Origin of the sequence: Pontibacter anaerobius (assembly GCF_026241195.1) — a bacterium.
GTDB lineage: Bacteria > Bacteroidota > Bacteroidia > Cytophagales > Hymenobacteraceae > Pontibacter > Pontibacter anaerobius.
Genome location: NZ_JAPFQO010000004.1, coordinates 1 through 115,343, shown reverse-complemented (window position 1 = coordinate 115,343; position 115,343 = coordinate 1). Strand labels below are relative to the sequence as shown.

The 115,343-nt window shown below is 51.7% G+C and carries 95 protein-coding genes and 4 tRNA genes (1 of these 99 running past the window's edge); 46 read left to right on the top strand and 53 right to left on the bottom strand.

The genetic code is table 11. The features are described 5' to 3' along the window. From tamL to pfkA, 3 genes are all read right to left on the bottom strand, one after another. Nucleotides 1-788: the 5' end (the start) of a translocation and assembly module lipoprotein TamL gene (tamL, locus tag OO017_RS07970; RefSeq protein ID WP_266051942.1), read on the bottom strand. The gene continues 1,591 nt to the left of window position 1, outside the view; the window shows 788 of its 2,379 coding nt (coding positions 1-788); it begins with the start codon at nucleotides 786-788; its stop codon lies beyond the left edge, outside the window. Between the two features lie 4 nt (nucleotides 789-792). Further along, a complete protein-coding gene (locus OO017_RS07965; protein ID WP_500797066.1) occupies nucleotides 793-5,784 on the bottom strand; it encodes a translocation/assembly module TamB domain-containing protein in 4,992 nt (1,663 codons plus the stop codon). A 398-nt stretch (nucleotides 5,785-6,182) separates the two neighbouring features. Further along, on the bottom strand, nucleotides 6,183-7,154 hold the full coding sequence (pfkA, locus tag OO017_RS07960) for a 6-phosphofructokinase (RefSeq protein WP_266051940.1): 972 nt from the start codon (nucleotides 7,152-7,154) through the stop codon (nucleotides 6,183-6,185). 307 nt (nucleotides 7,155-7,461) lie between these two features. Between pfkA and OO017_RS07955 the strand changes: the two genes are divergently transcribed. Both OO017_RS07955 and OO017_RS07950 read left to right on the top strand, forming a co-directional pair. Then, nucleotides 7,462-7,890, top strand: a complete 429-nt coding sequence (locus OO017_RS07955; protein ID WP_266051939.1) for a TerB family tellurite resistance protein — start codon at nucleotides 7,462-7,464, stop codon at nucleotides 7,888-7,890. A 94-nt stretch (nucleotides 7,891-7,984) separates the two neighbouring features. Then, a complete protein-coding gene (locus OO017_RS07950; RefSeq protein ID WP_266051938.1) occupies nucleotides 7,985-8,296 on the top strand; it encodes a hypothetical protein in 312 nt (103 codons plus the stop codon). A gap of 70 nt (nucleotides 8,297-8,366) precedes the next feature. Here OO017_RS07950 and OO017_RS07945 read toward each other — a convergent pair whose 3' ends face one another. From OO017_RS07945 to OO017_RS07930, 4 genes are all read right to left on the bottom strand, one after another. Further along, nucleotides 8,367-8,996 carry a hypothetical protein gene (locus OO017_RS07945; protein WP_266051937.1) on the bottom strand — a complete coding sequence of 210 codons (630 nt, stop codon included), beginning with the start codon at nucleotides 8,994-8,996 and terminating at the stop codon, nucleotides 8,367-8,369. Nucleotides 8,997-9,044: 48 nt separating this feature from the next. Then, a complete protein-coding gene (locus OO017_RS07940; protein WP_266051936.1) occupies nucleotides 9,045-10,802 on the bottom strand; it encodes an SLC13 family permease in 1,758 nt (585 codons plus the stop codon). Between the two features lie 888 nt (nucleotides 10,803-11,690). Continuing rightward, nucleotides 11,691-12,890: an aspartate aminotransferase family protein gene (locus tag OO017_RS07935; protein WP_266051935.1), complete on the bottom strand. Its 1,200-nt coding sequence runs from the start codon at nucleotides 12,888-12,890 to the stop codon at nucleotides 11,691-11,693. Nucleotides 12,891-12,937: 47 nt separating this feature from the next. After that, nucleotides 12,938-13,747 (bottom strand): SDR family NAD(P)-dependent oxidoreductase, encoded by an 810-nt coding sequence (locus OO017_RS07930; RefSeq protein WP_266051934.1) that lies wholly within the window; start codon nucleotides 13,745-13,747, stop codon nucleotides 12,938-12,940. A 495-nt stretch (nucleotides 13,748-14,242) separates the two neighbouring features. On the opposite strand from OO017_RS07930, the gene OO017_RS07925 reads away from it, so the two are divergent. Next, the gene (locus tag OO017_RS07925; protein WP_266051933.1) at nucleotides 14,243-14,428 is read left to right on the top strand and encodes a hypothetical protein; all 186 of its coding nucleotides are present in this window, start codon (nucleotides 14,243-14,245) and stop codon (nucleotides 14,426-14,428) included. Between the two features lie 56 nt (nucleotides 14,429-14,484). Here the strand turns inward: OO017_RS07925 and OO017_RS07920 are convergent, their stop codons facing one another. Further along, nucleotides 14,485-15,579, bottom strand: a complete 1,095-nt coding sequence (locus OO017_RS07920; RefSeq protein WP_266051932.1) for an MBL fold metallo-hydrolase — start codon at nucleotides 15,577-15,579, stop codon at nucleotides 14,485-14,487. 232 nt (nucleotides 15,580-15,811) lie between these two features. Between OO017_RS07920 and OO017_RS07915 the strand changes: the two genes are divergently transcribed. The 3 genes from OO017_RS07915 (at nucleotide 15,812) to pepE (ending at nucleotide 17,371) form a co-directional block, all read left to right on the top strand. After that, entirely contained in the window at nucleotides 15,812-16,072 is a 261-nt protein-coding gene (locus tag OO017_RS07915) for a hypothetical protein (RefSeq protein WP_266051931.1), read from the top strand. Between the two features lie 99 nt (nucleotides 16,073-16,171). After that, entirely contained in the window at nucleotides 16,172-16,432 is a 261-nt protein-coding gene (locus OO017_RS07910) for a hypothetical protein (RefSeq protein ID WP_266051930.1), read from the top strand. A gap of 213 nt (nucleotides 16,433-16,645) precedes the next feature. Further along, the gene (gene pepE / locus OO017_RS07905; protein ID WP_266051929.1) at nucleotides 16,646-17,371 is read left to right on the top strand and encodes a dipeptidase PepE; all 726 of its coding nucleotides are present in this window, start codon (nucleotides 16,646-16,648) and stop codon (nucleotides 17,369-17,371) included. Between the two features lie 94 nt (nucleotides 17,372-17,465). On the opposite strand, the gene OO017_RS07900 is transcribed toward pepE, so the two are convergent. The 9 genes from OO017_RS07900 to OO017_RS07860 all read right to left on the bottom strand — a co-directional run bounded on the left by OO017_RS07900 (nucleotide 17,466) and on the right by OO017_RS07860 (nucleotide 26,350). Further along, nucleotides 17,466-17,915: a Spy/CpxP family protein refolding chaperone gene (locus OO017_RS07900; RefSeq protein WP_266051928.1), complete on the bottom strand. Its 450-nt coding sequence runs from the start codon at nucleotides 17,913-17,915 to the stop codon at nucleotides 17,466-17,468. Nucleotides 17,916-17,922: 7 nt separating this feature from the next. Then, nucleotides 17,923-18,354, bottom strand: a complete 432-nt coding sequence (locus OO017_RS07895) for a hypothetical protein (protein ID WP_266051927.1) — start codon at nucleotides 18,352-18,354, stop codon at nucleotides 17,923-17,925. Between the two features lie 44 nt (nucleotides 18,355-18,398). Further along, nucleotides 18,399-18,938, bottom strand: a complete 540-nt coding sequence (locus OO017_RS07890; protein ID WP_266051926.1) for an RNA polymerase sigma factor — start codon at nucleotides 18,936-18,938, stop codon at nucleotides 18,399-18,401. An 873-nt stretch (nucleotides 18,939-19,811) separates the two neighbouring features. Then, nucleotides 19,812-20,768 carry a transketolase family protein gene (locus OO017_RS07885; RefSeq protein ID WP_266051925.1) on the bottom strand — a complete coding sequence of 319 codons (957 nt, stop codon included), beginning with the start codon at nucleotides 20,766-20,768 and terminating at the stop codon, nucleotides 19,812-19,814. A gap of 64 nt (nucleotides 20,769-20,832) precedes the next feature. Beyond that, nucleotides 20,833-22,224: a vWA domain-containing protein gene (locus tag OO017_RS07880; protein WP_266051924.1), complete on the bottom strand. Its 1,392-nt coding sequence runs from the start codon at nucleotides 22,222-22,224 to the stop codon at nucleotides 20,833-20,835. Between the two features lie 48 nt (nucleotides 22,225-22,272). Continuing rightward, nucleotides 22,273-23,130 (bottom strand): transketolase, encoded by an 858-nt coding sequence (locus tag OO017_RS07875; protein ID WP_266051923.1) that lies wholly within the window; start codon nucleotides 23,128-23,130, stop codon nucleotides 22,273-22,275. Between the two features lie 186 nt (nucleotides 23,131-23,316). Next, nucleotides 23,317-23,766, bottom strand: a complete 450-nt coding sequence (gene bcp, locus OO017_RS07870) for a thioredoxin-dependent thiol peroxidase (protein WP_266051922.1) — start codon at nucleotides 23,764-23,766, stop codon at nucleotides 23,317-23,319. A 72-nt stretch (nucleotides 23,767-23,838) separates the two neighbouring features. Further along, nucleotides 23,839-25,752, bottom strand: a complete 1,914-nt coding sequence (locus OO017_RS07865; RefSeq protein ID WP_266051921.1) for a M23 family metallopeptidase — start codon at nucleotides 25,750-25,752, stop codon at nucleotides 23,839-23,841. Further along, nucleotides 25,739-26,350: a fumarylacetoacetate hydrolase family protein gene (locus OO017_RS07860; protein WP_266051920.1), complete on the bottom strand. Its 612-nt coding sequence runs from the start codon at nucleotides 26,348-26,350 to the stop codon at nucleotides 25,739-25,741. Before OO017_RS07860 ends, OO017_RS07865 begins: the two co-directional genes overlap by 14 nt. A gap of 355 nt (nucleotides 26,351-26,705) precedes the next feature. Between OO017_RS07860 and OO017_RS07855 the strand changes: the two genes are divergently transcribed. Together OO017_RS07855 and OO017_RS07850 are read left to right on the top strand one after the other, a co-directional pair. Further along, nucleotides 26,706-27,500 carry a M48 family metallopeptidase gene (locus tag OO017_RS07855; RefSeq protein WP_266051919.1) on the top strand — a complete coding sequence of 265 codons (795 nt, stop codon included), beginning with the start codon at nucleotides 26,706-26,708 and terminating at the stop codon, nucleotides 27,498-27,500. A gap of 12 nt (nucleotides 27,501-27,512) precedes the next feature. After that, the gene (locus OO017_RS07850; RefSeq protein WP_266051918.1) at nucleotides 27,513-28,142 is read left to right on the top strand and encodes a hypothetical protein; all 630 of its coding nucleotides are present in this window, start codon (nucleotides 27,513-27,515) and stop codon (nucleotides 28,140-28,142) included. 79 nt (nucleotides 28,143-28,221) lie between these two features. Here the strand turns inward: OO017_RS07850 and OO017_RS07845 are convergent, their stop codons facing one another. Together OO017_RS07845 and OO017_RS07840 are read right to left on the bottom strand one after the other, a co-directional pair. Beyond that, nucleotides 28,222-29,028 carry a 3'-5' exonuclease gene (locus OO017_RS07845; protein WP_266051917.1) on the bottom strand — a complete coding sequence of 269 codons (807 nt, stop codon included), beginning with the start codon at nucleotides 29,026-29,028 and terminating at the stop codon, nucleotides 28,222-28,224. A 6-nt stretch (nucleotides 29,029-29,034) separates the two neighbouring features. Next, the gene (locus OO017_RS07840; RefSeq protein WP_266051916.1) at nucleotides 29,035-30,420 is read right to left on the bottom strand and encodes a UDP-N-acetylmuramate--L-alanine ligase; all 1,386 of its coding nucleotides are present in this window, start codon (nucleotides 30,418-30,420) and stop codon (nucleotides 29,035-29,037) included. Between the two features lie 212 nt (nucleotides 30,421-30,632). Between OO017_RS07840 and dnaB the strand changes: the two genes are divergently transcribed. The 5 genes from dnaB to OO017_RS07815 all read left to right on the top strand — a co-directional run bounded on the left by dnaB (nucleotide 30,633) and on the right by OO017_RS07815 (nucleotide 39,264). Then, nucleotides 30,633-32,210 (top strand): replicative DNA helicase, encoded by a 1,578-nt coding sequence (dnaB, locus tag OO017_RS07835; RefSeq protein WP_266051915.1) that lies wholly within the window; start codon nucleotides 30,633-30,635, stop codon nucleotides 32,208-32,210. A gap of 1,240 nt (nucleotides 32,211-33,450) precedes the next feature. Further along, entirely contained in the window at nucleotides 33,451-36,153 is a 2,703-nt protein-coding gene (locus OO017_RS07830; RefSeq protein WP_266051914.1) for a D-alanine--D-alanine ligase family protein, read from the top strand. A 108-nt stretch (nucleotides 36,154-36,261) separates the two neighbouring features. Continuing rightward, a complete protein-coding gene (locus OO017_RS07825; RefSeq protein ID WP_266051913.1) occupies nucleotides 36,262-37,011 on the top strand; it encodes a PASTA domain-containing protein in 750 nt (249 codons plus the stop codon). A 127-nt stretch (nucleotides 37,012-37,138) separates the two neighbouring features. After that, nucleotides 37,139-38,962: a T9SS type A sorting domain-containing protein gene (locus OO017_RS07820; RefSeq protein ID WP_266051912.1), complete on the top strand. Its 1,824-nt coding sequence runs from the start codon at nucleotides 37,139-37,141 to the stop codon at nucleotides 38,960-38,962. Continuing rightward, complete coding sequence (locus tag OO017_RS07815) at nucleotides 38,959-39,264, top strand: rhodanese-like domain-containing protein (protein WP_266051911.1); 306 nt, start codon at nucleotides 38,959-38,961, stop codon at nucleotides 39,262-39,264. The genes OO017_RS07820 and OO017_RS07815 overlap by 4 nt, the downstream gene beginning before the upstream one ends. 87 nt (nucleotides 39,265-39,351) lie before the next feature. On the opposite strand, the gene OO017_RS07810 is transcribed toward OO017_RS07815, so the two are convergent. Both OO017_RS07810 and OO017_RS07805 read right to left on the bottom strand, forming a co-directional pair. Continuing rightward, complete coding sequence (locus tag OO017_RS07810; RefSeq protein WP_266051910.1) at nucleotides 39,352-40,638, bottom strand: site-2 protease family protein; 1,287 nt, start codon at nucleotides 40,636-40,638, stop codon at nucleotides 39,352-39,354. Continuing rightward, on the bottom strand, nucleotides 40,625-41,257 hold the full coding sequence (locus OO017_RS07805) for an HAD family hydrolase (protein WP_266051909.1): 633 nt from the start codon (nucleotides 41,255-41,257) through the stop codon (nucleotides 40,625-40,627). Before OO017_RS07805 ends, OO017_RS07810 begins: the two co-directional genes overlap by 14 nt. 95 nt (nucleotides 41,258-41,352) lie before the next feature. On the opposite strand from OO017_RS07805, the gene OO017_RS07800 reads away from it, so the two are divergent. Beyond that, a tRNA-Ile gene (locus OO017_RS07800) sits at nucleotides 41,353-41,426 on the top strand. Nucleotides 41,427-41,697: 271 nt separating this feature from the next. Here the strand turns inward: OO017_RS07800 and OO017_RS07795 are convergent. The 4 genes from OO017_RS07795 to OO017_RS07780 form a co-directional block, all read right to left on the bottom strand. After that, nucleotides 41,698-42,210, bottom strand: coding sequence for a CHRD domain-containing protein (locus OO017_RS07795; RefSeq protein ID WP_266051908.1), 513 nt, complete (start codon nucleotides 42,208-42,210; stop codon nucleotides 41,698-41,700). Between the two features lie 120 nt (nucleotides 42,211-42,330). Beyond that, nucleotides 42,331-43,545, bottom strand: coding sequence for a hypothetical protein (locus OO017_RS07790; RefSeq protein ID WP_266051907.1), 1,215 nt, complete (start codon nucleotides 43,543-43,545; stop codon nucleotides 42,331-42,333). Beyond that, nucleotides 43,523-44,089 carry an RNA polymerase sigma factor gene (locus OO017_RS07785; RefSeq protein WP_266051906.1) on the bottom strand — a complete coding sequence of 189 codons (567 nt, stop codon included), beginning with the start codon at nucleotides 44,087-44,089 and terminating at the stop codon, nucleotides 43,523-43,525. The genes OO017_RS07790 and OO017_RS07785 overlap by 23 nt, the downstream gene beginning before the upstream one ends. 240 nt (nucleotides 44,090-44,329) lie before the next feature. After that, the gene (locus tag OO017_RS07780; protein WP_266051905.1) at nucleotides 44,330-44,977 is read right to left on the bottom strand and encodes an SIMPL domain-containing protein; all 648 of its coding nucleotides are present in this window, start codon (nucleotides 44,975-44,977) and stop codon (nucleotides 44,330-44,332) included. 258 nt (nucleotides 44,978-45,235) lie between these two features. Between OO017_RS07780 and OO017_RS07775 the strand changes: the two genes are divergently transcribed. Further along, entirely contained in the window at nucleotides 45,236-45,652 is a 417-nt protein-coding gene (locus OO017_RS07775; protein WP_266051904.1) for a hypothetical protein, read from the top strand. A 251-nt stretch (nucleotides 45,653-45,903) separates the two neighbouring features. Here OO017_RS07775 and OO017_RS07770 read toward each other — a convergent pair whose 3' ends face one another. After that, a complete protein-coding gene (locus OO017_RS07770) occupies nucleotides 45,904-46,299 on the bottom strand; it encodes a DUF7793 family protein (protein WP_266051903.1) in 396 nt (131 codons plus the stop codon). 66 nt (nucleotides 46,300-46,365) lie between these two features. On the opposite strand from OO017_RS07770, the gene OO017_RS19985 reads away from it, so the two are divergent. From OO017_RS19985 to OO017_RS07755, 3 genes are all read left to right on the top strand, one after another. After that, nucleotides 46,366-48,804, top strand: coding sequence for a GNAT family N-acetyltransferase (locus tag OO017_RS19985; protein WP_266051902.1), 2,439 nt, complete (start codon nucleotides 46,366-46,368; stop codon nucleotides 48,802-48,804). A gap of 30 nt (nucleotides 48,805-48,834) precedes the next feature. Continuing rightward, complete coding sequence (locus OO017_RS07760; RefSeq protein ID WP_266051901.1) at nucleotides 48,835-50,532, top strand: response regulator; 1,698 nt, start codon at nucleotides 48,835-48,837, stop codon at nucleotides 50,530-50,532. Between the two features lie 201 nt (nucleotides 50,533-50,733). Beyond that, a complete protein-coding gene (locus OO017_RS07755; protein WP_266051900.1) occupies nucleotides 50,734-51,240 on the top strand; it encodes a cupin domain-containing protein in 507 nt (168 codons plus the stop codon). An 84-nt stretch (nucleotides 51,241-51,324) separates the two neighbouring features. On the opposite strand, the gene OO017_RS07750 is transcribed toward OO017_RS07755, so the two are convergent. The 3 genes from OO017_RS07750 to OO017_RS07740 all read right to left on the bottom strand — a co-directional run bounded on the left by OO017_RS07750 (nucleotide 51,325) and on the right by OO017_RS07740 (nucleotide 55,307). Continuing rightward, on the bottom strand, nucleotides 51,325-52,359 hold the full coding sequence (locus OO017_RS07750) for an SDR family oxidoreductase (protein WP_266051899.1): 1,035 nt from the start codon (nucleotides 52,357-52,359) through the stop codon (nucleotides 51,325-51,327). A 169-nt stretch (nucleotides 52,360-52,528) separates the two neighbouring features. Further along, complete coding sequence (locus OO017_RS07745) at nucleotides 52,529-53,848, bottom strand: toxin-antitoxin system YwqK family antitoxin (RefSeq protein WP_266051898.1); 1,320 nt, start codon at nucleotides 53,846-53,848, stop codon at nucleotides 52,529-52,531. A 274-nt stretch (nucleotides 53,849-54,122) separates the two neighbouring features. Further along, a complete protein-coding gene (locus OO017_RS07740) occupies nucleotides 54,123-55,307 on the bottom strand; it encodes an acetyl-CoA C-acyltransferase (RefSeq protein ID WP_266051897.1) in 1,185 nt (394 codons plus the stop codon). Nucleotides 55,308-55,899: 592 nt separating this feature from the next. On the opposite strand from OO017_RS07740, the gene OO017_RS07735 reads away from it, so the two are divergent. Beyond that, a complete protein-coding gene (locus OO017_RS07735) occupies nucleotides 55,900-58,773 on the top strand; it encodes an alpha/beta hydrolase family protein (RefSeq protein ID WP_266051896.1) in 2,874 nt (957 codons plus the stop codon). Between the two features lie 83 nt (nucleotides 58,774-58,856). On the opposite strand, the gene OO017_RS07730 is transcribed toward OO017_RS07735, so the two are convergent. Next, nucleotides 58,857-59,468 (bottom strand): hypothetical protein, encoded by a 612-nt coding sequence (locus OO017_RS07730; protein WP_266051895.1) that lies wholly within the window; start codon nucleotides 59,466-59,468, stop codon nucleotides 58,857-58,859. Between the two features lie 293 nt (nucleotides 59,469-59,761). Beyond that, nucleotides 59,762-60,199, bottom strand: coding sequence for a PaaI family thioesterase (locus OO017_RS07725; protein WP_266051894.1), 438 nt, complete (start codon nucleotides 60,197-60,199; stop codon nucleotides 59,762-59,764). Nucleotides 60,200-60,324: 125 nt separating this feature from the next. Between OO017_RS07725 and OO017_RS07720 the strand changes: the two genes are divergently transcribed. After that, the gene (locus OO017_RS07720) at nucleotides 60,325-60,714 is read left to right on the top strand and encodes a VOC family protein (protein ID WP_266051893.1); all 390 of its coding nucleotides are present in this window, start codon (nucleotides 60,325-60,327) and stop codon (nucleotides 60,712-60,714) included. A 60-nt stretch (nucleotides 60,715-60,774) separates the two neighbouring features. Here OO017_RS07720 and OO017_RS07715 read toward each other — a convergent pair whose 3' ends face one another. The 4 genes from OO017_RS07715 to OO017_RS07700 form a co-directional block, all read right to left on the bottom strand. Continuing rightward, nucleotides 60,775-61,167 carry a DUF983 domain-containing protein gene (locus OO017_RS07715; RefSeq protein ID WP_266051892.1) on the bottom strand — a complete coding sequence of 131 codons (393 nt, stop codon included), beginning with the start codon at nucleotides 61,165-61,167 and terminating at the stop codon, nucleotides 60,775-60,777. 99 nt (nucleotides 61,168-61,266) lie between these two features. Next, nucleotides 61,267-61,905, bottom strand: coding sequence for an HD domain-containing protein (locus OO017_RS07710; protein ID WP_266051891.1), 639 nt, complete (start codon nucleotides 61,903-61,905; stop codon nucleotides 61,267-61,269). 201 nt (nucleotides 61,906-62,106) lie between these two features. Then, nucleotides 62,107-63,057 carry a midas domain-containing protein gene (locus tag OO017_RS07705; protein ID WP_266051890.1) on the bottom strand — a complete coding sequence of 317 codons (951 nt, stop codon included), beginning with the start codon at nucleotides 63,055-63,057 and terminating at the stop codon, nucleotides 62,107-62,109. After that, nucleotides 63,054-64,025: a VWA domain-containing protein gene (locus OO017_RS07700; RefSeq protein WP_266051889.1), complete on the bottom strand. Its 972-nt coding sequence runs from the start codon at nucleotides 64,023-64,025 to the stop codon at nucleotides 63,054-63,056. Before OO017_RS07700 ends, OO017_RS07705 begins: the two co-directional genes overlap by 4 nt. Nucleotides 64,026-64,368: 343 nt before the next feature. On the opposite strand from OO017_RS07700, the gene OO017_RS07695 reads away from it, so the two are divergent. The 3 genes from OO017_RS07695 (at nucleotide 64,369) to OO017_RS07685 (ending at nucleotide 64,799) form a co-directional block, all read left to right on the top strand. After that, nucleotides 64,369-64,455 (top strand) — tRNA-Ser (locus OO017_RS07695). A 124-nt stretch (nucleotides 64,456-64,579) separates the two neighbouring features. Next, a tRNA-Pro gene (locus tag OO017_RS07690) sits at nucleotides 64,580-64,653 on the top strand. A 72-nt stretch (nucleotides 64,654-64,725) separates the two neighbouring features. Continuing rightward, nucleotides 64,726-64,799: transfer RNA gene (locus OO017_RS07685), tRNA-Arg, on the top strand. 203 nt (nucleotides 64,800-65,002) lie between these two features. On the opposite strand, the gene OO017_RS07680 is transcribed toward OO017_RS07685, so the two are convergent. Both OO017_RS07680 and OO017_RS07675 read right to left on the bottom strand, forming a co-directional pair. Further along, nucleotides 65,003-65,722 (bottom strand): hypothetical protein, encoded by a 720-nt coding sequence (locus OO017_RS07680; RefSeq protein WP_266051888.1) that lies wholly within the window; start codon nucleotides 65,720-65,722, stop codon nucleotides 65,003-65,005. Nucleotides 65,723-65,974: 252 nt separating this feature from the next. After that, nucleotides 65,975-66,100, bottom strand: a complete 126-nt coding sequence (locus tag OO017_RS07675) for a hypothetical protein (RefSeq protein WP_266051887.1) — start codon at nucleotides 66,098-66,100, stop codon at nucleotides 65,975-65,977. Between the two features lie 109 nt (nucleotides 66,101-66,209). Here OO017_RS07675 and OO017_RS07670 point away from each other — a divergent pair, with 109 nt between their 5' ends. Then, entirely contained in the window at nucleotides 66,210-67,586 is a 1,377-nt protein-coding gene (locus OO017_RS07670; RefSeq protein WP_266051886.1) for a YopA family protein, read from the top strand. Between the two features lie 170 nt (nucleotides 67,587-67,756). On the opposite strand, the gene OO017_RS07665 is transcribed toward OO017_RS07670, so the two are convergent. The 6 genes from OO017_RS07665 to OO017_RS07640 form a co-directional block, all read right to left on the bottom strand. Continuing rightward, nucleotides 67,757-68,950 carry an MFS transporter gene (locus OO017_RS07665; protein WP_266051885.1) on the bottom strand — a complete coding sequence of 398 codons (1,194 nt, stop codon included), beginning with the start codon at nucleotides 68,948-68,950 and terminating at the stop codon, nucleotides 67,757-67,759. A gap of 319 nt (nucleotides 68,951-69,269) precedes the next feature. Beyond that, on the bottom strand, nucleotides 69,270-70,490 hold the full coding sequence (locus tag OO017_RS07660; RefSeq protein ID WP_266051884.1) for a hypothetical protein: 1,221 nt from the start codon (nucleotides 70,488-70,490) through the stop codon (nucleotides 69,270-69,272). A gap of 1 nt (nucleotide 70,491) precedes the next feature. Then, the gene (locus OO017_RS07655; RefSeq protein ID WP_266051883.1) at nucleotides 70,492-71,184 is read right to left on the bottom strand and encodes an ABC transporter ATP-binding protein; all 693 of its coding nucleotides are present in this window, start codon (nucleotides 71,182-71,184) and stop codon (nucleotides 70,492-70,494) included. Between the two features lie 147 nt (nucleotides 71,185-71,331). Beyond that, the gene (locus OO017_RS07650; RefSeq protein ID WP_266051882.1) at nucleotides 71,332-72,543 is read right to left on the bottom strand and encodes an ABC transporter permease; all 1,212 of its coding nucleotides are present in this window, start codon (nucleotides 72,541-72,543) and stop codon (nucleotides 71,332-71,334) included. Nucleotides 72,544-72,553: 10 nt separating this feature from the next. Continuing rightward, the gene (locus tag OO017_RS07645; protein ID WP_266051881.1) at nucleotides 72,554-73,771 is read right to left on the bottom strand and encodes an ABC transporter permease; all 1,218 of its coding nucleotides are present in this window, start codon (nucleotides 73,769-73,771) and stop codon (nucleotides 72,554-72,556) included. A gap of 3 nt (nucleotides 73,772-73,774) precedes the next feature. Further along, nucleotides 73,775-74,521 carry an outer membrane lipoprotein-sorting protein gene (locus OO017_RS07640; protein WP_266051880.1) on the bottom strand — a complete coding sequence of 249 codons (747 nt, stop codon included), beginning with the start codon at nucleotides 74,519-74,521 and terminating at the stop codon, nucleotides 73,775-73,777. Between the two features lie 692 nt (nucleotides 74,522-75,213). Between OO017_RS07640 and OO017_RS07635 the strand changes: the two genes are divergently transcribed. The 8 genes from OO017_RS07635 (at nucleotide 75,214) to OO017_RS07600 (ending at nucleotide 86,068) form a co-directional block, all read left to right on the top strand. Further along, nucleotides 75,214-76,554 carry a hypothetical protein gene (locus OO017_RS07635; RefSeq protein ID WP_266051879.1) on the top strand — a complete coding sequence of 447 codons (1,341 nt, stop codon included), beginning with the start codon at nucleotides 75,214-75,216 and terminating at the stop codon, nucleotides 76,552-76,554. A gap of 5 nt (nucleotides 76,555-76,559) precedes the next feature. Then, nucleotides 76,560-76,973 carry a hypothetical protein gene (locus OO017_RS07630; protein WP_266051878.1) on the top strand — a complete coding sequence of 138 codons (414 nt, stop codon included), beginning with the start codon at nucleotides 76,560-76,562 and terminating at the stop codon, nucleotides 76,971-76,973. A gap of 2 nt (nucleotides 76,974-76,975) precedes the next feature. After that, complete coding sequence (locus tag OO017_RS07625; protein WP_266051877.1) at nucleotides 76,976-78,427, top strand: hypothetical protein; 1,452 nt, start codon at nucleotides 76,976-76,978, stop codon at nucleotides 78,425-78,427. Between the two features lie 242 nt (nucleotides 78,428-78,669). Then, complete coding sequence (locus tag OO017_RS07620) at nucleotides 78,670-78,966, top strand: GIY-YIG nuclease family protein (protein ID WP_266051876.1); 297 nt, start codon at nucleotides 78,670-78,672, stop codon at nucleotides 78,964-78,966. Between the two features lie 154 nt (nucleotides 78,967-79,120). Next, nucleotides 79,121-82,585, top strand: a complete 3,465-nt coding sequence (locus OO017_RS07615) for an acetate and sugar kinases/Hsc70/actin family protein (protein WP_266051875.1) — start codon at nucleotides 79,121-79,123, stop codon at nucleotides 82,583-82,585. Nucleotides 82,586-82,809: 224 nt separating this feature from the next. Further along, nucleotides 82,810-83,643, top strand: a complete 834-nt coding sequence (locus OO017_RS07610; RefSeq protein WP_266051874.1) for a hypothetical protein — start codon at nucleotides 82,810-82,812, stop codon at nucleotides 83,641-83,643. A gap of 8 nt (nucleotides 83,644-83,651) precedes the next feature. Beyond that, nucleotides 83,652-85,409, top strand: coding sequence for a hypothetical protein (locus OO017_RS07605; protein ID WP_266051873.1), 1,758 nt, complete (start codon nucleotides 83,652-83,654; stop codon nucleotides 85,407-85,409). A 2-nt stretch (nucleotides 85,410-85,411) separates the two neighbouring features. Further along, nucleotides 85,412-86,068, top strand: a complete 657-nt coding sequence (locus OO017_RS07600; protein WP_266051872.1) for an OmpA family protein — start codon at nucleotides 85,412-85,414, stop codon at nucleotides 86,066-86,068. Nucleotides 86,069-86,136: 68 nt separating this feature from the next. On the opposite strand, the gene OO017_RS07595 is transcribed toward OO017_RS07600, so the two are convergent. Together OO017_RS07595 and OO017_RS07590 are read right to left on the bottom strand one after the other, a co-directional pair. Further along, nucleotides 86,137-87,021: a ribose-phosphate pyrophosphokinase gene (locus OO017_RS07595; RefSeq protein ID WP_266051871.1), complete on the bottom strand. Its 885-nt coding sequence runs from the start codon at nucleotides 87,019-87,021 to the stop codon at nucleotides 86,137-86,139. Next, nucleotides 87,018-88,532 (bottom strand): thymidine phosphorylase family protein, encoded by a 1,515-nt coding sequence (locus OO017_RS07590; protein ID WP_266051870.1) that lies wholly within the window; start codon nucleotides 88,530-88,532, stop codon nucleotides 87,018-87,020. Before OO017_RS07590 ends, OO017_RS07595 begins: the two co-directional genes overlap by 4 nt. A 358-nt stretch (nucleotides 88,533-88,890) precedes the next feature. Here OO017_RS07590 and OO017_RS07585 point away from each other — a divergent pair, with 358 nt between their 5' ends. Further along, nucleotides 88,891-90,099: a HEPN domain-containing protein gene (locus OO017_RS07585; protein WP_266051869.1), complete on the top strand. Its 1,209-nt coding sequence runs from the start codon at nucleotides 88,891-88,893 to the stop codon at nucleotides 90,097-90,099. Nucleotides 90,100-90,166: 67 nt separating this feature from the next. Here OO017_RS07585 and OO017_RS07580 read toward each other — a convergent pair whose 3' ends face one another. Both OO017_RS07580 and OO017_RS07575 read right to left on the bottom strand, forming a co-directional pair. Beyond that, complete coding sequence (locus OO017_RS07580; RefSeq protein ID WP_266051868.1) at nucleotides 90,167-91,441, bottom strand: Y-family DNA polymerase; 1,275 nt, start codon at nucleotides 91,439-91,441, stop codon at nucleotides 90,167-90,169. After that, the gene (locus tag OO017_RS07575) at nucleotides 91,438-91,902 is read right to left on the bottom strand and encodes a LexA family protein (protein ID WP_266051867.1); all 465 of its coding nucleotides are present in this window, start codon (nucleotides 91,900-91,902) and stop codon (nucleotides 91,438-91,440) included. Before OO017_RS07575 ends, OO017_RS07580 begins: the two co-directional genes overlap by 4 nt. Nucleotides 91,903-92,466: 564 nt before the next feature. Here OO017_RS07575 and OO017_RS07570 point away from each other — a divergent pair. The 10 genes from OO017_RS07570 to OO017_RS07525 all read left to right on the top strand — a co-directional run bounded on the left by OO017_RS07570 (nucleotide 92,467) and on the right by OO017_RS07525 (nucleotide 107,157). Beyond that, on the top strand, nucleotides 92,467-94,095 hold the full coding sequence (locus tag OO017_RS07570) for a glycerol-3-phosphate dehydrogenase/oxidase (RefSeq protein WP_266051866.1): 1,629 nt from the start codon (nucleotides 92,467-92,469) through the stop codon (nucleotides 94,093-94,095). Between the two features lie 13 nt (nucleotides 94,096-94,108). Beyond that, nucleotides 94,109-95,593 carry a glycerol kinase GlpK gene (gene glpK, locus OO017_RS07565; RefSeq protein ID WP_266051865.1) on the top strand — a complete coding sequence of 495 codons (1,485 nt, stop codon included), beginning with the start codon at nucleotides 94,109-94,111 and terminating at the stop codon, nucleotides 95,591-95,593. A 36-nt stretch (nucleotides 95,594-95,629) separates the two neighbouring features. Continuing rightward, entirely contained in the window at nucleotides 95,630-96,361 is a 732-nt protein-coding gene (locus OO017_RS07560; protein ID WP_266051864.1) for an MIP/aquaporin family protein, read from the top strand. Nucleotides 96,362-96,564: 203 nt separating this feature from the next. After that, nucleotides 96,565-97,911, top strand: coding sequence for a glycerol-3-phosphate transporter (gene glpT, locus OO017_RS07555; protein ID WP_266051863.1), 1,347 nt, complete (start codon nucleotides 96,565-96,567; stop codon nucleotides 97,909-97,911). A 142-nt stretch (nucleotides 97,912-98,053) separates the two neighbouring features. Then, nucleotides 98,054-101,182 carry a SusC/RagA family TonB-linked outer membrane protein gene (locus tag OO017_RS07550; RefSeq protein ID WP_266051862.1) on the top strand — a complete coding sequence of 1,043 codons (3,129 nt, stop codon included), beginning with the start codon at nucleotides 98,054-98,056 and terminating at the stop codon, nucleotides 101,180-101,182. Between the two features lie 86 nt (nucleotides 101,183-101,268). Beyond that, nucleotides 101,269-102,714, top strand: coding sequence for a SusD/RagB family nutrient-binding outer membrane lipoprotein (locus OO017_RS07545; protein WP_266051861.1), 1,446 nt, complete (start codon nucleotides 101,269-101,271; stop codon nucleotides 102,712-102,714). A 103-nt stretch (nucleotides 102,715-102,817) separates the two neighbouring features. Further along, nucleotides 102,818-104,017, top strand: coding sequence for a phospholipase D-like domain-containing protein (locus tag OO017_RS07540; protein WP_266051860.1), 1,200 nt, complete (start codon nucleotides 102,818-102,820; stop codon nucleotides 104,015-104,017). A 17-nt stretch (nucleotides 104,018-104,034) separates the two neighbouring features. After that, nucleotides 104,035-105,456, top strand: coding sequence for a calcineurin-like phosphoesterase C-terminal domain-containing protein (locus OO017_RS07535; protein ID WP_266051859.1), 1,422 nt, complete (start codon nucleotides 104,035-104,037; stop codon nucleotides 105,454-105,456). A 36-nt stretch (nucleotides 105,457-105,492) separates the two neighbouring features. Further along, nucleotides 105,493-106,404 (top strand): glycerophosphodiester phosphodiesterase, encoded by a 912-nt coding sequence (locus OO017_RS07530; protein ID WP_266051858.1) that lies wholly within the window; start codon nucleotides 105,493-105,495, stop codon nucleotides 106,402-106,404. 51 nt (nucleotides 106,405-106,455) lie between these two features. Next, nucleotides 106,456-107,157 (top strand): GDSL-type esterase/lipase family protein, encoded by a 702-nt coding sequence (locus OO017_RS07525; protein WP_266051857.1) that lies wholly within the window; start codon nucleotides 106,456-106,458, stop codon nucleotides 107,155-107,157. 66 nt (nucleotides 107,158-107,223) lie between these two features. Here the strand turns inward: OO017_RS07525 and agaR are convergent, their stop codons facing one another. After that, nucleotides 107,224-107,988 carry a transcriptional repressor AgaR gene (gene agaR / locus OO017_RS07520; protein WP_304608452.1) on the bottom strand — a complete coding sequence of 255 codons (765 nt, stop codon included), beginning with the start codon at nucleotides 107,986-107,988 and terminating at the stop codon, nucleotides 107,224-107,226. A 395-nt stretch (nucleotides 107,989-108,383) separates the two neighbouring features. Between agaR and OO017_RS07515 the strand changes: the two genes are divergently transcribed. Together OO017_RS07515 and OO017_RS07510 are read left to right on the top strand one after the other, a co-directional pair. Next, nucleotides 108,384-108,800: a hypothetical protein gene (locus OO017_RS07515; RefSeq protein WP_266051856.1), complete on the top strand. Its 417-nt coding sequence runs from the start codon at nucleotides 108,384-108,386 to the stop codon at nucleotides 108,798-108,800. Between the two features lie 47 nt (nucleotides 108,801-108,847). After that, on the top strand, nucleotides 108,848-109,441 hold the full coding sequence (locus tag OO017_RS07510) for a heme NO-binding domain-containing protein (protein ID WP_266051855.1): 594 nt from the start codon (nucleotides 108,848-108,850) through the stop codon (nucleotides 109,439-109,441). Nucleotides 109,442-109,584: 143 nt separating this feature from the next. On the opposite strand, the gene OO017_RS07505 is transcribed toward OO017_RS07510, so the two are convergent. The 5 genes from OO017_RS07505 to OO017_RS07485 form a co-directional block, all read right to left on the bottom strand. Continuing rightward, the gene (locus OO017_RS07505; RefSeq protein WP_266051854.1) at nucleotides 109,585-109,998 is read right to left on the bottom strand and encodes a c-type cytochrome; all 414 of its coding nucleotides are present in this window, start codon (nucleotides 109,996-109,998) and stop codon (nucleotides 109,585-109,587) included. After that, nucleotides 109,985-110,668, bottom strand: coding sequence for an SCO family protein (locus OO017_RS07500; RefSeq protein ID WP_266051853.1), 684 nt, complete (start codon nucleotides 110,666-110,668; stop codon nucleotides 109,985-109,987). The genes OO017_RS07505 and OO017_RS07500 overlap by 14 nt, the downstream gene beginning before the upstream one ends. Further along, the gene (locus OO017_RS07495; protein WP_266051852.1) at nucleotides 110,652-111,086 is read right to left on the bottom strand and encodes a hypothetical protein; all 435 of its coding nucleotides are present in this window, start codon (nucleotides 111,084-111,086) and stop codon (nucleotides 110,652-110,654) included. Before OO017_RS07495 ends, OO017_RS07500 begins: the two co-directional genes overlap by 17 nt. Before the next feature lie 143 nt (nucleotides 111,087-111,229). Further along, nucleotides 111,230-111,616: a hypothetical protein gene (locus OO017_RS07490; RefSeq protein WP_266051851.1), complete on the bottom strand. Its 387-nt coding sequence runs from the start codon at nucleotides 111,614-111,616 to the stop codon at nucleotides 111,230-111,232. A gap of 105 nt (nucleotides 111,617-111,721) precedes the next feature. Next, nucleotides 111,722-112,147, bottom strand: a complete 426-nt coding sequence (locus OO017_RS07485; protein ID WP_266051850.1) for a DUF2267 domain-containing protein — start codon at nucleotides 112,145-112,147, stop codon at nucleotides 111,722-111,724. Between the two features lie 515 nt (nucleotides 112,148-112,662). Between OO017_RS07485 and gyrB the strand changes: the two genes are divergently transcribed. After that, on the top strand, nucleotides 112,663-114,621 hold the full coding sequence (gene gyrB, locus OO017_RS07480) for a DNA topoisomerase (ATP-hydrolyzing) subunit B (protein WP_266051849.1): 1,959 nt from the start codon (nucleotides 112,663-112,665) through the stop codon (nucleotides 114,619-114,621). Nucleotides 114,622-115,343 lie beyond the last annotated feature (722 nt).

The following is a 115,343-nucleotide window of genomic DNA, read 5'->3' as shown; positions in this document are numbered from 1 at the left end:
ATGAAGATATCATCCAGTTCATAAGGTTGCAGCGCCCTGGACGCCGCCATTTGCTTAACGCGCATCAGCACATCGGCCTGGCGGTTGCCTACGGTGGTATCCACGCTAAAAATTAGCAGATCAGGGCTGAAGTAGTAGTAGCCTTTGTTCTTTAGGGTGCCGTCAATCCGAATGCGCTCGTCCGTCATTATACTCAGGTCATAGGGTTCGCCTGGCTTCAACAGCGACTCTGCCTTTGCCTGCTCTATGGCCTGGTGTACCGCCAGCGAGTCATTTAAAGTATACTTTATGTTGCGCAGGCGATACGGTTCCCCCACACGGGCTGTCCAGTTAATGGTGGCTTTCTTTTTCTTTACCTCGGTGGTGCTGCTTACGAAGTTGTTAAAATAGCCCCGGTTATGTAGCCGGTTGCTCATCACCTGACTTAAGCTGCCGGTATCAACCTGCGAGATGAGCACAGGGGGCTCCCCAAGCTTTGTCATGATCCAGTGGCTCAGCCCTTTCTCTTTCTCTGTGTAGAATGCGTTGTAAATAGCCAGCTTAGGACGCAGCCCAAGTATGGATGCGTTGGGTTCCGGACGTACGGTCGCGCTTAGTTCTGTCTCCAGGTCGGCACTGCGGTTGCTGCTATCGTTCTCACCTTCCACCTTTACCTCATAGCCTGTAAACAGGGCATCATCCTCGGGTACGGTTTTAGTTACGCTGCAGCCGGTAAGCAGCAGCAGCGCCAGCAGCAAGGGTAATGCGCAGGCGTGTTTCAGCCTGATCCGGGAGTGATTTTTCAACATAGTTTTATTTTGTACCTTCTTCTTCAAGTTCTGCTTCTACTTCTTTTTCCTCTTCCCTGATTTTCTGGGCGGCCTCCAGCCTGCGCTGTGCATCGCGGGCGCGGCGGCTTTCCAGGTCACGGAACAGGTCAGAGAAGTTGTTGTATTCGCGCACATAGATCAGCGATACGCCGGTGGCCCTTACGTCGCCGCCCTCAATAATGCCTTCATACTGGTTGCGCTGGAATCCACGCACCCGCAGGCGCCCATCTTCAGTAAGCGAATATTCCACGGAGATATCGCCGCCAAAGCCGCTCATGGTCTGGTTAGACTGGCTGCCACCCTCCAACCCGATATCGGTGCCGACACGCACGGTAAGCCTGTCGTTGAGGAACTGCTGGCGCATGGCCACGTTAAGATCGGTGCGACCTTCTGCCGAACCGGAGGAATAGTCCTGGTAAGAGTCCACACCCAACTCCAGGCCCAGGCCGCCGGCATAGCGGTTCGTCAGCTGGTTCAGTTGGTCCGTCATCACCTGTCCTAAACTGTTTCGTGCCGTTGACTCGAAGCCGCCGCCGGAGCTGGTAAGCGGGTCGGGGGCCATAAAGCGGTTGAGCACCAGCAACGAGAACACCTGCTTGTTCAGCTCCGCATCGTCCTGGCGCAGGTTGCCCAGGCTACTGGTCACAATTGGCGGCACGTTGCCACGCTCCTCCTCCGGCATCTGTATGTCAAAGCTTATTTCCGGTGTCAGAATATCGCCCCGCACAAACACATATACCTGGAAAGGGACCTGGTTTTTGAGAGCTGGGTCTTCGTAGGTAGCGGCCTGCGAGGCTACGAGTTCCTGTGGCGCCGTCTCTACAGTATAAATGGCTGTGATGTCCATGTTGGCCAGCAGCGGGTCCCCGGTCCAGTTAATATAGCTGCCTTCGGCAATGTCCAGCTCACGGGAGGCCAGGTCGTAGAAATCCATGCTATACTTGCCATCTGTTACTGTAAAGCGCCCGCTCATGTTAATCTCACCACTAGGGCGCATACCTATGAACAGCGGGTCAGCGGAGCCACGCACGGTAAGCTGATCGCCAGTGGTCGGGTCTATCACAATCGTGATCGGGGTGGCATCGGTCACGGTGATCTGGGCTTCTATATCGGCTCCCTCAAAACCTTTTATCTCGGCAGAGTCCGCCTGCTGTTCCCTTACAATCCGGGTCATTTCAGGATTCAGGTTAACAAACTCCACTATACCGTCCCGCTCGGCGGCACCCACCTCATCAGCAGGTATAATGGTGGTGAAGTCAGAGCCATCCAGCACACGGGCATCTACTTTGATTACCGGCAGCAGCATGTTGCCGGTAATGGAGGCATCTGCGGCCACGTACACAGTGCCGTAGAAAAGGCTGTTGTCCTGGGCAGTGGAGTTGAGCGCCAGGAAGCGCTTCGTTGCCACATCCATCCCAAACTCAAAATCAGTGTACGTCTCCGTAAGTATGTTTCCGGTAATGACCAGGTCGTTGCCTAAAGAATCTGTAATGGTGAAGTTAGGGAAGCTGATGCCCTGCTCGGTAAACTCCAGCCTTTCGTTCTCCAGCGTAAACACCGAGCCCAGCATGGTGAGGTTAAACTGCGCCTGGTTAAAATTAAGCTGACCCAGAATTTCTGGCTGCTCCAGTGTGCCGCTGATGCGCAGGTCGCCGGTTGCGTTGCCGTCCAGCTGATCTACCATGCCGGCCATAAAGCCCTCCAGCGAGGCTATGTTGAGGCGCGCGATGTTGGCGTTCATGTTGAGGAGGGTGGCATCCGGTTGCATTTCCATGAAACCGTTTACCGTTACCTGGTTGCTGTTGCCGGTCAGGCGGGCGTCTATGTTGTAGCGGTTTCCGGCTTCGCTGCTGGCATTCAGGGCCAGATCACCTACCGGTACGCCCTCGTACGCAAAGTCTGTCACGGTCAGGTCGGAGGTGAAGGCCATGTTATCTAAAAGGATGTTACGGACGGTGGCTGTGCCATTTATGGTACCAGCTATCAGGCTATCCTCGGGTGCCTGAAAAGTACGCATGATATAGGCTATGTCCACGTTTTCGAACTCAGCCTGCAGCGGCGCATTGGGCGCCACGGGGCCGGAGCTGTTCAGAAGTATAGACTGGTTGTTGTGCTGCAGCCGGATGTTGTTGGCATATAGTAAGTTGGTGTCGAACTGCAGGTAGTTGTCCTGCGGTACGTCCCAGTCATCCCCGTTAATTACCAGCTGGTCGGGGTTAAAGGAGAAGCGGTAGCCGGTGCCCAGGCTATTAAGTATGCCCCCAATTACCAGTCGCTCGCTCTGCTGGGCACTGTCGCCGGCAACAGCCAAACGCACGGCCAACTCATTGTCTCTTGCTGCCCCGTCCAGGCTGATGTTGTCCATGGTAAGCGAAGGCGAGATGAGTTTCTGCAGGTTCAGTTTATACGCCAGCTCGTTTCTATTGCCGTCTACTGCCAGGTCCAGGTTCTGCAAAGTATAATCGGTGTATACTATTTTGCTGATGCTGCCATCCAGCTCCAGTTGATGGTTGTCGCCGTTGTAAGTGGCTGTGATAGGAGTGGCTGGCTGCAGCTGGTACAGGCCAGGCACAAAGGAGGTGATCAGCCCGGTCTTCTTCAGGTCGATGGTGGCGGTAAAATCGTTGAGATTCAGGTTGGCAGGGTAGGGCGGGTCCGGCTGCAGGTCTAAATAGTTGGAGAAGTGTTTCTGCAGGGCGGTGGGCAGGGTTGCCAGGGAGTTGTTAAACTGCATGTCGGCGTCCACCACATCAGACTGCACCATGACCTCAGCCGTCTCGCCTCTTTGTTGTAGAGTCATCACCAGCGAGTCGATCGGGGTGGATTGCCCCTCCTGGATCACCAAAAGTTCCTGGCCCTCCAGCCGGCCGCTCAGGGTTGCTGCGTCAGCCCCTGTAAAGTTACCCTGCAACTGGCCTTTTATACTTAATGGCTCAGGGTATAGGTTCAGGGCCTGCAGGTCGGCTTTCTCTAGGTCCAGGTCAAAAGTATAGGCGGGCTGCGTGGTATCGCGGAGGTTAAACTTGCCTGACAGGTCAAAGGCCAGGTTCTTATCGTCGGCAGTGGCCTCTATGCTGTACAGGTTCCGGTTTATGTTCGCATCCAGGTTGATGTTGTTGTACCTGTAGTTATTGTAGTCGAAAAGCTTTACGTTGGCCTGCACATCGGCCCGCATGGTTTCGGGGGTTAGGCCGGTGCCTTTGGCCTTTGCCTCCAGCGCCACCCTGCCCAGCCCCAGGCTGTCTGCCATCAGCTGGCTCAGGTCAAAGCCGCCGCTGCGCACCGTAGCCGTGAAGCTCTCATTCGCACCCATGTCCACATCGGCTACCACATTGCCGAAAGAGGTACGGAGATCGGCGTTGGCATCGAAGGCGGTGAGGCTCCCTTTATAGTTACCCGTCAGGCTCATCTGTGGCGGTAACCTGAAGTCAGGGGGAATAGTACCTGCCGGCACCAGCGCCTGCACATCGGTGCGGGTGGTGGCGAAGCGATTTATGTCCAGGTCCAGGTATAAATTGTCGGGATCCATGGCGTTGCGCACCGTACCCTTTACATCAACCCTTGTATCTTTTAAGCCGGCCAGCTGCAGGGTTTGGATGCGCAGGTTCTCTATCTTGCCCTCGGCCTTGGCCGTTACCCTGATGTTGGAGTTTGCTATACTTCTAAAGGAAGGGTTCTGGGCCATGTCCGGCATAAAGTATAGCACATCCTGCATCCCGATGTAACTGTTGTTGATGTCTACGTTCAGGCCCACCTGCTCCGGGTTTTCTGCGATGGCCTCCAGTGAGGGGTAGGTCATGGCCAGGTCGTTTTGCAGGTGGCTGTTACCTGTCTTCAGGTCGAGGTTGGTGAGGCTGGCGTGGGTGGAGTCAATAAGGATTCCGGCCTCAAAGTTTTCCAGCACAAAGCCACTCTGCTCTTTCAGGGCGAGCTGGTTCAGGTCTACCTGGGTGCGGTTGAGGCTGTAGCTGATGTCCTGTGCGTCCATGACCACATCGGTGAACTTCAGGTGGTCGTAGTCCATGCCGCGGGGCTGCTTGGGCGCGTTAAAGTTATCGAATACCACATCCAGGTCAGTCACGTCCAGCTCGCCCAGCGTAAGTACCCAGTTTACGGGCTGCCCCTGTGCCTGCTCCACTGATCTGTTCAACTCCTCTGCAGTGCGCTCCGGGTTCACGGCCAGCGAGTCGGAGGGTTTATACTTTTCCTGCACGTAAGTCAGGTCTGTATTGTGCAGGGCAAAGCTTTTGAGAGCCACCTTCGCATTTTTCAGGTCAATGTTATCCGATACCACCTCCGATTCACCGAGTGCCAGTTCGATGCGCTGGTCGGCCGGGCGACTCAGGAAGCTCAGACGTATGTTCTCCAGCGCCAGCCGGTTCAGCCCGAAATCCATCTCCAGCGGCTCGTAGGCGGAGGTGTCGGGAGGGGGGAGCTTTGTTTGTTCGTAATCTACCCAGGTATCCGCCAGCCGTACTTCGTCCACCAGGTAACGCTGCTCCTCCAGGTTCAGCTCGTCCATGGTGGTGGTCAGTTCACCCACGCGGGTCCGGATGTAATTACCGCCGGCCTCATCCCGAAACACGACATACACATTGTCCAGGTTTATGGTGCCCAGGGTAATCTGCATGGCCGAAGCGGTGTCGGCAGGTTGGGCGGTGGCAGTGTCGGTGGCAAAAGCCTCTGCAATAAAATCGAAGTTGGTGGTGCTGTCTTCGCGGATGTGTAGCTTGAGGGTGGCGTTGTCGAGGTCCACTTTGCTGATGTTCACCTCACCTTTGATAAGCGAAAGTATGGCCATGTCCACGCCCAGCCGTTCGGAGTACCAAAGGGTATCCTGCTGCTGGTCTTCCACATACACATCCGTCAGTACCAATGCGTTGCGCCAGTCGGTGGTGAAGCCGCCGATATTCACCTCTGTTGCCAGGGTTTTCTGCAGGTAGTTCTCGCCTTGCCTGGCTAAATAGTTTTGCACCCCCTGAAACTGCAGGGCAATAATAATAAGTAGAAGCAGGCCCACTATTACGGCAAGTGGCCAAAGTATGACCTTTAGGATGATCTTAGTTATATGTTTGGCAGATGCGATATGTCTTGGGTTTAAGTTTGTGCTTTTGCTTTTACGGAAAATGATGTTTGGGGATAGGGTTTTTGGAATGTTTGGCACCTTTTTTATCAGACGGATGCCAATTTAGGGTTAGCCCCACAGGCTGTACGGCTACAATGGCGATAGTGATTTTTGAAGAAGGCAGCTTGTTGGGGGGCTATGGCGGGTACAAAAAAGCGCCCCGGCCAAAGATCTATACTTTAGCCGGGGCGCGCCCTGTACTTTATACTTGCTGCAGCTGGGAACAGGTGCAGCAGCTGAGTTTATACTTACACAGAGAGGATGTTTACCATCTGCAGGTAATGCGGGTTGATCAATTTGTCTTTTGTGATGGTCTCGATAAACGGCGTGTACACCAGGTCCCCGTTAATGATGCCGGCCATCTCGCACTTACGGCCTTGCAGCAGGCCCTCCACGCAGGCAATACCCAACTGGCTGGCCAGCATACGGTCTGCGGCGGTTGGCGCTCCACCGCGCTGCACGTGGCCAAGTATGGTTACGCGGGCGTCCATGTGTGGCAACTCCTGCTGTACTTTGTGCGCTACATCGTTGGCGTTTCCGGCCTCGTCGCCCTCGGCCACAATCACGATGAAAGATGTTTTGGAGCGGTTCCAGCCGGTGCGCAGCGTATCCACCACGTGCTCTATACTTGTCTCGGCCTCCGGTATCATCACGATCTCGGCACCGCCGCCAATGGCGCACGGTATGGCAATGTAGCCAGAGTCGCGGCCCATCACCTCTATAAAGAACACGCGGTCGTGGCTGTCTGCCGTATCGCGAATTTTATCGATGGCATCGAGGGCAGTGTTCACGGCCGTGTCGTAGCCGATAGTATAGTCCGTGCCGTACAGGTCGTTGTCTATAGTGCCGGGCGCGCCCACTGTCGGTATGCCGAACTCTTCAAAGAAGATGTTGGCACCGGTAAAAGTACCGTCCCCGCCGATGCAGACAAGCCCCTCGATGCCATGCTTCATCAGCTGCTCATAGGCCTGCTTGCGCCCCTCGGGGGTCATAAACTCCTTGCTGCGGGCAGAGCGGAGGATGGTGCCGCCCTTCTGTATGATGTTGCTTACCGAGTGAGAGTCCATTTTGTAGATCTCACCCTTGATCATGCCTTTATAGCCACGGTGGATACCGTATATCTCTACCCCATGATAAACGGCCGCTCGTACAATAGCTCTGATGCATGCGTTCATGCCTGGCGAGTCGCCGCCTGAAGTAAATACTCCTATCCTCTTCATGGTGTTGTTGTGTCTGTTAGTTGTGGTAATGTTACTCAAAATCCGAAAAACGAATGTTATCTAAACTTTAATTTATGCGAGACTGCAGCTCAAAACGTTATAGTTTTGCAGCACTTGTAAAAACTGACGATATTATGCGACTTTAAATAGAGAAAACCGTATGTTAAATCGGCACGCTGTACCCTGGCCTTAAAGGCAAGGGTGGCAGGCTTAAAGACTACTGGTTTATCCCTAAAGTTTTGGTGCAGGAATTGAGTCAGCACAAATTGGAACCCAAGTAAACTAATTTAACCTACAGAGGCAACGTATGTTCGGTTTTTTTGAGAGTGAAGAGACAAAAAGATTAAAAAGCCATATCTCTAATCTTGGGGCACTGGCAAAGGTGGACGGCCACTTGGATCCTACCGAGATGAAATTTATCATCGCGATCGGGGAAAAGCACGGCATGAAACCGGATGAGGTGCGCGAGTTGCTGTCGGATGTTAAGGTAAAGGCGCCACAATTGCCCACCAACGACTCCGAGCGCTTCGACCAGATCTATGACCTGGTGGAGATGATGCTGGCCGACGGCATTGTGGACGAGAGCGAAATGGATTTCTGCATTAACATGGCCTCAAAGCTTGGCTTTAAGAAAACTATTGTGGGGGTGCTGGTGCGCAAGATCACGATGGGGGTGAAGGACGGACTGACGCGCGACAGTATAAAACGTGAGGCGCAGGCTTTCTTAAATTACTGATAAAATCATATTTATACTTTATTCTATAGGCAGTAAAGACCTGCCCCGGGCACGTATATACCAGAAGGTACACGCTAAAATTGCTCTTAGCCCAATGAGGCAAAACGAAAACTCTTTCCTGTTCCTGATATTATCGCTTTACGGTGGCCTGCTGATGGCGGTGGCTGCCTATTTCCTGTCTGCTGAGTACCAGCCGCTGGTGTTCCTGCTCCGCTTCAGCACTTTCTGGTTCTGTAGCTTTTTGCTGGCCGTACTTTTGGTGCTCTATTACACCCGCAGGCGTATTTATACTTTGTCGCGGGTGGATAGAAGCCGGGTGCTGCGCTTAAGTACCTACGCCGTAAGTGCCGGGGTTGTCATAGCGCTGGCCGTGGCCTCCATACTTTTCCTTAACAGGTTTATGTAGTTGGTAACACAGGGTTTAGCCCTCTGGGTGCCTCTTCCGGCAAATTCCTTTTGTTTAGTAAAGTATAATTTTATTCTTCCTCCTCTATTGCATAGCTACGGAAACTGCCGTCCTGGTAAACGTACACGCTCCTTTCGTTTCCTACGGCAACGGCAACAGCATCGTGTGGCAGCTCTACCTCAGCCATGGTGCTTGTATCCTGCACCTGCTCTCCCTGGGCTATCCGGTACAGGTAGTATAGGCTGGTGAGTTTGCCCCGCTCGTTAAACAGAATATCCCGCTTCAGCTCCACCAACGTGTATTTCTCTTCCTGCTGCTGCAGGGCGGCCACTATCACCAGTTCTTTGCCTTGCTGCAATTGCAGAGCCACATCCTGGCGGTTGTCGCCATCAAAATCACCCCGGGCTATGGCAGGGCTGCCGGGGTGCTCCTCTGCCAGCTGCTCAGCGTTTCCCGCAAGCGTAGGGCGCTCCCAGCCCGGATACTTCTCTGCGAGTAATTGCATAACCGGAGGAGGTAGGGGCAGCGTCGGGGAGATTTCGTTCTCATCGGTTTTCACCGCGTCTTTCTCCACGTTGGCAATCGAGTCCAGCGCTTTGGCCGGAGGGGCTACCTGCACATGCTCGTCCTGTACTTCTTCGTTTTCAGGGGAACAGGCCAATAGGCAGAGCGGCAGTAAGTATATTGGTAAGTGCTTCATTTTATGGTTGTTTTGTATTTCTACTGTACTGCCTTTACAGGCATGCTGTTACAGCGGCCAGATGATCGGGGTCATGATAAGTATGGCGATGATGAGCAGCAGTGTAAGCGGTGAGCCTACCTTGATGAAATCCCAGAAGCGGTATTTGCCAGGGCTGTAGACTAGTATACAGGCTGGCTCAAACGGTGTTACCAGCGATACAGAGGCCGACAGCATAATGGCAATGGCAAAGGCCCGCGGGTCAGACCCCAGCGACTCGGCCGTACGCAGAGCCACCGGCACAATGACCAAAGCCGCCGCCGCGTTAGACATGGGCTGGGTAAGTATAACCGTGAGCACTACAAAGCCAGCCAGTACGGCCAGCTTGCCCATGGGCCCCAACACGTCAACGATCCCCTCTGCTAGAAAATCAGCGGCCCCGGAATTTTCCATGGCTGTACCAAAGGCCGTCATGCCTCCAATAAGTATAAGCAGCTTAAAATCGATAGAGGCGTAGGCCCTTTCGGAGCTGATGCACCGGAAAAGGATAGTGCACAGGGCAGCCAGCAAAAAGGCGATGGAGAGTGGCAGTACATCAAGTGTCCCTAAAAGTATGGCGATCACGAAGCAGGAGATAGCAATAATGCCCTTCCGCTTTTTAAAGAGCAGCGGCTCAAACTCTCCCAGCAGCGCCAGGTTGTTGGAGTTCCGTAGCTGCACGAGCCGCTCCGGGGAGCCCTGCACCAACAGCAGGTCCCCGAGCTGCAGCTGTATACTGCCGATTTTGGTGCGTAGCGTTTCGCCGTAGCGGGAAATGGCTATCACCACCAGCCCGTATCGCTGCAGAAAGTTAATCTCCTTAACCGTCCGGCCGATCAGGTCGGACTGGCGCACCACCAGCAGCTCCGCCAGCCGTATGTTGTCCGTTTCCAGGTCTTTCTCCAGGATCACATCGGCCATAATGTCAATGCCCTTTGTCTCCTTTACCTTTATCAGGTTGTCCAGGTCTCCTTCTACCAGCAGCACATCGTTTTCCCGGATTCGGGTACGGAAGTCAGGCAGGAAGTTGTCTTTCCCCCGGATTATGTTGAGTATTCGAAAGCTGAGCGTGGTGAGGTCAGAAGCAAAGACAAGCTGCCCCACCAACGGCGAATCTGGGCGCACCACGATCTCTGTGAGATATTTCTGCAATTTGTACTCCTCGGCCAGCTGCTGGTCTTCGTGGCTGGGCAACATGCGCTGGCCAGCGGTGAGCATGTAAATTAATCCGATCACAAAAATGACGAAGCCAATGCCTGAAATCTCAAAGATGCCGATGGGAGGGAGGCCCGTTTTTGCGATGTAGCCGCTCACGGCCACGTTGGTAGAGGTGCCGATGAGCGTGCAGGTGCCACCAAGTATGGCTGCAAAAGCGAGCGGCATCAGGAGTTTGGAGGGGCTGGTGTTAATGCGTTTGGAGAGGCCCACCAAAGGTGTTACGAACATGGCCGTAACCGTAGTGTTATTCATAAAAGCTGATACAAAACCGGTTACCACCATAACAGTGAGGAGCATCAGGCTGGTGCTTTGGTGGGCCAGGCGCACCATCCGAACCACGGCAAAATCAAGTATACCTGTCTCCTGCAGGGCGGCGCTAAGTATAAATATGGCGGCAATGATGATGATGAAGTCGCTGCTGAAGCCCTTAAAAGCCTCCTCGGCTGTGATAATGCGGCTGCTTGCTAGTATGATAAGCATAAGCAGCGTCACGATCTCGATCGAGAGCTTCTCTGTGGCAAACAGCACCACAGCAATCACCAGCAGTGTCAGCACAAGGGCTATTTCCATAAGGTTCCGGTTGATGTGCTTATACCTCAGGAGTAAAGTATAGCCCCGGTTTTTACGTGCAATCACCGCTGCGGTTGCTGCTGTAGTGTTGGGTTTGTAAAGGGGGATGGGCTGTACTTAAGCTCCCGCTATACTTCCTGATTGCTGTTCGGGTTTATACTTTGGCTATACTTTGGCTATACTTTGGCTATACTTTTATACTTGTTCATTTACACTTTCATAGCTGCTGCTTCCCGCAACCGGACCAAGTTATCCTTACTAGCTGCTGTTGATCCTCACTCTTACGAGCAGCTTGTTTTATCCCTTCCTGGCGCAAGTATTTATACTTGTGTCCTTTTATGGTGTTGAGTTTGTAACTCAACTGGCTTGCAAAGCCATACTTAGCACTTTAGCTATACTTTATCCCGCTGTTCCGGACATCCCTGTCCGGAACCTTTCTGCCGCGGATTTCCTAATCCGCATACTTATACTTCCCTAGCTGCTGCTTCCTGTAGCTTGACTCAAGCTATCCTATTTTGCTACTGTTCATCCTCAGTCTTACAAGCGACTCGTTGCACTTCCGGCCTTGGCTCCCTCCAGCCCGGGAGGGCTCGTCTTCCCGCATCGCGCTGGGAGCTTTTCCTGCCCTCGTGCCTCGGGCTGCCTTCGCTCCCGCTCGGCACCGGAAAAACTCCAAAGGCGCTCAACGGAAAGACTGGGATCAGTTCGATAGCCTAAGCTGATGCAACATGAATCGGACTCCCTCTCCTGTTTTGGGGGTAGGGGCCCTCGAGAAAAGGAGAGGGCTGTGGAGAGGTATGATTCCCCTCCTCGGAGGGGCAGGTTTATACTTGAAGAGACGCAATGTATTGCGTCTCTTCAAGTATAAACCCACTTAAATCTCTCACATCAGGACTTATCTCCGGTTGCTTCGTCTATAGAGCGCAGTATAACGGCACAGGCCTCTCTGATCTCATTCTCTGTGATAACCAGGGGCGGTGCGATGCGCATGGAGTTGTCGCAGAACAGGAACCAGTCTGTGAGTACGCCGTTGAGGATGGCGCGGTCAATCACGGCTTTCAGTACCTCAAAACTTTCGAATTCGGCTGCCATCATCAGGCCGCAATTCCGAACTTCCTTGATGCGCGGGTGCACGAGCAGCTCCCTGAAAAGCGCGGCTTTACGGGCGACTGCCTCCAGCAAATTCTCGTCCTGTATCGTCTGCAGGGTGGCCAGCGAGGCGGCGCAGCTTACCGGGTGACCGCCAAACGTGGTGCAGTGCCCAAGGATTGGGTCTGTTTTAAAAGCCGCCATGATCTCCTGCGGAGCAATAAAAGCCCCGATCGGCATACCGCCGCCCATGCCCTTGGCGCAAAGCAGGATATCAGGCTCAATGCCAAATTGCTCAAAAGCCCAGAAGGTGCCGGTGCGGCCAAACCCGCATTGTATCTCATCCAGTATCAGCAGGGCACCGACTTCGGTACAGCGGTCTCGCAGGTGCTTCAGATAATCGTTCTCCGGCACACGAACGCCGGCCTCGCCCTGCACCGTCTCTATAATTACCGCTGCGGTGCGGTTGGTGATGTCCTGCAGGTCGGGGAGGTGGTTGTATTGGATGTGGCGTACATCGGGGAGCAGCGGGCGGAAGGCGTTTTTAAAGCCCTCGCTGCCGTTAACAGACAATGCGCCCTGCGTGGAGCCGTGGTAAGCGTTGCGGCAGGAGACGAACTCGGTGCGGCCTGTGTAGCGTTTAGCCAGCTTCATGGCGCCCTCCACAGCCTCGGTTCCGGAATTCAGCAAGTATACGTTGTTCAGGCGATCGGGCAGAGTGCTGGTAATGGCCTGTGCCAGTTGCGCCTGCGGGGCCTGCACAAACTCGCCGTACACCATCAGGTGCATGTACTTGTCCAACTGCTCGTGTATGGCCTTGAGCACGCGCGGGTGCCGGTGGCCTACATTGCTCACACCTATGCCCGAGATCAGGTCCAGGTAGCGGTCGCCGTTGGCACCATACATGTATACTCCCTCTGCCTTCTCCACCTCAATCATCAGCGGGAAGTCTGATGTCTGCGCCACATGCTGCAGAAACAATTGCCTCATCGAAATCATGGTGCAAAGGTACGGAAATAAGTATGAAAGAGGGAATAGGGCAGGGGCTAGCGTACCATGGAACTCATGCCACCATCCACGATCATGGTGTGCCCGGTTACAAAGCCGGCGGCATCGGAGCAGAGCCACAGGATGGCGGACGCAGCCTCGGCAGGCTCCCCCAGCCGCTTTTGGGGGATGAAGGAGAGGTAAGCCTCTTTTATCTGCTGCTGCTTTTCAAAGTCTTTGCCGGCCTGCACCTCAAAGGCGTGCCGGAGCATGGGCGTATCGTGCGCGCCGGGCGCTACCACGTTGATGCGAATACCGGCGGTGGCCAGTTCCTGGGCTGCAGATTTGGAGAGGGCTATCACGCCGGCCTTGGCGGCGGCATACAGCGAACCCATCGGTGCCCCGCCCAGCCCGTTCACGCTCGAAACATTCACGATGGCACCGGCCGGAGTAGTTTTGTCCAGCATCATCCTGATCTCCTGCTGCATACAGAGCCAGACGCCCTTCAAGTTGGCGGCCATGGCCATGTCAAACTCGCTGATCTCGAACCCATGCAGCGGCGCACCGATGCCCTGCGTGTCGGCGGCGTTGTTCACGGCATAATCCAGGGTGCCGTATACTTTGCGGATCTCGCTGAACAGGTCCAGTACACTTTCGGGCTGGCTGTTGTCTGTTTGGATATAATGGGCGGCATGGGCGGTAGGTGAGATGGCTCTGAGGGCGTGCTCTGCCTTCGCGGCGTCTCTGCCCGTAAGTATAACCTTCGCTCCGGCCTGGGCAAACTGTTGGGCCGTGGCCAGGCCAATACCCGAGGTGCCGCCAGTTACCAGCACCACCTTATCCTGAAAATCATACTTTACCTGCTCCATAACTGCTGTTCTTTAGTTATCACTGTCATTCTGTTAACAACCTTAGGCTAAAAAGCTAGTCCTTACCCCGGAAGGTTAAACTTTCGCTGCAGGCCCACAGGATCCTTTCAGGATGACAAAAAGGAGAGAATGAAACGATACTACCCTTCTGTTAGGTAAGTATACTTTTGTTGCCCTGGCTCACACAGTAATTCATGGGTTGCATCCTGCCATACTAGCCCGTGCTGTTGAAAAGTTTACGTAAAAGCCTTACCGGAAGACACTCTTTTCTTTCCTCGCCATAAAGTATAACACTTGCTTCTTAGCAAAACCGAATAGTAATACTTGGGGTGGTGGAAGAAAATTAAAAGTATAAGGAGTCAGTCAGGTTATACTTTGGCTCATGAAGGAAAAGCTTTACGAGTACATTTTAATCATTCTGCCAAAAATACCCGTACAATAAAATCAGCATGGAGAATACAGATCGATGTATCACTTAATAGAAAGGAGAAAAACATGCCACAAGGAGATAAGTCGGCTTACACAGATAAGCAGAAACGTAAAGCAGAACATATTGAGGAAGGATACGAGAAACGCGGCGTTAGCCACAAAGAAGCCGAGAAACGTGCCTGGGCCACTGTTAACAAGCAGGACGGCGGCGGCAAGAAAAGCGGATCCGGCAGAAAGAGTCATTCCGATTAATAATTTAGCGTAAACAGAAAAAGGGGCCAGGTATAAATCCTGGCCCCTTTTTCTGTTTACGGGTAATTGTTTGTGTGCTCGGTCGGGTCATCGTAGTCAGGGTCTATGGCAGGAGGGGTATCGCGAAGCACCCTGTTGTGGGAGTATGGCCGCTGTGCCAGACGATGGCGCGATTGTTTGCTGTACCCATACTTCTTGTTTTGGCTGCGCTTGCTCCACGCCGACCAGGCTAGCCCTGCAAGCGCTACTGCGCCAGCCACGGCCAATATCTTCGGCACCGGGTTACCTACAGGCGGGGGTACCGATACTACACCATACTCATCCACAACGGCCGGCTCATGCACATAGCGGCCGTGTTTGGGTACAGCCACAAGCCAGAAGTTATGCACTAGGTGGTCTAACTGCTCGCGCAGCTCTGCGCCTCGCATCGGCATACCGTGGCCGGCTGCGGCTATCTCCGGTTTCAGGTTATTCAGCTCTTCTACGGAGTGGTGGGCAGAGCCCCAGTCTGGAGTATAGTAGGCCGGCGGGCCATGCACCTCTTTTTTCTCCGTCATCACGGCCAGGGCTGATTCTCCGTTGCGGGTCACAAAGGCATCCCCTACAATCAACACCCGGTCCTCTTCCCTGAAGAGGGAAATGTGTCCTGGGCTATGCCCCGGCGTGTGTATCCAGCGCCACCCTTCCAAAACCGGCACGCTGCCATCTGTGGGTAGCAGTTCTATGCGGTTCCTGATGTTGATCGGCTTCTTAGGGTAAGAAAAAGACATGTAAGCCATGGCGCCGCCCCCCACACTCGGGTCTGGTGGCGGGTAGTTCGATTGGCCTGTCAGGTACGGCAACTCCATTGGGTGGGCATATACGGGCACATCCCATTCCTCTGCCAGCTCTTTTACAGCGCCGATGTGGTCAAAGTGGCCGTGGGTAAGAATTATGGCACCCGGCCTGGCATCCTGGCCAAAAATTTCGGCGGCGGCCTGTTTTATCTTGCCTGCCGAACCGGGCACTCCCGTGTCTATCAGCACCCAGGAGCCATCGGGGTTTGCTACAAAGTATAGGTTTACAAAAACTGTTTTGAGGCCCCACACCCGTGGGGCAGCGGTAAAGGTGTGTTGATTGCCGGTTATGTTCCGCGCTGATGTTGCCTCCATAAGCTTGTTATTATGTAAAAATGAACCTGAACTTGTACTTACGGAACATCTGCCTCTTAAGCTGCCAAAAGTGGCAAGACCAGTTGTTTTTATACTTAAATTGTAAGCCTGGCAGGGTTTATACTTGAGGAGGCATACTTTTTGTACTCGATGTGGTAGGCTGCCGGTAAAAGCAGTTGCAGAGTTTCCTGTTTTGCAGGAATTATTTATATTGGAGCAAAGTTTACTTAATATGGTTAATTTATTCGTACCCCCAAGCTATATGGCCGTTTACGCGAAGTGCGTAGATGCGACCATGCCAGCCTTCGAGCCTGAAGAGTGGATTGAGGAAGGAAAGGTGTACCCGGTAAAGCACTTCACGGAGCCCCTGAACCAGGGCGAGGGATTTGCTGTAACGATCATGGATGAGGATGGGATCGAGATCCATCCGTCGCCGTCGCACTGGAGTTTCGCTTCCACCCGCTTCGAACTGTATACCCTTCACCTGAACTAGACCAAAATCTGGAAATTTACGTTAAACTATAAAGGCTGCCTCGGGCAGCCTTTTTTATAACCTAATTGTTGGATAGTGTAGCGTAGATTTTTACCCATCATGAGTGCCGAAGAATTTAATGAGTTGCCGCCACACTTGCAGGCAACACTGGCCATAGACCAGGGCCATTACCTGCATCACCGCATTAAAGGGTGGTGTAAAATTGACCTTTACTGGCTTCACGATTTTTATGTGGAACTCTGGTTTCTGTATGACCTGAAGAGCATTGGCCTCGTGCGCGCTCTCACCAGCAACCGCCAACTGGAGCCTTACCTCGAAACCATCAAACTTAAACTGAAGACCCAGAAGAAAGATAACTAAGCTGTAAAGGCTGGCTTTAACGTGTACTTTTCATAGCGGCTGCCACAGGCCGGGCAGCGTGCGCCTGCCTCAGCAAGTATAAATGCCGTCGGCGCAAGTTGAGGCTCATTCCTTATTTCCCCTGCAAGTATTATCCTGGGCTTTCTGCACTTCCTCAAATCCTTACACACAAATATCACTGCCACCACATCTCCAAAATGCCTATCTTTGGGTATGAGCAGAAACTTACTTTTGATAAGCACCTCTACCACGCACGGCACCGGTTACCTGGAGCATGCGGAGCAGCAGGTAAAGACCCTGCTGGAGGGTAAAAAAAGCATTTTGTTTATACCCTATGCCCGTCCGGGCGGTACGTCGCACAAGGATTACACGGCCAAGGCGCGTGAGGCTTTTGAGAAGTGGGGCATCAGTGTGAGCGGTGTGCACGAGTATGACGACCCGGTAAAGGCCGTGAAAGAGGCGGAGGCTGTCTTTATTGGCGGCGGAAACACGTTTGTGCTGCTGCGCCAGCTGTACCAGAACAAGCTGGTAGAGCCGCTGCGGGAACGTGTGCAGAAGGGCATGCCCTACATGGGCACGAGCGCCGGCACCAATGTGGCGGGCAGAACCATTGGCACCACCAACGATATGCCGATCGTGCATGTCAAGACCTTCGATGCGCTGCAACTGGTGCCGTTCAACATCAACCCGCACTTCCAGGACCCGGACCCGAACTCCACGCATATGGGCGAAACGCGCGACACCCGCATCGCGGAGTTCCACAACCATAACCGGCAGCCGGTGATCGGGTTGCGGGAGGGCAGCATGCTGCGTGTGCAGGGCGATAGGATGACGTTGATGGGGCCTCATTCGGCACGTGTTTTCCTTCAGTCTGAAAAGCCAATGGAATTCAAACCGTCTGATGACCTGAACTTCCTGCTTGAAGTATATGAGGCTTAGTCCCCATTTTAGAAATTATAAATTAGCAGAAATTGAAAAAGGCACTCCTTCATGGTAGTGCCCTTTTCACTCTCAACTTTAGCCAAATTTACTCTTAGTTGCTAGCCCTCTTGTCGAGGCGCTTTAACAGCATTTTTGTGAAGTCCCGCTCACCGCGGTATAGTTTAATGAGCTGCTTGTAAGATATGATCTTCAGGTACTTATCCGCATACTCTTTCTCCAGTTCCAGCTCTTTCTCCTTGGTTACGAACATGTTGTCGATCCGGGTTTTGGCCTCCTGGTCGCTGAGCTCCTCCACATCCTGGCGGTAGCCGCTGCGGTAGCCTTTGATCAGGGTGCGGCGCTTGGCCTCATACTCGTTGTAGAGCGGCCAGAACTTCTGCGATTGCTCGGCGCTAAGGCCCATCTTGTCGGTTAGGAACGCTGTTTTGGCAGCCTCCACGTTCTCTCTGCGCTCATGGGTGCGGCTGTCCTGGGCCATGGCGGCGGTGCTGCCAAAAACCAGGGCACAGCATAAAAATAAAAACAAGGTATAATGCTTCATGGGTGAATTAGTAATCAATGTCGTGTAGGTTATAGTATTCCAACTCCTCTTCGGCAGCGGTGGCACTAACATTTAGCACTTCGGCCGGCAGCTCCTGCTCGCGCAGCGTGTTCAGCTCGGCGAAGTCGGTTGTCTCCAGTGTGGCGTAGGTGCTCAGGTAGTCCACTATGGCTGTGTCAGACACTGCGGCCAGGTTCACGATCTGCTCTTCGGGCTGCGTTGGCATGCTATAAAAGTACACGCCCACAAACAGCAGCATTAGTAGCAGCGGGGCCACGGCCAGGCGCAGTGGGCGCCATAGGTTAGGCAGCCAGGCCTGTTCCTGCCCGCGGGAGGCAGTTCGCTCCATCACGCGCATGGGCAGGCGGTCAAAGTAGCCGTCCGGCACCTGGTAAGGGTTGCGTTTTGGTATGTCGCTGAGCTTAAATTCTTTCTTCATTCTTGAATGACTCTATCTATTAGAGTAAGCTTATACTTTATAGTTTAATCCTCCTTCAGAAATTCTTCGATTTTTTTTACGGCGATGTGGTAAGATGCCTTCAAAGCCCCTACGGATGTACCCAGTATGTCGGACATCTCCTCATACTTCATCTCGTCAAAATACTTCATGTTAAACACCAGCCGCTGCTTGTCGGGCAGGCGTAGGATAGCCTTCTGCAGCTTCTGCTGCACCTCATCGCCAGCCAGTTCCGGGCTCGACTCCACCTTTTCCATCAACTCTGCGGTAACATCGTTCAGGGGCAGGAAAAATTTTCTTTTTTTGCTTGAAAGGAAGGAGAGGCACTCGTTGGTGGCAATACGGTAAACCCAGGTATAGAGCTGGGAATCCTGGCGGAAATTGTCCAGGTTTTTCCATACTTTCAGAAACACGTCCTGGGTCAGGTCGTCGGCATCGTCATGGTCTATCACCATCTTGCGGATGTGCCAGTAGATCTTCTCCTGGTACTTGCGCACAAGTTGGTTAAAAGCCATGTTGCGGCTCTCGGGCTGGGCGAATTTCTCAAGTAGCTCTTTGTCTTCCAAGGTATGACGGCTGCAGGGGAGATGTTGGGAGTAGCAGTACTTGCTATTTTTCTCCTTCATTGCAAATATAATGGCTTTGCCTAAAGGTTTGGCAGTTAGTTCTAATCTTTAGCCCAGAGTTGAGAGTTCTGATTTCTCTTGCACCTCCGAGGCGGGGGCTTTCTGCTGATGATTGTCATCAACTAAAGCAGGGGAGGGAGTTTTCGGGAGATGATTAACCCACCCCCGCCCCCGCCGGGGAGGGGAATTTCACCTCTCCCCAGCCCTCTCCTTTTCTCGAGGGCCCCTACCCCCAAAACAGGAGAGGGAGTCCGGTTCAAGTAGTATAGTGATGGCTATCGAATCTGATCCCAGTCTTTCCGTTGAGCGCCTTGTGAGATCCGGTGCCGCGCGAGCGGCAGCGCCCTGGCGCAGGAGGGAACACCGCGCGATGCGGGAAGACGAGCCCTCCCGGGCTGGAGGGAGCCAAGGCCAGAGGTGAAACGGTAGGTTTGTAAGACTGAGGATGAGCAGTAACTAGTAAGTATAGTTTGTGTAAAGCAGCAGCTAGGGAAGTATAAGTATGCGGATTGGGAAATCCGCGGCAGAAAGGTTCCGGACAAGGATGTCCGGAACAGCGGGTAGCTTAGCTCAAGTTAAAGGAAGCAGCGGTCAAAGTATAAATCGACAGGTATAAATCATCGTCAAAGTATAAAATAGGGCTACAGTTGCATTGCAAACTCAACACCATAAAAGACACAAGTATAAATACTTGCGCAAGAAAAGGTTTATACTTTAGCTTGAAATAGCAGATCTCCCTTGGGTAAACAGCAAGTAAATAAAAAAAGAGGGAGATGCCGCGGCACCTCCCTCCAATTATCTACGGTATAAAACCTATTTCTTTCTGCTGATGACGCGCTCCACGGCGGCCACAATGTCATTCTCGGTCAGGCCATACTTTTCCATCAGCTCTTCTGGCGTGCCAGACTCCCCGAAGGTGTCGTTTACGGCCACATACTCCTGCGGGGCAGGTTGGGTGGTGGCCAGTGCCTGTGCAATGCTGTCGCCGAGGCCACCGAGGCGGTTGTGCTCCTCTGCCGATACCACGCAGCCCGTCTTGGCTACAGACTTCAGTACAGCCTCCGTATCCAGTGGCTTGATCGTATGGATGTTGATGATCTCAGCCGAAATGCCTTTGTCTGCCAGTAGCTTACCGGCAAGTATGGCTTTCCAAACCAGATGGCCGGTGGCGAATATACTTACATCCGTTCCCTCGTTCAGCATCACCGCTTTACCGATCTCAAACTTCTGGTCGGCAGGGGTGAAGATAGGCACTACGGGACGGCCGAAGCGCAGGTAAACCGGACCCTCGTGCTCGGCGATGGCCAGTGTGGCGGCTTTGGTCTGGTTATAATCACACGGGTTGATCACGGTCATGCCGGGCAGCATTTTCATCATGCCGATGTCTTCCAGGATCTGGTGCGTGGCACCGTCCTCGCCCAGGGTAAGGCCTGCGTGCGAGGCACAGATCTTCACGTTTTTGCCGGAGTAGGCCACCGACTGGCGGATCTGGTCGTACACGCGGCCGGTAGAGAAATTGGCGAAGGTACCGGTAAACGGAATCTTGCCTCCTATGGTCATACCTGCGGCCAGGCCGATCATGTTGGCCTCGGCTATACCTACCTGGAAGAAACGCTCCGGAAACTCTTTCTGGAAGGCACCCATTTTAAGGGATCCGATAAGGTCGGCGCAAAGGCCTACCACGTTCGGGTTTTTGCGGCCCAGCTCCAGCAGACCGTCGCCAAAGCCGGAGCGCGTGTCTTTTTTCTCTGTATAAGTATACTCTTTCATCTGTGTGTTTTTTCTAAAGCTTATGGAGGGCCGCTCTCTCAGTTTATACTTCAGGAAGGCCTCTTTATCTGTTAAAAATCTTTACGGTTGTTGTTGCGCCCGACCGGATGGTAAAGTCCTGCACAAAAGTGAACTTACTTGATTGCGAGGACTTCATTCTGTACACCAGTTTATACTTGCCAGGCTGCAGCGCCATGGTTAGTTTGCTGTTATCTTCCGGCAGGTTGCATAACCAGCGCTGGGCACCGCTCTCGTGCAGCTCATACACGCTGCCGTAGCCCTGAACCTGCGATGGTATGGCCAATTGCCCGGGTGGCGGGATGGTGATGGTATTGGTCTCTCCTTGCTTTACTTCCACGTTGCGCATGATGATGCGCGGCATTGTCAGGATTTCCAAATCATACTTGCCAGCCAGATACTTGTGTTTGTAACCGAAGGTTTGCACGTTAAGCGTTTTGTCAGAGCCTGCGGGGCGCACAATGGTGTTCAGGATGCGGTACGGCGATGGGCCATCTTGGCGCAGGTAGAGCTCCCCCTGCGGTGCTTTAACCTTTATCACGTTGTGCTTGCCGGGCTTAATCTTGAGGTTGCGTTCCAGCACCGGTGGTGTGGTGTTCACCAGCAGGTGGTAAGGCAGGAGTGCATCCACATCCAGCACGTCGGTTTTGCCCTTGTCGTCCAGGAAGTGCACGTAATCATACTCCGCCTCACCGGTCAGTGTGTTCACAAAGGTCATGTTCACGCCTGTTTCGCGAGGGCGGCCCTCCTCATCCAGCAGCTCCACGCTCACGGTTGTTTTGCTCAGCGTTTGCGTCACGATCTCGGTCAGCACCGTTTCGAAGGTTTTGATATCGGCGGCGTTGAAGTACTGGCCGATGCAGTTGAGCTGCTGCTCCTGCTCCGGCTCAATGCCGATACCGATCACGAAGGGGCGCAGGAAAATACGCTTCTTCTGCAGTGCCTCCGAGGTGGCGCACGGGTCACCGCCGCAAGACTCCAATCCATCCGTAATAAGTATGACCACGTTGCGGGAGCGGTCTTCCGGAAAATCGCCTGCGGCCTGCTGCAGCGAGTAGGTGATCGGGGTATTGCCCCGGGGCACGATCGCCTTCAGCTCTTTTTTAATGGCCTCGGCATTGTTCTCGCCAAAAGGTACCTCCAGTTTGGTGTCTTTGCAGTCGTTTCGCTCGCGCCCGTACTGGTGGCCATACGCCCGTAGCGCCACCTCCACGTTTTCGTAGCGGTCCAGCGAGTCCACCAGGTGGCTCAGCAGGTTTTTGGCTACGGCCATGCGGTCGCTGTTCTCCCACTTGGCCATCATACTTCCGGAGGCATCCAGCAGAAAAAGGATGCGTGTTTTAGGCTGTGGTTTTTTCTCCTGGGCAAAAGCAGCCCCTGTTGCCGAGAACATCAGCAATAAAAGGAGGGCGGCTATACTTTTGCTCCAGCTTACCATGCGCTAAAACCAGAAGGGGTGTATGGGGTCAGGCTATGCAAGTAAAAATTAATAGTCGGATGCTGATTCCACGGCAAGCTGCTGCAGGGCTATCTCCAGCTGCTCATCGTTTGGTGCCACGCCGTGCCACTTGTGCGAGCCCATCATAAAGTCTACCCCGTAGCCCATCTCTGTGTCCATTAGGATTATGACCGGCTTGCCGTTTCCTGTGGCCGCCTTAGCATGTTCCAGGGCGGGTAGCAGCAGCTCGAAGTTGTTGCCGTCGGCCTCCAGCACATGCCAGCCAAAAGCTCTGAACTTGGCAGCAAGGTCACCCAGGCTCATTACCTCCTCGGTAGAACCGTCTATCTGCTGGCCGTTTCTGTCCACTGTGGCGATGATGTTGTCTACCTTATGATGTGCGGCATACATGGCGGCTTCCCAGATCTGGCCTTCCTCCAACTCGCCGTCGCCCATCAGCACATACACCAGGCTTTTGTCTTTATTCAGTTTCTTAGTCTGCGCCGCCCCGAGAGCTGCTGACAAACCCTGGCCCAGTGAGCCGGAGGAAATGCGAACGCCCGGAAGCCCCTCATGGGTAGTAGGGTGGCCCTGTAACCGTGAGTTAAGCTTACGGAAGGTGGCAAGCTCTTTTATGTCGAAGAAGCCGGCGCGCGCCAGTGTGCTGTACCAAACCGGGGAAATGTGCCCGTTTGAGAGGAAGAAAAGGTCTTCGCCCTGTCCGTCCATCGTAAAGTCGGTGCTGTAGTTCATCATCCGGAAATACAGCGACACGAAGTAGTCTGTGCAGCCAAGGGAACCACCTGGGTGGCCTGAGTTTACGGCGTGCACCATGCGCACTATGTCGCGGCGAACCTGCGCGGCGGTCTGCTTCAGCTCTTCGATGCTTAGGTTATGTGGATTCACGTTAGTTTATTGTTTTGGTTAAACGGTATAATTGCTTTGTTGCCGGGTTTCTAATTGTCTGGTTTATACTTCAAAGTATAAATCCAGCGGCGCTTTAAACTCATACCCTGCAACAGGTATACTTGTACTGATTTCCAAATATAACAAAAAAACGCAGCTGCGGAAGGTGGCAGCTGCGTTTATGTTTTACTTCAAAATCTGGGAGGCATGGTCCTTGGTTTTCACTTTCGTGATGATGTTCTGGATGGTGCCGTTCTCATCAATGACGAAAGTATAGCGCATGGTGCCCATGTATTTGCGGCCATACATCGATTTCTCCTGCCAAACGCCATATTGCTCCACGATCTGCTTATCGGTGTCGGCGATCAGGGTGAAGGGCAGCTCATACTTGCCGATAAAGTTCTGGTGCGATTTCTCCCCGTCTATACTTACCCCGATCACTTCGTAGCCTTCCTGCTGCAGGTTGCTGTAGTTGTCGCGCAGGTTGCAGCTCTGGGCGGTGCAGCCGGGGGTGTTGTCTTTGGGGTAGAAGTATAAAACCACTTTCTTGCCGCGGTAGTCGCTCAGCTTCACGGTGTTTCCATTCTGATCTTTGCCTTCAAACTCAGGCGCTTTGTCTCCGATGTTGAGTGTCATAGTTCTTTTTTAGGTATCTCGTAGCCCGAGATGTCAAGCTTTTGATGTCGTGCTACGTATTTCGGTGTCAAATCAAATTCTGGTAGTATAGGTGGCTTCGTTGCCGGCGTTATCCTTCACCTTCAAAACTACCTCACCGGACAAAGGTATACTTTTGTCCAACTTCTCGGACCAGATGGTGGCGTTTTTGTGCTCATACTTCATCAGTATCCATTTTCCGTCTACCCACGCGTTAAACGAGTTCAAGCCTGACAGGTCATCTGAGATTTTAAAGCTGATGCCGTTACGGCTCTTGCTGATTAACCTGATGTAAGGCTCCTTGGTATCTTCGAGCACTTTAAACTTACCCATGTTTTTGGTGTAGAAGGTGATGGTGTTGCCCTCCCATTTGCCGCCGGTAAAGCCACGGCCCCGCCCGGTGCCCAGGAAGTATACCGCCGCCTTACGCTTGTCTATACCGGTAGTGTCTGCCTTAATGGTCACTTTCACGGCCTTGTGCAGGGGGGTAAAGTAATCGCCGATCGTGTACACGCCCTTGTCCAGGTTGGTATGCAGGTACAGCGTATCGTACAGCGACTGCTTGTCGAAGGACACCTTCAGGTAATCGTTTCTAAACTGGAAATCCTGCGCCGGCGGAACCATCTGCTCCAGGCCAATACTGGTGTTCAGGCCGCAGAAGCGCATGGAGTCCGGTATTCCGGCACGCAGGTCATACAGGCTTACCGATACGGAGTTGTTGATATAACTCGGTACCAACATCATCGTCTTTCCGCCCTTAAACAACTCGATGTTCTGTGGTGTGCTGCTGGTGTCAGTAGCGCTTATCTTCAGCACATTCCCGATCACTTCATAAGCAATGTCCGGTTTCTTTACACTGGCAGACTTGGTTTGTGTAAACGAGGGTTTCTGCCCCTTTACCGTAAAGCTGAGGGTAGAGGTGTTGTTATAAGAATCGCGGGCCACCAGTTTTACCTGGTACACTGAATCCGGCTGCACTTTTAGTCGGCCATCATACCCATTGGCTTTGTAGAGTGGCAGGTCGTTGCCGTGGTCCACAAAGGCTTTCTGGAACGTTCGGCCACGGCGTTTGTACTGGTCGTAGTTTATGTGCTGCGACACTTGACGCGAAAGCTCAAAAGGCACCCTGTCGATGTAGTGGGTGTACAGCTGCTCGCCGTTTACAAACAGCGTTACCTCCTGGGTGCCGTTTTTGTTTGTGGCGCCGTCCAGGCGGTCAATGGTCTGCAGCTCTAACCCGACCAGGCCATGGGCAAACACGGTATCGGCCAGGCTATAGTTGGTGCCCACCTGCTTTGTGCGCAGCTCGGCCCGCTCAAATGCATTGCCTACACGGGCATGTATGTTAAGCGGCGAAATGCCTATACTATAAATATCTGGTGGGGTGGTGTCGAGTACCTCTTTAAAAGTATAGCGGAGCGGGTTGTAAAGGCGGTCCTCCTTATCCCGGATCTCAAAATGCAGGTGCGGGCCACCTGAGCCGCCGGTGTTGCCCGACAGGCCGATCACGTCGCCACGTTTCACAGGGAACTGCCCCGGCTCCGGGAAAAGCTCCAGGTCAAATACCTGCTTCTCGTACTGCTTCTGCAGCATGTAGTCGGCCAGCGGCTTGTAGTACTCCAGTAGGTGGGCGTAGGTGGTTACCAGCCCGTTCGGGTGCGTTACGTAAATGATGTTGCCATACCCGTAGCTGGATTGCTTTACCCGCGAGATATAGCCGTCGGCGGCGGCGTGTACGTTTAAGCCCACACGCTGGTCGGTTTTAATGTCAAGCCCACCGTGGAAATGGTTAGAGCGTATCTCGCCCATCGTACCTGACAGGTAATTGCGCTCCCCCGGCTTTATCGGGAACAGGAAATAATCTGCCGGGGCGGGCATAGCCGGTTCGGCGGGCATCTGCGCCATGGCGCCAAAGCCGGTAAACACAGTAAGTATGGCTGTGGCAAGCCGCTTCTTATTTAACTTCAAAATCGAGGAGTTTCTTGTCTTCAACATATCCTTCCAGCCTGTCTCCAATTTTTACGGGGCCTACGCCCTCAGGTGTACCTGTATATATAATATCTCCCTTTTTCAGGGTAATAAATTTAGAAATGTAAGCAATGATGTCGTCAAAATCGTTCATCATCATCTTTGAGTTGCCCTGCTGTTTTGTCTCGCCGTTCACCTCCAGCCTGAAGTTTATGTTCCGCAGATCCGGAAAATCTGACAGTGGCAGGAACTCTGAAACAGGAGCGGAGCCGTTAAAGCCTTTGGCCAGTGTCCAGGGCAGGCCTTTGCTTTTGGCTTTTGCCTGTATGTCGCGGGCCGTAAAGTCTATGCCCAGGCCTATGGCATCGTAGTACTTATGTGCGAATTTCTTCTCGATGTTCTTGCCCTCGCGGCTGATGCGCAGAATCAGTTCTACCTCGTGGTGGATGTCGTTGCTGTATTCCGGGTAGTAAAAGGGCTCATTGTTGCGCAGCACGGCTGTGTCGGGTTTAAAAAATATCACAGGCTCGTCGGGTACCTCGTTTTTAAGCTCGGCAATATGATCGGCATAGTTCCTGCCGATGGCTAATATTTTCATGTAAAGGAATTTTACGGTTCTATTTTCAAAAATAGGATTTATAACGCAGAGGCCCAGTAAATCGATGAAAAAAATATCTGCGGAACAGTGTGTTATGGTTGCCCGCACCTAAACTTTCCTGCTGACATCAGGTGCAATAATACCGGCTCTACGAATTATAACTCTGACAAGGCAAGGTATCGTATACTTGTGCAGGAACCTTGCTTTAAAGCCGCTGAGACTGAGTATGTCAGCTCAGAAAATGGTTTTTGAAGTATAGATTTATGCTAATTTGTTCATATAATTGCGATAGGTTTTCTTAAAATTGGTTCAAAATTTGAAGCCCGTTTTAGAAAGCCACTAAAATTTTACGAAGATGTATAAGAAAATTATTGCGTTTACAATAGCTGTGGTCACGTTTGTGGCCTGTACAACGGTACCGATTACGGGCCGCCGACAGCTAAACCTGGTGTCTGATGCGCAGATGCAGTCGCTGAGCTATGATGCCTACGATCAGTTTCTGAAGGAACACAAACTATCGCGCGACGCCCAGGCTACGGCTATGGTGAAGCGTGCCGGCCAGCGCATACAGCGGGCCGTGGAGGAATACATGGCTGCCAACGGCCTGTCGCAGGAGCTGCAGGGCTTCCAGTGGGAGTTTAACCTGATCGAGGATGAGCAGGTGAACGCATGGGCTATGGCAGGCGGTAAAACCGTGGTTTATACCGGCATACTTCCGGTAGCCCAAAACGAGACGGGCCTTGCCGTGGTGATGGGCCACGAGATTGCCCACGCCATTGCCAAGCACGGTAACGAGCGCATGAGCCAGCAGCTGGCGCAGCAGTTCGGAGGCCAGACCTTATCGGCACTAGCTGGTGCTCAGCCGGGTACGGCACAGAACCTGGTGATGGCTGTATATGGAGTAGGTTCGCAGATAGGCCTACTCAAGTATGGACGTACCCAGGAGTCAGAGGCCGACAGGCTTGGCTTAATTTTTATGGCGATGGCTGGATATAATCCAGAAGAAGCTGTACCTTTCTGGCAGAGGATGGAGGCGAAGAGCGGAGGCCAGGCCCCGCCGGAGTTCCTGTCCACACACCCAAGCGCCGGTACCAGGCAGGCAGACCTGAAAAAGCACATGCCTGAGGCGCTGCAGTATTACAAGCGCTAAAAACCTTACCACATGACCACAGACAAGAGAAGCCACTCGTTTGGCGTTACCCTGAACAGGGGCAGGTTGCTGTACCTGCTGTTCTTTCTTCTTCTGGCCTCTTCGGCCTGCTCCACCCGTGAGTTTATACAGGAAGAAAGTACTGTGAACCCGGAAGACGCTGAAGAGGTGGCGGAGATACCCTATGACGGGAAGCTCTTGGCACAGGTCGTGTTTGATACAGTAGATTACATTGTGCCGACAGAGCAGCTGATGCAGCCCTTTATCCGTGAGTTCGGAGATGGTACGGTGGTGGATAAAGTGATGATCCGGAAAGTGCAGGAGACAAAGGAGGATGAGCCTGCTTACTACCTGGTGGGTTTGGGCATGCAGAACGGCGCTTACAGAAGTATGGCGCTGGAGCTGGACCTGGCCGCAGACAATAGCCTGTACTTAAGCAGCAAAGGAGCCCGTCATATTTGTAAGTCCTCCGCTGGCTGTGGCTTCTGTTACTTCACGTTTTCGGGTAACCGTATAACAGGCTGCCAGTGCTCCTCGCGTGCTCCCGGAAATAACTGTGAGCACCGTTACTCTGAAGGGAATACCCTGCTGAAGGATCAGGCAGTACGCTCCAGCCGTGAGCGGAATGGCAAAAATCGATAAGAATGATTTATACTCTAAATGAGAAGGGGCAGCTAAACTTTAGCTGCCCCTTCTCATTTTATTGCTCTTTAATCTTTAGTTACGATACCTGCATGCCACGCAGCCTGATGCGCGTCAGGATCTTTTTGGTGAAAAGCGGGAATTCGCTTTTCATCATCCAGTCGTAATAGCTTGGCTCCTTCTGCAGCACTTCCTCCACCGGCACATTCTTATACTTCCCGAAGTTAAAAACCTCTTGGCCGGCGTTGTTGTACACAATGCGACCCGACAGGTCAGCGGTTTTTTGGAAGGTGAACTTGTGCAATGCACCCATGTCATTCTGCACCGGGTACTCTGTTGTACCTTCCGATGTCTCAAAAGGCGTTTCCTGGTAGCGGTCCAGCTGGGCTTTCAGTATCTCATAGGTAGCCACGGTGTCGGCCTCGGCGCTGTGGGCGTTGTCCAGGGTTTTGTTACAGTAGAACTTGTAGGCCGCCGACAGCGTGCGCTGCTCCATCTGGTGGAAAATACGGCAGGCATCCACAATGTTGCGGTTCTCAATGTCGAAGTCAATGTCGCAGCGCAGAAACTCCTCTGCCAGCAACGGAATATCGAAGCGCAGCACGTTGTAGCCACCCAGATCACAGCCCTCCAGAAACTTGTTCAGGTCGTGGGCCACCTGCTTAAAGGTAGGGCAGTCGGCCACATCCTCGTCATAGATCTTATGGATCAGGCTCGACTCCAGCGGAATCGGAATAGTGGGGTTGATGCGGCGCGTTTTCAGGATTTCCTCACCGTTCGGCATTACTTTAAGAGCGCTCAGTTCCACGATGCGGTCCTTCCCAATATCGGTGCCGGTGGTTTCGAGGTCGAAGAATACGATGGGGCGCTTGAGGTGTAGTTTCATACGTTGTTATGCTTTCAGAACCGCCTGCGTTAGCGCCTCCAGGTTAATGTTGTTATAGGTGCCTGAGCTCATCAGCAGCAGGTTGGCGTTCTGCCAGTTGTGCTCCAGCAGGTGCTGCTGCAGTGCCTCCGAGTCGGTGTATACTTTCAAGTTAGGGTTTCTGAAAGCGTCTTTCAGTTCCTGCTCTGTCAGCATTTCCATGCGCTTGTGCTCCAGGGTTTTCGGGCTGAAGAACACGATCGGCTCATCAGCCAGGTCCAGGGCTCCGGCATACTGCGGTATGAACTTCTTGTTGAGGCTGCTGAAGGTATGGAGCTCCAGCACCGCCACCAGCTCACGCTGCGGAAACTGTTTCTTCACGGCCTCCGTGCTAGCTTTTACCTTGGATGGGGCATGGGCAAAATCGCGGTAAATGTTGGCCGTAGCCGACTCACCCAATTTCTGCATGCGTTTGGCCGCTCCTTTAAAGGTTTTCATGGCCTCGTAAAAATCGTGGGCTTTCACGCCGATCTTTTTGCACACTTCCTTGGCCGCGTTCAGGTTGCGCAGGTTGTGCTCCCCGAACAGCTGCACCTCCACATCACCTTCTTTCTTGGTGTGCAGGATGGTTTTGCCGTTGCGGATGCTATGCTCGTGCACGCCGTAACCGATGTAGGAGATGTCGGCCGGGTTGCGTGGCACGCTCACCAGTTGCACCTGCTCGTCGTCCTGGTTGTAGATCAGCGTTCCGGCCTTTGGCGTCATCTCAGCAAAAATGCGGAACTGGTCGCGGTATATGTCCGGGTCCGGGAACACATTGATGTGATCCCAGCTGATGCCGCTGATCACGGCAATGTGGTGGTAGTACAGGTGGAATTTCGGGATTCGCTTGATCGGGTCAGAAAGGTACTCATCGCCCTCAATAATAATCACCGGCGCATCGTCCGACAACTTCACCATACGGTCAAACCCTTCCAATTGCGCGCCCACGGCATAGTCGAATTTGCGGCCCAGGTGCTGGAGCACGTGCATGATCATACTTGTGATGGTGGTTTTGCCGTGGCTGCCGCCAATCACCACGCGCTGCTTGTCGCGGCTCTGCTCGTAAATAAACTCCGGGAAAGAGTAGATCGAGATGTTCAGCTCCTGCGCACGCTTCAGCTCCGGGTTGTCGGGGCGGGCGTGCATGCCAAGTATAACCGCGTCCGGTTTGGTGTCCAGTTTCTCCGGAAACCAGCCTTCCTGCTCCGGCAGAATGCCAGCGGCGGCCAGGCGGCTTCTGGCTGGCTCGTAAATCTCATCATCCGAACCCGTCACTATCAGGCCCTTATCGTGCAGAGCCAGCGCCAGGTTGTGCATGATGCTACCGCCCATGGCAATAAGATGTATGTACTGAAAATCCTTCTTCTCCATATGCAACTCTTTGGTATACTCAATCAGACAAAGTTATAAGTACTTAGCTAATTTAAAATAGCTATACGTTAATATGTGGATACTTTGTGGATATGTGTATATTGGTGTGGATATCCTGTGCAAAGCTGGCCGTGTTTGTGTTGAAAGGCCGGTTGGCAATTTTTACGAACATTTTTCGGGCGCGGGATATATAAGGATATATCTTTGTGCTTATGGAGGAGATGAAAATGAATGTGCGGCCAGCAGGCAACCGCAACGGATGGCAGAAAAAAGCCCCCGTTATTTCGGAGCTAGGCAAGAAGCCGCCACAGGCACTTGATTTGGAAGAGGCCGTGTTAGGCGCTCTGATGCTGGAGAAAGACGCGCTTACGAACGTAATTGATATTCTGCGTCCGCAGAGTTTTTACAAAGAGGCGCATCAGCGTATTTTTAAGGCAATTCTGGCCCTGTTCGATAAATCGGAGCCAATCGATATCCTGACAGTGACGCAGGAACTGCGGGAGCACGGGGAGCTGGAGCTGGCCGGGGGCGCTTACTATGTAACGCAGCTGACCACACGCGTAAACTCCGCCGCCAACATCGAGTACCACGCCCGTATCATCACGGAGAACTCCATCAAGCGCGATCTCATTTCTATTTCATCCGAGGTGCTTTCCAGCGCCTTCGAGGATACCACCGACGTTTTCGAGCTGCTCGACAAGACCGAGGCAAAGCTGTACGAGGTATCGGAATCCAACATCCGCAAGAACTTCGACGACATGCGATCGCTCATGCACCAAGCCATCAAGGAACTGGAGGAGAAGCGCAAGCAGTCTGACGGTCTGACCGGTGTGCCTACTGGCCTGACGGCGCTGGACCGCGTTACGTCCGGCTGGCAGAAATCTGACCTGGTTATACTTGCCGCCCGTCCTGCGATGGGTAAAACGGCCTTCGTGCTTTCGGTGATGCGCAACGCCGCTGTGGACTTTGGCAAAGGTGTGGCGATATTCTCGCTGGAGATGTCCTCGCTGCAGCTGGTGAATCGTCTCATCTCATCCGAGGCAGAACTGGAATCTGAGAAAATAAAGAAAGGCAGCCTGGAAGAGTATGAGTGGGCACAGCTCAACCATAAAATCGCAAAGCTTACCGAGGCGCCGATCTTTATTGATGATACCCCAGGACTTTCCATCCGTGAGTTGCGTACTAAGTGCCGCCGTCTCAAGGCGCAGTACGACATCCAGATGATCATTATTGACTATCTGCAGCTGATGAGCGGTAATGCGGACGGCAAGGGTGGCGGTAACCGTGAACAGGAGATTGCCTCCATTTCACGAGCCCTGAAGATGCTGGCGAAGGAACTGAACGTGCCGGTTATTGCGCTGTCGCAGTTGAGCCGTGCCGTGGAGACCCGTGGCGGCGACAAACGCCCGCAGCTATCTGACCTTCGTGAATCCGGTTCGATAGAGCAGGATGCCGACATGGTGTGCTTCCTGTACCGTCCGGAGTATTACGGCATCACCGAAGACGAGATGGGCAACCCGACGGCAGGCGTGGGAGAGGTGATCATTGCCAAGCACCGTAACGGCTCGCTGGAGAACGTGCAGTTGAAATTTATCGGAAAGTACACTAAGTTTACCAACCTGGATGATGATTTCGGCGGAGGTGATGGTATGGGTGGCTTTAATGCGCTGCCAAACAGTACCTTTGATACAGAAACACCGGGCGCCATACGCTTAGGTAGCCGCATGAACGATGGCGGCAGCGGGGGAGGTTTCCCTACTTCTAGCTTCGATGAGGAACCGCCATTTTAATGTATAAATAACATAAGACAATAGATCTTGAGTAAGGTGCGTTATAGAACCACATTGCCAAAGTATATCAACTTATAAACGAATAGCCAAAGGAAGATTAGCCGCTGCGCCACTAGCCAGTGGCTTTTCTGGTTTTAGTGGGTTTTGAGTGAGGTAGTTATACTTGGTACTTAGACTATACTGGCCCTCCCGCTGTTCCGGATATCCTAGTCCGGAACCTCTCTGCCGCGGATTTCCTAGTCCGCGTAAGGTAAGCTTTATACTTGCATAAAAGCTACTTCCTTCATACTTGAAGCAAGCTGTTTTTGCCGTTTCTTCCCTGCATCACAAAGCCCCTCTAGCGCAAGTCTCCAGACTTGTGTCTTATAATGAAGTTGAGTTTGTAACTCAACTGGCTTCTAAAGCCATACTTTTACTTTGGCTATACTTTATACTTGTCTATACTTTAGCCGCTGCTTCCTTTAGCTTGAAACAAGTTATTCTTGCTAGCTGCTGCTGATCCTCAGTCTTACATACCTACAGTTGCATCTCCGACCTTGGCTCCCTCCAGCCCGGGAGGGCTCGTCTTCGGGCATCGCGCGGTGTTCCCTCCTGCGCCAGGGCGCTGCCGCTCGCGCGGCACCGGATCTCACAAGGCGCTCAACCCAAAGACTGGGATCATATTCAATAGCCGCCGCTGAAAGAGCTTGAGCTGGGCACCCTCTCCTGTTCTGGGGGTAGGGGCCCTCGAGAAAAGGAGAGGGTTGGGGAGAGGTGAAACTCCCCTCCTTGGACTACCGAGAACGTGAGTTCGAAGGTAGCGAGCGTAGCTCTGAGGGGCAGGGGTGGTTGGATAATCGTTTACTGTAATTCCCCACCTCGGAGGGGTTAGGGGTGGGTTCATCATTCCCAGCTCTAAACTCTTAACTTCCTGTAAGTGCAAGGTTAATCACCTGCAGAACCCAACCTGATGCCTCCGGCCTCAGTGAAGTCGGAGACTTCACATCATTGGTAGGACAGGAGCCGGGAGACGCGCGCCAGAAATAAACAGCGTGTTGCTGAACAACCCTTTCCAACAACTTACCCTGCAAATCAAGATTCTGACAAATAGACTAAAGCTCTAGCTAAAGTATAATTCCATCCTCATTATGCAACTCTTTTGGCTTTGCAATTGTGTTGCAAGTGAAAGTATAGCCGGGCTGCGTTTTTAAGCTCCTAAATTCTAATTAACTTAAGCCCCTCATTTATTACCTTTGCTTCAATGAAAGTAGGAATCATTTTCGGTGGCCCATCGCGCGAGCGTGAGATCTCGTTTGCTGGTGGCCGTACGGTATACGATAATTTAGACAAGTCTCTTTTCGAGGCCGTTCCTGTGTTTGTGGACAGCCTGGGCAATTTCATTCTGCTCGACTGGCAGTTTATTTACAAAGGCACTATCCGCGATTTTTATCCGCCGGTGGAGGCGCTGCCGGAGAGTGAGCACGGCCTGCAAATTTACCTGGAGTCGCTGGGCGAACTGAGCATCGAGGAGCAGGATAAGATCATCGCCAAAGCAGGCAAGCGCCTGCAACCAACCGAGTTCAAGCAGCACTTTGACTTTGCTTTCCTGGCACTGCACGGCCCCTACGGCGAGGATGGCAGCATACAGGGCTTGCTGGAGTGGTACCATATCCCGTATTCAGGCTCGGGCATACTTCCATCAGCCATCGGTATCGACAAGGCGGCGCAGAAAGAGATGCTCAAGCAGCATGGCTTCCCGACTCCGGATTACAGAACCATACAGTACGCTCACTGGAGCGACAAGCAAAACCGTCGTCAGATATTCGAGCAACTGAAGGCCGACCTGAACCTGCCGCTAGTACTCAAAGCGCCGCACCAAGGGTCTTCTATCGGTGTTTCCATTATCAAGGAAGATGATTTTAATGCGTTTGAGGCCGGCGTGGAGCGCAGCTTCTTCACCAAAACCATTTACAAGAGCCACTGGCTGGTGATGGGCGAGGAGAAGCAGCTGATGAGCATGAAGCAGTTGGTGGATATCCGCGAGGGCATTGGCATGCCGGTGGTTTTAGAGGATGGCCAGATCATCTACCACCCGGAGGAGCTTTTTAACCACATCAACCATACTTTCAGCACAACGGCTACCGATAGCATCACGCTCTCCAACGTGGAGCACGAGCAGCAGGTGCTGGTGGAGGCATTTATCCAGGGCAAGGAGTTCTCCTGCATTGTGGTGCAGGATGAGCAGGGACAGCCGATCGCGTTGCCTCCAACCGAGATTGTGAAAGGCAGCGAGGTGTTCGATTACCGCTCCAAGTACCTGCCGGGCCTGAGCCGCAAGATCACGCCGATCAACCTGCCAACAGAGCAGATCCAAAGTATAAGGCAAGCTACCAGCAGACTCTTTAAGGCCTTTGGCTTTAACGTGTATGCCCGTCTGGATGGCTTTATCACTGATAACGGCGATATTTTCCTGAACGACCCGAACACGACCTCGGGCATGCTGCCGTCGTCGTTCTTCTTCCACCAAGCCGCTGAGATCGGGCTGAACCCGTCGCAGTTCCTGACTTACATTATCCGCACCTCGGTGGCAGAGCGCCTGAAGACCGGTAAGGATACCGTGAAGCTGACGCGACTGCTGCAGCAGCTGGATAAAAGTATAAAAGACGAGCAGGCGCACCGCCAGGAGAAAATCCGGGTGGGGGTGATCATGGGTGGGTATTCTTCCGAGCGCCACATTTCGGTGGAGTCCGGACGCAATATTTACGAGAAGCTGTCGTCTTCTATAAAGTATGAGCCGCTGCCCATCTTCCTGACCGGAAGCAACGAGGCTCACCGTTTGTACTCGATTCCGATCAACATCATGCTGAAGGATAACGCCGACGACATCAAGGAGAAGGTGCTATACTTTGAGCAGGGCGGGAAGCCGCACCCGGTGCTGGCCCAGATTACAGAAGAGGCATCAAGTATAACGAAAAAGTATACGGGCCGCAGCCTGCAGGACCCGCAGCGCATCACCTACGATCAGCTGAAAAACCTGGTGGACGTGGTTTTCATTGCCCTGCACGGCCGTCCGGGAGAGGATGGGGCGCTGCAGCAGGAACTGGAGAAGCTGCACATCCCGTACAACGGTTCCGGCATCCGCTCGTCGCAGATCACCATCAACAAGTATGAAACTAACGAAATTCTGGCCAAACACGGCGTGCTGGTAGCACACCACAAAATGGCAATGAAGGAAGATTGGTTGCGTGATAAGGAGGCTTTTTATCAGAGCCTGGAGGCCGAGTTCCATTACCCGTTCATCGCCAAGCCTGCCGACGACGGCTGTAGCTCTGCGGTGAAGAAGATTAAGAACCGCCAGGAGCTGGATGCCTTCTCTACGCTCATCTTCCGGGAGATGGAGGAGCTGGACACGGACTGTGCCCGTACCTTGTCGCTGGGCTTTAAGGAGGAGTTCCCGAACAAGGCCGGCTTCCTGGTGGAGACGCTCATCAGCAGAAATGGCGCGAAGCACTTCCTGGAGATTACCGGCGGTTTGCTGACAAAGTATAGCCCGGACGGAACCGTGAATTACGAGGTGTTTGAGGCCTCGGAGGCTTTGGCCGAGGGAGAGGTGCTGAGTCTGGAGGAGAAGTTCCTGGCCGGTGAGGGGCAGAACATCACGCCTGCCCGCTATGCTGCAGACTCGGAGCGCCGCCAGAAGATCTCGGACAAGGTGAAGGAAGACCTGAAGCACGTGGCTCAGATTTTGAACATAGAGGGCTATGCCCGTATCGACGCCTTTGTGCGCGTGCTGGAGAACGACGAGGTGGAGACCATCATTATTGAGGTGAACTCGCTACCAGGCATGACGCCGGCTACCTGCATCTTCCATCAGACCGCCATCAACGGCTATAAACCATACGACTTCATTGACCGCATTCTGAGCTACGGCATAGAGCGCACCCGCATGAAGGCAGAAATTTAAGATTTAGAAAGTTAGCAAGTTTGGGAGTTAAAGATTTTAAAAATCATCCTGATACCTAACAACCAGCAACCAAGCATACAAATGTTTAAATCGAATTCATTTTTAGGTGTGATAGGACACCTCCTGGTAATGGGCGTAATTGTGGCGGCTCTGATATTAGGCTTTTTCTACTATTACCTGCCTTCCACCACCAACCATGGCGAAAGCATCTCGGTGCCGAAAATAGCCGGTATGCAGTTGCAGGATGCCGAGACCCTGCTGGAAGAGCAGAACCTACGTTACTTCATAAACGACTCCACGTACAAGCCGGACCTTGAGCCCTTTCAGATCCTGACGCAGGACCCGGCGCCGGGCTCCAAAGTGAAGGAGAACCGTAAGATCTACATCTCGGTGAACATGAAAAACCCGCCGATGATCAAGATGCCAAGATTGATTGACGGGTCGGTAAAGAACGCGGAGCTGATTCTGAAAAGCTATGACCTGCGCAAAGGCAAAATCACCTATGTGCCGGACCTGCAGCAAAACGCCGTTCTGAAGCAGTTTGTGGATGGCAAGGAGGTAAAGCCAGGCGACATGGTGCCGAAAGGTGCATTGGTGGACCTGCACGTGGGCGATGGCTTGGGTGATACAGAGTTTGAAATGCCGAAGGTGGTAGGAATGCCGGTAGATGAGGCGTCTGTGCTGCTGGTAGGGCAGGGGCTGCAGATCGGCAACATTATTTACGTGCAGGGCAGCAATGAGCCGGACGGAACAGTGGTAAAGCAACGCCCCTATGCAGAGGTGGGTGCTACGATTCGCGTTGGCGAGCTGGTTGACCTGTGGGTGGCTGGCCAGGAGCCGGTGCAAGGGATTGAGTAAGCTTTTTAAAGTATAAACAGGAGCGCCTGCCAGCAATGGCGGGCGCTTTCGTTATAAAGACTGGCAACCTTATGGTTTGCATCAGAGTAGCGGAAATGCTACCTTTTGCTTCAATTTTATACTTCGGATGAAAAAACAGCTGGCGCTTATACTTTTTATACTTGGCTGTGCTGCCGCAGAGGGCACTGCACAGGCCGTGTTGCAGCCCCTGCAGCAGGAGTTGCGCCAGCCACAAAAGTATAAACCGGCGGCAAAGCAGCTGCGGCAGGCGGCGGAGCAGAGCCTGCCTTTTTTTGATGATTTTGCCCAGGCTGATACGCTTGTCACTACCCGCTGGAATGGCCGGGGCGTTTTCATCAACAACCGTTATGCCCGCGCACCCATCACCATAAACGTGGCTACATTTGATGGGCTGGACGCCAACGGCAGAGCCTATGCCACCAATTCCTTAGCCGCCGGTCCTTCCGATACATTAACTTCTGAAACGATACTTTTGGGCGGCCTCACGCCTGCCGATTCGGTATACCTGAGCTTTTACTGGCAGTCAGGTGGTTTGGGCGATGTGCCGGACCAGACGGAGAGCAACCTGCGTTACCTGGCGCTGGAGTTTCAGGATAACACCGGTGCCTGGCAGGAAGTATGGCGCCAAGCGGCTGTAGGCGAGGTAACAGACTTTGCTCAGGTTTTTGTGGGGCTGAAGGAGGCAAGATTTTTCCATAGCGGCTTCCGGTTCAGGTTCCGAAATGTGGGCTTGCGCAATGGTATGGCCGATGTATGGAATGTGGATTACGTGGAGCTGGACAAAAACCGCCGCAAGGGGCAGAATACCACCCGCGACATCGGCATCAGCCAAAGTATAAGCAGGCTCCTGAAAAACTATACCGCTATGCCTGCGCGGCAATTCCGTGAGAATCCGGAGGCTGAGTTGGCCGAAGAGGTACGGGCCACGCTCAATAACCTGGGCGATTTCCCGGGTGCCATTAGCTGGAGAGGCTATATGCGTAATGCAGGGGCTACCGCCGCTGATACCTTTCTGCGCGAGCAGGCCCTGATACCGGGCCTGGCGCGACAGTACGAGATCAGTGGTACGCCTTCGCTGGAAAACATCAACCTGCCAGCCAGCGACAGCTTTGCCCTCGTGCACGGCATCCGGCTCGATACGAAGGAGCAAAACGCACAGCAGCGCGCCAACGATGTAACCGAGCGCAGCACAGCGTTTGCCGATTATTACGCCCTGGATGATGGGACGGCTGAGGCAGGCTTTAGCTTTCTGGGCACGGGCAACACGCAGGTGGCCCAGCGCTTCGACCTCAACCTGACAGATCAGGTGAGGGCATTCCGGGTATACTTTCCGAGGGTCGGGAATGATATCTCGGGTACGTCCCTCACTTTCAGGATTTGGGAGAATGACAACGGCGTGCCTGGCAAAACGCTGCACCAGCAAAGCTTCCAGGTACAGTACTCAGACTCGTTGAATGGCTTTTACGAGGTGGAACTGACGCAGCCTGTGCGGGTGCAGGGTAGCTTCTACATCGGCTGGACGCAGCCAGGCAGCAGGTATGTCAACATCGGGTTCGATAAAAACGAAAATGCCACCGGCCGGCGGTTTACCTACACGGCATCAGGTGGCTGGGCTGAGGAGACATCGCTGGAGGGAGCCATTATGATGCGCCCCGTAATGGTGGGGGAGGAGCCTTTGGGTGTGGAGGATGACTTGTACAGTGCTGCTATGCTTGTATTCCCGAACCCGAGTCGGGGCGAAGTATACCTAAGCGAGCCGTTTGAGCTGGTGCAGGTGTATGATGCGCTGGGGAGGCAAGTATTCAGCCAGAAGTATAAAAAAAACCTACAACCGCTAGAATTAGGGCATTTGTCACCGGGAGTTTATACTTTGCGTATTCAAAATAGAAAAGCAGTAATCACGAAAAAAATAATTCTAACTAAACTATGATCGCATCAGCAGACATTACCGCAGAAGAACTGAAGGAGCGCTTGAACAAGGGAGAAACTCCTGTTATTATAGATGTACGCGAAGACTGGGAGTACCAGGAGGCAAGCATACCAGGAGCGCAGAACATACCGCTCGGCGCATTGCCGCAGCGCCTCGATGAGCTGGAGAACCTGAAAGATAAGGAAGTGATTGTGCAGTGCCGCTCAGGTGCCCGCTCCGCCTCTGCCAGGGCTTTCCTGATGCAGCAGGGCTTTGGCAACGTTCGTAACCTGGTAGGTGGCATTATGGCGTACCAGGGATAAGTATAACATATAATCCATATAAAAAGAGGGAGCAACTGTAATGGTTGCTCCCTCTTTTTATATCCGTATTGCAATCTCTCTGCAACCCTACTCTATGATAAACGGCGTAGGCGTAAAACAGAGCAGGAAGATAATAAAAGCGAGTATACCCAGTGCTTTGCGGAGTGGCGTAAGCGGCCGCTCGTCGGGGCAGGAGGGGTGGAAAAGGCCCATCACGCGGGAGAGCAGCAAGCCAAACACCAGCCAGCCGCTGTAACCGTCCGACTCCGGAAAAACCAGCGAGATAAGCACCTGCGCCACCAGTACTATCCCGGCCAGGTATAAACTATATGTCAGCTTTGGCGCGGCAGGCTGCAGCACAAACACCAGGTACAGCACATAAAAAGGCCACAGCCAGAAGTATGCCTCCAACTCCGGAAAAAAGCCCGACAAACCATACTGCAGCAGCACCATGGCCATCGTGGCGGCCAGGGCATAGTTGCGGTTGCCCAGCAGCTTCAGGTAAGCCCAGTAAGCGAAGGGCGCGAACACCACCAGCAGCTCTTCAGACCACATCGGCTCTGTATAAGGCGAGATTACCCCAAGGCCGGCATAAAGTATAAACAGCGCAAAAAAGATAGGCGAAAGCTGGTTAAAACGGCGGTAACCGATCAGGCCGTACAGCACATGCCCTCCGTCCAGTTGCCCGATAGGGAGCAGGTTAAGCGCCGTAAAGAACAAAGCCAGGAATCCCGCAAACACGAAAGGGTAATGGATGATTTCATAGCGGTTTGGCACCAGGGCCGGATCTGCCACATACTCCTCAAAAAGTATAAACAACAGGTTTTTACCCAGCGAAAAATTCCCGAAACCATCCTGGTATACATGCTGCGCATAGTTAAGGCCGTACTGCTCGTACTCCGGGTGTATGCTGAAGATGTACTCCGGCTGCGGCAGGTGTGTAAAGGCATAGACCAGCAGCGGCACGGCCACCACAAAACCCGCCAGCGGACCAGCCACCCCGATGTCAAAGAACTGCCTCCGTGAGAAGATGCGCTCCTTTATCCGGATAAAAGCCCCCATAGTACCGATGGATGAGGTAATACCAAACCACAGCGGAATGTAGTAAGGCAGCGTAACAGCGGTGCGGTAGTAGCGGGCCGTAAAATAATGTCCGAACTCATGCACCGTCAGCACCCCCAGGAAGGGGAGCGAGAAGTATAAACCGCCCACGTACTCCGCCCAGGTAAAAGTGCCCGTCCAGCTGAAGCCCTCCGGACCCAGGAAAAACAATTTACCGTACCGCCATTCTGCCCCCGCGATGGTAGTGGTTACCAGCGTGAGGCAGAACAGCAGCAGGTGAAGCCCGTATTGCTGCCGTTTAGATTGCAGCATCCGCAAAAAACTTATTGATGGTGAGCGGCGACTGCAGGTGCAACGTGTGCAGGCCTATGTTGTTGGCACTATGAATGTGCTGTATGCTGTCGTCTATGAAAAGCGTTTCTGCTTTCTGCAGGTTGTTTTCGGCCAGTATCTGCTCAAAAATGGCGGCATCCGGCTTGCGCTTGCCCACCAGGTGCGAGTAATAGCTCTTCTCAAAAAGCGAGTCGAGGCTCGGTATGGTGAAGCTGTGCTCCACGATCTGGTTAAAGCGCTGCAGGTGGATATCGTTGGTGTTGCTCAGCAGGAAGATGCGGTACTTCTTGCCCAGGTCCAGCAGCAGGTCGATGCGCTCCTGCGGTATGTCAAGTAGCATGGCGTTCCAAGCCTCATCAATCTCCTGGTCGGTGGCATCTATGTGGTACGCCTCGCGCAGGCCATTGCGGAACTCCTCGTTAGAGCAGTTGCCGGTCTCCAGCAGGTCGAACAGGTGCGACTGCTCTTTCTGGCTGTAGGCAATGTTACAGTTACTCTTGCACAGCTTCTGCAGCTCCTGTATGCTCTTGTCGTAGTCCAGGTTTATGATGACGCCACCCAGGTCAAATATGATATTGTTGATTTGTGTCAGGTCCACTTGAAAAAAATAATGTGTTAGTATTTGAAATATTGAATGCAAATATGTAAAATTGCACTCCCAATTCAAAGGAAGCACTTCCGAAGAAGAGGAAAGGGCCTATAGCTCATTCGGTTAGAGCAACTGACTCATAATCAGTAGGTGCCTGGTTCGATTCCAGGTGGGCCCACAGAAAATCAAGCACTTATCTCGTTTTGGGGTAAGTGCTTTTTTGTTTTTATAGTTTCAGGGAGCCTCTTAGCTGCTAGGAAGAATGAAGGCGGATTTTGCCGGTTTAGGCAAATCTAGCTGGGGCAAATTTGTAGCACAAGCAAAGTATGTTTTGCCTTTAGGTACTTCTAAACCAACAAAAGGAGGCTACTTTCTGGTAGCCTCCTTTTGTTGGTTGTCCATGTCAACGCTTTTACTCTTGTAAGGATTTGCACTCCTGGGATAGTCTTTTAATCTACCTGCCCTCTGAGTTCACCATCCGGGTACGTGGTACTGTGAATATTAAGATACCACAGTCCGCTCAGGAACTGCTCCTCCTCCTGCTGGGTTAATGGGCGGGTCTGCCCTGATATGGCGCCTTTGTTAGGCTCATCTTCATCATAGCCGCTGGTGCTGCCCGAGATTGGTATGCCTATTACAATTTCAGCGCTCTCAGATGTTGTGGCAGGGCCATGAAAGTGCATGCCTGTTGTTACATCAGCGTCATTACCTAACTGCCAGGTCACATTGTACCTGATTACATTGGTTTCCATATTATAGAAAACATGCAATGTGCCAGATCCATCAGTTACTACCGGTTGGTCCTGTACCTCTGCTTCCCCAGTTAAGGCTATGTTCTCGAAAGCTACCTCATCTACCGGGGCGATAGTTCCATCATCGTCGTCATCGTCGCAACTGCTTAATACAAGCGTCAGGCTGAATAATAGACCTATCATCAGCCATAAATTTCTGAATTGTTTCATGATTTTTGGGTTTAAAGGTTTTATAAATATCATGTGGTTAAAAAGAAGGGCACCCTGGCACAGAACAGGCTGTGCTGCTAAGCCGAAATAAATGTTAGCTTAAAGGTTAGGTAAAAAATGCTATCGCTTCAGTGGGATGGTATAGCTTGCCGTTATAAAAATGCCGGCACTCGTTAATTTTACATTTCCGTTTCCTATACCTGAGAGTGGAATTTTTACAAAAGGCTCCACTCCAACTGAGAGTGCAGGAGATAATTTACGGTTGTAACTCGCAGATATATTCTGAATACCGAGCCAGTGCTCGTTCTCGTGCGATATCTCCTTCGTTTTACTGTAAGGTTTTGTACCATACGTGTAGTTGTAAGTATATTCCTCATCCAGCATAATGTAGCTTGATAGGCCGGCCTGCATACTTACCACGCTCTTTTCACCCTCAAACAGCTTGTACCGGATGTTCAAGGGGAGATCAAGTACCCGGCATGCAGCATCTATGGAAGAAGGGTTTTTTTGCCCATCCCAATAGTCAGGAGAAGGTGCGTAGTCGTCAGGTTTTGCCTTATATACTTTGTCTGCCCACAGCACACCAGTTACCACACTGAACCTGTTTGTCAGTGGGATGGCCACCAGCAGACCTGTATTTGTGCTAATGGCATCCGGTTCTGTGAATTTAACGGTTGTCACATCCGGTGCAGCAAGCAACGTAATTTGAAGACTGCTCAGAAACTTACTCCTGCGCTTCCTTTCCTGTATCAGGCTGCTACTGTCCGGTTGCGGCTTCTGCTTCTCCCGTGCAACTGCCAAGGGTAGGGCAGGAGGCTGTGGGAGCTGGGTTGAAATAGGCGCAAGAGAACCTGCAAAAGACATTCTAGCCGGTAAGGAGTTCCCCGCAGCAGGGGGTGAGACCCGCTGCAGGGTGTTTTTCTCTCTACTTTCCTTAACACTCTTCAAAGCTACTTCTCCTCTCAACTCACTTCCTTCAGGCTCTGTAAGTATTGGCTCCTCTTTACCTCCCGGGGATAAGCCTTTCTCTGTTTCCGTACTGTTTACACCATGCTTAGACCCTCTTTCAGGCTGTGTCTCTACTGCCATTTGTACCTCTTCAGGGGCATCGGTAGGCTCTGTCAAAAACTTGAAGACGGCTATCCCGGTTCCGGTTAAAAGTATAAGCAGTAACGGGTATAGGTAACTATACCACCACCGATGCCCCCCTGGCGCATGGTCCAGCTTCTTTTCCATAGCTTTCCAAGCTTCCGGATCAAAAGGTGGATCAAAGCTATCAGCGCTCTTCCTGAACAATTTGTCGAGCTCATCATCAGGCATGTTGTCTGTATTCATCTACACTGCTTTGTTGTAATTTTGCTCTTAAATTTGCTCTTGCCTTGGCCAGGTTCGACTTGGAAGTGCCAACCGAAATGCCCAGTATCTCTGCTACTTCCTCATGTGTGTGGCCATCTATCGCATACAGGTTAAAAACCGCTCTGTAGGCAGGCGACAAGGCTTGTACCAGGCTTATCAGGTATTCATAGTTTATCTTCTGTTCCACACTGTAGTTATCAGCCTCTGGTTCGGCACTTTCTATATCCATTAAATAATAATGTTTCAGGTTATGCCGGTAATTGTCCAGGGCGGTGTTGATCATAATGCGTCTGATCCATCCTTTAAAGGGTTTTGACGGATCATATTTCTCCAGCTTCGTGAACACCTTCAGGAAACCATCGTTCAGAACATCCCTCGCTTCTTCTGCGTCTTTTGTGTAGCGCATGCTGATGCTCATAGCATAGCCATAGAAATGCCTGTATAGCTTTCTTTGTGCTTCGCGGTCCGCTTTCAGACAACCACGGAGAAGATCTTCAACCTCTTTGCTTTCAGCTTCACTCACCCTCACTCGCCCTTTTATTAGCTATGTGTCCCCATCACGGAATGAATTCCAAAACGGTTGCCTCGGCCTGAAAATAAACCAAGGTTCCATACTTTATATTTACGAGGCCAACTAGGAACAGGCAAACAAAGCGTTTAAAACAGAAAAACCCCTAAGTGTTAGCCGAGGGGTTTTTATACTTAATGCTAGTACGAGGAACCATACCTCACTCGGTCGCTGGAACTCCTGGTGCCAATTAACCTATCCAATCCGCCACGTAATCGTCACGGTTTCTGTCACGTCAATGTCGTCGGGCTCAAAGTCCGGGGTGGCGTCGTAGGTGGTCATCATGTCGGCTTCGTACAGCTGGTAGTCGTGGCGGTGGGAGCGGATGGTGAGCTCGCGGTAGGAGTAGTCAATGTCGAGGATGTCCAGCAGTTCTACGCCGGTGGCGCCGGCAATGAGGGTGGCGTTCTCTTTGGCTTTCGCGATAGCCTGCAGAATGAGCTGTTGCTGCTGCTTTGCTGCATCCTTCACCCCAAAGGCAATGCTGAAGTCCAGGTGATCCATTCCCTTGGCGATTCGGGCCAGCAGTTGGTTGATGATGTTTTTGTCCAGGGGTAGTTCCAGTTCCAGGCTGTGTGAGGCCCTGAATCCGTTGAACTCATACTTGTCGGTTTTCTTGTTCCGAGTGGTTTCTTTCCGGATGCTGAAATCCTTCGTCTTCAGGTTCTTTCGTTCCACGCCTACTTCCGCTGCTATCCTGCGGAGCTCTTCCACTTTCCTGTTCAGGGCATCCACCGTTTTCTCGTACTCCCACTCATGGGCAGAGGCCTCAAAAGAAAGTATAATAATGTCCGGCGACACAGCTAGTTTCCCCTTGCCTGTAATCTGTAGTTTGCGTTTCATAGTTTTTTAAGTTAAAAGTATAATATACTTAAATATATAAATTATAGTCTGTTTAAGAGCGTGGGCTACCCGAAAAGTTTTGAGTCATAGTTGGTTGCAAATTCGTATTGCCTGTTACGGGTGCTACAATTTGTTTAAGAAGCGTAATTTTTAGAAAGTGCTCTTTCCAAGTATGGCGCTACCTGCCAGGCGGAGTATTTTTCTGCTTTTTGAAACTCCGGGTGTATCCATTTGTCTTATAACAGTGTAAAAATAAAGGTGGCAGAAGATAGTGTACTCATAATGTATGCAACTGACTTTGTGGAGATTATACTTGACAAAGGCATTGATGCGCTGTCCGTGCGCTGGTTACGGCCGGTGGTCAGCCAGGAGTACAGGTTTGGTATTGAAGAAACAGGGCGTATACTTCTGGCTCACAACTTGAAAAAGCTATTGGTAAACAACCAGCGGATGGGTGTACTGACCATGGATGACCAGGCATGGCTGGCAAAAATCTCGATAGAGGTCATCTCCAGAAGCGAGCTGCAGCGGCTGGCTATCGTATCGTCTACCAATATGCTGCAACAACTTACAAACGAGGTGCTGGACGATAAGGTAAAAAAGGCAACGCCATACTTTGAAACCCAGTATTTCCTGACGGATGAGGAGGCTAAAGAATGGCTGCAGACGCCTTGAGGTGTAATCGGATTATACAGAGAGTCTTTTTAAAGTGAAAATCCCATCACAACAAGTATAAACAACCCCCTGTGGTCTATCCCACAAATCTACTGCTGCGTTGGTTTTGCAAGTATAAACACGGCGCCCCGCCTAGTTTAAGCAAAGTATAGCGTATAACCGCCAGCCTGTGCCAAGTATAGCCAGGTGTAAGTCAGGTTCGAGAAAAATAAGTTTGTGCCCTGGAAGAGGTAGGGGAGGGAGACGGCGGATTAGCCTTTATACTGCGCCAGCCACTCCAGCGCACTAGGTTGGTTGGTAAACATGCGCGTGGGGTTTTTGGGCTTGTTTACCTGGATAAAGAAATTGGCGGACATTCTCACCATCGGCGAGCTGATCAGGATGGCACTGGCAGACACAAAGTCATTGCCTTCGTTGGCCAGGTAGTCCCGCGCTTCCTTTGTCGATTGCTTTATTCTGGTGATATCAAACAAGCTGGGATAGGTTTCCCCTTGGATAAACTCCAGGCGGTCCTGCACACAGATTTTAGCTATATCCAGGTCCAGCAGCTCTATATCTTTATAAACACAGTGCAAAATCCCGCTGTCCACAGCTAAGTTTATATATTTCGTTGATCTGATGTTAGGATCTTTTTCGAAATTTGCCATTCAAGTCGAATACATTTAAAAGTTTAGGTGTTACGGGCATTGATAACACAATATTACTCATAATAAGTGGCAAAAATAAGACACAACAATATCTTAGATACGGTGGACTCCGTGTTGGCTGTTTCCAAAAAGAAGGGAATTATTCACCTGCACGCCGAAGACGAGGCACTTAGCGGGCAGCACCTGACGCTAAACGGCAGGAAAGTATTGCACTTTGGCACCTGCGGGTACCTGGGCCTGGAGCATCACCCGGAGGTGAAACGTGGCGCCATCCAGGCGATCGAGCGCTTTGGCACACAGTTCCCGATGTCGCGCACCTATGTGTCGAACCCGCTCTACAGTGAGCTGGAGAGCTTGGTGAGGCAGCTATACCAGGTGCCGGCGGTCATTTCCAAAAACTGCACCCTGGCCCATCTCACCACTATCCCAAGTATAATCCGGCAGTCCGACCTCGTTATCCTGGACCACCAGGTGCATGCCAGCGTGCAGGAGGCGGTTAAAAAGCTCCTGAGCCAGGGCGTTACCGTCGAGATGATCCGGCACAACAACCTGGAGATGCTCGAAGACCGCATTAAAAAGCAACGGAGCAAGTTCGGGCGTATCTGGTACATGGCCGATAGCGTGTACTCCATGTATGGCGATTTTGCCCCTATCAAGGACATGATTGCGCTGGCCGAGAAGTATGAGCAGCTATACTTGTACGTAGACGACGCGCATGGCATGAGCTGGGCTGGCAGGAACGGCACCGGGTATGCCATGAGCCAGATGCCGGACGGCCTCTACCGTAAAATGATCCTGACGGCAAATTTGGGGAAAGCCTTTGGTGCCTGCGGAGGTTTGTCGCTGTTCCCGAACGAGGAGTGGTACAACAAGGTGAACAACTTTGGCGGACCGCTTACTTTCTCGGTGCAGATAGAGCCGGCTACCCTGGGCGCGGCCATTGCCTCGGCCAAAATACACCTCAGCGAGGATATCTATACTTACCAGGAAGAGCTGCAGAAGAAGATCGCCTATTTCAACACCCTGCTCCGGCAAACCGACCTGCCGCTGGTACACGAGTGCGAAAGCCCGATCTTCTTTATCGGGACCGGCACCATGGACATGGGCAACCATCTGGTGCAGGCCTTGCTAAACGATGGCATTTATGTGAACCTGGCTACCTTCCCGGCGGTACCGGCCAAGAATATCGGCGTCAGGATTACCATATCTCTCTCTAACTCCTATGAGGATATCGAGGAACTGGTGAACAAGCTGAACACGCACTTTAAAGAGGCGCTGGCTGCCACCAACCAAACGCAGGACAACATCCGGAAGGCGTTTAAAATGCCTGCGCTTTCTCAAGTACCCGCCAATTCGGCGCTTGTTGTTGGCCATACTCTTTCCGTTAAACGCTTCACCACCATCAGGGAGCTCGATGCAGCCCCCTGGAACAAGTACCTGGGCCATAGGGGCATGTTCGATTGGGATGGGCTTTTCTTTTTGGAGGAGGCTTTTTCGGGCAATGCGGAGAAGGAGAATAATTGGGGCTTCCGGTATTATGTAGTGGAAGACGCCCTGGGCAAGCCCGTGTTGATGACCTTTGCGGTGGTTAGCTTGCTAAAAGAGGACATGTTTTCCCAACCCTCCATTTCCAAAGCCATCGAGCGGGAGCGGGAGGCAAACCCTTACTACCTCACCTCCACGGGAATGGTGCTGGGCAGCTTGTTTACCGAGGGCAACCACCTGTACCTGGACCGCGAAAGCCCTTATTGGAGAGAGGCTCTGAAGGCACTGATGAGTGAGCTGTACAAAGACCAGGAGAAGGGGAAAGCCACCAGCATACTGCTCAGGGACCTGGATGCCAACGACCCCGAAATGGATGAATTTATGGTGGGGCAGGACTTTGTGAAACTAGACCTGCCGGAGTCTTGTGTGGTGGAGAACCTGGGCTGGACCGATGAAGAAGGGTTCAGGAAGCGGCTTTCTAAGAAAGGCAGGGAGAACTATGTGCAAATGATCAAAAGGTATGAGCCCTACTATGATGTGCAGGTAAAGTCCCGCTTGTCAGAAGACGAACTGCAGCACGCGATCCGGTTGTTTAAGTATGTCAAAAGCAACAACTTTGCGATCAATAATTTTCTCTTCCCGGAAAAGCTCTTCCGCCTGCTCAATGAGAGCGAAGCGTGGGAGTTTGTGGTTTTGTACATTAAAGAGGAATACTCCATTAACAGAAAGGCTGTATCAGTGGGGTTCTGCCACAAAAATGCTGCTGGGGTGTATAGTTTCATGCTGATAGGTATGGACTACGATTACTTGCTGGAGTACAAAGTATACAGGCAGACACTTTACCAGGTGATCAAGAGAGCCAACAGCTTGGGGGTTAAAAAAGTGAATATGGGCATTTCTGCCACCATGGAGAAGAAAAAAATAGGTGCAACACCATATGCCAAGGTTGGCTATTACCAGGCAAAAGACAATTTTGTGATGGAAATGATTGGGGCTACCTTTGTAATTGAAAAAGATTAACGGTAATTGCCGCCAAAAGAGAACAAAAACGTGAAAGTCCTTAAGGAAAGAATAGAGGAAATTATGACACTGATAGCTGAGGTTGCCAATGGCAACTTCGACTATCAGCTGAATGTTTCTGAGGCCGGCGACGAGTTAGATGCTATTATCTCGGGTGTAAGCATGCTGGGGCAGGAGCTGAAGAGTTCTACCGTTTCCCGCGACTTTATGCAAAGCATCTACCAGGGGGTGGTGGACATGCTGCTGGTGCTGAATACCGACTATACCATCCGGAATGTGAACGAAGCCTTTGAGGAGATCACCGGCTTTAAAGAGGCCGATCTGGTTGGCCTACATGTGGCGGAGCTTTTCCAGCACAAAGGCAGCGCAAACATGGACGAGATACTCCGAAAGTTTGAGGTAAAGGAAAAATGCCTGAATGTGGAGTTGAAGCTGCGCTTGCAGCAGGACGGCACCATTTCAACTTCCTGCTCTTTGTCTTACCTCCGGAACAACAGGCAGGAGAAGGACGGCATTTTGATTATTGCCAAGGATATAACCGAGCTGAAGGCCAAAGAGCAGGAGCTGAAAGAGGCTAAGGAGAAAGCTGAGGCTGCCAACGAGGCCAAGAGCAGCTTTCTATCCAGCATGAGCCACGAGATCCGGACACCACTGAACGGGATCATCGGTTTTACCAATATCCTCAAAGACACCGCGCTCAATGAAACTCAGGCAAAGTATGTAAACCTCATCAAAACATCGGGAAACAACCTTTCCAAACTCCTCAACGATATCCTGGACCTACACCGCATCGAGCAGGACAGGGTAGCCATAGAGGCTATTCAGTTTAACCTGCGCGAAACGGTGGCCTCGCACCTGGAGCCGTATAAGCACCTGGCGCAGGGCAAGTACCTGGCTTTTTCTTATACTTTTGATGAGGCTGTGCCGCAGCATGTGATAGGCGATCCCGTACGGGTAAACCAGGTGCTGGTGAACCTTGTTAGCAACGCCATCAAGTTTACGGACACTGGAAGTATAGCCATACATTGTTCGGTGGCCTCCGAAAGCAAGGATGCTGGCACGGTAGAACTCCTGTTTTCCGTAACAGATACCGGTATCGGCATTCCGGAGGAGAAGCAGGGCATTGTGTTCGATACCTTTACGCAGTCAGACCAGTCCACCACGCGCAAGTATGGCGGTTTTGGCCTGGGCTTAACCATCAGCAAGAAACTGGTAAACCTGATGGGAGGGGAGATCGGGGTTGTAAGCCCTGCACCTGACCGTGCAGACGGCGCTACGATCTGGTTTACTCTGAGGCTTCACACGGTGGCTGCGGAGGACGTTGCGTTGGATGACGATGAGATAGATCCAGACTTTGCCCTGGACAAGGACATGAGCATACTGGTGGTGGACGATAATGATATTAACGTGCTGCTTATGCAAGTGGTGCTGGAGGGCTTTGGTGCGCAGGTAACCACGGCGCATGGCGGCGAGGAGGCAGTGCAGATCGCGCTGGCTAACCCGTTCGACCTTATTTTTATGGATATCCAGATGCCGGATGTGGATGGTATGGAGGCGACGAACAGGCTTCGGGAAGCTAATATCACAACTCCCATTATCGCGTTTTCGGCCAATGCCTACCAGGACGATATTGCTAAAAGTATGGCCGCCGGCATGAATGACCACCTATGCAAACCCTTTACGAACCGCGAGTTAGTGGCCTTGCTTAAGAAATGGACCCAGGTATGATTTTGAATAGGATATTCTCAGACATTCTCTAATCATAAAAGAGCCTCTTCTGCTACCGAAGGGGCTCTTTTGCTTTAAACTGAAGTGAAAAAGTATAATTTCTTAAGTCAGACGCAGGAAATTTGGTTGAATATTTATTTAGGTTTATGCGTATCACTATATTCGTTTCTTAAAATAGATGCAACAAACGATTAAACAGATATGGTAACAGAAGCTGAAACAAAGGCAAAGCTTTTTGAGGATTTGGAGCAGGAGCTGAGGGGAAAAGGGTTTAACATTGCAAGCCAGGACCGTTCACGCCCCTGGGGAGGTTTTTTTGTGATTGACGAGGCTCAGGCCCAGCGCTTTGCAGATACTTACTTTGATGGTATGTCTGTGGATGACCTGAGGATTTCCGGCAAGCTGAGCCCTAAGATACTGGTAGTAGCCCCTGGAAAAAGATTATCGTGGCAGTACCACCACCGCAGGGCCGAGATATGGCGTGCGGTAAGCGGTACGGTAGCTGTGGTAACCAGCAACACAGATGAAGAAGGCGAACACAAGACGCTGCATCCCGGCGACCAGATTAAACTGCAGCAGGGTGAGCGCCACCGCCTGGTCGGCCTAAAAGACTGGGGCGTGCTGGCCGAGATCTGGCAGCACACCGATGCTACCCAACCCTCCGACGAGGAAGACATTGTGCGCGTGCAGGATGATTTCGGGCGTTAGTTACTATGCTCATCCTGAACAGGAACGGGCCGCTACTTCAAAAGTAGCGGCCCGTTCCTGTTTAAAGTATATCCAGCTTGATTTCTAGTCCTCATTATTCCACTTGTTGGCAAAAAGGCTGCCCAGCACCAGGGCTCCAAGGGCCACGGCGCCTGTCAATACCTCCTGGCGGTGCAGGCTTAGCCAGGCTTGCGGGCTGCTATAGGTCGATTTTTCGTCGAAAGTGCCATGCGCGCCATGGTCGCCGGGCAGGGGTTCGTAGAGGTTGTTTTTGCGGTTCGGGTCTTCAGGCTCGTTAGTTTGCTGCCCTTCAAAACCGGTTTTGGCCAGCACGTAGTCTACAAACCAAGGGGCTATCTTGTTGCCGATAATGGCTTGCAGGGTAGGGTAACCCATACGGTACTCGCGGCGCTCGTGCTCGGCGGCATACGCGATCATCTCGGCGGCTAGTTCCGGCTGGTAAATTTTACCCATTGGCTGTGGCTTGTTTGGCAACCGTGACTTCACGAAGCCAAACTGGGTGGTGTTCATGGCAGGCAGCTGCACCATCGTCACTTTCACGTTGCTTTTATCGTGCATCAGTTCGGTACGCAGCGAGTCGTAGAAGCCTTGTATGGCGTGCTTTGCCCCGCAGTAAGCCGACTGCAGCGGAATGCCGCGGTAAGCAAGCGCCGAACCCACCAGCACAATGGAGCCACGGTCGCGGGGCAGCATGCGCTTGAGGGCGGAGAGGGTGCCGTATACCTGGCCCAGGTAGGTAACATCGGTCACGCGCTTGTAGTCATCGGGCTCCATTTCCTTTATCGGGCTGAAGACACTGTTCATGGCGTTATTCACCCACACGTCAATCTCGCCCAGTTCCTGCTCTATTTTAGCAGCGGCGTCTTCCACTGCCTGTGCATCGGCCACATCTACCTGCACATACACAGCTTTGCGGCCCATTTCCTCTACCTCGCGCTTGGCACCTTCCAGACCATCTTTACCACGGGCCAGCAGGCCAACATCATACCCTTGTTTGGCAAACTCACGGGCGCAGGCACGGCCCAAACCAGCAGAGGCCCCGGTTATCACGACCACACCTTTGCGGGTGCCGCTGTGTTTGTTTTCGTCTGTTGTCATCTTCTAAGTTCTTAATTTATATTTTGCTTTTGCTGATGTTACGCCTGCCAACCTATCATAGTTATGCATGGCGTATGTGGGGCGGCAACAGAAAAGCTCCTCACTTTAAATTGCTTAAAACAAAAAAAGCACCCTGGTGGGGGTGCTTTTACTGTAGTGGTTTTTATACTTATTTCTCCTTCTCTTCCAGTACCTGGCCGTTGCGGTAGAGGCGGGTTTTTATCACCTTGCCTTCCGGGTTATGATACTTCCAGGTGCCTGTTTCGCGGTTGTTTCTAAACTGGCCGAGCACTTCGGTTTTGCCGTCCTCAAAGTATGCCTTATAAGGCCCGAATCGCAGTCCGTCTTTGTGGTTTGTCTCCGATTTTACTTTGCCGGACGGGTAGTACGTATAACTGGTGCCGATGATTTTTCCGTTCTCGTACGTATGTTTCTCCTGTACCTGGCCATTATCGTGGTAGCTCAGGCGCTCACCGGTAAGCAGGTTATCCTTGTAGTTCTCGCTGAGCCTTACTTTTTTGCCTGGCGCGTCATAATACTCCTTCCAGTTCCCGTGCTTTTTCTTGTCCTTCAGCTGCTCCTCTGCCTGTAGGTTACCAGATGGGTAATAGCGCAGTGTCTTGCTGGAAGTGCCATTGCCGCTGGCGGTAACCTCCTCCTTCAGCTTACCGCCCTCATAAAAGTATTGGGCGGTGCCGTTTATCTCGCCGTTTTTATAGTTGATGATGCTTCGTGGCTGGCCGTCCTCGAAGTATGACTTGGCCGGGCCATTCATTTTGCCTGCCGCAAACTGCCCTTCGGTGCTGAGTTTGCCGCTACGATAGTAACTCTTGTAAGTGCCCTGCTTTTCGCCGGCTACGTTCTGCACCTCCGTCTGTACCTGCCCGTTGTCGTAATAAGTTTTATAAGAGCCTTGCAGCATGCCGTTGCTATAGTTAGCCTCCGTTTCTAAGTTGCCGTTGGTATAGTAGGTTTTGGCAGGGCCATTCTGTTTGCTGTTGCGGTAGGTGATCTCCGATTTCAGTTTGCCAGAGGGGTAATACTCGCGCATAATACCATCCGGTGAGCCATTCACAAACTCCGTCTCTTTATGCAGGGTGCCGTCCGGGAAGTAGGTCTTGAAAAGCTTGCTCTGCTGGTCGTTCTCAAAATAACCCTCCTGTAGCAATTTGCCGTCCGGCCGATAGGCTTTAAAAGGTCCCTGCTTTACATCGAGCTGGTACGTGAGCTGCAGTTTGGGTTGGCCACCCGGGTAGAACTCGGTGTATACGCTGTCCTTTTTGCCTTCCACAAACTTCACTAAGGCCTCGCGCTCACCGGTGGGGTAGTAGCGGTTGTAGTAGCCCACAATGGCAGAATCGGGGGTGATGGAATACTCCTCTTTAATTTGGGTGAATGCCTCGTCGTGGTAAGTGACAACCTGCTGCTGTGCCACGGCCATACTTTGCACGAAGCCGAATGGGAGCAGTAATGCCAGGAATTTATGCATATGATTGAAATGATTTATACTTTGTCAGAATCAGAATTTATGGATGCGTAAGGATAAACAGGATTCATACTTGATTCATTCAAAACTAGATAATTAGACGGCGTTTCAGGAGCAGAAACGGGTACATCTCTCTTTTCAAAGCATGCTTTATACTTCTCGTAAGTATACCTCACCCGTCCTGTTTATCCTAAAATCCTGTAAACGCCGATCCAAAAAAGAAAGCCTTACGCGCTAAACGTAAGGCTTCCTGCAAAATGTATGCCCGAAGGTTAATTTATACTTTCTCGATCACGATAGCAGAGGCACCGCCGCCGCCGTTGCAAATACCGGTTACACCGATCTTGCCACCTTTCTTATCCAGCACATTGCAAAGCGTGGTAACGATACGCGCGCCCGAGGCTCCAAGCGGGTGGCCCAGGGAAACCGCACCACCGAACACGTTCACGTTGCCGCCTTCCAGTCCGAGTTTCTGGTTGTTGGCGATGGATACTACCGAGAAGGCCTCGTTGATCTCGTAGAAATCTACCTCAGAAGCATCTACTCCGGCGTTTTTCAGTGCCTTCGGAATAGCCAACGATGGGGTAGTCGTGAACCAGATTGGGTCCTGCTCCGCATCGGCGAAGCCACGAATCTTGGCGATCGGCTTTATGCCTAACTCTTCTGCCTTCTCTTTGCTCATCAGTACCAGCGCAGCGGCACCATCGTTCAGGGTCGAGGCGTTGGCAGCGGTTACCGTGCCAGCCTTGTCAAATACAGGGCGCAGGCCAGGGATCTTCTCAAAGTTCACCTTGCTGAATTCCTCATCCTCCGACACCGTAATAGGGTCTTTGCCGCGCTGTGGGATTTCCACCGGCACGATCTCGTCTTTCAGAAGGCCCGCCTTTGCAGCCTCGGCTACTTTTCTGTAAGAGTTGATGGCGTACTCGTCCTGCATCTCGCGGGTAATCTTCATTTCCTTGGCCGTGTTCTCAGCTGCGTTGCCCATGTGGAAGTCGTTGTACACATCCCACAGGCCGTCCTTCAACAAACCGTCCGTCATCTGGCCGTGGCCGAGCTTCGCACCGAAACGGGCTTTTTCGAGGTAGTAAGGCACGTTGCTCATGCTCTCCATGCCCCCCGCCACAATCACATCCTTGTGGCCCAGCATAATAGCCTGCGCCGCAAACATGATGGCTTTAGAACCGGAGGCGCATACTTTGTTAATAGTGGTACACTCTACCTCGTAGCCCAAGCCGGCAAAAATGGCGGCCTGGCGGGCAGGGGCCTGGCCCACGTTGGCCGACAGCACATTGCCCATAATTACTTCCTGTACTTCTTTTTTATCTACACCCGCTTTTTCCAGGGCACCTTTAATAGCTGCCGCGCCAAGCTGAGTGGCTGTAAGGCTGGCCAGTGCGCCGCCAAAAGAACCAATTGGGGTGCGAACTGCCGAAACAATATATACTTCCTTGGTTTGCATAGTTTTGATTTAATTTATTGGGTTTTGTTGTGAAGTTACAGGGATTTGCGCTCAAAACCAAGCGAGCGTTAGCTTTGGAGGGTTATGATGGCTTTGTACTTGCCACTGTTTCCTGCAACTGGAACCAAGCTATCCTTGCTAGCCTCTGCTTATCCTCAGTCTTATATAGCTATTGCTTCACCTCTGGCTTTGGCTCCCTCCAGCCCGGGAGGGCTCGTCTTTGGGCATCGCGCTGGGACCTTTTCTTTGCTCGCTATCGCTTTGCAATCCCTTCGGGACCGAAAAACTCCAAAGGCGCTCAACCCAAAGACTGGGATCAAGTTCGGTAGCTGCTGCCTTTGCTATGGAACAAAGTATGATTCCCCTCCTCGGAGGGGTGGGGGTGGGTTCATCATTCCCCAACTTTTAACTCTTAACTTCCGGTAAGGGGACAGGGGTGGTTGGAACCAGTAGCCTAAACGCAAAAAATAGCGACAGACGTTAAACCAAAACAACCTGCTCCACTCTAAAACCCATAACACAAGATTTGTGCAATTTTTACTATATTTAAAAGCTAAACAACCAAACCTTCATAACACCTACATCACCCGACATGAAGAAACTTTTATGCCTGGCTGTTTTCTTCAGCGCCAGCCTGCTACAGGCAGAGGCGCAGCAGCAAACACCAAAAAAACCACTTTCCCACGATGTATACGATAGCTGGAATAGCCTGGAAGGAGACAAGATCTCCAACAACGGGCAATTCGTGCTCTACAACATCGACCCGCAGGAGGGCGACGGCGACCTCTACATCCGCAGCATGGTAAACAACGCCGCTGCAAAGTATAACCGCGGCACCAAGGCCCGCTTTACCAACGACAGCCAGTTTGCTGTTTTCCAAATTAAACCGGAGCACCAGAAGGTACGCGCCCTGAAGCTGAAGAAGAAAAAAGGCGACGACCTGCCCAAAGATTCCCTGGCCATAGTAAAGCTGGTGGACATGAGTGTGGTGAAAATGCCTCGTGTAAAATCTTATAAGCTGCCGAAGGAGGGAAGTGGCTGGCTGGCCTATCACCTGGAAAAACCGCTGGCTGAGAAAAAGGAGGCTAAAAAAGACACTGCCGCAGTAAGCGAGAAAAAGGTCGAAACCAAAAAATCCACTCCAAAGAAGAACAAGGACGCCAAAGGCACTGAGCTGGTGCTGCGTAACCTGAACACGGGGCAGGAGCATCGCTTTTCGCGCGTTGTAGACTATATTTTCTCGGAGCAGGGCAACATGCTATACTTCGTGAAGGATGAGCTGGACTCGCTGCACCACGCCGGCGTATTTGCTTTTAGCACCTCTGAGTTAAAGGAGATGCCTATCGATACGGGCAAGGTGACTTACAAGGGCATCACCACCGACAAGACCGGAAACCAACTGGCCTATGTGGCCTCTGCCGATACCGTGGGCGCGGATATCCGCTACTTCGGCCTGAACTACTGGAACACGAAAAACCGCAGAAACCAGCTGCTGGCCGATACTGCGGCCAAGGGTCTGCCGCAAAAATGGATGGTGAGCGAGCATGGCAACCTTACTTTCTCAGAGGATGGCAAGCGCCTGTTCTTCGGCACGTTCCCACGGCCGGTGCGCTACGAAAAGGATACCACGCAGCTGGACGAGGACAAGGTGAGCCTCGACATCTGGACCTATAAGGACCCGCTGATACAGCCGATGCAGCTGAAGCAGAACGACCAGGAGCTAAAGCGCTCCTTCCTGGCCATGTATGACCTGAAGAGTGGCAAAATGCAGCAGCTGGCCACCCTCGAGATGCCGGATGTATACCTGGACGCTTATAAAACAGGCGACGTGGCACTGGCCGTGAGCGATGAGAAGTATAAAATCACGATTGGCTACGACACACCAACCCGCAAGGATGCCTACCTCATCGACCTGAAAAAAGGTACAGCCAAACAGGTGCTGAAGGAGACAAGGGGCAACCCGCGCCTGTCGCCAATGGGCAAGTATGTATACTGGTATGAGCCGATGGACAGCAGCTGGCATGCCTTGAGTGCCAGGGGGGGCGCCAACATCAACCTGACCAAAAAGCTGGCAGTGCCTTTCTACGATGTGGATTTTGACATGCCGATGCTGCCGGACGACTACGGCTTTGCCGGTTGGGTAGAGGACGACAGCTACCTGCTGGTATACGACCAGCACGACATCTGGAAGCTGGACCCAACGGGGAAAAAAGCAGCCGTAAACCTGACAGATTCCTATGGCCGCCAGAACAACCTGCGCCTGCGCTACGAGAAGCTGGACCCGGAGGAGAAGTTTATCCCCGCCAACGCAGATTTATACCTGAGCGGCTTCAACATCCGCACGAAAGCCGACGGATACTATAAAGACTATGTGAGCAAAGAGGCGAAACCGGAAAAGCTGATCAGCTCTGACCATGCCTATACTTCGTTGAGCAAGGCGAAGGATGAGCAGCTGGTAACCTTCCGCCGTGGCGATTTTAGAAACTACAACGACCTGTATACCTCAAACCTGGGCTTTGCCAACGTGGAGAAGCTGACAGATGCCAACCCGCAGGCGGCGGCGTATAAGTGGGGAACGGTAGAGCTGATGGACTGGAAATCAACGGATGGCGTTCCGTTGCAGGGTTTGCTGTACAAGCCGGAGAACTTTGATCCGAAGAAGAAATACCCGATGATGGTATACTTCTACGAGCGCTCCTCGGACCGTATGCACGCGCACCGCACGCCGGCCCCGAGCGCCTCCACCATCAACATCCCGCTGTTTGTGAGCAACGATTACCTGGTGTTTGTGCCGGATATCGTCTACAAGGACGGTTACCCGGGCGAGAGCGCCATGGACTGTATAATACCTGGTGTGCAGCTGTTGGTGCAGCAGGGTTTTGTGGACGACAAGAACATGGCGCTGCAGGGGCAGAGCTGGGGCGGGTACCAGATCGCCTACATGGTTACCCGCACCAACCTGTTTAAGGCTGCTATGGCCGGTGCACCGGTGTCTAACATGACGAGTGCCTACGGTGGCATCCGTTGGGGAACGGGCCTGAGCCGCCAGTTCCAGTACGAGCGCACGCAGAGCCGCATCGGCGGAACACTGTGGGAGAAACCGCTGCAGTTTATCGAGAACTCGCCGCTGTTCTTCGCCGACAGGGTAGAGACGCCGCTGCTGATCATGCACAACGACAACGACGGCGCCGTGCCGTGGTACCAGGGCATTGAGTACTTCATGGCGCTTCGCCGCCTGAACAAGCCTGTCTGGATGCTGGTGTACAACGGCGAAGACCATAACCTGATGCAGCGCAAGAACCGCAAGGACCTGTCGGTGCGCATGTCGCAGTTCTTCGACCACTACCTGAAAGGCGCCCCGGCGCCGGTTTGGATGCAGCAGGGCGTGCCATCGGTTATAAAAGGCAAGAACTTCGGCCTGGAGCTGGTTTCGGAGCCGGAAGTAGCCGGCGAGCTGCAGGAATAACATGGTGCCTCAACCACAGGCAATAAAAAAAGGGCAACAAGTTGTTGCCCTTTTTTTATTGGTTTGCTATGGTATGCTGTGGCCTATTTGCCGCTTTGGTTCATTACTTTTATCTGGCCGCAGGCTACCGGAATGGTCGGGTCGTAAACGCCGTCCACATACATGCCGTGTACCACGATCACGTTGTTCTGCATAGGTCTGGCCGCTCTCGTTATGCTGAAGGAGTTCATAAAATCTACCATTCCTGTGGCGTCAGCCATAGGGTAAGGTGTTAGCGGAACGAGTACTGCGCCATAGTAGGGGATGCCCTCAACCAGGCTGATCAGACCGTCACCATCGGTATCGGCAGACATTGGCGGGCAGACTGCATTTTTGTTGCTATCGGTAAAGCCATGGATATGCTGCATGTGCTCCATCTCCGGCGTCAGGCCGGAGGCCTCCAGGTCTACCTCGATCATGTCGCCCATCAGGTCGATTTGGGCCATGCCGCTGACGCCGGAGCCATTCAGCTCCATCAATTGCACCGTGTAGGTCTGGTGCAGGTTCATGGAGTTGGTTTGGTGGGCTTCCGCCACGTTCTGCGCCGATAAGGCTGCATCAGGTGTCACGTCATTAGCTTGTTCGCAGGCGTTGAAGCTTACAAGGATAGCGGCCGCAGCCATATAGCCGGTTGTTTTCTGGATTAGTTTTTTCATAATTCTTTATTTTTTAAGTGTGGCATACCTACGGCCTGCCTCCGGCGGGTTTGGTGGAATGTTCTATAACACAGGGTGTAAGCTGCCTGAGGTGAAGGGAACAACCTGATAATCTTAGCGTATGAAAAATCCAGTATGCGGGAAACCCATACTTTGTGGCTCCGAAGTATGGCTAAAGGGCGTGCTGAGAAGCAGGAGGGTGACCTGGCAGGAGAACACCAGGGAGGAGAGAAAAAGGTTTGATTAACAGGAGCGGGGAAGTATGCGCAGGCATACTTCCCAAATGCTATAGCTTAGCTATAACCTTCCAGGCTCTGGAGCGGCTGGGTGGTGCGCATAAACTGGCCGGTGCCGAAGGCTACCTCTTTGCCCCGCTCGTTGTACAGGGTGGCTTCCGCTATAAACAGGTTCTTGCTTTGGGAGCGCAACGTGCCCACGGCTTTCAGTGTGCCGCTTGTAACAGGCCGCAGCAGATTGATCTGAAAGGAGGAGGTTACGATAAACACATCGCGGACCACGGAGGCCACGGCAAAGTATGAGGCATCGTCGAGCAGCTTAAAGTATACCGAGCCATGTATGGCGTTGGCCCCGTGGAAATACTTTTCGTGAACGGGCAGAGTGATCTCGGCACGGCTGTGGCTTACCTGTATCGTGCTGCCGCTGAACAGCTCCTGCACCTTTGCCTGCTGGTAGAGCCGCTCCAGCCGTTGGTAATGTTCCTCTTGTTGCATAAGGCAAGTATAAGTATAAATCTGCAAACAGGCCTCCCGGGAAGTATGAATCATACTTTTTGGAAGGCCTCACATTTTAAAATATTCCATACTTTCGCAGGCATCAACCTTCAACCTAAAAAACAATGGCGTACAAGTATGGCGTGGGCATCAGCCACCTGGAGTTCTGGGTAAAAGACCTGGAGGAATCACTTGGGTTTTACAGTCGTTTATTTCCGCTGATAGGCTGGTACGAACTGAACAGGACCTCTTTCAGTTGCGGCGTGCATGAGCTATACTTTAAGGAGGTGCCCCTGCAGCTGCATGACAGCCTGGGGGTGCGGCATATCTGTTTCCATGCCACGAGCCGGGAAATGGTGGAGCAGGTGGGGGAGTGGCTGCAAAGCATAAACGCCGACATCATACGGGGGCCGCAGGCCATGCCCGACTACAGCGACGCCTACTATACCGTGGACTTCCGCGACCCGAACGGCTTTGTGCTGGAGGTGGCGTACACCCCGGACATCAAACTATAAAAACAAAATCCCTGGCTGCGCGCAGCCAGGGATTTTGGGTATCCGAAAAGATAAGCTTTGTCAGCAGCTGGTTGAGGCGGCTACATCCTTGTTGTAGCGCACGAAGAAGTTGATCCATATCGCCCGTGACATCCTGAAGATGAAGGGGTAAAACAGCAGCAGGGTGCCTACCAGCGCGCCGATAAACCAATACAGCGTCACCTCCTCCAGTATAATGCTTAGCGCCACCAGGATAGTTACCGTGATGGCAGTGGTAATGCCGTAGCTCACATACATGGCGCCATAGTAAAAGCCCGGCTCGGGCTGGTAGCGCTGGTGGCAGCAGGGGCACTCCTCGGGCATATCGCCGAACTTGGTGTAGCTCCACCCTTTATGGGTGAAAAGGTCTCCCTTATGGCACCTGGGGCATTTGTAGTTCAGGATGCTGTATAGTTTAGAGCCTTGGTTTAGCATGATGGTTCCTCCTTTGATTTCTGCTACAAAAGTACTTCGTGGTGTACTGTTACTATGGCACAAAAGCTGTGCTGCATGGTACAAATGCTTTGCGTGTGGTTATACGAAGATGGAGGGTTTAGAGAGCATGCGCTCCTTTACAGCGGACACACGGATACCGGCGGCCTCCATTTTGCGCACGGCATCGGCCTCTATCAGCTCCTTCAGCTGCTGCAGGCAGGCATCGAACTCGGTGTGGCGCCCCATCAGGAAAACAAACTCCTGCTCAACCTCCAGCCAGGTGCTCATATCGGCCTGGTTGTGCTGTATCTGCACCTCCAGTTTATCCAGTGCGTTGGCTACCCGCGACTCATAGGTAAGTTTGTCCTCGAACTCATGCCAAAGCTCATACACATGCTGGCCCAGCCCGTTGCCCAGGGTCTGGCGCAGGTTTTCGATGGCTTGCAGCTCGCGCTGGCGCTTCTGTTCTTTCAACAGGGGGGTGTTTACATCAAAGGCAGGGATGTCGCCGGCTTCTGCCTCCACCAGGTCATGGATGATGACCATCTTCAGGGTGCGGGCCACGTTTATCTCATGGTCCAGGTATGGCTCCAGGAGCACCACCATCAGCGACATGCGCCAGGTATGCTCGGCTACGCTCTCCTGCCTGCCGTTCGACAGCCAGCTGTGGCGCATCTCATACTTTAGTTTCTCAGCGAGGTGGAGTACCTCCAGGATGTGTTTCAATGCTTCTTTCATACTTTATTTTGTAAGGATTGGCGCCATTGGCTGGCGGTGTAAAGGGGACTTTAGTCGCGAGTTGCAAAGGTATGAAAAACAGCGGTGATGCCTGCTGCAAAAGTATGGGAAATGACTGCCGTAAGTATGATCTCCGGGGCTGATGCTGAAATACACTTTTACCGGCAGGTTAACCGGCGCAAAGTGCGCCACCGGCCGGGCTTACCAGTCCGGTTTGGTGGGGTCTGGCTGGCGGGTTGATTTTTTGGGAAGCTGCTGAATGTACTGCAGCTCGGCATTGCGCATGGCGTCGAGCAGCAGCCTGGCCTTTTCGGGGCTCATGTTGGCCTGGCGGAGCCTGGCACGGCGCGTCTGTGCCTGCTGGTCCTCGTCCGATGCCGCCTCCGAGCTGCCCCGGCGCTGCTGCGCGTCCTTATCAAAGGGGCTGTTGAGCTGCTGGCCCTTTTCGGTGCCAGATGCCTCTCCGGCCGCATCCTCTCGCTCCTTCTCGCCCTGTTCCTTGTCTTCGGCTCCGGCATTCTGTTGCTGCCGGCCTTCCTTGTCAGGCTCCGGGGTGTCTATCTCCTCCTCCTGGTCGCCCTGCTCATCGGGTTTCTTCTTGGGTTGCGGCTGCAGGTCCTCCTCGGCAGGAGGGGGCGACTGCAGTTCGTCTGGCCCGGCGCTGTTCTCCTGCTCCGTGGCTTCCGGCTGGCTTTCCTCGGCCGCCGCTTCGGGGTGCAGCGCCAGGTACTTTTTCAGGAGCTCATAGTTATACCGGGCCGCATTGTTGCCGGGCTCGGCCACGAGTGCCTGCTTGTAAAGGGCCAGGGCGCGCTTATACTTTTTTTGCCTGGTGTTGATGTTGCCCAGCTGCAGGTGTGCCAGCGCGCGCAGGTGCGTGGTGGGGTGGTCGGCCAGGTACTGGTAAGCATCGGTTGCCTGTGGCAGCAGCCCCGCCTGGTAGTAGGAGTGGGCCAGGTTAAGGCGCAGCTGGTCATCGTCCACCTCCAGGTCATCCAGCAGGTACTTATAGGCAGCGATGGCCTCGATGTAATCCTGGCGGTTATAGGCCGTGGCCGCCTCGGCCGCATACTGGTTAAGGTGCGTGATAACGGATATGCCCCCGCTGAACAGGCTGGCGAGAAGTATGGCTACCAGGGCTAGGGACTTCATATCCGGATAAGTTTAACGGTGATCAGAATATCGAGCAGGATGAGGAACAGCGCCAGGGCCAGCGGGTATACATACTTGTTGGCGGTTACGTCTATGGTTTTGCTCTCGCGCAACTCGCCCTCTATTTTATTTATAGCACTGATGAGTTTGCTCACCTCGCTCACGCGGTCGTTTACCTCAAAGTATGCGCCGCCGGTCAACTCCGAGAGTTGCACCAGGGGCTCCGGCTTAAGCTGGGAGAGCACCTGCTGCCCCTCGCTGTCGGTCTTAAAAGTATTGCCTGCCGGAATAGGGCTGCCATCGGTGGTGCCGATGCCGAGCGTGTACACCCGTATATTCTCATCGCGGAGCTGCCCGGCCAGGTGCTGCACGTCGCTGCCAAAATCCTCGCCATCGCTGATGAGCACCAGCACCCGCGCCTTCTGCTCCTCCTCCGGCGTGTTAGAGGTTTGGCGTAGTTTGTCGAGCGCCAGTTGCAGCACGGGGGCGTAATTGGTGCCCGAGTGGGGGAGCAGGCTGGTGCGCAGCGTTTGGGTATACAGCTGCAGCGCGTTCTGGTCGAAGGTGAGGGGGCTCTGGATATAGGCCTCGTCAGAGAAAACCATCAGGCCGATGCGGTCGGAGTTGAAGTTGCTGACAAGGCGCTGCGTCACGTGCTTGGCCTTCTCCAGCCGAGAGGGCTGCACATCGGTCGCGTTCATCGACTCAGAAAGGTCCACGGCGATGTACAGGTCCTTGCCAATGGTCCTGATCTCCTTTTTCATCGCCCCGAAGGAGGGGCCAAGTATGGCAATAATGAGCAGCAGCAGGTAAAGGTGGCGGAGCAGGAACTTGAACCACACCCCGTAAGGCTTCTGCTTAAAGAAAAGGGCCACCCTGCGCACACGGAGCAAATAGCCCACATACAGCGCAAAGAAAATTGCGCCGAACAGGATCTCCAGTAAAGTCAGGGTCTGGTACCAGGTCATTCTACAAAAGGGTTGGCTGGCGGCGCAGCAAGGTGTACATAGCCGGGCCGCCAGCTACAAATATACTAAACCGCCGGCATACTCCGGCAGGTGCAGGTTTATAGTCTTCACTATTGTTTTGCGGTGCATTTACGCAACGCTCCCGGCCGTGGGACAAGTATAACTGTGAGGCGGGTAAATTTTTTCGAAATTTTTATTCGGAAGAAGCCTTGCTGTATCAGGGAGTTAGCTTTTGGCGGGTTAAAAAAGGTGAAATGTTTGTCGGGAATTTTAAGCGGGGGTATTGCGTTGTAGCAATCGATGTAGTATGTTTGCAGTCTCTTAAGCAGTAAGGGAATTCCACGGAGAGGTGGGTGAGTGGCTTAAACCAGCAGTTTGCTAAACTGCCGTACTGGTAACGGTACCGGGGGTTCGAATCCCCCCTTCTCCGCTGAAAGATGATGAAGAAAAAAGTTTTAAAAAGCTTTTGCTAATCTGAAATCTTCACTTACCTTTGCATCGCAATCAGGGAAAACGGTTGAAACACCGGTTAATCTGAAAGCGAAAAAATAGTTCGGGGTGTAGCGTAGCCCGGTATCGCGCCACATTTGGGATGTGGAGGTCGTAGGTTCGAATCCTGCCACCCCGACTAAAAAAATTTCGGAAGCGATTCCGAAATTTTTTGTTTAAGGGTAGAGCAACCGCTCTCCTGACGAACGCTGGTCTCGTAGCTCAGCTGGATAGAGCAACTGCCTTCTAAGCAGTAGGTCTTTGGTTCGAATCCAAACGGGATCACTTTCAAAACATTGAAAGACCCTCTTTACAGCCATGTAGAGAGGGTTTTTTGTTTTATCTCACTCTCAATTCTTCTCTCAACTTCTGGGTCTTTCAATGGCGTGGCCTGCTTTGACTTTATACTTGGTTGGTAAAAGCTTTTCGATGAAGACTGCGGGTATAGTTCTCGTAGTGGTGCCGGTTTCTAGGGGTTGTATGTGTACTTAAGGTTTTATTATGCTATGAGTTTCTTTTTTGTCAGTATTATTCTTTTGATCTATAAGTACATAATCAAATGCTAATTTATATGTCCAATTCATAGTTTTATAATAAATCATAAAGCAAAGCACGCTTAAAATTAAATAAGTGGTTACTTCTAATATTTCTACGGAATTGAAAATAATTAAAAAAAATGTATCTGTATTTATTAGTTCTAAGCTTGATATAGACGTCCATAGAGCACTTATTGAAAATACCAAAGTTAAACTTCGGAATAGAGAGTATAAGGATGAGTTCTTATCTAGTTCTGAAAGAGCGGGTAAATTCTTCACTCTAATATAAGAATAGGCCCAATGGTAAGTATCTACTGGATTGTTCCTGTCCCCAAGATGTTGAACCTTTTGAACTTTCTTGACCTGCTTTAAGCTACTGTGGTGATTTAAAAGCTTAGCTAAATAACTATCTGAAAATCTTATTCGGGTATAAAGAACTTCAAATATCTTACTAACTAGGAATGATGCGTGCCCAATAAAGTATGAAACAACAAAGAATGCAGTAATTGCCACCCAACCTTCGAGTGGAACCCCTTTATCTACAATTCTATTATATAAATTGGTGAATGAATCTAGTCTAGTAAATGGTATAATAGTTCCGGGTAGTATAATAGAGAATATATCAAACGTACTTAAAACTGTATAAGATGGCTTTAATAACATTTTACTCATATTATATGTGATAATTTAATTACATATAATATGAGTAAAATGTTATTATTTATACTTTATACTATCCATTCTCTGCCCGAACCTTACTTTCTTCAGGACCTTGTGCAGGCAGATAAGTTGCTCCCGGTCCTGCTCCCAGAGGGTAAAACCGGGGATGAATAGAGTTTCAGGAGGCTTCTATGTGGTAGAGTCATATCTTCAATTTGATTACCATAGCTTTCTTTGGCTGATCTCCGGTGACAAAGCATCGGGCTATATTAACCAGTAGCCACCGGTAACCTTCTTCTTATTGCATGCCACATGGTGGATAGAGAAAGGCTCGGTGGCGTTCTCCATCAGCTCCAGGGCTTCCTTTAATTTGATAATCTGCTTGCTCATCAGCAGCGAAATTGAAGATCACAAGGCGCTAAAAAAAGACAGGAAAATAGGGCTACTTTAAATATTACTGTAAATTGAGTCTTACTGAAACCTTTGTAAAAGTTCAATTATGGCATTAACTCTCCACGATTTGCCTGAGGCACTTCCATATCCTCAACTAATGACACACCCAAATGAAACTGTCACAATCTATCAAGGAGAGTTTCTTTTAAAGAATGATGAACTGGAATTAATTGTTAATGGATCTATTGAGTTTAAATGGTTTCCACGATCTAGACCAATTCTCACGGGAGAAACAATTTTACAGTCCATTGATGACTTCATGCGGATGACTGAATCTAACAGATTTAGCGTATTCATTGAAAGACAGCTTTTTAGTGAATGTCTTTTGATTGATATGGGCTTTAATAACCCCGGTGAGGTAGCAAAAATAAGAGGTGCTATTGTGGGGAGGCCTGTTAAGGGGGACTCTTCTATTAAGGTAAATACTGCATACTTTTATATCCCAAATCTACTTGCCCTTGGTGGAAAACCTATTAAGCGATTTTCAGGTCAGCAAGTACAATCTTCTCATTCGAGAATATTATTTGAAACTCCAGAGTATAATATAGTTTTAGATAAAGACTTTGAATATACACATAAAGGAAAACTGCTTAAAGATAGTGGCGGTTATTTCTTTTTATACAAAGGTGAGGTAAGTAAGAAACACGGTAGTCTCTCAGTAAATGAAGTCAGAGAAATTCTAAACTGTTTCTCAACATTCTTGAGTTTTATCAATGGTAGGAGTACATCTTCGATGTTTACACATGGCATACATGAGAATGAAATTAAATGGGTTGATTACACTTACAACTTCATTGAGCCTTATGTTGGAGTTAAGCACTGGATTGAGGAACGACAGGCTAAGCATCTTAATAATATTTGGAATCACTTCTATGAAATATGGAGGGATAATGACGGCAAATATGTACTTGAAACGGTAGTAGGTTGGTATCTTGATGCAAATTCATTGAATGGAGGTTTGCATGGTTCGATTGTAATGGCTCAGTCTGCTCTCGAATTGATTTATAACTGGCTTGTAATAGAGAAGAAGAAGTTAATTTCAGGCAAAGATGCCGAGAATATAGCTGCTTCTAACAAAATTCGACTACTGTTAAGTTTAATTAATATTGATTATAATATCCCTGATGGGCTTCAAGAGTTAGCTAAATTTAATATAGAAACAGACAAAAAGAACCAAGTTGACGGTCCAGATCTTATCGTTCAAATACGAAATGCCATCGTGCATTCTCAAGCAGAAAAAAGGAAGAATCTAAATGCTATACCTTTCGAAGTAAGGCAAGAAGCATTAGAGCTTTATATTTGGTATATTGAAATGTCATTCCTCTTTATCTTAAAGTATGAAGGAAGTTACATTAACAGATGTTCGAGTGAGTTATATTTCCATAGTAAGTTAACTTCTGTGCCATGGGCCCAAAATAAATAGAGTATTACTTATTGCCTTGACTGGCTTAGGGTAAACCCATTCTCAAATTTTTACATACAAAGCCGCGTTTCCAGTTGATACGCGGCTTTTTATATATCCTACCCTATACTTTAATGTCTCAAAATCTAACTGCTCACCCCGACGGCGCACTGTTGCGGTTTGGCAAACTTCTACGCCCGCCTGTACACGGGGGATGACGTTGTGAGCGCCAGGTATAGAATTACGAGGAGGGCGGCGATGCCTGAAGCCAGGAAGGTGGCTGCAGCCCCGTACAGTTGCCAGAGAAGCCCGGCCAGGGCGGAGGCGCCCAGTGTGGCGATACTCTCGAAGGCTGTGTAGGTGCCGATGGCCGTGGCCGTGTCCTGGGGGGCGCTGATGTTGGTGATCCAGGCCTTGGAGATGCCCTCTGTGGCTGCCGCGAAAAGCCCGTACAGGAAAATGAGCGGCAGGTAAACCCAGTTCAGCTCAAAAGTTGCCATCCCAAAGTATACGAGCACAAACAAGCCGAGCCCGAAGAGGTACACCCGCTTCAGGCCCCACCTGTCGGCTATCACACCCATTGGGTACGAGCTCAGCGCATAGATCAGGTTATAGAGGATGTACAGGCCGATCAGGTGCGTATCGTTCAGGCCTGCCTCCTTCATCCGGAGCAACAGAAAGAAATCGCTGCTGTTGAAGAGCGCAAACAGCAGCAGGCCTACCAGCAGGCGCCTGTATGTAAGCGGGCTTTCACGCCAGTAGTGCAGAAAATCCAGGAAGTTATACTTGGTCCTCGGGCTGAGCGCTTTGGCAGGCTTTCGTTTTTCACGCAGGAGGTATAACAGCAGAACCGACAACAGCCCCGGCACAAAAGCATAGTAGAACAGGGGCCGGTACTGGCCGGGGTTAAAGTAGAGGTAAACAAGCGCTATGCCGGGTCCGAAGCAGGCCCCCAGCGTGTCCATGGCGCGGTGGAAACCGAACACACGGCCCTTTGTCTCTGGAGTGGCCTCATCCGAAAGCAGCGCATCGCGGGCGCTGGTGCGCAGCCCCTTTCCGAAGCGATCGAGGGTGCGGGCGCCGAACACCCAGAGCGGAATGCTGGAAAACGCCAGCATCGGTTTGGACAGGGCGGCCAGCAGGTAACCCGACCGGATGAAAGGCAGGCGCCGCCCGGTGCGGTCCGAGAGTCTGCCGAAATATCCTTTGCTCAGGCCCGAAATTGCCTGCGCCACGCCCTCCAGTATTCCGATCAGCAGCACAGAGAAGCCAATGCTCTTCAGGTACAGGGGCATGATCGGGTATAGCATTTCGCTGGCCACATCGGCAAACAGGCTTACCAGGGCAAGTATCCAAACGGTGCGGCTCAGCAGTTTTTGTGTCATGTGGGGTGTGCTTTGTGTGAGGGATTTACTGGCTATACTTCCTGCCCGGCCTAACCCTTCGGCAGAACGCAGCGGCTTTCCAGAACCATACGTAATTGCCGAAGAAAACGTATTCGCCGGCACCCGGAGGCAGCTGCATCTCCTTTAAAAAGGACAAAGTCTGCCAGCAGGGGAATCCTTGGTATTGCAGCAAGTATAAAGTAAAAATCTCACTTACCTTAAAGAGATTTTTACGATTTCTCTTTACACCAAATTGCAGGCATAATTGCCATGCATACACCCACAATCAAAAGGCATTACTTTATACTTTCCCTGTCCCTCAGAAACTCCATTTCAGCCTTACAAAAACAGCCTTGGATACGGCTTTGAACTCTCCCTGCTCCGAATCCAGGAAAAACTGCCCGATGGCATCCAGGTCGAGGTTGGGGAAGGCGGAGTAGGTGAGGGTGGGGTTGAGGAAGAGGGCCTGGTCTTCGGGAAAATAGATGGTGGCCAGACCAGCGTTCAGCAACGGGTGGATGGGATAACTCGCCTGGGCGAACACGTTATACTTGTAGGGGGATAAATCCTTTACGGACAGGCGGCCCGGCCGAAAGGCCTGGAACAGCAAGACCTCAGGGTTTTTCTCTCCGCGGCTGTTATACAATACAGAGGCATGCAGGTACAGGGAACTTGCAAAAGAGTAGTCTGCGGAAACAGAGGCAAGCAACTGCCCGCTTTTATGCAGTGGGTTTTGGTAAGGGTGGAGGTAGGTGAACTCGCCTTTAAAGCCTGCATCCTGTATACTTCCTGCCCAGCCCAGGCCTGCTACTGCCTCGCGGCCCAGCACCCCTCCCAGAAACTGTATGTCGTACCCGCTCCGGTTGAATTTGTACAGGCCGGCGATGGTTTGTTTGGCCGGGTCGGTGGTGAGGCGGGCGGCAAACTCGGCACCTCCCGCAAAGCCGGTGAAGTAGCGCACCCGCAGGGCGTCGCTGCCAGGCCGCTCCTCATAGTCGAAGTCGAAGAAGGAGTAGGCGTTGAAGATGTCGTTGGGGTTCCAGACCAGGTTCAGCCCCCAGTTTATGCGCTGCCGGCCCAGGCGCACTTCCAGCTTGTTTTTGGTCCACTCGGCGTACACGCGGTCCAGCATGGTGTGCACCAACAGCGAGCGGCTTCTCACCGGCATAGCCGAAAGGTCCCATACATCGTTGCCGGAGTCGATCAGCTGCGGGTATTGTGGCACCTGGCGGAGCAGGTCGCCGTAGAAGATGCGGTTGCGTACCTCCACCACCAGGCTCAGGGAGGTATCGATGGCATAGGTGAAGTTGAGGCGGTTGTGGAGCAGGTTGTCGGTCAGCAGCGAGTCGAGGCCACGCACAAGTATAAAGGTCTGCAGCTGTTTCACATAGCCACTCATCTCCAGGTTCTGAAGTATGGACTTGCGTGTTCCGGTTTGCTGAACGCTTTCGGAATCTATCCTCAGGGAGTCTGCCTGTGCGAGCGCGCTTCCTGCATGCAGGCAAAGTATACACACCGCTATCCAGACCCCGGCACGCATCTCAGGCTTTCGTTACATCCGACACTATTTTGCCATCCTCCAGCGTGATCACGCGGCGGGCTTTCTCGATCACGCGCTGGTCGTGGGTCGAGAAGATGAACGTGACCTTTTCCCGCCGGTTCATTTCGGCCATCATCTGTAGCAGGTTGCCGGCAGATTTTGAGTCGAGGTTGGCGGTGGGCTCGTCAGCAAGTATAAACTGCGGCCGCGAGGCCAGGGCGCGGGCCACCGCCACCCGTTGCTGCTGTCCTCCCGAGAGCTCGGTTGGGCGGTTGTCCATGCGGTCGCCGAGGCCTACTTCCTGCAGCAGCTGCGCAGCCCGCGCCTCGCGTTCCCTGGCCGGTATCTTTTGCAGCAGCATGATAAACTCCACATTCTCCCTGGCTGTAAGCACCGGAATGAGGTTATAAGCCTGGAAAACGAAGCCGATGTGCTCTAGCCTGAAGTCGATCAGTTGCCGGTCGTTTAGCTCGTTGAGGTGGTGCCCGCCTACTTCCACATGGCCGGCGGTAGGGTAATCGAGCCCGCCGAGGATGTGCAGCAGCGTCGATTTACCGGAGCCGGAAGGCCCTACCACCGCTGTAAACTCACCTTCCATTATCTCCAGGTCCACGCCACCGAGGGCATTCACCGGCACCTTCGTCTCCTTGTATACTTTGGTAAGCCCGCTTGTTCTGATCACGACTTCTGGCATAGCGCTCTATTTTCAGTGTGGGTTGATAATTGCCCGTTAGTTGATCTCCCTGGTTTTAAACATCCCCTCCGGAGAGGGTTTAAGCTCATTTTTATACCTGTTTATACTTTTATATTTAGTTATACTTCTGGTCACTCCCTGCTATTTTCAACTCCTCATGGCCTCCACCGGGTTCAGCCTGATCGCTTTGTAGGATGGGTAAAGCGCTGACAGGATCGCTGTCAGGACGACGCTTGCTACCATCAGGAAGTACTCGCGAGGAGTCAGGAAAGGGTAGAATTGCGTGCTGTAGCCGTATTGCTGCAGGCCTTTGGTCCAGGCGGAGAGGTCGATGCCGGTATTGCCGAGCCAGGTAACCGTGGCGTAGCCCAGCAGGCACCCGATAGGGCCTCCCACCAGCGCCAGGAAGATCGTTTCCAGCAGGATCATGCTGAAGATGCGTTGCCGGTTCATGCCGATGGCCATGAGCATGCCCAGTTCCCGCTCCCGCTCCAGCACCGCCATCAGCATGGTGTTCACGATGCCGAACGCCAATGCCACCATCAGGATCACGAGCAGGATGGTCATCGTCAGGCCCGACTGTTCCTGCATCAGGTCCAGCTCAGGCGAGAGCTCCTCCCAGGTTTTCACGTCTACCATAGGCCAATGGCTGCGCAGGTACCGGGCCTCGGGCAGCACCTGCGTGTTGGCATGCAGCAGTACCGCTATCTCATGGGTGAGGGTGTCGGTGCCCAGGAGCGGGCTCAGGTCCTGTTGCCGCACATATACGGCGCCCTCGTTGAGGCGGGGCGACGGCGAGTCAAAGATCCCCTGCACCCGGAATGCGCCCGCCACCACGTTGCCCTCCACATCCTGGAAGGTCAGCACCAGCTTGGTACGGAGACCTGCCTTTAGCTTGTCGGCCATTTTACGGCTGATGAGGATGGCGTTGCGGGACTTCCCGGTAAAGTATGTTCCCTCTTCCAGCAACGAGTCGAGGGAGGTGGTGGCGGCTTCCTGCTCCCGGTTAATGCCGTAGATCTGCACACCGGCACTGGCCCGGCTGGAGGCGATCATGCCATTGATGAGAAGGCGCCTGCTGAAGGCCTTGACGGCAGGGTCCTGGCGCAGGTAGGCTACGATGCGGTTGGCATGGGGAAGGCTGAAACGCACTTCCGGCTCCTGCCTGAAGCGCGGGTGGTGCAGCTGCAGGTGGGAGTAGTCGTGGTTGATGGAGTTGCGGATAAAACTGTCGGACATGCTGTTCATGAAGCCCACGGACAGCGCGATCGCGCCTATCCCCACGGCAATGGCCGCTATCACCACCAGGCTGCGGATGCGGTTGCGCCAGATATTGCGCCAGGCTATGAGGAGGAGCATAGGCATGGCATTAACTTCGTAAAGCGGTTACAGGTATAAGCCGCTGGATGAACCAGAGCGGGTAAATGCCCAGCACCGCCGTGATAATGGCGACGGTGTAGGCCTGCCGCAGAAAGATATCGGATTTGCGCGAGAAGGGGAGAACGGGCTCCATCCCATAGTTCTGGTACAGCTCCGCCAGGTTGCCCGAAACGGGTATCGGGTGGTTGTGCATGTACAGGATCACCGGCAAACTGACAAGTATGCCCAGCAGCGTGCCTCCCAGGGCAAGCATCAGAATCTCCAGGAACATGACGGACTGCAGCTTCAGGCGGCTCATCCCGATGGCGAGCATCACACCCATCTCGTAGCGGCGCTCGGTGGTCATCATCAGGAAAGTGCCGAAAATGCCGAAGCTGATCACGGCGTAAAGTATGATCAGGATCACCTGCGCGCCAATCCTGTCAATCTCGAAGCCCTGCACCAGCTCGGGCATAAGCTCCTGCCAGTTCATCACTTCAAACTGCGTCGCGTTTAGCTCCTGCTGCAGCGTTGCGGTGACATCCTCTACCTTCCCGGGGTCGTCTACCAGCAGCGAGAGCGAGGTCAGGCGGTCGCCGGTGTCATAAAGCCATTGCGCCTCCGGCAGGGGCAGGTATACCACCTGGTCGTTGAGTTGCGTGGAGGGGAATTTCACGATGCCGGCCACTTCATACTTGCCGGCGGCATTTGCCCCATGGTATCCCTGGCCAATAAGCACGAGCGTGTCTTTGGGGGCGAGTCTGAGGAAATCGGCCAGGCCCTCGGCTACCAGCACCTTTTTCTGACCTGCCTGCAGGTAGGTGCCTGCCCTCATTTTGTTGCGCAGGTTGGTGAGGTTGTCCTCCTTTTCCGGGTCGATGCCGATAACGAGGGTGCCTTTTGTGCGGTCGGTGCCGGAGGCGAGGGCGAAACTCTCCAGCCGGGGCACTACGGCCACCACGCCGGGGTGCTGCGCAACTTTGCTTTGCAGCGAGGCCTGGTTCACAAAACTATTGTCGAGGGTTCGGTCGTCCCAGTAGCCCTGATGGTGTATCTGTATGTAGCCGGTATAGAAGCGCACGGCATTATCGATCAGGTTGCCCCAGGCCGCTGTTTGCATGGATTGCATGAGGCTGGAGAAGAACACGGCAAACGCCACTGAGGCCAGTGTGATCAGGGTTCTGCGGCGGTTGCGCCAGATATTTCGCCAGGCCAGGAGCAGGTACATCGCTTATTTTATCCGTTTCAGGTTCTGGATGGAGAAGAATCCGTCTTCCAGCGGTACATCGAAGGCAAGCTGGCGGTACTCGATGATGGTCCTGTTCCTGGGGTTATCGGCCGGGGTTACCTCCAGCCGTGCCGGCAGCAGCCGGCCTCCCAACATGCGTATGTCGGAGGCTTTCATGGTGTTCACCAGCTCCCCGTCCTCGTCGTAGAAGCGCACCAGCAGCTGCAGGTAGTCTTTTTTGTCGATGTAGTTGATGACCTTGCCCCACACCACGGCCGCCTCCTCTTTAGGCGTCATCATGATCTTGTAGCTGGGCCTGCCATCGATGACAGTGTCGCCAGCCAGCGTATGCTCATAATCCTCTACCATGGATGATTCCTTTACCAGGTCGTCGTTCGTGAAATCGGAGCCCATCCAGGACTGCAGCATCATGGACGGTGGCAGCTTGATGGTGCGGTCAATGGACGGTTGCCAGTTCCATACTTCGCGCTTGCGTTTCAGGAAAGCGGTGCCCTTGTCGCGGGCAGGGGAGGTGATGAGTATCATGCCCAGGTCCTTTCCCTTTTGCCAGCTTTTCAGCCCGATCTCGCGTTGCCAGGTGGGCCGTACGATGCGCATCACCATTTCTCCCTGGTTAGACTTGCCGCGTACTTTATCATCCGCCCGTTGCACAATTTCCCTGGCGCTGGGCTGCGACTGAAGCAGCAGGACAAGTATAACTAACAATAATTTGAGGCTGATGCTATACATAACAGAGCTGCAGTGAGGTAAAAAGATAGCTTGCTATTTCTTATACGGAAAAGTGTTTATTGTATATGGAATAGAAATATTTATACTTTATAAGGCTCTCCTCAATTGCCCCGGAATACATTTGTATGGTTAACCACCGCGGTGCAGCAAGTATGCCTGGCGCGAGGTGCCAAAGTATAGCTGGCGGAGAGAGGGTACTGTGCTGGAACCGCAGGGTCGTTTCATTCTATTTAGTTAGTGTTCATGGCGCGAGCGTCCTCGCTCGTGTTGGACTATAGTGCGGGCCTCTGGCCCAGTTGGATTGCAAATCCAACGTTGCAAAAGTCACGGATCACAGATCCGCGCCAGCAAACTATAGAATGAAACGCCCCTGGTGCTGGAACCGGGCTACAAAAGAAGCGGCCGGGCTGTTCAGCCGTGTGCAGTCGCTGTGCTCCTCACACGGCTGGCACCCGGCAAATCAGGTATACTTTATGCTTAAAAGCTTTGGAAGGATAGCTTTATACTTTAATTTACAGGGCTTTTGTATCTATACAGCCAAGTATATCGTTAGAAGCCTATACTTTGTAAATGGTACTCTTTTAGTGAAGGATCTTGAAAGTACGGCTGCTGTCGTACAAAACAACCTTATCTACGTTTTAATAGTATTGCCCAAAGTTAACAAACCCAATTGCATGCTTCTAAAAAGGTTTTTGCCTAAGATTTACATCCCGCTGCTTTGCAGCGTCCTCCTTTTAACCGGTTGCTTTAAAAAGCAGTCTGCCGACGAAGAAACCGATACCGGCGGCACCGCCCCCCCGATGCAGGAAGAGAAAGCAGGCACCGCGCCGGAAGCTGCAGCCGCAGAGGCCGCCGCTCCCTCCAAAGTAGACGTGAATGTGTACCTCGAGATATCGAACGGAATGAAAGGTTTTATGCCCACGGCAGCGGCCGGAAAAGAAGCCACCACATTCCAGAACAACCTGCTTAAACTGATCTCGGAGGTGCAGGACGGCCGCTATGTGGCTGACAAAGCCTTTTACCTGGCCAAGGAGGATGCACAGAGCCGCCCGGTGCTCGACAGCGTGTCATACAATACCATGAAAAGCTATATCGTTAGTGGTATTAGGGATGATGTGCGCGGCACGCCGCTTCCGGCCATGCTGAAGGCGGCTTTGCAGAAGTCCATCGACCAGGGTGCGGTCAGCGTCATCGTCTCAGACTTTATACATGGCCCCAGCGACCAGGGACAGTTTATCTCCCTTGATGCCGATATCAGGAGCAGCCTGAGGGAGGCCGAGCACCAGGGGTTGGCCATCGCTATACTTGGCAATACATCGGAGTTCTTCGGTACCTACCACCCGGTCGTGAAGAAGCCGGAGGTCAGGAGAACGCTCAACGGCGTGGAGATTCCCTACTACATCTGGGTGATCGGCAAGCAGCAGGAAGTGCAGGTGGTTACCAACAAGGTGCTGCGTAACCTGCCGAAGCAGCAGGCATACTTCGGGTTTGAGTATAAGACCGTGCCTTACTCGGCGCTGTTAAAGGAAAAGCAGTTTAAGCCGGCCGGGGTTGTCTACTGCAGCAGCCGCAACGCCGATCCGTGTACCTCCGTTAACCTGCAACCCGAGAAAGACGTGCCGGTGGAGTTTACGATCGGGCTGAACCTGAGCAGACTGCCCCTGTCGATGCAAAGTATAGATTACCTGAAAAAGAACCTGAAGGTAGCCGGCAACGGCAGCAGGGCACGTATGGTGTCGGTGAAGGCGGCGGATGAAAGTATAAAAGCCACGCCCGACCTGGCCAGGTATACCCACTTTGTTCGGGTGCAGGTGCCGCAGCTAACCGCTAACGCCGGCTCCCTAACGGTGCAGCTGCCGCAGGTATACCCTGCCTGGATCGATAGCTGGGCAACCGATAACGACAACAACCCGGCAGCGGACCCGAAAAAAACTTACCAGTTAGATAAAATAGTAGACGGCGTTCAGGCCCTGTACCGCGACCAGAGCGACTTCGTTTTCAGTGCAACCTTAAAGTTTAACAAAGCAGACTAACCTATATGATACAGCAGTTTTTTTCAGGACTCTACGAACTGGTTTTAGGCCGGCCCATCCCTGCCAACTTCACCAACGATTACCGCGAGGTCGTTTTCCCGAATACCGGGCTGATGCTCTTCATCATTTCGCTGGCCATGGTGCTGGTTTATTATTATGTGCTGAACCGCATGATGAGCACCGGCCTGTATAAGCCGCGCCACTGGGTCATGTTCCTGGTGCTGAACGCCATCATCGCCTTTATCATACCCATTATGCAGGTGACAGGCAACGACATTGAGACACACTCTTACACGTACATGTTCGCTTTTGTGAACGTGATATACAGCCTGATCCTTTTCTTCGTTTTCTCATTACTACTCAAGCGGGGCTCCGTGCAGGCATGGACAACCCCGATGAAATGGCCCAATAAAAAATAACTATGGCAAAGCTTTTTGTATTCGGAATCGGAGGCACCGGCTCCCGCGTGATCCGCTCGCTGGTCATGCTGATGGCAGCAGGTGTCAAGATTCAGAACTGTGATAAAATAGTACCGATCATCATTGACCCCGACACCCAGAACGGCGACATGAACCGCACCGTGGAACTGCTTAAAACATACAAGCACATTCATGATGCGCTGGGTCGCCGCGACGATGGTTTTTTCCACACCGATATCAGCACACTCTCCAGTATAGCGGGCGATGGCACGGCCAAGATCCGCGACAGTTTCGTGTATGATTTCGGGGGCATCAACAAGCCGTTTAAAGACCACGTGGGCTATAACCAGCTGGACGTAGAGAGCCAGGCGCTCATCGACCTGCTGTTCACCCCGGAGAACCTGAACAACAGCCTGGACGTGGGTTTCCGCGGTAGCCCGAACGTAGGCAGCGTGGTGCTGAACGAGATCATTGATTCTCCCGAGATGCGCTTCTTTGCTTCCAATTTCCAGCCCGGTGATCGTATCTTCTTCGTGAGCTCGATTTTTGGCGGAACAGGCGCGGCTGGTTTCCCGCTGCTTCTGAAGAACTTCAAGGATAGCCGCACAGGATTGCCTAATGCCGCAAGTTTGAATACAGCCCTGACGGGTGCGATGGTGGTGCTGCCATACTTCTCGCTGGAGCAACCTGCCGCCGGTGTGGAAGCTGACTTTATTGATTCCAATACCTTCACCACGAAGGCAAAGGACGCGCTTTCTTACTACCAGCACCACCTGAACGGTGTGAATGCCGTGTACTACATGGGCGACACGCCGGACAAGCCGATGGAGAACAACCCGGGCCGTGCCAGCCAGAGAAACGATGCGCATTTGGTTGAACTGCTGAGTGCTTTGGCTATAGTTGACTTCATGGATTATTCGGATGATGAGCTCTCCGGGAATGAGACTTTCCATGAGTATGGCCTGCGCGAAGACGTGAGCAACGTGCAGTTCTCGCACCTAGACAGTGAAACCCGCGATCGTATTGCCACGCAGCTGATCCGATTCCACTACTTCGAGCGCTACTACACCACGCACCTGCCCGGCGACGCGCAGGCGGCCTATGCCAAAGGCGTAGACCTGCAGGGCGCCATCCGCAATGAGCCGGTTTTCCGGGAGCTGAACAAATTCCTGACTAATCCGGAGTTCGGCTACCAGGCGTGGCTGCGCGAGCTGAGCCGCAAAGAGAGAACCTTCGCCGCCCTGGACCTGAACGAAACGGACTTCAACCGCATGGTGTCGGACAAGCACGTAGAAACTGGTTTCCTGAACAAGGGAATAAGTCAGGGCTCCTTTGTAAAAGAACTCAACCGCGCCTCCGAATCCGTCTCAGACCGCGACGCCTTTAAAGCAACTATAAAAGCTTTTGAAACCGCTACAGAGAGGCTGGTGGAAGAGAAGTTGAAGTATAGTTAGAGACCTCCCCCAGCCCCCTCCTAAAAACAGGAGGGGGAGTTAAGGTTCTTCAGGGTTTGTAATCCGAATTTAGCCACCAGAAGCAGCTGCAAAAAGTTTAAAAGCGGATTACAAATCCTTGCATTACTATACTTTCGGATTGCAAATCCGAAAGAGCAAAGGAGGAACTAAAGTATAGGGAGTGTTTTTTTCTCTTTGTCATCCTGAAAGGATCTTGTGGAAAAGGAGCATAGACTTCAACTATGAAAAGTCACAACTACTTTGTGTACATCATTACAAACCCAGGCAAAACAGTGCTTTATACAGGTATAACGAATGATTTGCAGGTGAGAATTAATCAGCACAAAGAGAACCGAGGAAAGCCGGAAACATTTACCGGACGCTACTACTGCTATAAGTTGCTGTACTATGAACGCTATACTTATGTACAACATGCTATAGAGCGTGAGAAAGATATTAAGTTAATGAGTAGAGAAGACAAGCTTCAACTGATAAAGACAGAGAATCCTACGCTGATGTTTTTAGATGTGTGGGAGTAGTGGAGCTTACTGGTTATTTTCCACAAGATCCTTTCAGGATGACAAAAGAGTGGGGTAGAATTGAATTTTAATAAGGGGCCAGAGGCCCCGCTATAGTTAGTCACGAGCCTGGAGGCTCGCGCCATACTCAATAATACTATAAAAAGAAACAAACATGCCGAAAGTACTTCGTCTTCATAAAACCGGTTCTAACGTGGAAGGCTGGGCAAAAACCAGCCAGATCACGAGCACCGAGATCAAAGATATTACCGATGGCGCGGGTGGCAGAGCCTTGAAGATCAACGCCTCCATCCCGACGCCGTTTGCCCGCATGCACCTGTTCGAGACTGCTTTCGATTTTGTGAAACGCGGCGTGGCAGGCAACAGCACCAACACCATCTACCATCGGTTCGTGACGCACTTCTGGGACCTTTGGGAGTTGCTCTACAACCACCAGAGCTACGCGCAGGCCGGCAACAAGATCATCATTCGTCGCTGGAACAAGCACCAGCAGTTGGGTGCCATGCAGGCAAACCCGAATACGAGTCTGCTGGGCCGTACGCTGGAGCTGTTCATGAACGACAGCCGCTTCCAGGGTATCGAGGATATCTTCCTGATCTTCTTCGAGTCGACGAACAGTCGTGGCGACCGGCATATGCAGCTGATCGGGGGCACCTCGCCGCTGACGTTCCTCTTTGTGGCTCCGAACGTGCAGCCGCTAAGTATAAACAGAGCCCAGAATATCGGCACCTACTTTGACCATAACTATGTGTCGCTGGAGGACCGTGAGCCGGATTTCAGGGAGTACGTGCACAAGCTGTTCGTATCGAACCCGGCCATGATCCAGGCTTTTCCGGCAGTGTACAATGCACTGGACGAGAACCTGCTGCGAAGTATAAATATGGCAGGCGCGGTAGGGCAGGGCGCCATTGCGTCTCAGTACCTGCAGCTCGTGGATTTCCAGCAGAACCCGGTTCACGTCGGTCATATCAATTTCCTGGTTAAAAAGGACCAGACCGCCGTTACCAGCAGCGACCTGTTCATCCGCCCGACGCACTCCGGTTTTACCGGCGATCGCCCGATCGTGCTGAAACCAGACCTGCGTTTGGCCCCGAATATCAAGTATGTGAATAACCTGGCCTGGCCGGCAAACACCGAGGTAAGCTACGCCGATGAAAAACCATTGGAGAACCGCTCGCTGCCGGGTGTTGGGTTCAACTATCCATACCTGACTATCAACGACCTGCTGCAGGAAACGCTGGTGCAGGTGCCTTACGAGGTGAATACCGATCGTTTTTACAGTGGCACCGTGGTGTACCAGCCGGGCGTAACGGAGAAATCCTTTAACTACCTGCTGCCGGTCACGAGTTTATACTTTGAGTTCTTCACGCCGGAGGATTTAGCCAGCCACCTGACCTTCCACATCGACGTGAACCATGTGCGGGTAACGCTGCAGATACCGACCGAAAAAGGCAACGTAGTATACGAGCGCAGCTATTACGACAACCCGCTGAACTCGAAAGACGCGAGCGGAAACGTGATCCCGGAGAAAGGCCATATCCTGAAATCCAGGATTGGTCTGGGCGTGTTCCCGTTCTACAAGTTCACAGACGCCGTGCAGTACAACGACTTCTATAAGGTGATGCTGGTAGATGAGGACATCGACCCCTTGCTGGTGAATAAGAATCATTCGCTGGACTTTTATGTGGGAGGCAAACAACTGGAAGCCGGCGGAGGAATTACATCGGCCATTGCGCACCGCAGAACCAAGAAGAGCAACAGCAGCGCAGGCAGCACCTACTACGAGATACGGGGCACACACTTCGATTTTGCGGAGTTCACACATGCCGGGGTAGACTTAACGGGCAAGGCGCTGATCGTACCGAAGTTCGAGGAAAAGCAGCAGGGGATACACAATTTCACCTTTGCCATCGACTTCGGAACCTCTAACACGCACATTGCCTATACTTCCGGCTCCAACCAGCCGCCGCGCGAGTTCTCCATCACTGCTAACGACCAGCAACTGGTGATGCTGAACAAGCCTTCCGATGACCCGTCGCTGACGGATTACCAGCGTTTCCATAAGCGCGGTTTCGGCAGGTTGTTCGCTGTGGAGACTTTACTGAAGCGTGAGTTTATACCTTTGATCATCGGTTCCGGCGGTTCGCTGTATAACTTCCCGACCCGGACAGCCACCTGCGAGGCCATCGATTTCGAGAACCAGATCACGAACCTGTTCGGTAACATCAACATCGGTTTCTCCATTAACACCGAAGGTACCCACCAGGACCAGTACAAGCAGACCTACCATACCGACCTGAAGTGGAGCGAAACGCTGACCAATGCCGGCAAGCGCCGCATCGAGGCGTTCTTCACCGAGATCATGCTGCTGATCAAGAACAAAGTGGTGTTGAACAACGGCAATGTGGCCAGCACGAAAATCGTGTGGTTTGCACCGCTGAGTTTTGATGAGTATTCCCGCAACATGTTCCAGAACGTGTGGGACACGGTGTACAACAATGTGTTTAAGAATGGCAGAAATACGGTTTGCATTACAGAATCCGTGGCGCCGTTCTACTTCCTGTCCAGAACGGGGGCCGTGGTGCCGAGCCAGGACGAGAACCTGATCAACGTGGATATTGGCGGCGGTACGACCGATGTGCTGCTGTTCACCAACCGTAAACCGTCTCACAGTTCCTCGTTCCGCTTTGCCGGTAACGACCTGTGGGGCGATGGCTTTGCCACCGTGAAAACCAGCAAAGACAACGGCCTGCTGCAGTACGGGGTAGACCACGTGCTGCGCATTCCGCTGACCGAGGAAGGCCGCGAGTACCGTAAGTTCCTGGAGACTGCCCTGGATAACCCGGATTTCAATTCGGCAGATATCAGCAGTTTGCTCTTTAGCTATGACAAAGAGCTCAACTATAGCGCGCAGTTGTTGCAGGCACGTCAGCTACGGTTAATGTTCTACCTGCACTTCGGTGCGCTGATGTACCACCTGGCTCAGCTGGTGCAGCAACTGGATGTGAAAATGCCACGTTACATCTCGTTCAGCGGGCGCGGTAGTCTATACATCAGGCTGCTGAGCGCGGGCAACAACCTGTCGAATGTGGAGCGCTATGCCAAAGCCATTTTCCAGAAGGTGACGGGGCAGGAGCCGCCGGCTAACTTTAAGCTGGTGCTGGTAGACAACCCGAAGCAGGTTACTGCCAACGGTGGTGCCATGGCGCTGGAAGGAACAGACCTGAACGACCTGACCAACATCCCGATCATGCGCCCAACCGGCTCGGCCAACAAAGAGGACGCACTGACACCTGTAACCAAAACCCAGATAACGGGAGAGCTGCGCCAGGAAGTGTTGGACAACGTAATGGCCTGCCTGGAGCTGCTGCTCGACGATCCGGACGTATCGCCGCTGATGCGCTCGATGGGCGTGGAAGTGGACCCGATGCGCATTCTCGATTTCATGCGTACCAACCTGCAGGACAGCTATACCATGATCCTGGAAGACACCGTGCGTGGCCTCACAGACCGGGAGCAGCTGCATGAAACCATGTTCTTTATGCCGCTGAAGCAGTCGCTGTACTTATTGTCGAAAGAGCTGTACAAGCAGCAGTCGCAGGTAAGCGCGATCTCTTAAAGTATATCCAATGACCCCAGACCCCTCCCCATACAGGGAGGGGATTTTTCGGATTAAAGCAGGTTTCTTAGGGATTGCATCATTTTTTCGCTTCAGGTGAAAAACAATACCTATAAAACTTATAGCTTGCTGAAAATAGTACCATACTCACCGCCTGCGACAAGGGCAGGAGTTGGAAATAAACATCAATATGAATTCTTATTCAGAATAAACAGCATTGACTCATGAATACAATAGCAGTCATTATAAGTATAATCGCCCTGATCGGGGCAGGCTTTGCCTTTTTAAGGGCCGTCAGTGCGTACAACATGCTAACGAAGCGGATTGATAAACTGAAAGAGAATAATACCTACCTGGAGGCGCGCGTCAGGAAACTGGAGGGCGGGGCAAGCAGGGGCAGCAGAGCCGCAGGCGATGCCGGTGAGTCTGGCGGCCGTAGAAACCAGCCACGGCAGGAGCAGCAGGAGCAGCGCCAGAAGCAAAGGGAAAAGCAGCCGTCGCAGCAGAACCCCGAGCGTACGGAGCAACAACCGCAGCAGCCCAAGAGAAAAAAGGAGAACAGGAGACGTAACGAACGATCAATGGATAGAAACGAGAATGAGCAGCAAGGGCGGGCAGCAACCTCACCGGCCGTAAACCTGGAGTTTGCCGGCGGTAACCTGCTGGATGAACTGGAGCAGGCCGCTAACCCGACGCCGCCACCTGTGCAGCCTGAGGCAATGCCGGAGCTTGCGGCAGATTCAGGCTCCCGGTTCGCGATTATACCGGAAGACGGCGTAATACGCCAGCACCAGCTGCAGCAGCGCCCCGACTCCGACAGCTACATTGAGATGGACGTGCCGGCAGAAGGCAGCAACACAACCCGCTACCGCTTTAACCTGTCGGGTAACCATGCCTTTGTAATTGCCCAGGGCATAGACCGCCTGGAGAACGCCTTTGATTTCGAGAAGCCATCCAACCGCATGGTGAGCCGGGTAGTGCTGCAGGGAGACGGTGTACTTACCAAAGTCAACAATGGCTGGAAAATACAGGAGAAAGCACGCATAGATTTCAGATAACCCCTTAGATGGAAGGCATTTTTGTTTTAGAGGCAGTACTCATACTGATCATACTTGGCTACCAGTTGTACGTGTACAAGGGTAACAAGCAAAAGATAAAAGGTATAGCCGATCTGTATCCTTCCGAAGACCGGCTACACTTACGGGAGCAACTGCTGGAGACGGGAAGTATAAAACCCGCTGCCGCAAAACCTGACGGACAAGTATGGGAAGCCATACTTGCCGGCAAACCCTTTCGGGAGTACACGCCCTCCAACCCGGTTGTTAAAAAAGTGGTGTCTGCAGAAGACAACACGCTGCAGATCGAAGCGAAGGGCGGCCCGGTGGCGAGCTATAGTATAGCCCGCGAGAAACTGGAGAAGCTGTTTGCCGGCGGCCACCTGCACCTGGTGCAGGGCGACCCGGAGGCACTCATCAGCAGTGTGGCGGCAGGAGGCAAGGGCACAGCCACCATCGATGTGATCGAGGTGCAGCACCCGTCCGAAACCTTCAGCAGCATTATCCGGAACACGAACGAGTACCTGAAGCGCAACAAAGGCGCCGCAGCCGATTTCGAGATACTGAAAGACGTGTCGGAGCGCTACTCCGAGGCGCTGGACGGCGAGGTGCAGTCCACCATCGCCACCCCTCTTTACATCGGTTTGCTGGGTACGTTTTCGGGTGTGATCATCGGCCTCTCCAGCCTGATCTGGTCTGGCTATGGGGCGGAGGAGGCCGGCGCTGCGGCTGACTCTTTCATCACGGACCAGAATATTCCCTCTTTCCTGTTTGGTGTGCTTATCGCCATGTCGGGCAGTTTCCTGGGGCTGTTGCTGACGTTGTTGGGCAATAATGCCCTGAAGAACGCACGCAGCCTCCGCGATCGCAACAAGAACGGCTATTATACTTTTCTGCAGACCAACCTGCTGCCCAAGCTCAACTCCGATATGGCGGCCAGCCTGGGTAACCTCAAGTCGGTGCTGGATTCCTTCAACCGCGATTTCCTGGACAAGGTGCTTGGGTTCCGGCCGATCGTGGACTCGCTCTCGGAGAACATCAGCATTCAAAAGGATTTTATACAGAAGCTCGACGAGATCGGGTTTACACAGATGGCCAACGCCAACCTGCAGGTATTCGATAAGTTGAAGGAGAGCGAGCAGCTGTTTAAGAACTTCCTGCAGTACCAGGTGGCGCTTAACGATTCGGTGCAGAAGGGCGGGGAGCTGACGCACCACATTGCGCAGGTGCTGGGCCGCCTGACGAGCCTGCAGGAGGGTTTCGACAAAGTGCCGGGCTATCTGCAGAAGCACGACGAGTCCATACAGCGGCAGGTGAATTTCTTTGGGCAGCATGAGCGCGAGCTGCAGGATATCGGCTCCAGGATTGAGCAGTATTTCGACAAGGCAGCCCTCCGGCTCACCGACCTGATGGAGGCACGCCTGCAGCACCAGGAGCGGGATGCCCAGAATGCCTACGAGAAGTGGCAGGAGCATTTCAGGAGGCTGAACGAAGACAATGTCTACCAGCGCATCCTGGACTACATGCGCCCTTTCGAGAACCTGAGCCAGCAGCAGGATAAACTTAATACCGCGCAGCAGCAACTATCCGGGGAACTGCGGCAAACCAACGAACGCCTGTTACAGAAGATAGAGACCGATGCCGCCATTCAGCAGCAACTGCTGCAGCAGCTCCAGACCATGAATGCGCATATGGCTAAAAGTATGGAGCCAGGCCCATTAAAGGCAGCTTTCGACAAGTTCTTCGGCGGCGGCCAGAACAGGAGGTAAGTATGAGTAAGGAAAGCAGAGATTTCTTCTGGCCAAGCTATGTCGACCTGATGACCGTGCTCTTCCTGGTGATGCTGGTACTGTTTGTGCTGAGCTTCAAGCTGTTTCAGGACAAGGACAGGGAGAACCGCGACAACATAGCCCGCCTGCAGGTTGAGGTACAGGAAAAGCGTAAACTCGATGAGATAAAAGCCGCCCTCGCCCGCCTGGACGATGATTATTTTCAGTACAACGAGCAGTACAAGCGGCACGAGCTGCTGGTGGATGTGCTGTTCGAGCAGAGCAGCGCCGTTATTCCGCAGCGCTCGCGGGCACCGCTGCGTAAGGCAGGCGAGAACCTGAGCCAGGTCATCAATTCCATCGAAGACAAGGCTGTAAAATACCTGATTGTGATTGACGGCCGCGCCGCCAGCTTCCCGAAAGGCGACCCCAGAAACATCTCCCAACGTAAATATGCCCTGCAGTTAAGCTATGAACGTGCGCTGGCCCTGCTCGACTTCTGGCAAAGCCAAGGCATTAAGTTCCCGAAGGACAGAATAGAGCTGATTGCTGCTGGCAGCGGCTTTGAGGGAGCGGGCCGCAAAGGTGACATCCGAGACCGCCGCTTCGTGATCCAGATCCTCCCGAAAGTGGGCACACTGGAGAACGGAAACGATTAAGAAGTATAAAGCAAAACATTATTTTATACTTCTATCCTTACACTTCCGAAATCAAAGTATAAAATCCCCTATTCTGGGTGCATAATTGCCTCTGCCAGAAGTGTGTCTACAGCGATGCCGTTGGATGCATGCGGAATGGTGTTGCAGGTAATAACCTTTTCAGCGCCGGCCTGAAGTAAAGCCTCATAAGCGCCTTCAGCGAAGACAGCATGCACACCGATACAAACCGGCTTCAGGGTGGTCATCCCTCTCAGGTGCTGCACCGTTTCGATCATGGTATGGGCCGTGGAAATGATGTCATCTACAAGTACGGGCGTGTGATTCGGGTAGTCGGCCAGCTGCGGTAGGGTTACCTGAACCTCCTCGTCGCCGAGGCGGGTTTTCTGCAGCACCAGGGCAGGGGCTTTTGCCAGTGCCGCTACGGCTGTTACCCATTGCATGCTTTCTTCATCCGGCCCGATCAGGACAGGCTTCTGCACGTGCTGCTGTACCCATTCGGCTATGAGCGGGGCCGCATGCAGGGCACGGGCAGGTATAGTATACAGCTCTTGCATGTGGTGGATGCGGTGCAGGTGCGGATCGATGGTGAGGAGGCTGTCAGTTATACTTTCAATCAGCCGGGCAACGTAGCGAGAGGTGATACCCTCGCCCTTTTTAAACTGCTTGTCCTGGCGCATGTAGGCTAGGTAAGGTGCCACCAGTGTTATTCTGGCAGCGCCCAATTCGCGAATGGTCTGTGAAAGCAAGTATAAAGGCAGCAGTTTATCATCGGGCCTGTGCAAGGTGCAGACCAGCACGGCTTCTTTCCCGCTCACCTCCGAGAGTACCCGCACATAGGTTTCACCATCCGGGAAATGCCTGATTTCGGCTTCGCCAACCGCTGCATCAAGTATGGCTGCCAGCGTGTGAGCCAGTGGTTCATTGCCGGGCAGGGCAAAGAGTATATGCTTCATGTATATGAGTCTATCTGTATAAACTGGTTTTCACTGGAGAGAAAATCCAGGGCATAATCCAGCTCGCCCTGTGTTTCAGAATAAATCGTAAACAACGGCTGGCCCTGCTGCACAGTGGTGCCAAGGGGTGCGTTAAAGTAAATACCTGCCCCCGGCGACTTAGGGGCACCAGCCAGCTTGGCGACCTTGGCCAGCCTGCGGTTATCGATTTTGGTCACGGTGCCTTCCGTCTGCGCCAGCACATCATGCCGAATTGGGGCGGGCGTAGGCTCCTTGAACCCACCCTGCGCCTCGCAGATCCGGTAAAACTTTGTCAGCGCCTCACCGCTTTCGAGTAGTTGCTGTGCCTGCATGTTGCCTGTGCCTTTTGTTGCCACACCGGCCGTCTCCAGCATCAGACCGGCTAATTTAAGGGCGCGCTCTTTCAGGTCTGTGGGGGCATCGGGTTCGTTGCGTAGCACAGCCAGTACGTCCCGTGCTTCCAAGGCCGGGCCGATGCCGCGCCCCACCGGCTGCGAGCCATCCGTTATCAGCACCTCCACCTCCAACCCGATAGACAAGCCCACTGCCCTGAAATAGTACTCCAGCAGAAAAGCCTCCTCCTTGGTGCGGGCCTTGGCCGTTTCACCTACTGGTATATCAATTATAGTATGGGTAGAGCCGGCCGCCGCTTTTTTAGATAACACCGACGCGATCATCTGGCCGGCACTGTCCACATCCAGCGCTTTCTCCACATAAATGATCAGGTCATCGGCTGGACTGATCTTTACCGTGCCACCCCAAACCATGCATCCGCCTTCTTTCCGTACCACATCCTGTATCTGCTCCAGCGTGAGGTTTACGGGCGTCATGGTTTCAACGACATCGGCTGTTCCGGCAGGGGAGGTGATGGCCCTGGACGAGGTTTTGGGTATGGTTAAGCCGGCTGCTGCTATAATAGGCACAATAATGGGTGTGGTCCGATTTCCGGGCAAACCTCCGATGCAATGTTTGTCAACGATCAGGGGCTTGTGCCAGTTTAGCTTGGTGCCGGAGTTGATCATGGCCTTGGTCAGGTAAATCACCTCGTCAAGTGCCAGGTTGTCGCCGGAGCAGGCTGTAACAAATGCGGCAATCTCGATGTGGGAGTAAAAGCCTTTTGTGATATCAGAGACAATATGCTGTAGCGCCAGCTCATTAAACTTCTTGTCGAACATCTTGGCCCGCACATGCCTGAACGAAAGTATAGGCCGCAGGTGCGCCACCGTTACCTGGTCGTTTTCGTGCACCTGCAGGCTTTCAAAAGCAAACTCTGAGAGCGATGCCTCGCCATCTAGTAGCAGGGGGGAGGTGATAACGGCGAGTGTGGCAATGATGCTGCTGCCCCCGTTCATGACCACTACACGGGTGTTGGAGGTAAAGCCTTCGGAGCGGCAAATCTGTGAGTCGGCACGCACAAAGATCATGTTCTCGGTGTGCGTATCGATACCGAGTCTGCGGAGGCGCAGGACGTTGCTGTGATTCTCTGCCATACTTTGCTTTTACTCCTTTAACGGTGCTGTGGGAAGTTTGAAGTATAAAATAGTTTACGGAGGGTGGGAGAGGGGGATGGAAGAGGAGACTAAAGATGGTTGCTAACAGTTTCCTTGGCTGTACTTTTAACGGAGGAGTGGAAATTCTGGTGATTAACACGAGCAGGTGTCCATTACACTATCTTTATCTTCATTGTAATTACTTCAAGCTAATCATAACTAGGAAAGTTTAAAACAGGTATATTTTAAAGTCATAAAATGCAAATTTTAAGTAGTATATACTTAAAACATATAGTAAGTTTATGTGATATTACACTCTGTCCACATTATTACGCTATAAGCTATATATCTGCAAAGTATGACCTCTTATAAGGTAGAGTATTTAATCATATTCAAAGCTGCAGACACCTTCTGTGACTCTGTTAAAACTTACAGAAGTCTATTAGAAGCTGATTCGAGAATCAATCTTGGATCAGATAAAATATTTTTTCAGCAAATTGAATTTGATTTTAAAATTTCTGCTGGCAAGACGGCAGAGAGAAATCAACCATTCTTTCAAGTAGAACTTGCTGCTGAGAATGAAGAATCGTTAGAAGCCTTCTGGGGGTTACTGAAAGCTATTAGAAGGTTAAGCAGTAAAGCAGACGGTGAAGTGAATGTTCTCTGGGATGATTTAGGAATACATTATACTAAATTAGCTTACCCAATTATCAGTTATACAGAGAACCTGCTCAGAAAGCTGATTACCAAATTTATGCTTATTCACGTTGGTGCAGAATGGGTTAAAATTGCTCTTCCAGTCGAAGTCAAAAATGCTGCAGATATGAATAAGAGAAACAGTACTAATCTACTACATAAAGTAGATTTTATTCACTTAGCAGATTTCTTATTTAAACCATATCAAACACAGCCTATTGGTGATTTGTATTCTCAGATAAGTAAAGCATCAAATATTTTTGATCTTCAACTTGCTGATTTAAGAAGTTTTCTCCCTAAATCTAACTGGGAAAGATATTTTAAGAAGGTAGTTAACTGTGATGATGATTATTTATTAAAAAGATGGAAGAATCTGTATGAGTTAAGGTGTTTAATAGCTCATAATAACTTCATCAGTAAAAATGATTATGATGATGTGGTAAGGCTGTCTAATGAGATTTCAAAACCATTGTTGCTTGCTGTAGAAAAGCTTAATGATATAGAAGTGCCAGAGGAGGAGATAGAGCAGTTAACTGAAAATGTCATTAGCAATTTTAACACACTGATTGGGCAATATATTTCAGCTTGGAGAGAGGTTGATAGTGCTATCCAAAAACTTTATAACAGTCGTTTTAAGGGAGACAAATCAAAAGCAATACCAGTATATAAAATGGTAGATTCTTTGATAGAAAGAGATATTCTTGGACCAGACTTTTTACAAAAATATAGGGAACTCCGCTTATATAGAAATCAATTAACTCATGATGTGGGGAATGAAATAGATGAAATTGTTTTAATAGAAAATATAGAGAAGCTAGATAGCTTCTTCCTTACTAATATACTGTTCAACAGAGCTTTTGACTCTATTTAGTATAGTGTCAAATTTGTTACTCTTTATAACCTGTTGTAACTCTTTATTGTCAAATAATTACTCGGACCTACCCCACCCACACCCGCTGAATTTCCCCTATCCTGGTAGTATAGCCTGGTGATTTATACTCGCTTTTTAGCTGCCAGGCGTTATCCGTGCCTTGTGTGGCTACCCGAACCTTGCTGCGCCCGAACCTGTCGGTGAGGCCGTCCATTACCTCCATCAGCTTTGCCTGCTTCTCGCGGTCTACGGTGTCCAGCAGGGCGAGCTGCACCTGGTTTTCGGGCACGATCTCGGTTACGATCACCCCGCACTTCTTGTAAAAATAGCCATCGCGGTAAATGGCCTTCAGGGCGATGCCGGCGTAGTGTATCAGCTCCATATCGGAGTTGGTGGCCACGGGCATGCAGACGGTTTTGCTGTTGTAGTACTGACGGTCGTTTTCGGAGAACCTGTTGGTGGTAACGAACACGGTAAGCAGCCTGGCGCAGCTCTTCTGCTGGCGCAGCTTGCGGGCGCACCTGGCGGCGTAGGTAGCCGTGGCCTCCTGCATCTCATCAAAGCTGTTCACGCGCTTGCCGAAGCTCCTGGAGGTACAGATGCCCTTTTTGGGCGGGGCCACCTCCTCCAGTTCCAGGCACGACTCTCCCCGCAGCTCCTTCAGCAGCCGCAAGCCCACCACCGTCATGTGCTGCCGCACCCAGCTCTCCGATAGCTGGGTAAAATCGTAAGCAGTAAGTATGTTTCGCTTCTTCAGGAACCTGGCGTACTGCCCGCCAATGCCCCAGATATCCTCAACTTTAGTGCGCTGCAACGCTTCCCGGATGTGGTGCGGATCGGTGAGCACCAGCACGCCGTTCGCCTTTGCCGACTTCTTGGCCAGTTTGTTGGCTACCTTTGCCAGCGCTTTGGTAGGCGCTACGCCCAGGCTCACAGGTATACCCGTCCAGCGCCACACAGTTTGTTTTATCTCCCAGGCGTAGGCTTGTAAATCTATACTATAAAAATCGCCAAGATCCAGGAAGCACTCGTCTATGGAGTATACTTCCACGTTCGGGGTAAACCGCGACAGCGTCTGCATCACGCGCTCCGACATATCGCCGTAAAGGGCATAGTTGGAGGAGAAGGCATGCACCTGCCCGGTCTCCACCAGGTTGCGGATCTGGAAAAAGGGCTGGCCCATCGGTATGCCCAACTCCTTGGCCTCGGCGCTTCGGGCTATCACGCAGCCATCGTTGTTGCTTAGCACCACCACGGGCTTGCCGTTCAGGGCGGGGTTAAATACCCGCTCGCAGCTGGCGTAGAAGTTATTGCAGTCGCAGAGGGCGTAAAGGGTAGTCATAGTTTCTGGGGTTTGTGCAGGATCCATACTACCACGCCCCACACACGCATGTCCATATCCTCGGTTACCTCTATGGGCTTAAAGTCGGGGTTGGCCGGCATCAGGAAAGCCTTCTTATCTATCATCCGAAAGGTCTTTACGGTAAACTCGCCATCCAGAAAGCACACCACCGGCAGCCCGTCAGCAGGGCGCAGCGATTTGTCTATCACGAGAATGTCGCCTTCGTGTATGTTGGCATCCACCATAGAAGTGCCCTTTACCCGCATCATATAGGTAGAGGTAGGGTTCTGCACCAGGTACTGGCCCAAATCTATGCGATCCTCCAGGTGGTCATCAGCGGGGGATGGGAAGCCGGCCGCAATGTAGGAAGCGTAGAATGGCAACTCTACGCCTCCTATGGCCTCAAGGGAAACCGGTTCTAAAGTATGAGATTGTATCGGAATTACTTTTGCGCTGCACATATCAACCAAACATGAAGTAATAAATACTAATTATGTTAGCAAATACGTAAACAAGAATTAAATTAGCTAAATATATTAGTTTTATTTATTTACACGAAGCGTTAATCCATGCCATTAATGCGCTTTCCTTTCTTGCTGTAGTCCTCAGCAGCCTTATAGTGATACTGCCAGCCTTTCTGCTATAACTGGTGTTCCGGGCAGGTTAAAATACAGGCCCTTTTCTTTGTAAAGTATAGGTAAGGGCAAAGCTATTTGTGCCATAACCGCTTTGGAAGCTGATCTGGAAGTATGAAATCCCATCTCTTAGTACAATCTGTTTTTGCAGATGCTTTCTTTTTAAACGAAATGAAACCATCTGGGCTGGCATGCTAGTTTCAGGTAATCGCTAGTTTCTTATTAATGCATGTAGTTTAACGCTTAATTAACAGGTGTTTAAATTGGTTTTTAACAAAATATATAAAAAAGTAAGTGTTTTTGTTTGATTGTTGTTTTGTTTCGTTTACATTTATTTATCGAAAGTATAAGCAATAAAATATAATTACCTTTTAAGTGTTTAAGAACGAAATGAAACATACTGCCCCCCGCTTTAGTCGTCCCGTGCAAAAGCATGCGCTGGAGCAGGGAGAAGTAGAGTGGGATGTTATTGTAGTTGGTGGCGGTGCTACGGGCTTAGGAGTCGGTATAGACGCGGCGTCCAGGGGGTATCGCACCTTGTTGCTGGAGCAGGCAGACTTTGCCAAAGGCACCTCTAGTAGAAGTACAAAGCTGGTGCATGGGGGAGTGCGTTACCTGGCGCAAGGCAATATTAGCCTGGTGTACGAGGCGTTGTATGAGCGCGGGTTGCTGCTGCAAAATGCTCCGCATCTGGTAAGCGTGCAGCCTTTTGTTATTCCAAGCTATAGTTGGTGGGATAAGGTATTTTACGGAGCTGGTCTTAAGATATACGACTGGATGGCAGGTCGCTACAGGTTCCAGAAAACCTCTCTTATAGGCAAAAGCGCGGTTGCCAACCTGCTGCCGAATGTTAGGAAGAAGGGGCTTAAAGGCGGAATAGTATACTATGATGGCCAGTTTGATGATGCAAGGCTAGCTGTTAATATGGCCCAGACATGTGTAGAGCAAGGCGGTGTGGTGTTGAACTACATGAAAGTGAGCGGTCTGGTGAAGGATCAGAAAGGTAAAATCTCAGGTGTTAAGGCGCATGATGTAGAGACGGGGCAGGAGTACCAGCTGAAGGCTAAGGTAGTTGTGAATGCCACCGGTGTTTTCGTTAATGATGTGCTGCAGATGGATACCCCAAGGCAGCAACCGTTGGTTCGGCCAAGCCAGGGGGTGCATGTGGTGATAAAGCGCTCCTTCTTAAAAGGAGACAACGCTCTGATGCTTCCTAAAACACCAGACGGGCGCGTGCTGTTTGCTGTGCCCTGGCATGGCCATGTGCTGTTGGGAACAACAGATACACCGCTGGAAAACCCTGACTTAGAGCCTACCGCCCTGGAAAGCGAAATAGATTTTATTTTAGAGACTGCCGGACAATACCTGGAGGACAAGCCAACCCGGGAAGACGTGCTGAGTGTTTTTGCCGGTCTTCGCCCGTTAGCGGCGCCAACCAAAAACTCAGGCAGCACCAAAGAGATCTCCAGAAGTCATAAGTTGATAGTGGCGCCGTCCGGGTTGGTTACCATAACAGGTGGTAAATGGACAACTTATCGCAAAATGGCAGAAGATACCGTGGACAAGGCTATTGCGGTGGCAGGTTTACCCTTGCACCCTTGCAACACTGCAAACTTGCAAATACATGGGGCGGTAAATGAAAAAAATAATAAATTAGAGTCTTTAAGTATTTACGGAACCGATGCAGGAGGAATTCATGAGCTTGTAGCATCCAATTCCGCATTGGGTAAAAAATTGCATAAAAACTTTTCATACATACATGCCGAGGTAGTTTGGGCGGTGCGCCATGAGATGGCCAGAACAGTTGAGGATGTGCTTGCAAGAAGATTGCGGGTGCTGTTTCTGGACGCCAAAGCGGCGATAGACATGGCACCGCAGGTGTCCGCGCTGATGGCCGATGAGCTCGGGACTAACGAGGAGTGGCAACAGGAGCAGGTTAAAAACTTTACAGAGCTTGCGAACCATTACCTATTGGAGCCTTACCGGCATGTGGCTACTGCAGCAGTTGATCAGGATTAACCATACACAGCCTATGCAAAAATATATACTCGCTTTTGATCAGGGTACCACTAGTTCCAGAGCCATTGTATTTAACCACAAAGGTGAACTTGTCTCGGTAGCCCAGAAAGAGTTCAAGCAGCATTACCCTGAGCCGGGTTGGGTAGAGCATAACCCGAACGAGATATGGTCTACCCAGGTGGGAGTAGCCGCAGAGGCTATCCTGAAGGCGGGGCTGCAGGCAAAAGATATCCAGGCTATAGGCATTACAAACCAACGGGAGACAACAGTAGTCTGGGACCGGCGAACAGGGGAAGTGGTCTGTAATGCCATCGTCTGGCAGGACAGGCGTACTTCTAAGTACTGTGATAGCCTGAAAAAACAGGGCTTGGAGCCAGTTATCAGGGATAAAACGGGGCTGGTAATAGATGCATACTTCTCGGCAACCAAAATCAGGTGGATACTAGACCATGTGCCTGGAGCCAGAGAGAAGGCTGAAGCTGGCCACCTGCTATTTGGTACCATAGACACATGGCTCATCTGGAAGATGACAGATGGCAAAGTGCATGCAACAGATGTAACCAATGCCTCCCGCACACTTCTCTATAATATTCACACCCTAGCCTGGGACAAAGAGCTCCTTAGGCTTTTCGGAATACCCGCCAGCATGCTTCCCGAGGTTAAAGCCTCCAGCGAAGTGATCGGTCATACTTCCGGATCCCTCTTTTCAACCCAAATCCCTATTGCAGGCATCGCCGGAGATCAACAGGCGGCACTGTTTGGCCAGATGTGCACGAAGCCGGGCATGGTCAAGAATACCTATGGCACGGGATGCTTTATGCTGATGAACATCGGGGATAAGCCTATTATTTCTAAGCACAGACTGGTAACAACAGTTGCCTGGAAGATTCAGGATCAGGTGCATTATGCATTGGAGGGTAGCATTTTTATTGCTGGGGCCGTGGTGCAGTGGCTGCGGGATGGGCTAGGCGTTATCTCGTCTTCTGAGGAGGTGGAGCAGCTGGCCAAAAAAGTTGCCGGCAGCGACGGTGTATACCTGGTGCCTGCCTTCGTGGGTATGGGGGCCCCGCACTGGGACCAGCACGCACGTGGAACCATCGTCGGGATGACCAGGGGGACGACCTCGGCCCACATTGCCAGAGCGGCGCTGGAGAGTATCGCCTACCAAACCTACGAGGTGCTAAAAGCAATGGAGGCAGACGCCGAAATAACCATTCGGGAGCTACGCGCAGACGGGGGAGCAACTGCAAATGACCTTCTGATGCAATTTCAGTCAGATATATTGGGAGCCAGGGTAGTGAAGCCCGAAGTAACGGAGGTAACCGCCATTGGGGCAGCTTACCTGGCGGGCTTAGCTACAGGCTTCTGGGGCAGTATAGACGAGATCCAGCAGCAATGGAGCATCAGCAAAACCTTTGAGCCTGATGCAGGCCTGCAGGCGGAAGGCCTTCTGAAAGGATGGCACAAGGCGGTAAAGGCGGCAAAGGCCTCGGTGTAATAAAAGAAACGGTAACTGAAGCAAAGATAAATAGCTATGACAGCATTTACAGCCGAGTTTATAGGTACTATGCTCTTAATCCTGATGGGCAACGGTGTCGTGGCAAATGTAGTCCTGAAAGGCACCAAAGGGAGTAACAGTGGCTGGATTGTAATCACTACGGGTTGGGCACTGTCTGTCTATACTGGTGTCGTGATCGCAGCGCCATATAGTGGGGCACACCTTAATCCTGCTGTTACGCTGGCGTTGGCGCTAGCCGGCAAGTTTAGCTGGCAGGGGGTAGGGCCTTATATGCTAGCCCAGCTGCTGGGGGCTATGACAGGTGCCTTGCTGGTATGGCTGCTCTACAGGCCACACTTCGACGCTACCGAGGACCCCGAATCAAAGCTGGCTGTGTTTTGTACAGGCCCCGCCATCAGGCATCGGTTTTCTAATATCTTCAGCGAGGCACTCGGCACCTTTGTGCTGATATTCGTGATTTTTTACTTCACAAGTCCAGCGTTGGGCGACCAGAAAACGCCTATCGGTATGGGGGCGCTGGGGGCAATTCCGGTGGCTTTCCTGGTGTGGGCTATCGGCTTATCGCTGGGTGGCACAACAGGCTATGCTATAAACCCCGCCCGTGACCTTGGCCCCAGGATTATTCACTCGCTCATGCCGATAAAAAACAAATGCCACAGCGACTGGAGCTATGCCTGGGTACCGATAGCCGGGCCAGTAGCGGGTGCGGTGGCTGCTGCATTGCTGTACATATTACTAAAAAGTTAAGTTTGGGTTAGGGGTAAAAGTTTACTAATTGCTTTTTTAGTTTTGTATTCGGAGTCATTTTTTAAGTTATTCCGAAATAAAACATAATGTTTCGGAATATAATAGTGATCATGTGATCACAGAAAGCAGATTATCTATATTACTAGGCTATAAGCCAGCTAAAAACAGCTTAGCCGGTTTCATTATTTAACAGAACACTTCTTATGAAGCTTATTTCTCCTGCACGCCATGCAGACAAATTACCACTTGAGCGAGTAGACCCAGAGTACAAGCGCTTACGCTACCAGGTCTTTTTAGGCATATTTATCGGTTACGCCGGTTACTACCTGGTTCGCAAGAATTTCTCGCTTGTAATGCCCGACCTGATTGAGCAGGGTTATTCTAAAGCCGATCTGGGTATTGCTTTGTCCGGCGTTTCTGTTGCTTATGGGCTTAGTAAGTTTCTGATGGGCAATGTGTCAGACAGGAGTAATGCCAGGGTCTTTCTTACCATAGGGCTTTTATTATCAGCACTTACCATGATCGTAATGGGTACTGTGCCGATAGCTACCAGCTCTATCGCCATCATGTTTGTGCTGCTGTTTCTCAATGGGTGGTTTCAAGGTATGGGCTGGCCGCCATGCGGCAGGGTGATGGTCCACTGGTTCTCTACTAAAGAAAGGGGAACCAAGATGTCAATATGGAATATTGCCCATAATGTGGGCGGCGGTTTGGTTGGCCCACTGGCAATTGCTGCTGTGGCCTTGTTCGGGACCTGGGAAAGTAAGCTATACTTCCCGGGGATCATTGCGCTGCTTTCCGCCATGATAACCTACATGCTGGTGCGCGATACGCCACAGTCCTGTGGCCTGCCCACCATTGAAGAGTATAAAAATGACTACCCCCACAATTATACAGAGGATCATGAAAAGGAGCTCTCGGCGAAGCAGATCCTTTTTGATTATGTGCTTACCAGCCGAGTGCTTTGGTATATCGCCTTTGCCAATGCCTTTGTGTACCTGGTGCGGTACGGCATCCTAGACTGGGCCCCGACTTACCTGGAAGAGGCAAAAGGCTTTTCTGTAAAGGAAACAGGCTGGGCCTACTTTGCCTACGAGTATGCCGGTATACCTGGTACGTTACTGTGCGGATGGATCAGTGATAAGATTTTCAGGGGCCGGCGCGCGCCAGCCACTATCATTTACATGGTTTTAGTCCTTGTGGCTGTTCTTGTTTACTGGAAGAATCCTGCGGGTAACATATGGGTAGATAACGCCGCCCTGATAGCCATTGGTTTCCTGATTTATGGGCCTGTTATGCTTATAGGAGTGCAGGCATTGGACCTGGTGCCCAAGAAGGCGGCCGGTACAGCAGCCGGACTTACAGGCTTGTTCGGATACATGGGTGGAGCCCTGTTTGCTAATATTGCAATGGGCTTTGTAGTGGATGCCTGGGGCTGGGATGGTGGATTTATGGTGCTGGTGGCTGCCTGTGTACTTTCTATCTTCTTCACCGCCCTCACCTGGAATAAAGAAACCAAGCATTACAACCTAAATAAAATCAACCAATAAAAGCTCAAAATCTAGTCGAATGAAAAAAAATCTACCACTATCCCCAAAAGGTAGGCACAGGATTAGCAAGGCAGTCATGCTCTCTTTGTGCCTCTGTTTGGCAGGGCCAAATCTTACTGAGCTGACTGCAGCTCCTTTGTCTGTGAAGCTCGCTCAGGGCGAGAGAGTTGCCGTTAGCGGAACTGTGATGGATGAAGCCGACGGAATTCCGTTGCCGGGTGTTTCCATTGCTGCCAACGGCAAACCCATTGGTGTAACGAACCAGGACGGCAAATTCGAGCTGAATGTGGAGAAAGGCGCAGTGCTGTCTTTTTCGTTCATTGGCTACAAACCAGGTAGTGTAACGGTAAACCAGCCGCAAACGAACCTGACCGTTGAGCTGCAGATAGATAACCAGCAGCTCTCCGAGGTGGTGGTAACCGCACTAGGCATTGAGCGCGAGCAAAAGGCGCTGGGCTATGCGGTAACGGAGGTAAGTGGAGAAGAGTTAAACGCGGCTCGCTCTAACAACTTTGCCAGCTCCCTTTCTGGTAAAGTGGCGGGCCTTAGCCTTACGCCAACCGGTGGCGGACCGCTGAATTCTTCCGTTATCAAGCTGCGCGGCGATAACTCATTGGATCCAACCAAAAACAGAGCGCTCATTATACTTGATGGCGTGCCGATGAACAGTGGTATGGAGAGCTCTGGGGTTGACAATGCCTACCAGGCCGGATCGGGAAGCGATGTGCCGATTGACTTTGGTAATGGTATTGCCGACATCAACCCGGATGACATCGAGTCAATCACGGTACTAAAAGGCGCAGCCGCAGCGGCGCTGTACGGTTACCGTGCCGCCAATGGTGCCATGATCATTACGACTAAGTCCGGACGTAAGCGCAAGGGACTTGGCGTGACGGTAAACTCGAACATCAGCTTTAACGACATCCTGAAGTGGCCGGACATGCAGTATGAGTATGGCCAGGGCAACAATTACAGGAACAAGGACGGGGAGTTATACTATTCTTACGGTGCCTCTGAGGATGGCTCTAACACAGGCAGCACAAGTAGCGCCTTCGGTCCGAAGTTCGATGGGCAGTACTACTACCAGTACGACCCGACACTGGAGGGGCAGTCGGCGGAGCGCCAGCTGTGGAGACCTTATAAAGACAATGTTAAAGATTTCTTCCGTACCGGCCATACCGTTTCTAACAGCGTAGCCGTAGAAGGCGGCGGCGAACGTGGCTCTGCGCGTGCCTCTGTAACGCATACCAAAAACGAATGGATTATGCCCAACACAGGGTTTGAGCGTCTGAACGCTGCTCTGAGCGTAAACCAGAAGCTGACAGACAAGCTCACCCTGAGCTCCAAGATCAACTTCTCGCACAAGCACAGCGATAACCTGCCGGCCACTGGCTATAACAATCAGTCCATCTCCTATTTCATGATTTTCCAGAACCCGAACGTGGACCTGGCATGGTATGAGCCGAGGTGGCAAAAAGGACAGGAGCAGATCGCGCAAATCCATCCTTTTAGCTCTTATATTGATAATCCTTACCTGATTGCCTATGAGATGCTGAACGGGGTAGATAGCTACAATACCACCGGTAATATCACCGCCTCTTATGAATTCTCTCCGAAGTTTGATTTGTTAGTTCGGGCGGCGATTGACATGACAAACGAGGAACGCACCACGCAACGCCCTTGGGACACCAAGAACTTCAGCAAAGGCTACTATAGAGAGCAGAACATCAACGACAGAGAAACGAACACTGATTTTCTGTTGACTTACAAAGAAAAGCTTTCAGGTAGTTGGGATTTAAGAACTTCAGTAGGTGGCAACATCATGAAGACTTATCTGAACAAAACCAGTTCTTCTATTGAGGGCCTCAACATTGCGGGAATTTATACTTTGTCGAATGGCATCAATCCTATTATGACGAGACCTTACAAAGGAAGCAAAGAGGTTCAAAGCTTGTATGGCCTGGCTTCCTTCTCATACCTGGACAAGGTCTTCGTGGACCTAACCGCACGTAACGACTGGAGCTCTACCTTGCCGAGCCAAAACAGCTCTTTCTTTTACCCATCCATCAGCACCAGCTTTATCCTAAGCGATATCTTTAAGCTGCCTCGTCAGGTGTCTTACGCAAAGGTGAGGCTGTCTGCCGCGGAGGTAGGAAACGATTCAGATCCATACTTAACACGCAAGTATTACTCATCCAGCTTCTTCCCTGGCTCAGCCTCGATCCCGACTACCAGGTATAACCCTGGCTTTGAGCCGGAGCAGACCCGCAGCTACGAGGCCGGATTGGAGTATCAGCTGTTTAACGGTCGCCTGGGTATGGACCTCAGTATATACCAAAATACTACAGAAAACCAGATTCTGGCTATCGAGCTAGACCCTACAACAGGCTATAACGATGCCATCATTAACGCCGGCAAAGTACAAAACAGAGGTGTAGAGCTGTCTTTGAACGGAAGCCCGATTGATAATGGGAACTTCAAGTGGAACACCACCATCACCTGGTCCAAGAATGATAATGAGATACTGGAACTGTCTGAGGGCTTCGAAGGCGATGATGAGAGCTATGTACTTGCCCGCGGCGGCAATGCCTACATCCTGGCTAAAAAAGGAGGCTCCACAGGCGACATTTACGGCTACGGCTTTGTGCGCAACGAGGATGGTGAGATCATTTATAAAAAAGGATTACCGGTTCGCCCTGACGAGATCTCTTACAGAGGCAATGCCTATGCCGACTGGAGAGGCGGTTTCCTGAATGAGTTTACCTATAAAAACTTCCGCTTCAGTGCGCTGGTAGATGGCCAGTATGGAGGTATTGTATACTCCCAGACACACCACAAAATGAGTGAGCAGGGCAAACTGGAGCACACCTTGAGAGGCCGTGAGGAAGGCTTCATCATCGGTGACGGCGTGGTAGACAACGGTGATGGCACTTACTCGCCTAACGATGTGAAAGTGGAAAACCTGGCCGCTTACTACAAAGAGTACTATCGCCGCGCCAACGTGGAGGCTAACTCTTTTGATGCCTCTTACCTGAAGCTGCGCGAGGTGCGCCTGGAGTACAACCTGCCGAAGGCCATACTTAGCAGAGTGAACTTCCTGCAGGGTGCCAGCCTGGCGCTGTACGGCCGTGACTTAGCTATGGTCACTGATTTCCCTATGTTCGACCCTGAGACATCAGCCCTTAACGGAAATGTGCAGATGCCAGGCGTGGAGATGGGCCAGTTGCCAACCCCAAGAACGTACGGCGTGAACGTGAAGCTGCAGTTCTAAAACAGCGCAAAAGGAAAGGTTTAAAGTATAGACGCTGCCGGAAAGTATAAATTCATACTTCCAGTGGCCTTTACAAGAAGAAAAACATGACAAAGTTTAATAAGATACTGGTATTGTTTCTTGGTTTAAGCTGTGCTGGTGTAGCCACTACCTCCTGCACCGACCACCTAGAGGAACTTAATATAGACCCGAACAGGGTCGATAAAATTAACCCGGGCACGCTGCTTAACCCTATTATCTATGAGATGAGCACTTTTGGCACCTCCCGTGCCCATGCTTATACTTTCGAGATCATGCAGGACCGCGTGCCGTTCCCGAGCGCAGCCGGTGGTGAGCATCGCTACGATGTAGGGACAGGTGCCGGCAACTCTACCTGGAACGCATCTTACCGTTGGTTGCTGAACGTAAAGGAGATGGAGCAGGCGGCGATAGCGGCGGAAGCTCCTAACTACGAGGCGATAGCCCTGACGCTGAAAGCCTGGATATACTCTAACCTGACCGATGCCTTCGGCGACGTGCCGATGGATGAAGCCGTGAGTGCGGAGGAAGGCATCCTGAAGGCAAAGTTCAACACGCAGGAAGAAGTATACAAAGCTATTCTGGCAGACCTGGAGAAAGCCAACAGCCTGTATGATGAGACAAAGCCAATGGCCTATGGCATGGATATCTTGTATGGTAACAACATAGGGAACTGGCAGCGCTTTACCAACTCGCTTCGCCTGCGCCTTTTGCTGCGTGTTTCCAAGCGCGAAGAGATGAACTCCTTTAGCCGAATGGCTGAGATCATCAATAACCCGGCAGAGAACCCGGTGTTTACCTCCAGCAGCCAGGCAGCCATACTTGATATCACCGGCGTTGATCCGAACATGTCTCCTTGGGGCCGTGCTAGCGACTATACCCTAAACACGGTTGGCTCGGAATTCATTATTGATAACCTGGCTGAGATGAACGACCCGCGTCTGGAGAAGTTCTATACGCCTGCCAAGTCCAACGACGGTGTGGAGATAGGTTATAAAGGTATACCGGGTGGTTATGATCCGGCCCAGCAGTTTGACTTTCAGCCTTCCGGGCTGAACACAGACCTGGTGGTGGCTCCAATGATCTCCGTGATCATGAGTTATGCGGAGGTAGAGTTCATTAAAGCCGAACTGGCGCTAAAAGGCGTGATCAGTTCTGATGCGCAGGCTCACTACCAGGCAGGTGTAGAGGCTGCTATAGCGCAGTGGGGCGCTGAGGTTCCGGCAGATTATTTCGAAAACCCGGAGGCTGCCTATGACGGCACTTTTGAGCGCATTATGCTGCAGAAATACCTGGCTTTATACTTCAACGACTATCAGCAGTGGTTTGAATACCGCCGCACCGGTTTGCCGGTGCTTCCCAAAACAGCGGTGATGGAAAATGACCAGCAGGTGCCGGTAAGGTTCATGTATCCGGAGGAGGTGAAAATATACAACCGCGACAACTACGAAGCAGCCGTCAACCGCATGGGCGGCGACGACATCAACGTGAAAAGCTGGTGGGAGAAAGAATAATAAAAACAGTTTAAGGTGAATTTTGCAAGCAGAGCCGTGTAGCTGTGCTTGTGTTTAAACTTGTAAGGCTGCCTGAAAAGGCAGCCTTACTTAAACATACGCTATGCCATACATAAGACTACTCTTTTTACTTTGTGCTCTTTTCTTTGTTACCGCCTGCAGCGATTCTGAGGATAGCCCTGTTACGCCGCAGCCAGAGATAGAGACCGAAGTAGTACCCTTACAAGCTTCCTTACCGGAGGCTGTTTTTACAGATCCGGCCAAGGTGGCTGCAGCCACAAACTCTACCGAAATTCTGGACAGACTCATTGCGCTTATCGATGCAAGCCCGGAAGGCTCGTCCATACATATCGCTATCTACCTGTTTGACTACGCTGATCTTGTGGATGCGCTTGAAAGAGCAGATGCCCGCGGGGTGAAGCTGCACCTGATGCTGGACCTGAGCAGGGAGGACAGCGAGAAAACCAATCCATATGCCATCAACCAACTGAAAACAAAACTATCAGAAAACGCTGAGCTGGTTGTAGTGGATAGCGATGCAGGCACTATTGCCATCAACCATAACAAGTTTGCCCTTTTCTCAGAGCTCATCACCGAAACAGGTAAAGCCAATCACGTGGTGCTGCAGACATCCCATAACTTTTTGCTCTCCGGTGCCAGAAAAATGCAGGATGGTGTAATACTAACCCACGGAGGGTTATACGAGGCCTATCAGACCTATTGGCAGGACATGAAAAAAGGTGCCCAGCAGGGGATGAAGGACTATGACTATAAGGAGTTTCATGATGCTGCAACCGGAGTTTCGGCTTACTTCCTTCCAAAGCGACGGGATGGGGAATCCTACGGGGAAGACGCAATCATTGAGTTTCTGAATAAAATAACGGATCCGGCTTCAGCGGTTATCCGGATCGGAATGTCTGACTGGACAAGCACACGCATAAACATAGTGGATAGGCTGGGAGAGCTTGTAGACCAGGGAGCCAAAGTTGAACTGGTGGTTAAAAGCAGTATCAGCGAAGATGTTCTCAGCGGACTTCGGGTGCTTGAGGGGAAAGGGGCTTACCTGAAAGTATACAACATGACAGAGTCGGGCCAGCAGAAGATAAACATCCACTCCAAGTTCATGCTGATCGAAGGGCAGTGGGAGGGTAAAAACGCACAGGTTCTAATCACAGGCTCGCATAACTTTACCAATAACGCACTTCGCTACAACAACGAGGCAATTCTTTTGCTGAAGGACCATGAACACTACAGCAGTTACACAGCCTTTTTTGAGGCCTTAAAAGCTATTCCCGGGCTATAAACTCTAACTGACATACCATGAAAAGAAGAAAATTTATCAATAATATTTTGCTGCTGTCAGGCGGGTTAGTGCTGAGTGCTGAGGCTGCATTTGGCCTTAACACGGCAGTTAAGAATAAGGTTAAGGGTACAGTAAAAGCGCATGGGAAAGGTATTGCCAATGTCACTGTTTCGGATGGCTTTCATGTTGTGCAGACAAACGCCCGAGGCAAGTATAAGCTCCCGGTAAGCAGCCAGTCTGAGTTTGTCTTTATTTCAATTCCGGCAGGGTATGCCTTGCCAAACGAGAATGGAATTGCCAGGCATTACCAGCGGTTATCGGAGGGTGATGACTGGTATAATTTTGAGTTGACTGCCCTGCAGCAGGACGATACGAACCATAAGTTTATAGTATGGGCCGACCCTCAGGTAAGAAACGAGGAGGATGTGCAGCAAATGCTTAACCAGTCGGTGCCGGATGTGCAGCAACTGGTGCAATCGTTTGGGGCGGGTGCGCTGGTGCACGGCCTGACGGTAGGGGACATTGTGTGGGATAGGCACCAACTGTTCAAGAGCTACGAAAAAGCAGTGGGCAGTACGGGCATCCCGTTCTTCCAGGTGCTGGGCAACCACGATATGGACCTTGATCAGGGAGGCGACGAAGTTTCTGATAGAACCTTTAAAAGCCTGTATGGCCCTACCTACTACTCATTTAACCGGGGCAAGGTGCATTATGTAGTGCTGGATGACGTGCGCTACTCCGGCGAGGGTAAAAAATACGACGGGCATGTTTCGCAACAGCAGCTGGACTGGCTGAAAAAAGACCTGGCCTTCGTGCCAAAAGATCATCTGGTAGTGCTGTCAGCCCATATTCCGATACACCGTGGGGTAGAGAACAGGCAGGAGTTGCTGGATATGCTGAAAGGCTATCAGGTGCATATCATGACCGGGCATACCCATTTTAACCAGAATATAGTGGCAGAGGGTGTGTATGAGCACATTCACGGCACCCTGTGCGGCGCCTGGTGGACAGGCCCTGTCTGTAGTGACGGCGCACCGAGAGGCTATGGCGTGTACGAAGTAAAGGGCAACGAACTTAGCTGGTACTACAAGTCCACAGGGTTTGAGCAGGGGCACCAGCTGGTGGTGCAGGTAGAGGAGGCAGAGGGCCAGAAAACCATGATAGCCAATGTATGGAACTGGGACCCGGAGTGGAAAGTAGAGTGGTGGGCTGATGGCAACTACATGGGAACGCTGGAAAACTACCTGGGCTTAGACCCGCTGGCCTACTCCTTATACTTTGGAAAAGAGAAGCCGGCCAAGCGCGGTTTTGCAGAGCCATTCGAAACGGACCACCTGTTTAAAGCACATCTCGCTGAGGATGTGAAGACACTTAAGGTTGTAGCTACCGATCGTTTCGGAAACAAGTATGAGCAGTCTGCAAAGGCTACAGTTTCTTAAGATCACCTATAATCATAAACAAGTATACTTTTTCAGATGAAGAGATATTTAAACATTGCGTTTGCAGCCCTTATACTTGCCGGCGGTTGCAAGAGCAGCGAGAACACCGCCAAACATAAAGTACCGCTTCCGGCTTTTGACACTGAAGGACATCGGGGTGCCCGGGGCCTGATGCCGGAGAACACCATTCCTGCCATGATCAAGGCCATTGATTTGGGCGTGACTACCATTGAAATGGACTGCCACATTACCAGGGACGGCAAGGTGGTGGTAACGCACGACCCGCACATCAGCCATTTGTATGCGCGTACGCCGGAAGGCAAGGATTTCTCGAAAGAGGAAAGCCAGCAGTACACTGTTTACCAGATGAACTACGAGGACGTGCGCCAGTTCGACACCGGCACGAAGCATTATGAGCTCTACCCCAGGCAGCAAAAGATCAAGACCCACATTCCTTTACTCTCTGAACTCATAGATTCTGTGCAGACTTATCTGAAGGCTAACAACCTGCCACAGGTGTTCTACAACATTGAGGTAAAATCAAAGGAAGGAAAAGACAATGAGTATCACCCGGAGCCAGCCAGGTTTACGCAGCTTGTAGTGGAGCAGGTAGAGCAAAAGAACATCACGCCTTATGTCATCATCCAGTCTTTTGACAAACGGGCTTTGCAGGCGCTGCACCGGCAGTACCCGCACATCAGGGCTTCCTTGCTGGTGAGTAACCAGGATTCTTTTGAGGAGAATATAAAGCAGCTGGGCTTTACGCCAGATGTGTACAGCCCGAACTATAAGCTTGTGACGGAGGAGCTGGTGCAGAAATGCCATGAGCAAAGCATCAAGCTTGTGCCCTGGACCGTGAACACGGCTGAGGATATAGCCAGGCTCAGGGAAATGGGTGTCGATGGTATCATCTCAGATTACCCGGATTTGTATAAAAGTCAGCAATAGCAAAGTATAGGCAGGATTAAAAGATGCATTAGAATACAAGTAATTCAAAGTATGAAATTGATAACTAAGTTTATGTGGGCTGGTTTCTTTACTGCTAGTGTTGCAGTGCTTCCGAACACGGCAACGGCACAGGGGGAGGCTGCCTGGGACAGCACCTACAGGCCTTCTACTTACCAGGTGCAGGTAGACCAATTCAGGGCATACCCAAACTCACGTAAAGACATTGTTTTTTTAGGTAACAGCCTTACAGCGCATCCGGATTGGAGTGAGTTATTGGATGCAAAGCACGCCAGAAACAGGGGAATTTCAGGGGATATTACCTATGGCGTGCTGGAGCGCCTGGACGAGGTAACAGAAGGGAAGCCCTCCAAAATATTCCTGCTGATCGGGATAAACGACATCTCCAGAAGTATCCCGGACAGCCTGATACTGAACAACTACAAGAAGATTGTAAAAAGGATAAAAACGGAAACCCCGGCTACCAAGCTGTACATCCAAACCTTGCTGCCTACTAACAATAACTTCACGAAATTTAAAAGGCATTACAACAGAGAGGAAAATGTGTATTGGCTTAACAAAGAGCTGAAGAAGCTGGCTGCCGAGGAGAAGATAACGCTGATTGACCTGCACCCGGAGTTTGCCGATAACGAAGGCCGGCTGATCGAGGCATACACGCACGACGGCCTGCACCTGACCCACGAAGGATATAAGAAGTGGGCAGAAATCCTGAAACGTGGAAAGTATATTAAATAGCATACTATAAATACATGTAAGCCAGCTTTTGAGCTGGCTTATATGTATTTATAGCAAACCAGTGCCTTACACAATAGTAACTTTTATACCCATTCCTTCAAGTGTTCTCACCACGTAATCAGACACACCCCGGTCGGTAATTATCTGATCGATATCATCAAACCCACAAATCCTTCCAAAGCCTCTTTTCCCAAACTTGGTAGAGTCGGCCAGCACAATTGTTTTCTGGGATGCCATTATCATCTGGCGGTTCAGGTGAGCCTCTGTTACATTGGTGGTTGTCAGACCAAACTCAAGGTCAATGCCATCTACCCCCAGAAACAGTTTGCTAAAAGAGAAGTCAGGTAAAACGCTCTCTGCATAAGTGCCGGTAACGGAAGATGAACTTCTACGGAGCAAGCCGCCAAGCTGAAATACTTCAATCTCAGGGTGTTTGATCAACTCCAACGCAACGTTGAGGGCGGAGGTCATAACGGTTAAGTTGCTCTTTGGCTGTATACTTTTTGCTAAAGCCAGTACCGTTGTGCCCGAGGCTATTAGTACGGAGTCGTTGGGTTCCAGTAACTTAGCGGCCGTACTCCCGATACGCATCTTCTCCGAAGACTGAATCTTTTCCTTTTCGTTAACGGAGCGGTCGATGGTATAAGGATTGTGTAAGGTGGCGCCCCCATGGGTTCTGAATAGCAGCCCTTTGTCTTCCAGTAACTTAAGGTCCTTGCGAATAGTGACAGAGGAGACATCCAGGTCGGCACATAAGTCGGTAACATTAACCTTCCCTTCCTTCTGTAGTTTGTTAATGATTTGCTGGTGTCTTTCAGCTATATTAATCATAGAGTGTGTTGAAGCTGTTCGTGTTTTACTTTCAGAAACTAATAAGTATACAGGGGAGACAATTTTTTTCCTTAAAAGTTTGGCTATAGAAAGTATAAAGCGAATATAGCTAAAATCATCGGATAGTTACTTATCAGGTGTTGCGTTAAAGCAGTTCCTTTTTAAATTAGTAGGGCCCTTTTCGCACTGGCTGTGCCTTGCTAGGCCGATGATGGTAAAGACCGTTGTGTGCCCAGGCTAAGGAAGAGAAGAGGCGGGGCATTTTTAGGGTAATTATTAACCCTGCACATCAATTTAAAGTATAGCTTTGCAGCTAACACCTGAAAGGAACTAATAGATAATACGTGTTTGTCTAAAACAAGCATCAAGTATATACCTTTACAGAAAACGCACACATGATCCTGTTCGAGAACAGCATAGTGAAGTTAGATTACGACCCGGCAACGGATATAGTAGAAATAGAATACCCTGATCTGCACGGATTCCTCCTGCCCGAGATAAAGCACACCATCACCATTTTAGTAGACTATATCAGAAACTATGATGTGAAGCGGATGCTGCTGGACTCCACCAAAACGATGGTTTCTGTGAGCGAAGAGGAGAGCCGGGAGGTGGCCATGACGTTGGCGGCAGGGGTGATGAAAACCCGGGTGGAGAAAGTGGCAAGGGTGCAGTCGCCGAGCGAGGCGGTGGAGCAGACAAGTGAACGGAATATCCACCACCTGAAGCAGACGCAGCAACTGCCCTTTGAGCTTCGTAACTTCACGAGCAAAGCGGAGGCCATAGCCTGGCTGAAAGGGCAGCAGGCGTAAGCATTGCAAAGTTTTCCCTGCTGCAAATGCGCAGGTATGCAGTAAAAATGAAGGACACAAAATTGGAGGGTAAAGACGCGTTGAAAGAAGACTATATGCACGGCTCTATATTCGTTTTGCTGAAGCGATTTATAGAGAGCTCCTATAACTACAGTACCTGGGTAAACCTGCTGGAGGCGGCAGGTGTAACAAAGCCTGTGTACGAAATGCAGAACATGTACCCTACCCGGGATCTGGTGGCCATTGTATACGCGGCAGCGGCCCATAGCGGTGTGCCTGCCAACGACCTGCTGGAGCAGTTTGGCGAGTTTCTGGTACCGGACCTGCTGCTGGTGTTTAACAAGTATGTGCAGCCGGAGTGGCGTACCTACGAGATGCTGTTGTACACAGAGGCGTCGATGCATGGTGCCGTAAGGCGCTCAGATAGCAGAACCAACCCGCCGCTACTGCTCATAACCAAAAAAGGCAGCCGCCAGCTTATTGTGGATTATCACTCAAAGCGCAGAATGGCTGGCATGGCTGTGGGCATCATCAATGGTATTGCTAGGTACTACAACGAGAGCGATGTCGTGCAGGTGAAGCGCCTTACACCCGTGGACGAGGAACGCGTGCAGATTCATGTGGACTTCTTAAACAGGTAATGCCAGGCCAGCGCCAATATTTATACTTATCAGTTACACAGGGTCAGTTTTGGTATCAGACTGGGAAGTGTAAAGTATAGGCACTACCCTTGAACTTGTAGCTGCTGCACTTCCTGCCACTCTGCAAAGTGTAAATTTGTACGTTACCTGTGCGGCGGGCACTCCTCCAGAAGCTTTTCTACTTCTTGCATAGTATAGCGCTCGTTGTTGTTGTCGAAGTTTGTTTGGATATAATTCAGCAGATTGGTGATGTGGTCCTCGCGCAGGTTCTCAACGCCGGGCATCTCCTTGTTGTACTCCACGCCGTTCACCACAACAGAGCCATCCATGCCATGCCGGATAATGCAGGGAAGCTCATCGCGATGCGTCTGCAGGTAATCGGCCTGGGCCAGGGGCGGGATCAGGCCTTTCAGTCCGCTGCCATCTTCCATGTGGCAGCTCTGGCAGTGCTGCTCGTAGAGGCGCTTGCCCTCGTCTTTTTTCCTGGTGAAGCACTGGGTAAGGGTGGTGAGGGCAAAAGCCCCCATAGCCACCATTACAAGTCTATTTTTTCTCATCCTTCTTCTCGTTCAGCAGCAGCGGAATGTCCTGTATCAGCTTATCCACCGATTCTTCCTTGGTGCCATCGTAAATGCCACGGATATAGCGTTCACCATCCACAAGTATAAAGTGTCCGCCGTGGGTAAAGCCCCCTTCCACGGCCTCATCCTCCTGGGCAGGCACCAGGTACTTCATGGCGATATCGTAGATGCTGTCTTTGTCGCCGGTGAGCAGGTGCCACTTCTCCGTTTCAATCTCCAGCCTGTCGGCGTAATCTCTCAGTACAGCCACGGTGTCGTGCGCCGGGTCTATGGAGTGGGAGAGGAGCATGACGTTCGGGTTATCCTTGTAGGCCTCGTACACGCGCAGCATCTGGGTCTTCATTTTAGGGCAGATGGTGGGGCAGGTGGTGAAGAAGAAATCCGTGACGTAGATTTTTCCGGCCACAGTTTCCTGGGTTACGCGCTGGCTGTCCTGGTCTACAAATGCGAAGTCTGGTATCTGGTGGTAAATGGTATCCACTACAGTTTCGCCGTTCACGGTGCGTTCCACGGGCTCGCGCTCGCCGTAGATGGGCAGGGTGTTTTGCGAGGTGCTGTTATCGCAGCCATAAAAGCCGGTGGCGGCCACTGCGAGGGCTGCGGCGGCTAGTCCGTTTTTCAGGCTGATGCTATTTCTCTTGCTCATACTTTGTGATTGTTGCCTGGGCAGCCTCTATGGTGCTGTCCATAATGGTTTGTACTTGTTGTATTTTGATTAGCTCCTGCTGCAGGTATTGCATGGCCTGCTCGTGCTGCAGCGTGTCTGGCGCCCTGTACTGGCGCATCCATTGCATCATGGCCTCGTCCGCCTTATCCAGGCCGCTAAGTTCCTGCTCCAGCGGAAGTATGGCCGTGCTGTCGGCCTGCTGTGCTGCCAGCGTATCGCGTGTGCTGCGCAGGTTGCGGCGCAATTTATGGATGTTATCCATCTTTGCCATGGCCTCGTCGTGGATAGTCATTACCTGGCTTTGCAGTTCAGCCTTTTTCTCCTCTTCGGAAGGGGCGCTCTGGCAACCCGATAACAGGGCCAGCGGCAGGGCAAAAAGTATAAGATATTTTTTCATGATGATATTGCAAAGTAAGGGGCAGCGCAAAGTATGGCTCCTATAGCCCCCGGTTCTAAAATGATTTTACAGGCAAAAAGGTTTATATTTTGGCGCTGGCGCAAAAGCGGCCTCATCGGGCAAAGTAATTTGTAAACGGTGCTTTAAACCTGCCGGGGCGGGTGGAAAGGCGCGGGAAGTATGGCCGTACTGATACGGGGCGCAAGCATGACCGGCGTTTTGGCTGAGGCAACGGCAGGAGGGGCGGGTAGTACAACGAGCAGGTGCGGCACATCCTCCACGGACTGGTAAATACTGACTAAACTAAGCATTGCCTCCTTCTGTTTCTGGCTCTGGTGCAGTTGCGCCAGGTTTTTGCGTAACTGGCACTTGCCGTGGCATTGCAACTCAGGTTTGTCGCGGTTTATACAAAGCACCTCCGAGATGTAGGTATAGTCCAGCTGGTAATGCACCACCGGCGCCAGGTAGCGGAAGGTTGTCAGGAGGTAGACAACCAATAAACTGAGGCCGATAACATAGCTGCGCCACATGCTGCAAAGGTATGGCTACAGGCCGGCAAGTGCAAGTATAAACTCCAGCGCACAGAAAAGGCCCGGCATTTGCCGGGCCTGTGGTAGCTGCCAGGTTGCCGGGAGTTAGGCCGGAACCGTAATCTCTGAGTGCAAGGCCTGGGCTATCTGGTTGTACTGGCCCTCTGAAATGTGGTCGCGCAGAAAGGCCATCACGTCCTGGAAAGCATAAAAAGCATGGTCCAGCGTCGGGAAATCGGCCTGATCGGCGCCGGAGTCTTTGCTGCGGATAAACTCCAGCCACTCGTCTTCGTGGCGGATGCGCACCGGCTCGTGCATCGAGAAGCCATCATAGTAAATGCCCTTCCAGATAATAGGCAGCTGGGCCCCGAAATGGATGGCCTCGCCTGTGGGGATGCGGTCGCGGATGGCGTGAAGTACCGCCCTAAAAATGCGCGAGGCCTTATTCTCATCATCAATGCCCAGGTACGTACACAGCCCGTGCAGCCAGGTTTTACCGTCTTTCAAATAATTCTCAAAGTTCATAGCCATAGTTTGTCTTCGTTTAATAAATGGAACATACATTAATAGAAAACGGCCAAGCTTGGGCAGGGTTATATTGGCGAACCATAAAGCCACCGCGCTCACTATTTTTTGAAGAGGCTGATGAAACAGTAGCGGGAGTAGCGCTGGCGGGCGTTGCAGTGCACCGCCGAAGGGTACACTTAAGCCACCGCATAGTATAAGTAACGGCCGGAAAATGGTAAGCCTATTTTTATACTTGAAAGTGGCCGGATAGCTGAATTCCTCCGCCTGTAAACAACCCACGGTTAATGGTTAATCTACGGCATTGTACAGCACCATTATTTTTGTGTTTTTTAGAGGGTAAAACAGGTGTTATAGGCACTATTGGTGTGTGTAATTTGTTTAAATTTAGTAACTTATGCTTTAAGTAAGGAGCCGCTCTGCTCATCAGTCGGAGCGACCCTTTTGCACTGCTTTTAAAAGTATAGTTTAAACGAAATAAAAGTGGTAATTTTACCTATTCAATCTACCCTGATACACAAATGAGTGAAGTAGAAGAAAAATCATTAGCAAACGATTATTCAGCAAATAGCATTCAGGTACTGGAGGGTCTCGAAGCAGTTCGTAAGCGCCCTGCCATGTACATCGGCGACATTGGCATTAAAGGCCTGCACCACCTGGTGTGGGAGGTGGTGGACAACTCCATTGACGAAGCCCTTGCCGGCCATTGCGACGAAATCTCAGTAACCATCAACACGGATAACTCCATCACGGTGTCGGACAACGGCCGTGGCATCCCGACGGACTTTCACCAGAAGGAAGGCCGCTCTGCCCTGGAGGTAGTAATGACGGTGTTGCACGCCGGTGGTAAGTTCGATAAAGATACCTATAAAGTTTCCGGTGGTCTGCACGGTGTGGGCGTATCCTGCGTGAACGCGCTCTCCACGGACCTGCACGTAACGGTGCACCGCAAAGGCAAGATATACGAGCAGCACTATAACATTGGTGTACCGGCCTACCCGGTGCGCGAGATCGGCGAGACCGACAGAACCGGTACCACGGTAACGTTCCAGCCGGATGCCTCAATCTTTACCAGCACCGAGTATAAGTATGATACCATTGCCAGCCGCCTGCGCGAACTGGCGTTCCTGAACAAGGGTATCCGCATAAACCTGAAAGACCTGCGCGAGTTAAATGAGCAGGGCGAGCCATTGTCAGACTCTTTCCTGTCGGAAGGCGGTTTGAAGGAGTTTGTAACCTACCTGGACGATGCGCGCGAGAACCTGATTCCGGAGCCGATCCACGTGGAAAGCGAGAAAAATGGTGTGCCGGTGGAGATTGCCCTGCAGTACAACACGTCTTATACCGAGAATATTTTCTCGTATGTAAACAACATCAACACCATTGAGGGCGGTACGCACGTGGCAGGTTTCCGCCGCGCCCTTACCCGTACCCTGAAAGCCTATGCCGAGAAATCAGGCATGCTGGACAAAGTGAAGATTGATATTGCCGGTGATGACTTCCGCGAAGGATTGACAGCGGTTATCTCTGTAAAAGTGGCAGAGCCGCAGTTTGAGGGACAGACCAAAACCAAGTTGGGTAACTCTGAGGTGTCCGGGGCTGTGGATACGGCTGTGGGCGAAATGCTGAACGAGTACCTGGAGGAAAACCCAAGAGAGGCACGTACCATTGTAAACAAAGTTATACTTGCTGCCCAGGCCCGTTTTGCTGCCCGCAAGGCCCGCGAAATGGTGCAGCGCAAGAACGTACTCTCCAGCACCAGCCTGCCAGGTAAGCTGGCCGACTGCTCGGACAACAACCCGGAAAACTGTGAGATTTACCTGGTGGAGGGCGACTCTGCGGGTGGATCTGCCAAGCAGGGCCGCGACCGTAAGTTCCAGGCTATTCTGCCGCTGCGCGGTAAGATCCTGAACGTGGAGAAGGCGCAGGAGCACCGCATCTACGAGAACGAAGAGATTAAGAACATGATCACGGCGCTGGGCGTGAGCTTCGGTACGGCCGAGGACGACAAGGCCCTGAACATGGACAAGCTGCGTTACCACAAGGTTATCGTGATGACGGATGCTGACGTGGACGGCTCACACATTCGTACCCTGATTCTGACCTTTTTCTTCCGTTATATGAAGGAGCTGATCGAAAAAGGCTATGTATACATTGCATTGCCTCCGCTGTACCTGGTGAAAAAGGGCAAGGAAGAGCGTTACTGCTGGACCGAACAGGATCGTATCGATGCGATCCAGGAACTGGGCAAAGGCAAGGAGGAAAGTGTTGGCGTGCAGCGCTACAAAGGTCTGGGTGAGATGAACCCGGAGCAGCTCTGGAACACTACCATGGACCCAGGCACCCGCAGCCTTAAGCGCGTGGATATTGAATCCGCTGCCGAGGCCGACCACCTGTTCTCGATGCTGATGGGCGACGAGGTAGGCCCACGGCGCGACTTTATCGAGCGCAACGCCAAGTATGCCCGCGTAGACGTGTAACGCTTCGGCTATAGTAATAACTTAGAGCGGCGGCTATACTTTAAAGTATGGCCGCCGCTTTTTTATTTATAAAATGCTATATTGAGTAGTTGATTTTAGCAGGTGAATGAATAAGTAACTCCGCACATAGTGCAGATAAGCGTATGTTGTAGTTTATACAGTGGTTAGCAGTGATACAGAAAATCAATGATGCTTTTTTTAGCTTTATTTTTCGTATGGATACCAACCTTTATAGTGCCACCGAGTCACAAATATTTAAGAAATAAGACTGTCTATATCTGTTGCATTATAATAGCAATCTTAATTATAGGTGTATCTGCGGCAAACTATAATCAGAATCTTTCTCCTATCGAAAAATCCCATATCCCATTGTATATAAGCCCATTAGTCTTTTTGATTTTGTACAAAGTATTTGATAAGATAGTGCAAAGAAGACTTAATAGGCATATGTATTTTTGGATGAAGTACATAAGAAACAAAGAATCCTTGGAGCAAACCAGATTAGAGTGGTTACTTCAAATGGTACTTGTATTTGTTCCTTTGATTTGTGAAGCAATCTGGCTTTTCTTTTTTAAATAGCATTAAAAAAGAAGGAATACTACTAATCGAGTAGACGGCCCCGCCACCGTTAGGTAGCGGGGAGCGCCTCTCACACCACTGTACAAGCGGGTCTCGCATACAGCGGTTCGTTAAGTTGTGGAGCTACTTCCCTGTAGTAGTCG

Bases quoted from the DNA above. Each gene is read 5' to 3' on its own strand.
- OO017_RS07670 (WP_266051886.1), top strand. From the start codon at position 66,210: ATGGCATTAACTCTCCACGATTTGCCTGAGGCACTTCCATATCCTCAA.
- OO017_RS07605 (WP_266051873.1), top strand. From the start codon at position 83,652: ATGGAAGGCATTTTTGTTTTAGAGGCAGTACTCATACTGATCATACTT.
- OO017_RS07490 (WP_266051851.1), bottom strand. From the start codon at position 111,616: ATGTGGCGCAGCTATGTTATCGGCCTCAGTTTATTGGTTGTCTACCTC.
- OO017_RS07500 (WP_266051853.1), bottom strand. From the start codon at position 110,668: ATGAGCAAGAGAAATAGCATCAGCCTGAAAAACGGACTAGCCGCCGCA.
- glpT (WP_266051863.1), top strand. From the start codon at position 96,565: ATGAAGCTTATTTCTCCTGCACGCCATGCAGACAAATTACCACTTGAG.
- OO017_RS07840 (WP_266051916.1), bottom strand. From the start codon at position 30,420: ATGGAGAAGAAGGATTTTCAGTACATACATCTTATTGCCATGGGCGGT.
- OO017_RS07895 (WP_266051927.1), bottom strand. From the start codon at position 18,354: ATGAAGAAAGAATTTAAGCTCAGCGACATACCAAAACGCAACCCTTAC.
- OO017_RS07880 (WP_266051924.1), bottom strand. From the start codon at position 22,224: ATGGTAAGCTGGAGCAAAAGTATAGCCGCCCTCCTTTTATTGCTGATG.
- glpK (WP_266051865.1), top strand. From the start codon at position 94,109: ATGCAAAAATATATACTCGCTTTTGATCAGGGTACCACTAGTTCCAGA.
- OO017_RS07735 (WP_266051896.1), top strand. From the start codon at position 55,900: ATGAAGAAACTTTTATGCCTGGCTGTTTTCTTCAGCGCCAGCCTGCTA.
- OO017_RS07700 (WP_266051889.1), bottom strand. From the start codon at position 64,025: ATGACCTGGTACCAGACCCTGACTTTACTGGAGATCCTGTTCGGCGCA.
- dnaB (WP_266051915.1), top strand. From the start codon at position 30,633: ATGGAGGAGATGAAAATGAATGTGCGGCCAGCAGGCAACCGCAACGGA.
- OO017_RS07935 (WP_266051935.1), bottom strand. From the start codon at position 12,890: ATGATTTCGATGAGGCAATTGTTTCTGCAGCATGTGGCGCAGACATCA.
- OO017_RS07780 (WP_266051905.1), bottom strand. From the start codon at position 44,977: ATGAAACGCAAACTACAGATTACAGGCAAGGGGAAACTAGCTGTGTCG.
- OO017_RS07585 (WP_266051869.1), top strand. From the start codon at position 88,891: ATGACCTCTTATAAGGTAGAGTATTTAATCATATTCAAAGCTGCAGAC.
- OO017_RS07885 (WP_266051925.1), bottom strand. From the start codon at position 20,768: ATGAAAGAGTATACTTATACAGAGAAAAAAGACACGCGCTCCGGCTTT.
- OO017_RS07540 (WP_266051860.1), top strand. From the start codon at position 102,818: ATGCCATACATAAGACTACTCTTTTTACTTTGTGCTCTTTTCTTTGTT.
- OO017_RS07740 (WP_266051897.1), bottom strand. From the start codon at position 55,307: ATGCAAACCAAGGAAGTATATATTGTTTCGGCAGTTCGCACCCCAATT.
- OO017_RS07525 (WP_266051857.1), top strand. From the start codon at position 106,456: ATGAAATTGATAACTAAGTTTATGTGGGCTGGTTTCTTTACTGCTAGT.
- OO017_RS07570 (WP_266051866.1), top strand. From the start codon at position 92,467: ATGAAACATACTGCCCCCCGCTTTAGTCGTCCCGTGCAAAAGCATGCG.
- OO017_RS07830 (WP_266051914.1), top strand. From the start codon at position 33,451: ATGAAAGTAGGAATCATTTTCGGTGGCCCATCGCGCGAGCGTGAGATC.
- OO017_RS07750 (WP_266051899.1), bottom strand. From the start codon at position 52,359: ATGACAACAGACGAAAACAAACACAGCGGCACCCGCAAAGGTGTGGTC.
- OO017_RS07790 (WP_266051907.1), bottom strand. From the start codon at position 43,545: ATGAATACAGACAACATGCCTGATGATGAGCTCGACAAATTGTTCAGG.
- OO017_RS07860 (WP_266051920.1), bottom strand. From the start codon at position 26,350: ATGAAAATATTAGCCATCGGCAGGAACTATGCCGATCATATTGCCGAG.
- OO017_RS07675 (WP_266051887.1), bottom strand. From the start codon at position 66,100: ATGAGCAAGCAGATTATCAAATTAAAGGAAGCCCTGGAGCTGATGGAG.
- gyrB (WP_266051849.1), top strand. From the start codon at position 112,663: ATGAGTGAAGTAGAAGAAAAATCATTAGCAAACGATTATTCAGCAAAT.
- OO017_RS07600 (WP_266051872.1), top strand. From the start codon at position 85,412: ATGAGTAAGGAAAGCAGAGATTTCTTCTGGCCAAGCTATGTCGACCTG.
- OO017_RS07720 (WP_266051893.1), top strand. From the start codon at position 60,325: ATGGCGTACAAGTATGGCGTGGGCATCAGCCACCTGGAGTTCTGGGTA.
- OO017_RS07950 (WP_266051938.1), top strand. From the start codon at position 7,985: ATGAGGCAAAACGAAAACTCTTTCCTGTTCCTGATATTATCGCTTTAC.
- bcp (WP_266051922.1), bottom strand. From the start codon at position 23,766: ATGACACTCAACATCGGAGACAAAGCGCCTGAGTTTGAAGGCAAAGAT.
- OO017_RS07545 (WP_266051861.1), top strand. From the start codon at position 101,269: ATGACAAAGTTTAATAAGATACTGGTATTGTTTCTTGGTTTAAGCTGT.
- OO017_RS07925 (WP_266051933.1), top strand. From the start codon at position 14,243: ATGCCACAAGGAGATAAGTCGGCTTACACAGATAAGCAGAAACGTAAA.
- OO017_RS07625 (WP_266051877.1), top strand. From the start codon at position 76,976: ATGGCAAAGCTTTTTGTATTCGGAATCGGAGGCACCGGCTCCCGCGTG.
- OO017_RS07910 (WP_266051930.1), top strand. From the start codon at position 16,172: ATGAGTGCCGAAGAATTTAATGAGTTGCCGCCACACTTGCAGGCAACA.
- OO017_RS07595 (WP_266051871.1), bottom strand. From the start codon at position 87,021: ATGAAGCATATACTCTTTGCCCTGCCCGGCAATGAACCACTGGCTCAC.
- OO017_RS07660 (WP_266051884.1), bottom strand. From the start codon at position 70,490: ATGCGTGCCGGGGTCTGGATAGCGGTGTGTATACTTTGCCTGCATGCA.
- OO017_RS07560 (WP_266051864.1), top strand. From the start codon at position 95,630: ATGACAGCATTTACAGCCGAGTTTATAGGTACTATGCTCTTAATCCTG.
- OO017_RS07920 (WP_266051932.1), bottom strand. From the start codon at position 15,579: ATGGAGGCAACATCAGCGCGGAACATAACCGGCAATCAACACACCTTT.
- OO017_RS07590 (WP_266051870.1), bottom strand. From the start codon at position 88,532: ATGGCAGAGAATCACAGCAACGTCCTGCGCCTCCGCAGACTCGGTATC.
- OO017_RS07640 (WP_266051880.1), bottom strand. From the start codon at position 74,521: ATGTATAGCATCAGCCTCAAATTATTGTTAGTTATACTTGTCCTGCTG.
- OO017_RS07615 (WP_266051875.1), top strand. From the start codon at position 79,121: ATGCCGAAAGTACTTCGTCTTCATAAAACCGGTTCTAACGTGGAAGGC.
- OO017_RS07665 (WP_266051885.1), bottom strand. From the start codon at position 68,950: ATGACACAAAAACTGCTGAGCCGCACCGTTTGGATACTTGCCCTGGTA.
- OO017_RS07855 (WP_266051919.1), top strand. From the start codon at position 26,706: ATGTATAAGAAAATTATTGCGTTTACAATAGCTGTGGTCACGTTTGTG.
- OO017_RS07645 (WP_266051881.1), bottom strand. From the start codon at position 73,771: ATGTACCTGCTCCTGGCCTGGCGAAATATCTGGCGCAACCGCCGCAGA.
- OO017_RS07705 (WP_266051890.1), bottom strand. From the start codon at position 63,057: ATGAAGTCCCTAGCCCTGGTAGCCATACTTCTCGCCAGCCTGTTCAGC.
- OO017_RS07845 (WP_266051917.1), bottom strand. From the start codon at position 29,028: ATGAAACTACACCTCAAGCGCCCCATCGTATTCTTCGACCTCGAAACC.
- OO017_RS07620 (WP_266051876.1), top strand. From the start codon at position 78,670: ATGAAAAGTCACAACTACTTTGTGTACATCATTACAAACCCAGGCAAA.
- OO017_RS07535 (WP_266051859.1), top strand. From the start codon at position 104,035: ATGAAAAGAAGAAAATTTATCAATAATATTTTGCTGCTGTCAGGCGGG.
- OO017_RS07815 (WP_266051911.1), top strand. From the start codon at position 38,959: ATGATCGCATCAGCAGACATTACCGCAGAAGAACTGAAGGAGCGCTTG.
- OO017_RS07745 (WP_266051898.1), bottom strand. From the start codon at position 53,848: ATGCATAAATTCCTGGCATTACTGCTCCCATTCGGCTTCGTGCAAAGT.
- OO017_RS07680 (WP_266051888.1), bottom strand. From the start codon at position 65,722: ATGAGTAAAATGTTATTAAAGCCATCTTATACAGTTTTAAGTACGTTT.
- OO017_RS07940 (WP_266051936.1), bottom strand. From the start codon at position 10,802: ATGGAAATAGCCCTTGTGCTGACACTGCTGGTGATTGCTGTGGTGCTG.
- OO017_RS07575 (WP_266051867.1), bottom strand. From the start codon at position 91,902: ATGTGCAGCGCAAAAGTAATTCCGATACAATCTCATACTTTAGAACCG.
- OO017_RS07820 (WP_266051912.1), top strand. From the start codon at position 37,139: ATGAAAAAACAGCTGGCGCTTATACTTTTTATACTTGGCTGTGCTGCC.
- OO017_RS07530 (WP_266051858.1), top strand. From the start codon at position 105,493: ATGAAGAGATATTTAAACATTGCGTTTGCAGCCCTTATACTTGCCGGC.
- OO017_RS07715 (WP_266051892.1), bottom strand. From the start codon at position 61,167: ATGCTAAACCAAGGCTCTAAACTATACAGCATCCTGAACTACAAATGC.
- OO017_RS07710 (WP_266051891.1), bottom strand. From the start codon at position 61,905: ATGAAAGAAGCATTGAAACACATCCTGGAGGTACTCCACCTCGCTGAG.
- OO017_RS07730 (WP_266051895.1), bottom strand. From the start codon at position 59,468: ATGAAAAAACTAATCCAGAAAACAACCGGCTATATGGCTGCGGCCGCT.
- OO017_RS07955 (WP_266051939.1), top strand. From the start codon at position 7,462: ATGTTCGGTTTTTTTGAGAGTGAAGAGACAAAAAGATTAAAAAGCCAT.
- OO017_RS07655 (WP_266051883.1), bottom strand. From the start codon at position 71,184: ATGCCAGAAGTCGTGATCAGAACAAGCGGGCTTACCAAAGTATACAAG.
- OO017_RS07770 (WP_266051903.1), bottom strand. From the start codon at position 46,299: ATGGCAAATTTCGAAAAAGATCCTAACATCAGATCAACGAAATATATA.
- OO017_RS07650 (WP_266051882.1), bottom strand. From the start codon at position 72,543: ATGCTCCTCCTCATAGCCTGGCGCAATATCTGGCGCAACCGCATCCGC.
- OO017_RS07930 (WP_266051934.1), bottom strand. From the start codon at position 13,747: ATGGAGCAGGTAAAGTATGATTTTCAGGATAAGGTGGTGCTGGTAACT.
- pepE (WP_266051929.1), top strand. From the start codon at position 16,646: ATGAGCAGAAACTTACTTTTGATAAGCACCTCTACCACGCACGGCACC.
- OO017_RS07725 (WP_266051894.1), bottom strand. From the start codon at position 60,199: ATGCAACAAGAGGAACATTACCAACGGCTGGAGCGGCTCTACCAGCAG.
- OO017_RS07755 (WP_266051900.1), top strand. From the start codon at position 50,734: ATGGTAACAGAAGCTGAAACAAAGGCAAAGCTTTTTGAGGATTTGGAG.
- OO017_RS07810 (WP_266051910.1), bottom strand. From the start codon at position 40,638: ATGCTGCAATCTAAACGGCAGCAATACGGGCTTCACCTGCTGCTGTTC.
- OO017_RS07610 (WP_266051874.1), top strand. From the start codon at position 82,810: ATGAATACAATAGCAGTCATTATAAGTATAATCGCCCTGATCGGGGCA.
- OO017_RS07515 (WP_266051856.1), top strand. From the start codon at position 108,384: ATGATCCTGTTCGAGAACAGCATAGTGAAGTTAGATTACGACCCGGCA.
- OO017_RS07900 (WP_266051928.1), bottom strand. From the start codon at position 17,915: ATGAAGCATTATACCTTGTTTTTATTTTTATGCTGTGCCCTGGTTTTT.
- OO017_RS07630 (WP_266051878.1), top strand. From the start codon at position 76,560: ATGATACAGCAGTTTTTTTCAGGACTCTACGAACTGGTTTTAGGCCGG.
- OO017_RS07510 (WP_266051855.1), top strand. From the start codon at position 108,848: ATGAAGGACACAAAATTGGAGGGTAAAGACGCGTTGAAAGAAGACTAT.
- pfkA (WP_266051940.1), bottom strand. From the start codon at position 7,154: ATGAAGAGGATAGGAGTATTTACTTCAGGCGGCGACTCGCCAGGCATG.
- OO017_RS07945 (WP_266051937.1), bottom strand. From the start codon at position 8,996: ATGAAGCACTTACCAATATACTTACTGCCGCTCTGCCTATTGGCCTGT.
- OO017_RS07495 (WP_266051852.1), bottom strand. From the start codon at position 111,086: ATGAAAAAATATCTTATACTTTTTGCCCTGCCGCTGGCCCTGTTATCG.
- OO017_RS07795 (WP_266051908.1), bottom strand. From the start codon at position 42,210: ATGAAACAATTCAGAAATTTATGGCTGATGATAGGTCTATTATTCAGC.
- OO017_RS07580 (WP_266051868.1), bottom strand. From the start codon at position 91,441: ATGACTACCCTTTACGCCCTCTGCGACTGCAATAACTTCTACGCCAGC.
- OO017_RS07505 (WP_266051854.1), bottom strand. From the start codon at position 109,998: ATGAGAAAAAATAGACTTGTAATGGTGGCTATGGGGGCTTTTGCCCTC.
- OO017_RS07485 (WP_266051850.1), bottom strand. From the start codon at position 112,147: ATGGCTATGAACTTTGAGAATTATTTGAAAGACGGTAAAACCTGGCTG.
- OO017_RS07850 (WP_266051918.1), top strand. From the start codon at position 27,513: ATGACCACAGACAAGAGAAGCCACTCGTTTGGCGTTACCCTGAACAGG.
- OO017_RS07915 (WP_266051931.1), top strand. From the start codon at position 15,812: ATGGTTAATTTATTCGTACCCCCAAGCTATATGGCCGTTTACGCGAAG.
- agaR (WP_304608452.1), bottom strand. From the start codon at position 107,988: ATGATTAATATAGCTGAAAGACACCAGCAAATCATTAACAAACTACAG.